This window comes from Pseudomonas sp. R28(2017) (genome assembly GCF_002112505.1).
GTDB lineage: Bacteria > Pseudomonadota > Gammaproteobacteria > Pseudomonadales > Pseudomonadaceae > Aquipseudomonas.
In genome coordinates this window covers 112,742-227,246 of sequence record NZ_NEHW01000003.1, presented here as the reverse complement: position 1 = coordinate 227,246, position 114,505 = coordinate 112,742, and the positions used below count along the sequence as shown (strand labels likewise).

General features: G+C 63.8%; 99 protein-coding genes, 2 tRNA genes, 2 pseudogenes and 1 riboswitch (2 of these 104 cut by a window edge). Of the genes and pseudogenes, 67 read left to right on the top strand and 36 right to left on the bottom strand.

Annotated features, from left to right (window positions below):
• Positions 1-868, bottom strand: the 5' portion of a protein-coding gene (locus CAF78_RS06490; protein ID WP_085676700.1) for a sodium:proton antiporter. The gene continues 368 nt to the left of window position 1, outside the view; only the first 868 of its 1,236 coding nucleotides appear in the window; its start codon is at positions 866-868; the stop codon falls past the left edge of the window.
• A gap of 193 nt (positions 869-1,061) precedes the next feature.
• Between CAF78_RS06490 and CAF78_RS06485 the strand changes: the two genes are divergently transcribed.
• Together CAF78_RS06485 and CAF78_RS06480 are read left to right on the top strand one after the other, a co-directional pair.
• A complete protein-coding gene (locus CAF78_RS06485) occupies positions 1,062-1,895 on the top strand; it encodes an EamA family transporter (protein ID WP_085676701.1) in 834 nt (277 codons plus the stop codon).
• A gap of 27 nt (positions 1,896-1,922) precedes the next feature.
• Positions 1,923-2,309 carry an MAPEG family protein gene (locus CAF78_RS06480; protein WP_085676864.1) on the top strand — a complete coding sequence of 129 codons (387 nt, stop codon included), beginning with the start codon at positions 1,923-1,925 and terminating at the stop codon, positions 2,307-2,309.
• Positions 2,310-2,424: 115 nt separating this feature from the next.
• On the opposite strand, the gene CAF78_RS06475 is transcribed toward CAF78_RS06480, so the two are convergent.
• Positions 2,425-3,576, bottom strand: coding sequence for a murein transglycosylase A (locus tag CAF78_RS06475; RefSeq protein WP_085676702.1), 1,152 nt, complete (start codon positions 3,574-3,576; stop codon positions 2,425-2,427).
• Positions 3,577-3,695: 119 nt separating this feature from the next.
• On the opposite strand from CAF78_RS06475, the gene CAF78_RS06470 reads away from it, so the two are divergent.
• On the top strand, positions 3,696-4,142 hold the full coding sequence (locus CAF78_RS06470) for a cytochrome c (RefSeq protein ID WP_085676703.1): 447 nt from the start codon (positions 3,696-3,698) through the stop codon (positions 4,140-4,142).
• Between the two features lie 30 nt (positions 4,143-4,172).
• On the opposite strand, the gene CAF78_RS06465 is transcribed toward CAF78_RS06470, so the two are convergent.
• The 4 genes from CAF78_RS06465 to CAF78_RS06450 all read right to left on the bottom strand — a co-directional run bounded on the left by CAF78_RS06465 (position 4,173) and on the right by CAF78_RS06450 (position 8,744).
• Positions 4,173-4,565, bottom strand: a complete 393-nt coding sequence (locus CAF78_RS06465) for a DUF1090 domain-containing protein (protein ID WP_085676704.1) — start codon at positions 4,563-4,565, stop codon at positions 4,173-4,175.
• Positions 4,566-4,696: 131 nt separating this feature from the next.
• Complete coding sequence (gene ligB, locus CAF78_RS06460) at positions 4,697-6,397, bottom strand: NAD-dependent DNA ligase LigB (protein WP_085676705.1); 1,701 nt, start codon at positions 6,395-6,397, stop codon at positions 4,697-4,699.
• A 144-nt stretch (positions 6,398-6,541) separates the two neighbouring features.
• Positions 6,542-7,732, bottom strand: coding sequence for a methionine adenosyltransferase (gene metK, locus CAF78_RS06455; protein WP_085676706.1), 1,191 nt, complete (start codon positions 7,730-7,732; stop codon positions 6,542-6,544).
• A 19-nt stretch (positions 7,733-7,751) separates the two neighbouring features.
• Positions 7,752-8,744, bottom strand: coding sequence for a metalloregulator ArsR/SmtB family transcription factor (locus tag CAF78_RS06450; RefSeq protein WP_085676707.1), 993 nt, complete (start codon positions 8,742-8,744; stop codon positions 7,752-7,754).
• A gap of 228 nt (positions 8,745-8,972) precedes the next feature.
• On the opposite strand from CAF78_RS06450, the gene tkt reads away from it, so the two are divergent.
• The 9 genes from tkt to CAF78_RS06405 all read left to right on the top strand — a co-directional run bounded on the left by tkt (position 8,973) and on the right by CAF78_RS06405 (position 18,337).
• Positions 8,973-10,970 carry a transketolase gene (gene tkt, locus CAF78_RS06445; RefSeq protein ID WP_085676708.1) on the top strand — a complete coding sequence of 666 codons (1,998 nt, stop codon included), beginning with the start codon at positions 8,973-8,975 and terminating at the stop codon, positions 10,968-10,970.
• Between the two features lie 153 nt (positions 10,971-11,123).
• The gene (epd, locus tag CAF78_RS06440; protein WP_085676709.1) at positions 11,124-12,185 is read left to right on the top strand and encodes an erythrose-4-phosphate dehydrogenase; all 1,062 of its coding nucleotides are present in this window, start codon (positions 11,124-11,126) and stop codon (positions 12,183-12,185) included.
• A 12-nt stretch (positions 12,186-12,197) separates the two neighbouring features.
• Positions 12,198-13,361 (top strand): phosphoglycerate kinase, encoded by a 1,164-nt coding sequence (locus CAF78_RS06435; RefSeq protein ID WP_085676710.1) that lies wholly within the window; start codon positions 12,198-12,200, stop codon positions 13,359-13,361.
• A gap of 32 nt (positions 13,362-13,393) precedes the next feature.
• A complete protein-coding gene (locus CAF78_RS06430; RefSeq protein ID WP_079230615.1) occupies positions 13,394-13,612 on the top strand; it encodes a hypothetical protein in 219 nt (72 codons plus the stop codon).
• Between the two features lie 64 nt (positions 13,613-13,676).
• Positions 13,677-14,006: an MliC family protein gene (locus CAF78_RS06425; RefSeq protein ID WP_060510770.1), complete on the top strand. Its 330-nt coding sequence runs from the start codon at positions 13,677-13,679 to the stop codon at positions 14,004-14,006.
• Between the two features lie 100 nt (positions 14,007-14,106).
• Positions 14,107-15,171, top strand: a complete 1,065-nt coding sequence (fba, locus tag CAF78_RS06420; RefSeq protein ID WP_008093958.1) for a class II fructose-bisphosphate aldolase — start codon at positions 14,107-14,109, stop codon at positions 15,169-15,171.
• 196 nt (positions 15,172-15,367) lie between these two features.
• A complete protein-coding gene (locus CAF78_RS06415) occupies positions 15,368-17,488 on the top strand; it encodes a bifunctional diguanylate cyclase/phosphodiesterase (RefSeq protein ID WP_085676711.1) in 2,121 nt (706 codons plus the stop codon).
• Positions 17,489-17,527: 39 nt separating this feature from the next.
• A complete protein-coding gene (locus CAF78_RS06410) occupies positions 17,528-18,028 on the top strand; it encodes a M48 family metallopeptidase (RefSeq protein ID WP_027920691.1) in 501 nt (166 codons plus the stop codon).
• Positions 18,029-18,040: 12 nt separating this feature from the next.
• The gene (locus CAF78_RS06405; protein WP_085676712.1) at positions 18,041-18,337 is read left to right on the top strand and encodes a helix-turn-helix domain-containing protein; all 297 of its coding nucleotides are present in this window, start codon (positions 18,041-18,043) and stop codon (positions 18,335-18,337) included.
• Here the strand turns inward: CAF78_RS06405 and CAF78_RS06400 are convergent.
• Complete coding sequence (locus tag CAF78_RS06400; RefSeq protein ID WP_085676713.1) at positions 18,312-18,785, bottom strand: GNAT family N-acetyltransferase; 474 nt, start codon at positions 18,783-18,785, stop codon at positions 18,312-18,314. The genes CAF78_RS06405 and CAF78_RS06400 overlap by 26 nt on opposite strands.
• Positions 18,786-18,949: 164 nt before the next feature.
• On the opposite strand from CAF78_RS06400, the gene CAF78_RS06395 reads away from it, so the two are divergent.
• Positions 18,950-19,687: an ABC transporter substrate-binding protein gene (locus tag CAF78_RS06395; protein ID WP_085676714.1), complete on the top strand. Its 738-nt coding sequence runs from the start codon at positions 18,950-18,952 to the stop codon at positions 19,685-19,687.
• A gap of 118 nt (positions 19,688-19,805) precedes the next feature.
• Here the strand turns inward: CAF78_RS06395 and yccS are convergent, their stop codons facing one another.
• The 7 genes from yccS to CAF78_RS06360 all read right to left on the bottom strand — a co-directional run bounded on the left by yccS (position 19,806) and on the right by CAF78_RS06360 (position 30,885).
• Entirely contained in the window at positions 19,806-21,989 is a 2,184-nt protein-coding gene (gene yccS, locus CAF78_RS06390) for a YccS family putative transporter (protein ID WP_085676715.1), read from the bottom strand.
• Positions 21,990-22,072: 83 nt separating this feature from the next.
• Positions 22,073-23,254 (bottom strand): NAD(P)/FAD-dependent oxidoreductase, encoded by a 1,182-nt coding sequence (locus tag CAF78_RS06385; protein WP_085676716.1) that lies wholly within the window; start codon positions 23,252-23,254, stop codon positions 22,073-22,075.
• A gap of 51 nt (positions 23,255-23,305) precedes the next feature.
• On the bottom strand, positions 23,306-24,640 hold the full coding sequence (gene dbpA, locus CAF78_RS06380; RefSeq protein ID WP_256573880.1) for an ATP-dependent RNA helicase DbpA: 1,335 nt from the start codon (positions 24,638-24,640) through the stop codon (positions 23,306-23,308).
• Between the two features lie 112 nt (positions 24,641-24,752).
• Positions 24,753-26,180 (bottom strand): multidrug transporter subunit MdtD, encoded by a 1,428-nt coding sequence (gene mdtD / locus CAF78_RS06375; RefSeq protein WP_085676718.1) that lies wholly within the window; start codon positions 26,178-26,180, stop codon positions 24,753-24,755.
• A 109-nt stretch (positions 26,181-26,289) separates the two neighbouring features.
• Positions 26,290-27,609 carry a TldD/PmbA family protein gene (locus CAF78_RS06370; protein WP_085676719.1) on the bottom strand — a complete coding sequence of 440 codons (1,320 nt, stop codon included), beginning with the start codon at positions 27,607-27,609 and terminating at the stop codon, positions 26,290-26,292.
• Positions 27,609-29,051, bottom strand: coding sequence for a TldD/PmbA family protein (locus tag CAF78_RS06365; RefSeq protein WP_085676720.1), 1,443 nt, complete (start codon positions 29,049-29,051; stop codon positions 27,609-27,611). Before CAF78_RS06365 ends, CAF78_RS06370 begins: the two co-directional genes overlap by 1 nt.
• A gap of 31 nt (positions 29,052-29,082) precedes the next feature.
• Positions 29,083-30,885: an acyl-CoA dehydrogenase gene (locus tag CAF78_RS06360; RefSeq protein WP_085676721.1), complete on the bottom strand. Its 1,803-nt coding sequence runs from the start codon at positions 30,883-30,885 to the stop codon at positions 29,083-29,085.
• Positions 30,886-31,123: 238 nt separating this feature from the next.
• Here CAF78_RS06360 and CAF78_RS06355 point away from each other — a divergent pair, with 238 nt between their 5' ends.
• Positions 31,124-31,687, top strand: coding sequence for a hypothetical protein (locus tag CAF78_RS06355; protein ID WP_085676722.1), 564 nt, complete (start codon positions 31,124-31,126; stop codon positions 31,685-31,687).
• A 91-nt stretch (positions 31,688-31,778) separates the two neighbouring features.
• On the opposite strand, the gene CAF78_RS06350 is transcribed toward CAF78_RS06355, so the two are convergent.
• The 4 genes from CAF78_RS06350 to CAF78_RS27745 all read right to left on the bottom strand — a co-directional run bounded on the left by CAF78_RS06350 (position 31,779) and on the right by CAF78_RS27745 (position 37,052).
• Positions 31,779-32,381 carry a hypothetical protein gene (locus CAF78_RS06350; protein ID WP_085676723.1) on the bottom strand — a complete coding sequence of 201 codons (603 nt, stop codon included), beginning with the start codon at positions 32,379-32,381 and terminating at the stop codon, positions 31,779-31,781.
• On the bottom strand, positions 32,382-32,555 hold the full coding sequence (locus CAF78_RS28540) for a hypothetical protein (protein ID WP_177408502.1): 174 nt from the start codon (positions 32,553-32,555) through the stop codon (positions 32,382-32,384).
• A 215-nt stretch (positions 32,556-32,770) separates the two neighbouring features.
• Entirely contained in the window at positions 32,771-36,724 is a 3,954-nt protein-coding gene (gene putA / locus CAF78_RS06345; protein WP_085676724.1) for a trifunctional transcriptional regulator/proline dehydrogenase/L-glutamate gamma-semialdehyde dehydrogenase, read from the bottom strand.
• Between the two features lie 13 nt (positions 36,725-36,737).
• Positions 36,738-37,052: a hypothetical protein gene (locus CAF78_RS27745; RefSeq protein ID WP_143515023.1), complete on the bottom strand. Its 315-nt coding sequence runs from the start codon at positions 37,050-37,052 to the stop codon at positions 36,738-36,740.
• Positions 37,053-37,081: 29 nt separating this feature from the next.
• Between CAF78_RS27745 and putP the strand changes: the two genes are divergently transcribed.
• The 8 genes from putP (at position 37,082) to CAF78_RS06305 (ending at position 47,137) form a co-directional block, all read left to right on the top strand.
• Positions 37,082-38,560, top strand: a complete 1,479-nt coding sequence (putP, locus tag CAF78_RS06340; RefSeq protein ID WP_085676725.1) for a sodium/proline symporter PutP — start codon at positions 37,082-37,084, stop codon at positions 38,558-38,560.
• Positions 38,561-38,666: 106 nt separating this feature from the next.
• Positions 38,667-39,503, top strand: a complete 837-nt coding sequence (locus CAF78_RS06335; RefSeq protein WP_085676726.1) for a 23S rRNA (adenine(2030)-N(6))-methyltransferase RlmJ — start codon at positions 38,667-38,669, stop codon at positions 39,501-39,503.
• Between the two features lie 218 nt (positions 39,504-39,721).
• Positions 39,722-41,479 carry a carbamoyltransferase gene (locus tag CAF78_RS06330; protein ID WP_085676727.1) on the top strand — a complete coding sequence of 586 codons (1,758 nt, stop codon included), beginning with the start codon at positions 39,722-39,724 and terminating at the stop codon, positions 41,477-41,479.
• On the top strand, positions 41,463-42,593 hold the full coding sequence (locus CAF78_RS06325; protein ID WP_085676728.1) for a glycosyltransferase: 1,131 nt from the start codon (positions 41,463-41,465) through the stop codon (positions 42,591-42,593). The genes CAF78_RS06330 and CAF78_RS06325 overlap by 17 nt, the downstream gene beginning before the upstream one ends.
• On the top strand, positions 42,593-43,489 hold the full coding sequence (locus CAF78_RS06320; RefSeq protein ID WP_085676729.1) for an antimicrobial resistance protein Mig-14: 897 nt from the start codon (positions 42,593-42,595) through the stop codon (positions 43,487-43,489). The genes CAF78_RS06325 and CAF78_RS06320 overlap by 1 nt, the downstream gene beginning before the upstream one ends.
• Complete coding sequence (locus CAF78_RS06315) at positions 43,486-44,889, top strand: PIG-L deacetylase family protein (protein ID WP_085676730.1); 1,404 nt, start codon at positions 43,486-43,488, stop codon at positions 44,887-44,889. Before CAF78_RS06320 ends, CAF78_RS06315 begins: the two co-directional genes overlap by 4 nt.
• Positions 44,890-44,926: 37 nt before the next feature.
• Entirely contained in the window at positions 44,927-45,883 is a 957-nt protein-coding gene (locus CAF78_RS06310; protein WP_085676731.1) for a glycosyltransferase, read from the top strand.
• Positions 45,884-46,051: 168 nt separating this feature from the next.
• Positions 46,052-47,137 (top strand): glycosyltransferase, encoded by a 1,086-nt coding sequence (locus CAF78_RS06305; protein ID WP_085676732.1) that lies wholly within the window; start codon positions 46,052-46,054, stop codon positions 47,135-47,137.
• 2 nt (positions 47,138-47,139) lie between these two features.
• Here CAF78_RS06305 and CAF78_RS06300 read toward each other — a convergent pair whose 3' ends face one another.
• Positions 47,140-47,745 carry a toluene tolerance protein gene (locus CAF78_RS06300; protein WP_085676733.1) on the bottom strand — a complete coding sequence of 202 codons (606 nt, stop codon included), beginning with the start codon at positions 47,743-47,745 and terminating at the stop codon, positions 47,140-47,142.
• 101 nt (positions 47,746-47,846) lie between these two features.
• Between CAF78_RS06300 and CAF78_RS06295 the strand changes: the two genes are divergently transcribed.
• The 3 genes from CAF78_RS06295 (at position 47,847) to hldE (ending at position 52,397) form a co-directional block, all read left to right on the top strand.
• Positions 47,847-49,022, top strand: a complete 1,176-nt coding sequence (locus tag CAF78_RS06295) for an O-antigen ligase (protein ID WP_085676734.1) — start codon at positions 47,847-47,849, stop codon at positions 49,020-49,022.
• Between the two features lie 15 nt (positions 49,023-49,037).
• Positions 49,038-50,846 (top strand): lipid A export permease/ATP-binding protein MsbA, encoded by a 1,809-nt coding sequence (gene msbA, locus CAF78_RS06290; RefSeq protein WP_085676865.1) that lies wholly within the window; start codon positions 49,038-49,040, stop codon positions 50,844-50,846.
• Positions 50,847-50,975: 129 nt separating this feature from the next.
• Positions 50,976-52,397 carry a bifunctional D-glycero-beta-D-manno-heptose-7-phosphate kinase/D-glycero-beta-D-manno-heptose 1-phosphate adenylyltransferase HldE gene (gene hldE / locus CAF78_RS06285; RefSeq protein WP_085676735.1) on the top strand — a complete coding sequence of 474 codons (1,422 nt, stop codon included), beginning with the start codon at positions 50,976-50,978 and terminating at the stop codon, positions 52,395-52,397.
• Positions 52,398-52,449: 52 nt separating this feature from the next.
• Here hldE and CAF78_RS06280 read toward each other — a convergent pair whose 3' ends face one another.
• The 4 genes from CAF78_RS06280 to CAF78_RS06265 are packed head-to-tail and all read right to left on the bottom strand — an operon-like array spanning position 52,450 to position 55,837.
• Positions 52,450-53,418 (bottom strand): metal ABC transporter ATPase, encoded by a 969-nt coding sequence (locus CAF78_RS06280; RefSeq protein ID WP_085676736.1) that lies wholly within the window; start codon positions 53,416-53,418, stop codon positions 52,450-52,452.
• 55 nt (positions 53,419-53,473) lie between these two features.
• Positions 53,474-54,286 carry an aldo/keto reductase gene (locus tag CAF78_RS06275; protein ID WP_085676737.1) on the bottom strand — a complete coding sequence of 271 codons (813 nt, stop codon included), beginning with the start codon at positions 54,284-54,286 and terminating at the stop codon, positions 53,474-53,476.
• Entirely contained in the window at positions 54,283-55,458 is a 1,176-nt protein-coding gene (locus CAF78_RS06270; protein ID WP_085676738.1) for an FAD-binding oxidoreductase, read from the bottom strand. The genes CAF78_RS06275 and CAF78_RS06270 overlap by 4 nt, the downstream gene beginning before the upstream one ends.
• 46 nt (positions 55,459-55,504) lie before the next feature.
• Positions 55,505-55,837 (bottom strand): multidrug efflux SMR transporter, encoded by a 333-nt coding sequence (locus CAF78_RS06265; RefSeq protein WP_079229942.1) that lies wholly within the window; start codon positions 55,835-55,837, stop codon positions 55,505-55,507.
• A gap of 87 nt (positions 55,838-55,924) precedes the next feature.
• Between CAF78_RS06265 and CAF78_RS06260 the strand changes: the two genes are divergently transcribed.
• Complete coding sequence (locus tag CAF78_RS06260) at positions 55,925-56,815, top strand: LysR family transcriptional regulator (RefSeq protein WP_085676739.1); 891 nt, start codon at positions 55,925-55,927, stop codon at positions 56,813-56,815.
• An 11-nt stretch (positions 56,816-56,826) separates the two neighbouring features.
• A complete protein-coding gene (gene waaA / locus CAF78_RS06255; protein ID WP_085676740.1) occupies positions 56,827-58,098 on the top strand; it encodes a lipid IV(A) 3-deoxy-D-manno-octulosonic acid transferase in 1,272 nt (423 codons plus the stop codon).
• Positions 58,099-58,212: 114 nt separating this feature from the next.
• On the opposite strand, the gene CAF78_RS06250 is transcribed toward waaA, so the two are convergent.
• Positions 58,213-59,646: a TolC family outer membrane protein gene (locus CAF78_RS06250; protein ID WP_085676741.1), complete on the bottom strand. Its 1,434-nt coding sequence runs from the start codon at positions 59,644-59,646 to the stop codon at positions 58,213-58,215.
• A 161-nt stretch (positions 59,647-59,807) separates the two neighbouring features.
• A riboswitch (TPP riboswitch) is annotated at positions 59,808-59,914 on the top strand.
• Positions 59,915-60,069: 155 nt separating this feature from the next.
• On the opposite strand from CAF78_RS06250, the gene thiC reads away from it, so the two are divergent.
• Entirely contained in the window at positions 60,070-61,950 is a 1,881-nt protein-coding gene (thiC, locus tag CAF78_RS06245) for a phosphomethylpyrimidine synthase ThiC (protein ID WP_085676742.1), read from the top strand.
• Positions 61,951-62,094: 144 nt separating this feature from the next.
• Entirely contained in the window at positions 62,095-63,378 is a 1,284-nt protein-coding gene (gene cytX, locus CAF78_RS06240; protein WP_085676743.1) for a putative hydroxymethylpyrimidine transporter CytX, read from the top strand.
• Here cytX and CAF78_RS06235 read toward each other — a convergent pair.
• Positions 63,347-64,093 carry an RsiV family protein gene (locus CAF78_RS06235; RefSeq protein ID WP_085676744.1) on the bottom strand — a complete coding sequence of 249 codons (747 nt, stop codon included), beginning with the start codon at positions 64,091-64,093 and terminating at the stop codon, positions 63,347-63,349. The genes cytX and CAF78_RS06235 overlap by 32 nt on opposite strands.
• 185 nt (positions 64,094-64,278) lie before the next feature.
• Between CAF78_RS06235 and CAF78_RS06230 the strand changes: the two genes are divergently transcribed.
• From CAF78_RS06230 to CAF78_RS06190, 9 genes are all read left to right on the top strand, one after another.
• Positions 64,279-64,896, top strand: a complete 618-nt coding sequence (locus tag CAF78_RS06230; RefSeq protein WP_085676745.1) for an NUDIX domain-containing protein — start codon at positions 64,279-64,281, stop codon at positions 64,894-64,896.
• Positions 64,887-65,339, top strand: a complete 453-nt coding sequence (locus CAF78_RS06225; protein WP_027920723.1) for a DUF1249 domain-containing protein — start codon at positions 64,887-64,889, stop codon at positions 65,337-65,339. The genes CAF78_RS06230 and CAF78_RS06225 overlap by 10 nt, the downstream gene beginning before the upstream one ends.
• 85 nt (positions 65,340-65,424) lie before the next feature.
• Positions 65,425-66,228 (top strand): 3',5'-cyclic-AMP phosphodiesterase, encoded by an 804-nt coding sequence (gene cpdA / locus CAF78_RS06220; protein ID WP_085676746.1) that lies wholly within the window; start codon positions 65,425-65,427, stop codon positions 66,226-66,228.
• A gap of 146 nt (positions 66,229-66,374) precedes the next feature.
• Positions 66,375-66,983 (top strand): YqiA/YcfP family alpha/beta fold hydrolase, encoded by a 609-nt coding sequence (locus CAF78_RS06215; protein WP_085676747.1) that lies wholly within the window; start codon positions 66,375-66,377, stop codon positions 66,981-66,983.
• A gap of 35 nt (positions 66,984-67,018) precedes the next feature.
• Entirely contained in the window at positions 67,019-68,923 is a 1,905-nt protein-coding gene (parE, locus tag CAF78_RS06210) for a DNA topoisomerase IV subunit B (RefSeq protein WP_085676748.1), read from the top strand.
• On the top strand, positions 68,920-69,906 hold the full coding sequence (locus CAF78_RS06205; protein WP_085676749.1) for an esterase-like activity of phytase family protein: 987 nt from the start codon (positions 68,920-68,922) through the stop codon (positions 69,904-69,906). The genes parE and CAF78_RS06205 overlap by 4 nt, the downstream gene beginning before the upstream one ends.
• Positions 69,903-70,421 carry a TIGR02281 family clan AA aspartic protease gene (locus tag CAF78_RS06200; RefSeq protein WP_085676750.1) on the top strand — a complete coding sequence of 173 codons (519 nt, stop codon included), beginning with the start codon at positions 69,903-69,905 and terminating at the stop codon, positions 70,419-70,421. The genes CAF78_RS06205 and CAF78_RS06200 overlap by 4 nt, the downstream gene beginning before the upstream one ends.
• 10 nt (positions 70,422-70,431) lie before the next feature.
• The gene (gene parC, locus CAF78_RS06195; RefSeq protein ID WP_085676751.1) at positions 70,432-72,690 is read left to right on the top strand and encodes a DNA topoisomerase IV subunit A; all 2,259 of its coding nucleotides are present in this window, start codon (positions 70,432-70,434) and stop codon (positions 72,688-72,690) included.
• Between the two features lie 175 nt (positions 72,691-72,865).
• Positions 72,866-73,576 carry a membrane integrity-associated transporter subunit PqiC gene (locus tag CAF78_RS06190; protein ID WP_085676752.1) on the top strand — a complete coding sequence of 237 codons (711 nt, stop codon included), beginning with the start codon at positions 72,866-72,868 and terminating at the stop codon, positions 73,574-73,576.
• A gap of 146 nt (positions 73,577-73,722) precedes the next feature.
• Here CAF78_RS06190 and CAF78_RS06185 read toward each other — a convergent pair whose 3' ends face one another.
• A complete protein-coding gene (locus CAF78_RS06185) occupies positions 73,723-75,180 on the bottom strand; it encodes an AhpA/YtjB family protein (RefSeq protein WP_085676753.1) in 1,458 nt (485 codons plus the stop codon).
• 135 nt (positions 75,181-75,315) lie between these two features.
• Between CAF78_RS06185 and serB the strand changes: the two genes are divergently transcribed.
• Complete coding sequence (gene serB, locus CAF78_RS06180; protein WP_085676754.1) at positions 75,316-76,530, top strand: phosphoserine phosphatase SerB; 1,215 nt, start codon at positions 75,316-75,318, stop codon at positions 76,528-76,530.
• A gap of 53 nt (positions 76,531-76,583) precedes the next feature.
• On the opposite strand, the gene asd is transcribed toward serB, so the two are convergent.
• The 3 genes from asd to CAF78_RS06165 are packed head-to-tail and all read right to left on the bottom strand — an operon-like array spanning position 76,584 to position 79,851.
• Positions 76,584-77,447 (bottom strand): archaetidylserine decarboxylase, encoded by an 864-nt coding sequence (asd, locus tag CAF78_RS06175; protein ID WP_085676755.1) that lies wholly within the window; start codon positions 77,445-77,447, stop codon positions 76,584-76,586.
• On the bottom strand, positions 77,444-78,271 hold the full coding sequence (locus CAF78_RS06170; protein ID WP_085676756.1) for a rhodanese-like domain-containing protein: 828 nt from the start codon (positions 78,269-78,271) through the stop codon (positions 77,444-77,446). Before CAF78_RS06170 ends, asd begins: the two co-directional genes overlap by 4 nt.
• Positions 78,272-78,315: 44 nt before the next feature.
• On the bottom strand, positions 78,316-79,851 hold the full coding sequence (locus CAF78_RS06165) for an HDOD domain-containing protein (protein WP_085676757.1): 1,536 nt from the start codon (positions 79,849-79,851) through the stop codon (positions 78,316-78,318).
• A gap of 130 nt (positions 79,852-79,981) precedes the next feature.
• Between CAF78_RS06165 and motA the strand changes: the two genes are divergently transcribed.
• Positions 79,982-80,833 carry a flagellar motor stator protein MotA gene (motA, locus tag CAF78_RS06160; RefSeq protein ID WP_079229923.1) on the top strand — a complete coding sequence of 284 codons (852 nt, stop codon included), beginning with the start codon at positions 79,982-79,984 and terminating at the stop codon, positions 80,831-80,833.
• A gap of 3 nt (positions 80,834-80,836) precedes the next feature.
• Complete coding sequence (gene motB, locus CAF78_RS06155) at positions 80,837-81,871, top strand: flagellar motor protein MotB (RefSeq protein ID WP_085676758.1); 1,035 nt, start codon at positions 80,837-80,839, stop codon at positions 81,869-81,871.
• A gap of 31 nt (positions 81,872-81,902) precedes the next feature.
• On the opposite strand, the gene CAF78_RS06150 is transcribed toward motB, so the two are convergent.
• Positions 81,903-82,382 carry a TIR domain-containing protein gene (locus CAF78_RS06150; RefSeq protein WP_085676759.1) on the bottom strand — a complete coding sequence of 160 codons (480 nt, stop codon included), beginning with the start codon at positions 82,380-82,382 and terminating at the stop codon, positions 81,903-81,905.
• 114 nt (positions 82,383-82,496) lie between these two features.
• Complete coding sequence (gene rsgA, locus CAF78_RS06145) at positions 82,497-83,528, bottom strand: small ribosomal subunit biogenesis GTPase RsgA (RefSeq protein WP_027920739.1); 1,032 nt, start codon at positions 83,526-83,528, stop codon at positions 82,497-82,499.
• A 141-nt stretch (positions 83,529-83,669) separates the two neighbouring features.
• Here rsgA and orn point away from each other — a divergent pair, with 141 nt between their 5' ends.
• Together orn and CAF78_RS06135 are read left to right on the top strand one after the other, a co-directional pair.
• On the top strand, positions 83,670-84,212 hold the full coding sequence (orn, locus tag CAF78_RS06140) for an oligoribonuclease (protein WP_054887871.1): 543 nt from the start codon (positions 83,670-83,672) through the stop codon (positions 84,210-84,212).
• Between the two features lie 91 nt (positions 84,213-84,303).
• Complete coding sequence (locus CAF78_RS06135) at positions 84,304-84,915, top strand: trimeric intracellular cation channel family protein (protein WP_003249516.1); 612 nt, start codon at positions 84,304-84,306, stop codon at positions 84,913-84,915.
• Positions 84,916-85,066: 151 nt separating this feature from the next.
• Here the strand turns inward: CAF78_RS06135 and queG are convergent, their stop codons facing one another.
• On the bottom strand, positions 85,067-86,131 hold the full coding sequence (gene queG, locus CAF78_RS06130) for a tRNA epoxyqueuosine(34) reductase QueG (protein ID WP_085676760.1): 1,065 nt from the start codon (positions 86,129-86,131) through the stop codon (positions 85,067-85,069).
• 64 nt (positions 86,132-86,195) lie between these two features.
• Here queG and CAF78_RS06125 point away from each other — a divergent pair, with 64 nt between their 5' ends.
• From CAF78_RS06125 to CAF78_RS06055, 16 genes and pseudogenes are all read left to right on the top strand, one after another.
• Positions 86,196-87,056, top strand: a complete 861-nt coding sequence (locus CAF78_RS06125) for an NAD(P)H-hydrate dehydratase (protein WP_085676761.1) — start codon at positions 86,196-86,198, stop codon at positions 87,054-87,056.
• Positions 87,044-87,517, top strand: a complete 474-nt coding sequence (gene tsaE, locus CAF78_RS06120) for a tRNA (adenosine(37)-N6)-threonylcarbamoyltransferase complex ATPase subunit type 1 TsaE (RefSeq protein WP_085676762.1) — start codon at positions 87,044-87,046, stop codon at positions 87,515-87,517. Before CAF78_RS06125 ends, tsaE begins: the two co-directional genes overlap by 13 nt.
• Positions 87,518-87,528: 11 nt before the next feature.
• Complete coding sequence (locus CAF78_RS06115; RefSeq protein ID WP_085676763.1) at positions 87,529-88,959, top strand: N-acetylmuramoyl-L-alanine amidase; 1,431 nt, start codon at positions 87,529-87,531, stop codon at positions 88,957-88,959.
• Positions 88,956-90,854 (top strand): DNA mismatch repair endonuclease MutL, encoded by a 1,899-nt coding sequence (gene mutL / locus CAF78_RS06110; RefSeq protein WP_085676764.1) that lies wholly within the window; start codon positions 88,956-88,958, stop codon positions 90,852-90,854. The genes CAF78_RS06115 and mutL overlap by 4 nt, the downstream gene beginning before the upstream one ends.
• A 1-nt stretch (position 90,855) precedes the next feature.
• Positions 90,856-91,827, top strand: a complete 972-nt coding sequence (miaA, locus tag CAF78_RS06105; RefSeq protein WP_085676765.1) for a tRNA (adenosine(37)-N6)-dimethylallyltransferase MiaA — start codon at positions 90,856-90,858, stop codon at positions 91,825-91,827.
• A gap of 94 nt (positions 91,828-91,921) precedes the next feature.
• Positions 91,922-92,182: an RNA chaperone Hfq gene (gene hfq / locus CAF78_RS06100; protein WP_027920748.1), complete on the top strand. Its 261-nt coding sequence runs from the start codon at positions 91,922-91,924 to the stop codon at positions 92,180-92,182.
• 12 nt (positions 92,183-92,194) lie between these two features.
• Positions 92,195-93,496, top strand: a complete 1,302-nt coding sequence (gene hflX, locus CAF78_RS06095) for a ribosome rescue GTPase HflX (protein WP_085676766.1) — start codon at positions 92,195-92,197, stop codon at positions 93,494-93,496.
• A gap of 96 nt (positions 93,497-93,592) precedes the next feature.
• Positions 93,593-94,771 carry an FtsH protease activity modulator HflK gene (gene hflK / locus CAF78_RS06090; RefSeq protein ID WP_085676767.1) on the top strand — a complete coding sequence of 393 codons (1,179 nt, stop codon included), beginning with the start codon at positions 93,593-93,595 and terminating at the stop codon, positions 94,769-94,771.
• Positions 94,771-95,640: a protease modulator HflC gene (hflC, locus tag CAF78_RS06085; protein WP_085676768.1), complete on the top strand. Its 870-nt coding sequence runs from the start codon at positions 94,771-94,773 to the stop codon at positions 95,638-95,640. The genes hflK and hflC overlap by 1 nt, the downstream gene beginning before the upstream one ends.
• A gap of 301 nt (positions 95,641-95,941) precedes the next feature.
• Positions 95,942-97,129 carry an ATP phosphoribosyltransferase regulatory subunit gene (locus CAF78_RS06080; protein ID WP_085676769.1) on the top strand — a complete coding sequence of 396 codons (1,188 nt, stop codon included), beginning with the start codon at positions 95,942-95,944 and terminating at the stop codon, positions 97,127-97,129.
• A gap of 56 nt (positions 97,130-97,185) precedes the next feature.
• A complete protein-coding gene (locus CAF78_RS06075; RefSeq protein ID WP_003249542.1) occupies positions 97,186-98,478 on the top strand; it encodes an adenylosuccinate synthase in 1,293 nt (430 codons plus the stop codon).
• A gap of 524 nt (positions 98,479-99,002) precedes the next feature.
• Positions 99,003-99,743, top strand: a pseudogene (locus tag CAF78_RS28980) (HAMP domain-containing protein); the annotation flags it as partial.
• Positions 99,717-100,601 (top strand): methyl-accepting chemotaxis protein, encoded by an 885-nt coding sequence (locus CAF78_RS28975; protein ID WP_371856898.1) that lies wholly within the window; start codon positions 99,717-99,719, stop codon positions 100,599-100,601. The pseudogene CAF78_RS28980 and the gene CAF78_RS28975, both read left to right, overlap by 27 nt.
• A gap of 183 nt (positions 100,602-100,784) precedes the next feature.
• Entirely contained in the window at positions 100,785-101,276 is a 492-nt protein-coding gene (locus tag CAF78_RS06065; protein ID WP_085676771.1) for a DUF2867 domain-containing protein, read from the top strand.
• 232 nt (positions 101,277-101,508) lie between these two features.
• A pseudogene (locus tag CAF78_RS06060) lies at positions 101,509-101,679 on the top strand (type VI secretion system tube protein Hcp); the annotation flags it as partial.
• Positions 101,680-101,787: 108 nt separating this feature from the next.
• Positions 101,788-102,444 carry a Bax inhibitor-1 family protein gene (locus tag CAF78_RS06055; protein ID WP_085676866.1) on the top strand — a complete coding sequence of 219 codons (657 nt, stop codon included), beginning with the start codon at positions 101,788-101,790 and terminating at the stop codon, positions 102,442-102,444.
• A gap of 34 nt (positions 102,445-102,478) precedes the next feature.
• On the opposite strand, the gene CAF78_RS06050 is transcribed toward CAF78_RS06055, so the two are convergent.
• From CAF78_RS06050 to CAF78_RS06035, 4 genes are all read right to left on the bottom strand, one after another.
• Complete coding sequence (locus tag CAF78_RS06050) at positions 102,479-104,044, bottom strand: iron ABC transporter permease (RefSeq protein ID WP_085676772.1); 1,566 nt, start codon at positions 104,042-104,044, stop codon at positions 102,479-102,481.
• The gene (locus CAF78_RS06045; protein ID WP_027920755.1) at positions 104,044-105,057 is read right to left on the bottom strand and encodes an extracellular solute-binding protein; all 1,014 of its coding nucleotides are present in this window, start codon (positions 105,055-105,057) and stop codon (positions 104,044-104,046) included. The genes CAF78_RS06050 and CAF78_RS06045 overlap by 1 nt, the downstream gene beginning before the upstream one ends.
• 272 nt (positions 105,058-105,329) lie before the next feature.
• Positions 105,330-105,416 (bottom strand) — tRNA-Leu (locus CAF78_RS06040).
• Between the two features lie 88 nt (positions 105,417-105,504).
• Positions 105,505-105,591 (bottom strand) — tRNA-Leu (locus CAF78_RS06035).
• 272 nt (positions 105,592-105,863) lie between these two features.
• Here CAF78_RS06035 and rnr point away from each other — a divergent pair.
• The 8 genes from rnr to CAF78_RS05995 all read left to right on the top strand — a co-directional run.
• Positions 105,864-108,440, top strand: a complete 2,577-nt coding sequence (gene rnr / locus CAF78_RS06030) for a ribonuclease R (protein ID WP_085676773.1) — start codon at positions 105,864-105,866, stop codon at positions 108,438-108,440.
• Positions 108,437-109,183, top strand: a complete 747-nt coding sequence (gene rlmB, locus CAF78_RS06025; RefSeq protein ID WP_085676774.1) for a 23S rRNA (guanosine(2251)-2'-O)-methyltransferase RlmB — start codon at positions 108,437-108,439, stop codon at positions 109,181-109,183. The genes rnr and rlmB overlap by 4 nt, the downstream gene beginning before the upstream one ends.
• Positions 109,184-109,467: 284 nt before the next feature.
• Positions 109,468-109,893, top strand: coding sequence for a 30S ribosomal protein S6 (gene rpsF / locus CAF78_RS06020; protein WP_013974420.1), 426 nt, complete (start codon positions 109,468-109,470; stop codon positions 109,891-109,893).
• Positions 109,894-109,921: 28 nt separating this feature from the next.
• The gene (rpsR, locus tag CAF78_RS06015) at positions 109,922-110,152 is read left to right on the top strand and encodes a 30S ribosomal protein S18 (protein WP_003249563.1); all 231 of its coding nucleotides are present in this window, start codon (positions 109,922-109,924) and stop codon (positions 110,150-110,152) included.
• Positions 110,153-110,185: 33 nt separating this feature from the next.
• On the top strand, positions 110,186-111,049 hold the full coding sequence (locus CAF78_RS06010) for a hypothetical protein (protein ID WP_060485666.1): 864 nt from the start codon (positions 110,186-110,188) through the stop codon (positions 111,047-111,049).
• A gap of 20 nt (positions 111,050-111,069) precedes the next feature.
• A complete protein-coding gene (gene rplI, locus CAF78_RS06005) occupies positions 111,070-111,516 on the top strand; it encodes a 50S ribosomal protein L9 (protein WP_008101037.1) in 447 nt (148 codons plus the stop codon).
• Between the two features lie 111 nt (positions 111,517-111,627).
• Positions 111,628-113,025: a replicative DNA helicase gene (gene dnaB / locus CAF78_RS06000; RefSeq protein WP_085676775.1), complete on the top strand. Its 1,398-nt coding sequence runs from the start codon at positions 111,628-111,630 to the stop codon at positions 113,023-113,025.
• Between the two features lie 197 nt (positions 113,026-113,222).
• Positions 113,223-114,505: the 5' portion of a YgiQ family radical SAM protein gene (locus tag CAF78_RS05995; protein WP_085676776.1), read on the top strand. The gene runs 1,021 nt beyond the window's last position; only the first 1,283 of its 2,304 coding nucleotides appear in the window; it begins with the start codon at positions 113,223-113,225; its stop codon lies beyond the right edge, outside the window.

Genomic DNA, 114,505 nt, shown 5'->3' with positions numbered 1-114,505 from the left:
TCAGTTCCCAGAAGCCATCCATGTAGCGGCGGGTCATGTCGTTCATCGCCAGGTTACGCCCCAGGTTGCCGATGATCAGGCCGGCGACCACCATGGCGATCGGCGCCGAAACATGCAGCTCGTAGCACATTGCCGAACCACCGATTACCAGCGCCAGGGTCAGCATGACTTCGACCTGGTACTGCTCGACGCTCTTGATCATGCGGTAGGTGGCATAGCCGATGATGCCACCGAACACCACGCCGCCGATGGCTTCGCGGGCGAACAGGATGGCGGTGTCGGAGACGCTGGGCGTTTCCCCCAGCTGGATGATGCCCAGCAACACGGTGAACACCACCACTGCGGTGCCGTCGTTGAACAACGATTCGCCGACGATGGTGGTTTTCAAGGGTTTGGAGGCGTTGGCGGTACGCAGCGCGCCCAGCACGGCGATCGGGTCGGTCGGGGAGATCAGTGCGCCGAACAGCAGGCAATAGATCAGCGGCACCTGCCAGCCGAACAGGGCGAACACCCAGTGCGACAGGTAGCCGATCACCACGGTGGCGATCAGTACGCCCAGGGTGGCCAGCAGGCCGATCGGCCAACGGTAGCTGCGCAGGTCGCTGAGGTTGACGTGCAGTGCGCCGGCGAACAGCAGGAACGCCAGCATCCAGTGCATCAGCAGGTCGTTGAAGTCGATCTGGTTCATCAGGCCTTCGACGCGTTCTTCCAGGCCAGGGAAGCCGATCAGGCTCAGGCCCTGCAGCATCAGGGAGAACAGCAGCGCCGTGACCATCACGCCGATGGCGGGCGGCAGGCCGATGAAGCGGTAATTGACATAGGTGAGGAGGGTGGTGAGGCAGATAAACGCGGCAACTAATTCAAGCATCCCGATTCCTGTGACAGTGGCTTCCAAGTCGTTACCCGAATGACTCGGGCAGTTCTTTGATGATCTGGCGAGGGGCTCGGGACACAGGATTTGACCAGAATTGTTGGAATCGTTCCGGGCGTACACATCACAGGCAACCCGCACCCCAACGCTATATATTCATCCCTCAAAAACGTCACAAGGACTCAAAGGCGTGCTGGCAACTTCCCTGGTATTGGTCGCCGCCCTGCTGCACGCGACCTGGAACACCCTGATCAAATTCAGCGGCGAGCGCCTGCTGGTGATTGCCAGCATGGACCTCGTCGCGCTGCTGTTCGCCGTGTGCGCAGTGGCCTTCACCGAATTCCCGCCCGCGCAGATCTGGCCTTGGTTGCTGGCTTCGGCGCTGGCCGAACAGTTGTACCGGTTCCTGCTGATCCAGGCCTACCGGGTCGGTGACCTGGGGCTGGTCTATCCTCTGATGCGCGGGCTGTCGCCGCTGGTGGTGCTGGGGCTGACCCTGGCGTTTGCCGGTGAGTCGCTCAGCCAGCAGCAGATCATCGGCATCCTGCTGATCCCGTGTGGCATGGCTTGCCTGTTGTGGCAGGGCGGTGGCGGTGACCGGTTGCCCTGGTCGATGTTGCCGGTGGTTGCGCTGATCGGCCTGTGCATAGGCTGCTACACCTGGTTCGACGGCCAGGCGGTGCGGTTGTGGGGTAAGCCCTGGGACTACCTGGTGTGGTTGACGCTGCTCAGTGCGTGGCCATTCCCGTTGCTGGCCAGCGTGGCGCGGCGGGCGCCGTTCGTGCTGTTCTGGCGCACACAATGGCGCTTGGGGCTGGCGGTGGGCTTCTGTGTGCTGCTCAGCTATGCACTGGTGCTGTGGGCCATGCACCTGGGCTCGGTGGCCGAAGCAGCGGCCCTGCGCGAGTTGAGTGTGATCCTGGTGGTGCTGCTGGGCATGCGCTACCTCAAAGAACCTTTTGGCGGGCCGAGACTCCTAGCTTGCGGGCTGGTCCTGGCGGGCATGCTGGTGATGAAGCTCTAACCCATTTTCGAACGAGGAGTCATGAGCATGACCGTTGCCCTGTGGTGCATCCTGATCGCGCTGCTGTTGAACCCGCTTTGTGCCTTGATCGCCAAGGTCAGCAGTGGCCGCTTCGGCCTGAAGGACAATCATGATCCGCGTGCCTTCCTCGATACGTTGTCGGGCCTGCCAAGGCGTGCCCATGCGGCGCAGCAGAACGGCTACGAGGCGTTCCCGGCGTTTGCCGCAGCGGTACTGGTGGCGGATATCGTCGGCAATGCCGAGCAGGTGACCCAGGATGTGCTGGGGGTGATGTATATCACCAGCCGCCTGCTATATATCATTTGCTACCTGGCGGACTGGGCAGCGCTGCGGTCGCTGGTGTGGTTTGCCGGGTTGGCGATCATCATTTCGTTCTTCGTGGTTTCGGTCTGAAACCGCACCGCCTGCTTCGCGGCGGTTCGACGCCTCGATAAACCCGCTCCCACAGGTCTTGAGATCTGTGCAGCGCCTGTGGGAGCGGGCTTGCCCGCGAAGAATCCACCGCCGATCAAAGCACTTTAGGCACCTCCGGCAGTGGCTTGCCCTTGGGCCAGAGCATCCAGATCTGCCCCTGCTGCTTCATGTTGCCCGCCAGCTCGCCGGCTTGCGGCCCGGTCCCCCAGAACAGGTCCGCACGCACTTCGCCAGCGATTGCCCCGCCGGTATCCTGAGCGCCCACCGGGCGTACCACCGGCGTGCCGTCGGGGCGCGTGGTCGACAGCCACAGCAAGCTGCCCAGCGGGATCACCTTGCGGTCGATGGCCACGCTGTAGCCCGCTGTCAGCGGTACGTTCAGCGAACCGCGCGGCCCCTCGTTGCTGTCCGGGCGGGCACTGAAGAACACGTAGCTGGGGTTGCTGGCCAGCAGCTCCGGCACGCGCTGCGGGTTGGCCATGGCCCAGGCGTGGATGCTGCCCATGGTCACGTCTTCTTTCTTCAACTGGCCTTGCTCCACCAGCCAGCGGCCGATTGGCCGGTAGGGGTGGCCGTTCTGGTCGGCATAGCCCAGCCGCAGCTGGCGGCCATCTTCCAGCTGGACCCGGCCTGAGCCCTGGATCTGCAGGAACTGCAGGTCCATCGGATCGGTAAGCCAGGCCAGTACGGGCGCCTTGACCCCATCGCGGCTGATCACCTCGGCGGTGTCATAGGGTTTGAGCACGCGCCCGTCCAGGCGGCCACGCAGGCGCTTGCCCTTGAGTTCGGGGTATACGCTGGCCAGGTCGACCACGATCATGTCGTCGGGTACGCCATACACCGCCACGTGCGCTGCTTCGGTGCGTTTCAGGCTGCCAGGGTAGACCGGTTCGTAGTAGCCGGTGATCAGGCCGTTGGCGTTGTTGTCGGCGGAGCGCAGGCCATACACCTGCAGGTTCTGCTCAAGGAAGGTGCGCACCTGGGTGGCGCTCGCCGTGTCGCTGCCGGCGGCCTCGCAGGTGGCGGCCCACACCGGGTCGCGTTTGAGCTTTTCGCAGCCGCTGCGCCAGGCATAGAAGCCGGCCAGCAAGTCTTCATCGCTGACCGCAGGCAGGTCTTTCCAGGTGGCCGGGGCATAGGTGGCGATGGCGTGGGGTTCGGGCTTGGCAGTTTCGCCGCCGTTGCAGCCGACCAGCAGGGCGAGTGCCGGGAGTGTCCAGGCCAGATGGCGCAGGGCAGATTTCATCAGTGGGTACCTGTGGCGGGCGAACATGAAGATTCGCCCTTGTGTTTTATGTGGCTATTGGTCTTTGCCTGACAGGCGGCGATACTGGCCGCCCCTTTGCGTAGGCTGAAGTGACCGTGATGTTCAAGCGATTGACCGTAGTACTGCTTGCTGCCCTTGCCCTGACGGCCTGTGACCGGGTCGACCCCAACTCGCCGCTGGGCAAGCGCAAGGCCATTTTCAAGGACATGCTCAAGACCAGCGAAGACATGGGCGGCATGTTGCGCGGCCGGTTGCCTTTCGACGGGGTGAAGTTCGCCGCAGGGGCATTGAAGCTCGATGGCCTGGCCCACGCACCGTGGCAGCATTTTCCCCAGGTGCGCGATGAGGGCGACAGTAGCGCGCGAGCGGACGTGTGGGAGCGTCAGGCGCGTTTCCATGACCTTGCCCGGCAACTGGAAGGCGTGACCGGGGAGTTGGTCGGCGTGACGCGGGCCCAGCCGTTGGACGCGGCGCAGTTGAAGGCACCGATGGACAAGGTCGAGGCGGCTTGCAAGGCGTGCCATACCGAATTCCGCAATCACTGATCGCCTGCCTTCACAGGCGATCAGGCAAGATCAGCGGTCCAGGTCGTCCACGGCTTCCTGCAGCTCTTTACGAGACTCGGCAAGCTTGTCCTTGCGCTTGATGATCTTCTCCGCGTCGCCTTTTTTCTCGGCTTTCTTCAGGTCTTTCTCGCGTTGCGCCACCTCGTGACGCGCATCGAGCACTTTCTGCTCGCGCTCTTTGCGCAGGCCGGCGTCGGTGCAATTGTCAACGCCGCGCAGTGCTTCCTCGAGCCCTGCCACCTGATCGCTGTTGCCATGGTCGCGGGCGATTTTCAGCTGGTTCTCGATGGCGCTGCGCTTGGCGGCGCAACCGGTCAGGCCTTCATCGGGCTGGGCAGCGTGGGCAACGCCAGCCGCGAGACCCAGCGTGGTCAGCAGTGCCAGGGTGGAAATCAATTTCATCAAAGCCTCCTTGAGGGGGCGGGGCAGCAAAAGATGGGGCAAATCCTGCCTTGCTTTTGACGATTTAGGAACCCTTGTTGGATATTTCTGGAACAATCTCGGCGTTTGCCTACAGCTGATTTTGTTAAATCTCATTGCCTCTGGCGGGTGGCTGCAGCCGGGAACCCTTGAATGCCGCTTGCGCTGAGCTGTTGTGCCAGGTCCTGCACGTGCTCCTGCGCGAAAAAAGCCTGTAGCTGGCTGGCGCGGGTTGCGCCGATACCGGGCAAGGCCTGCCATTGCGCAGCTGAGTGGCTGGCGAGGCTGGCCCAGTTGCCTTCGAGTGGCAGGTTGCGCGGTATCGGTACGCCAAGCCCGCTGACCCACTGGGCGAACGGCCGGGTTCGGCCTGCCTCGAAGCTTTGTTGCAGGCGCCTGGCGCGGGTAGCACTGATGCCCGGTAGCTGGGCCAATCGCTCGGCATCCAGCGCCAGCCAGTCTGCCAGCGACATTACCAGCCCCTCCTGCACCAGTCGTCGCCATGTACCGGGCCCGGTGCCTGGCATGGCCAGGCCTTGTTGGCCGCTGAGCCAGGTGAGGCGGGCGATGAACTGCTCCTCGCAGCCTTCGCTAGCTTGCCAGCAGGTCAGGGCGCTGTATTGATCTGGCGCAGGTGCTGCGACGGTATTGCGCTGGGTAGCGCGCAACACCACCTGCTCGAAGCGTGGAATGGTCAACCCTGCCAGGCTGATGGCCACCTGGTCCCCTGGGCGAATGTCGAGCGCCTGCCAGCGAGCCAGCGAGCCCAGGCTCACCTGGGTGACACGACGGTCGTCGAGTTGCACCGGCTGCAACTTCAGGATGGGCGTGATGCGGCCTGTGCGGCCAATGCGAAAGTGCACGTCACGTACCTCGGTCAACGCCTGGGTAAAGGGGTACTTCCAGGCCGCGATCCAGTAAGGCGCATTGCTCTGCCAGCGTTCGGCGGGTGGCCGGGCATTCTGGCGCAGGATCACCCCGTCCGTGGCGAAGGGCAGGGCCGTGCGGTACCAGTGCAGGCGCCAGCGTGCGGCCTCGTCGGTGCTGTGGATGGCTACGCTGAAACGTTGGCTGTCGGGGAAGCCTAGCGCAGCCAGCTGCGCTACACGCGCGCCTTGATCACTCGGCCCTTGCGGCCAGTCCCAGACGAACAGCGCAATGCCTGCGCCGTGTTCACGCGCCAACTGCTTGCGCGCCAACAGCCCCGCGACAGTGGAGCGGGCGTTGACGCTGCCGGCCTGTGCCTGCACATGGTCATCCAGGCGCATGTACAGCTCCCCTTGCAGGGTCAGGTCCAGCGGGCTGGGCAGGTGCCGGTTGATGTTTTCGAGGACTTCGATATGCCGGCTCCAGTCATGCCCCTGGGTGCCGTCACCGCGACTGAGCAGCTGGACCAGCCGGCCTTGGCGATAGACCAGGGTCACCGCGACGCCATCAACCTTCGGTTGCAGCCAGACACCGGTCTTGCCGGCCATCCATTGGCTCACGGCCTGTTCGTCCGGCAGCTTGTCGACGCCAGTGTGGCGGACCGGGTGGGCGATCGGCCCGCGTGCGCTGGCCAGTGAATCCAGCGGGTGCTCCAGTGCAAAGCACCCTTGCAGGTGCAGCAGGTGCAGCAGGCGCTGCCGGCTCTGGTCATAGACCTCGTCGGGCACCAGCGACTCGCCCAGGCGATGGTAGCGGTCATCCCACTGCTGGACGGTCGCGCGCAGGCTGGAGACTTCTGCGCGTGCCCGCTCGACCGACCAGGTCGGGCAACCGTTGGCTTGCGCGTTGAACGATAAATAGAGCAGGAACAGGAGCAGCAATGGCATGGCCAGCATCCTTGCTTGGCGGAGGGGAACCCTCAGCCTAGGCAACGGGAGCGAGCGGCGCGGCGCGCAGTTGTCAGCCGATATGTCATGAAAAAGCCCCTGCCGATCACTCGGCAGGGGCTTTCGTTTACCGCTGCAGGAGAATTACAGGCCGGCAGCGTCACGCAGCGACTGGGCGCGGTCGGTGCGTTCCCAGGTGAAGGTGGTGAAGGTGTCGTCGCCGACAGTCTTCTGCTGCGGTTCGCGGCCGAAGTGACCGTAGGCAGCGGTTTCCTGGTACATCGGGTGCAGCAGGTCGAGCATCTTGGTGATGGCGTACGGACGCAGGTCGAAGCACTCGCGCACCAGCTGGATGATCTTGTCGTCGGAGACCTTGCCGGTGCCGAAGGTGTTGATCGAGATGGAGGTCGGCTGGGCCACGCCGATGGCGTAGGACACCTGGATCTCGCAACGCTCGGCCAGGCCGGCGGCAACGATGTTCTTGGCCACGTAGCGGCCGGCGTAGGCGGCGGAGCGGTCGACCTTGGATGGGTCTTTGCCGGAGAACGCGCCACCACCGTGACGGGCCATGCCGCCGTACGAGTCGACGATGATCTTGCGACCGGTCAGGCCGCAGTCGCCCACCGGGCCACCGATGATGAAGTTGCCGGTCGGGTTGATGTGGTACTGAGTGCCTTTGTGCAGCAGTTCGGCCGGCAGGGTGTGCTTGACGATCAGCTCCATCACGGCTTCCTGCAGGTCTTTCTGGGACACTTCAGGGTTGTGCTGGGTCGACAGAACCACCGCGTCGATACCGACTACCTTGCCGTTTTCATAGCGGCAGGTGACCTGCGACTTGGCGTCCGGGCGCAGCCACGGCAGCAGGCCGGACTTGCGCGCTTCGGCCTGGCGCTCGACCAGACGGTGCGAGAAGCAGATCGGCGCTGGCATCAGTACGTCGGTTTCGTTGCTGGCGTAGCCGAACATCAGGCCCTGGTCACCTGCGCCCTGGTCTTCCGGCTTGGAGCGGTCGACGCCTTGGGCGATGTCCACCGACTGTTTGCCGATGATGTTCATCACGGCGCAGGTGGCGCCGTCGAAGCCGACGTCGGAGCTGTTGTAGCCGATGTCGATGATGACCTTGCGCACCAGCTCTTCCAGGTCGACCCAGGCGGAGGTGGTGACTTCGCCGGCGATGATGGCGACACCGGTCTTGACCAGGGTTTCGCACGCAACGCGGGCGTATTTGTCCTGGGTGATGATGGCATCAAGGACCGCGTCCGAAATCTGGTCGGCGATCTTGTCCGGATGCCCTTCGGACACGGACTCGGAGGTGAAAAGGGAGTATTCGCTCATCTCGACGGGTTCCTAAAATTTACCGATGGTGAGTGTCGCCAGCCGTCCGCTGAAAATGGCGGACCTGGATCTGGAAACCGTTACGCAAGCCCACATAGAGGCTGTCCCCGGGGGCCAGCCCGGCTGCTGCGGCCCAACGGGCCAGGTCGTCCTGCTCGAAGCCGAGCCAGAGGTCGCCGCAGGCGTCCCGCGCCCAACCCTGGTCATGGCTGCACAGTTCGGTGACCAGCAGGCTGCCGCCTGCCTTCACCCGTTTGGCCAGCTGGCGCAGGGCCAGGGCCGGGTCGCTGAAATGGTGCAGCACCATGTTCAGCACAACGCAGTCGGCTTCCACATCCGTTGCACCCAGTGCATCGGCCAACTGCAGGTTTACATTACTCAAGCGTTCGCGTTCGCAGACCTGGCGGGCCAGCTCGAGCATGGTCGGGCTGTTGTCCAGGGCCGTGACCTGGGCGAAGCGCCGTGCCAGGTCTGGCAGGAAGCCGCCATCGCCGGGGCCGACCTCCAGTGCGCTGGCGGCCGGCGCGAAGTTCAGTTTGTCGAGCAGCGCCAGCAGGCTCTCGCGGTATTGCGGCAAGCCGGCGATCAGGTCTTGCTGGGCGCGGAATTTTTCTTCCACGCGCAGGAAGAAGTCCTGGCTGGTGGCGGCGCGGCGTTGCTGCACCTGGGCGATGCGGGCCTGGACATCTTCCGGCAAGGTCAGGCCGTCGACCTCATCGAGCAGGGCCATGTGCAGGCGCCCGCCGAAGCGCTGGCTGTCGGGCAGGGCGCGGCGGTAGAAGATCGCATTGCCTTCGCGCCGGGTGGCCACCAGCTCGGCCTGGGCCAGAACCTTGAGATGGTGGCTCATGCCCGACTGGCCGACGTCGAATATCTGCGCCAGCTCCAGCACGCCGAACGAATCACTGGCCAAGGCGCGCAACACGTTCAGGCGCAGCTCGTCGCCACTGGCCTTGCACAGGGCGGCCAGTGTGTCGCTTTGCTGAGGGATCGGTTGCGCTCGGAGGTTCATGGGGCGGCAGTCTAGACAGGCAAGGCTGCCCTCGCAAGGCCAATATCAAAAAGTTTTGATATTGACTGATGGGCGGGTGGCCCTGGCGGTTTTTTCGCCGTAATGGCGGCCAATCACAGGAAAATCCCCCAACTGCGACCATCCGTCATTGCCCCCGGCCCCCGCAGTGGGCGAAAATGGCCGCCTTTTTTAGTAACACCACCTCTTTCAAGCCCCAGGAGATAAGCGATGCCCAGCCGTCGTGAACGTGCCAACGCCATTCGTGCCCTCAGCATGGATGCCGTGCAAAAGGCCAACAGCGGCCACCCAGGTGCCCCAATGGGCATGGCGGATATCGCCGAAGTGCTTTGGCGCGACTATATGAAGCACAACCCGAGCAACCCAAGCTTCGCCGACCGCGACCGCTTCGTGCTGTCCAACGGCCACGGCTCGATGCTCATCTATTCGCTGCTGCACCTGACTGGCTACGACGTCACCATCGATGACATCAAAGGCTTCCGCCAGCTGCACAGCCGCACCCCGGGCCACCCGGAGTACGGCTACACCCCTGGCGTCGAGACCACCACCGGCCCGCTCGGCCAAGGCATCGCCAACGCCGTGGGCTTTGCCCTGGCCGAGAAAGTGCTGGCCGCCCAGTTCAACCGTGAAGGCCACAACATCGTCGACCACAACACCTACGTGTTCCTCGGCGACGGCTGCATGATGGAAGGCATCTCCCACGAAGTCGCCTCGCTGGCTGGCACTCTGGGCCTGAACAAGCTGGTCGCCTTCTACGACGACAACGGCATCTCCATCGACGGCGAAGTGCACGGCTGGTTCACCGACAACACCCCGGCACGTTTCGAAGCCTACAACTGGCAGGTCATCCGCAACGTCAACGGCCACGATGCCGACGAAATCAAGATGGCCATCGACACCGCGCGCAAGAGCGACCGTCCGACCCTGATCTGCTGCAAGACCATCATCGGTTTCGGCTCGCCGAACAAGCAGGGCAAGGAAGACTGCCACGGCGCACCGCTGGGCAACGACGAAATCGCCCTGGCCCGCAAGGAACTGAACTGGAACCACGGTCCGTTCGAAATCCCTGCCGACATCTACGCCGAGTGGGATGCCAAGGCTGCCGGCGCCAAGGCCGAAGCCGACTGGAACCAGCGTTTCGATGCATACGCCAAGGCCTACCCGGAGCTGGCTGCCGAGTTCAAGCGCCGTGACAGCGGCGAGCTGCCGGCCGATTTCAGCGAGAAGGCCCAGGCCTACATCAACGAAGTGGCCGCCAAAGGCGAAACCATCGCCAGCCGCAAGGCCAGCCAGAACGCGCTGAACGCCTTCGGCCCGATGCTGCCCGAGTTCCTCGGCGGTTCGGCTGACCTGGCCGGCTCCAACCTGACCTTGTGGAAAGGTTGCAAGGGCGTCGAAGCCAACGATGCCAGCGGCAACTACGTGTTCTACGGCGTGCGTGAGTTCGGCATGACCGCGATCATGAACGGCGTCGCCCTGCACGGTGGCCTGGTACCTTACGGCGCGACCTTCCTGATGTTCATGGAATACGCCCGCAACGCCGTGCGCATGTCGGCGCTGATGAAGCAGCGTGTGATCCACGTCTACACCCACGACTCCATCGGCCTGGGCGAAGACGGCCCGACTCACCAGCCGATCGAGCAGCTGACCAGCCTGCGCAGCACGCCGAACCTGGACACCTGGCGCCCCGCCGACGCGGTCGAATCGGCCGTGTCCTGGAAAAACGCCCTGGAGCGCAAGGACGGCCCGTCGGCGCTGATCTTCTCGCGTCAGAACCTGCAGCACCAGGAGCGCGACGCCCAGCAGATCGCCGACATCAGCCGCGGTGGCTACGTACTCAAGGATTGCGCGGGCGAGCCTGAGCTGATCCTGATCGCCACCGGTTCCGAAGTGGGCCTGGCCGTTCAGGCGCAAGCCAAGCTGACCGAACAGGGCCGCAAGGTGCGCGTGGTCTCCATGCCTTGCACCAGCGTGTTCGATGCCCAGGACGCCGCCTACAAGCAGTCCGTACTGCCGGTCGAAGTCGCTGCGCGCATCGCCATCGAAGCCGCCCACGCTGACTTCTGGTACAAGTACGTCGGCCTGGAAGGTCGTATCATCGGCATGACCACCTACGGTGAATCGGCGCCGGCCGCTGCACTGTTCGAGGAATTCGGCTTCACCCTGGAAAACATCCTGGGCACCGCCGAAGAGCTGCTGGAAGACTGATGTAAAGATCTGCGGGCGATGTCGCCCCTGATTCGCGGGCAAGCCCGCTCCCACAGGGTCACATGCAACCTCTGTGGGAGCGGGCTTGCCCGCGAATAGGGCCACGCCACATGCCGCAGGCTGATGACAATAAAACTGTCTCGTGAGCCCCGAATGCCCCACCCGCGTCCCTACAAAGTTGCACTCAACGGTTACGGCCGCATCGGCCGCTGTGTCCTGCGCGCACTGTTCGAGCGGGGGGCAAAGGCCGGTTTCGAGATCGTTGCGCTGAACGACCTGGCCGATCAGGCCAGCATCGAATACCTGACTCGCTTCGACTCCACCCACGGGCGGTTCCCCGGCGAGGTGAAGGTCGACGGCGATTGTCTGCACATCAATGGCGACTGCGTGAAAGTCATGCGCAGTGCCACCCCTGAAGGCATCGACTGGGCCGCCCTGGGCATCGACCTGGTGCTGGAGTGCTCCGGCGTCTACCACACCCGCGCCGATGGCCAGCGTTTCCTCGATGCCGGCGCGCCGCGCGTGCTGTTCTCTCAGCCCATGGCCAGCGAGGCCGATGTCGATGCCACTGTGGTCTATGGCATCAACCAGAGTTGCCTCACCGGCAGCGAACGCCTGGTGTCCAACGCCTCCTGCACCACCAACTGCGGCGTACCGCTGCTGCGCGTGCTGGACCAGGCATTCGGCATCGAATATGTGCAGATCACCACCATCCACTCGGCGATGAACGACCAGCCGGTGATCGACGCCTATCACCACGAAGACCTGCGCCGCACGCGCTCGGCTTTCCAGTCGGTGATCCCGGTGTCCACTGGTCTGGCGCGCGGCATCGAGCGCCTGCTTCCGGAACTTGCCGGGCGAATCCAGGCCAAAGCGGTACGCGTGCCGACCGTCAACGTCTCGTGCCTGGACATCACCCTGCAGACCGCCCGCGACACCAGCGCGGCCGAGGTCAACCGGGTGCTGCGCGAGGCGGCGCAGAGCGGCCCGCTCAAAGGCCTGCTGGCCTATACCGAGCTGCCTCACGCCAGCTGTGATTTCAACCATGACCCGCATTCGGCCATCGTCGATGCCAGCCAGACCCGCGTTTCAGGCCCACGCCTGGTGAACCTGCTGGCGTGGTTCGACAACGAATGGGGGTTCGCCAACCGTATGCTCGACGTTGCCGAACATTATCTGCACGTCGTCCACCCAACCCGCAGCAAACAGCCCTGAAGGACTGCATTCATGACCGTGTTGAAGATGACCGACCTCGACCTGCAAGGTAAGCGCGTACTGATCCGCGAAGACCTCAACGTACCTGTGAAGGACGGTGTGGTAGCCAGCGATGCGCGTATCCTGGCAGCGCTGCCGACCATCAAGCTGGCCCTGGAAAAGGGTGCGGCGGTAATGGTCTGCTCGCACCTGGGTCGCCCGACCGAAGGTGAGTTCTCTGCCGAGAACAGCCTCAAGCCGGTTGCCGACTACCTGAGCAAGGCCCTGGGCCGCGAAGTGCCGCTGGTTGCCGACTACCTGGACGGTGTTCAGGTGAATGCCGGTGACCTGGTGCTGTTCGAGAACGTGCGCTTCAACAAAGGCGAGAAGAAGAACGCCGACGAGCTGGCGCAACAGTACGCCGCCCTGTGCGACGTGTTCGTCATGGACGCCTTCGGTACCGCTCACCGCGCCGAAGGTTCCACCCATGGCGTGGCCAAGTTCGCCAAGGTCGCTGCCGCAGGCCCGCTGCTGGCGGCCGAGCTGGACGCGCTGGGCAAGGCCCTGAAGGCCCCGGCCAAGCCGATGGCGGCCATCGTCGCCGGCTCCAAGGTGTCGACCAAGCTGGACGTGCTGAACAGCCTGAGCAGCGTCTGCGACCAGCTGATCGTCGGTGGTGGCATCGCCAACACCTTCCTGGCCGCTGCCGGCCACCCGGTTGGCAAGTCGCTGTACGAGCCAGACCTGGTCGAAACGGCCAAAGCCATCGCCGCCAAGGTCAGCGTGCCGCTGCCGGTCGATGTCGTGGTTGCCAAGGCCTTCGCCGAGGATGCCGAAGCGACCGTCAAGGCCATCGCCGACGTAGCCGCCGACGACATGATCCTGGATATCGGCCCACAGACCGCTTCCAATTTCGCCGAGCTGCTGAAGTCGTCGAAGACCATCCTGTGGAACGGCCCGGTCGGCGTGTTCGAGTTCGACCAGTTTGGCAACGGCACCAAGGTGCTGGCCAAGGCCATCGCTGACAGCGCTGCGTTCTCCATCGCCGGTGGTGGCGATACCCTGGCTGCCATCGACAAATATGGCGTCAGCAAGGATATCTCCTACATTTCTACCGGTGGCGGTGCCTTCCTCGAGTTCGTCGAAGGCAAGGTGCTGCCAGCCGTGGCGATCCTGGAAGAGCGGGCAAAAGCCTGACAATGATGGCGCCTGGCAAAGGGAGCGACCTGATGGTCAAGCAATTGCCCGTGATGATCCTGGCCGGTCTGCTGGGCGCCTGCTCCAGCGGCCCGTCGTCGGATGCCGACCCGGCGCAGCCGCCCAAGGGTGGCTGTTACCAGTCCGAGTGGCAGGCCGAGACCGTGCCGGTCATCAGCAAGCGCGTAGGCCCGGAAGGCCTGGAGAAGTATGACGAAGAACACCAGCGCCAGGCGCCAGGTTGCCCCTGATGCTGTGCGTTTCGTCGGGGCAGGCAACCAAGCGACCGCTGTGTGGTCATCTAGAGGATATGTAATGAAAGCGCTGCTGGCCTCGATGGCCCTGGCGACACTGGCAGGATGCTCGCTGATACAGCCTGCACCTTCCGCCCCGGCGGACAACTGGACCCGCTGGGTCTGCGACACCCAGGCTGAAGTGCTGTGGCGCTTCGCTGATGCACAACGGGACCAGGTTGACGTACGCCTCGGCGGGGGTGACCAGGTCTACCGGCTGAAGTCCGAGCCGGGCGCCTCTGGCGCGCTGTACAGCGATGGCGTGCTGGCCTTCCACACCAAGGGCGAAGAAGGCCTGGTGTACTGGGTGGCAACCAACGACCTGATTGGGCGGGGCTGCAAGGCACCGTGACTGGCCGGGCCGCACAGGCGGCCCACACTACTTGAACAGCAACCGCCCCTGCGGCAGGCTTGCACGAAACAAACGACGCTTGTCGGGAGAGAGATACACAATGGCACTCATTAGCATGCGCCAGATGCTGGACCACGCCGCCGAGTTCGGTTACGGCGTTCCGGCTTTCAACGTCAACAACCTCGAGCAGATGCGCGCCATCATGGAAGCGGCCGACAAGACCGACTCCCCGGTGATCGTCCAGGCTTCGGCCGGCGCCCGCAAATACGCCGGTGCACCATTCCTGCGCCACCTGATCCTGGCCGCCATCGAAGAATTCCCGCACATCCCGGTGTGCATGCACCAGGACCACGGTACCAGCCCTGACGTATGCCAGCGCTCCATCCAGCTGGGCTTCAGCTCGGTGATGATGGACGGCTCGCTGGGTGAAGACGGCAAGACCCCGACCGACTACGAGTACAACGTCCGCGTCACCCAGCAGACCGTGGCCATGGCCCACGCCTGCGGCGTTTCGGTGGAAGGCGAGCTGGGCTGCCTGGGTTCGCTGGAAACCGGCATGGCCGGTGAAGAAGATGGCATCGGCGCCGAAGGCGTGCTGGACCACAGCCAGATGCTGACCGACCCGGAAGAAGCCGCCGACTTCGTCAAGAAGACCCAGGTGGACGCCCTGGCCATCGCCATCGGCACCAGCCACGGTGCCTACAAGTTCACCAAGCCACCTACCGGTGACGTGCTGGCCATCGACCGCATCAAGGAAATCCACAAGCGCATCCCTAACACCCATCTGGTGATGCACGGTTCTTCCTCGGTACCGCAAGAGTGGCTGGCGATCATCAACCAGTACGGCGGCGACATCAAAGAAACCTACGGCGTGCCGGTCGAAGAAATCGTCGAAGGTATCAAGCACGGCGTGCGCAAGGTCAATATCGACACCGACCTGCGCCTGGCGTCCACCGGTGCCATGCGCCGCCTGATGGCACAGAACCCGAGCGAGTTCGACCCACGCAAGTTCTTCGGTGAAACCGTGAAAGCCATGCGCGACGTGTGCATCGCCCGTTACGAAGCGTTCGGTACCGCCGGCAATGCCTCGAAGATCAAGCCGATCTCCCTGGAAGGCATGTTCCAGCGTTACCTGAAAGGTGAGCTGGCCGCCAAGGTCAACTGATCTACAGGCGCACGAAGAAAAGCCCGCAGCGATGCGGGTTTTTTTATGCGTCAAATGCAGCAAGGTGACCGTTAGTCGGCTACCGTGAAACTTATCCACTGATAGCGATCTGATTGCATTGCTTGTCGCAACCGCAGGTCTAGAGTATTAATCGGATCCAATAGCAAGTCGAAGTCGATCAAACAAGAGAAGCAGCATGGATGGCGCTTACCCTCAACCACTGGATGGCAAATCGGTTCTCCTGGTGGTAGACGATTACCCGGAAAACCTCATCAGCATGCGGGCCTTGCTGGCGCGCAACGATTGGCAAGTGTTGACGGCAAGCTCGGGGATGGAAGCCCTGGGTACGTTGCTCGAACACGAGGTCGATCTGGTGCTGCTCGACGTGCAGATGCCCGAAATGGACGGCTTCGAGGTCGCCCGCCTGATGCGCGGCAGCCAGCGAACCCGGCTGACCCCGATCATTTTCCTCACCGCCAACGAGCAGTCCGATGCCGCCGTGCTCAAGGGCTATGCCAGTGGGGCGGTGGATTACCTCTTCAAACCGTTCGATCCGCAGATTCTCAAGCCCAAGGTGCAAGCGCAGCTGGACCAGCAGCGCAACCGGCGCATGCTGCAGCGGCTGACTCGCGAGCTGGAAGCCGCCAGGGCATTCAATGCCTCGATCCTGGAAAATGCCGCCGAAGGCATCCTGGTGGTCGACACCGCAGGTGTCATCAGCTTTGCCAACCCGGCGATCTCGCGCTTGATGGATACCCCGGTCGAACAGCTGCAAGGTGCCCATCTGCTCGATCTGCTGCAGTTGGCCAACGCAACCCTGTGGAGCGAATCCGAGTTTCACAACGCCTACCTCGCACGGCAGATCGTGCGGGTCCATGATGCCCACCTGCGTACCCCGGGTGGTCAGCTGGTGCCCGTGGCGCTGTCGTGCGCGCCGTTGCCGGCGGAGCAGCAGGCCATGGTGGTCACGGTGCTGGACATGTCGGTTGAGCGCAATCTGCACCAGCAGCTCGAATACCAGGCGGTGACCGACCCCTTGACCGGGCTGCTCAACCGCCGCGGTTTCTATCAGGCCGCCGAAGGCGCACTGCTGCGCGGCGAACGCTCGAACAAGGCCCAGGCCCTGATGTACATGGACCTCGATGGCTTCAAGCGGATCAATGACTCGTTGGGCCATGAGGCCGGTGACCGGGTGCTGCACTGGGTGGCCGAGCAGCTCAAGGACTGCCTTGGCAGCGAGGCCCTGCTGGCGCGCATGGGCGGCGACGAGTTCACCGCGCTGTTCGACGGCCTGCCCTATCCGGAACAGGCCGGGCGCTATGCCGAGAAGCTGCTCGAGCGGGTCTCGATCCAGCAGCAGGTGGAAGGGCTGGATGTGTGCCTGGGCGTCAGTATCGGTATCGCCACCTACCCCGACTGTGGCAGCAATGTCGAAGGCCTGCTGCGCGCTGCCGATACGGCGATGTATGCGGCCAAGCAGGCCGGTCGCCAGCAGTATCGCTTCTATGATCAGGAACTCAATGGCCGCGCCCGCTCGCGGCTGATGCTTGAAGACAGCGTGCGCAATGCCATCGAGGCCCAGGACTTCAGCCTCGTGTACCAACCCCAGGTGGCCTTTGCCGACGGCCAGCTACGGGGCTTCGAGGCCCTGCTGCGCTGGCAGCACCCCAGCGTTGGCGATGTACCGCCAGGGCTGTTCATACCCTTGCTGGAAGAAGCACGGCTGATCAACCGCCTGGCCAGCTGGATCTACCGCCAGGGGGCCGCGCAGCGTCAGGCCTGGTGCCAGTGTTTCGCCCCGGAACTGGTGTTGGGCATCAGCCTGAGCCGCGCACAGTTCTCCATGCCCAGCCTGGTCGATGAACTGCAGCGGGTGATCCAGGATTATCAGCTCGACCCGGCGCAACTGGAGGTCGAGGTCGCCGAGACCTCGCTGATGTACAACATCGACGCGGCGATCAAGCAGATACACCGCCTGCGCGAACTGGGCGTGCGCGTGGCGCTGGACGATTTCGGCGCGGGCGACTGTTCGCTGCGCATGTTGCGCGACCTGCCCATCGACACGTTGAAGCTGGACCGCCACCTGGTGGCTCGCCTGCCGGACTCGGCGGTGGATGCCGCATTGGTGCGCAGTGTCATCGGCCTGTGCGCGGACTACCGCATCACCGTGATCGCAGAGGGGGTTGAAACACAGGCCCAGGCGGCGTGGCTGAAAGCAAACGGTTGCGCTTACGTGCAGGGTTTTCTGGTCGCACACCCGATGACGGCGGCGGATGCCACTGGCTTCCCGGCGATTTTTCCCTGGCTGCGGCCATGATTGGCTAGAATCGGCATTCGTTACGCCGAATGCCGTGCCATGACCGTATTACGCTATTTGCAAGCCTACCCACCGCACCTGCAGGAGCAGGTGCGGCAGATGATCGACAGCGACCGCCTGGGCGAGTACCTGCAGCGCCGCTACCCCGGCCGCCATGACGTACAGAGCGACAAGGCGCTGTACGGCTATGCCCAGGACCTGCGCCAGCAATACCTGCGCAGCGCGCCAAACCTGGACAAGGTGCTGTTCGACAACCGCCTGGACCTGACCCATCGGGCCCTGGGGCTCAATACCGCAGTGTCGCGGGTGCAGGGCGGCAAGCTCAAGGCCAAGAAGGAAATCCGTATCGCCTCGCTGTTCAAGGAGGCGGCGCCGGAATTCCTGCGCATGATCGTGGTGCACGAACTGGCGCACTTGCGCGAGCGCGATCACAACAAGGCGTTCTACCAGCTCTGCCAGCACATGGAGCCGGCTTACCACCAACTGGAATTCGACCTGCGCGTCTACCTGACCTATCGGGAGTTGCCGGGCAACCTGTAAGGATCACGCAGCATGGATGTGAGCAAGACCAAGAGCAGTTTCTACCGCCGCCTGTACGTGGCCTGGCTGATCGACAGCCAGACCGCCACCAGCGTGCCGGCGTTGATGGAGGCCACCGGCATGCCGCGGCGTACGGCGCAGGATACCATCGCCGCACTCGCCGACCTGGACATCGTCTGCGCGTTCGAGCAGCAGGAAGGTGCGCGCAACCATGCCGGGCATTACCGCATCCATGACTGGGGGGCGATCGACAAGCAGTGGATCATCCGGCACCTGCGGCAGATCAGGGAAGTGCTGGGGTATCCATGACCTTGCGCATGCCGATGTGCGGAATATCGTCCTCCAGGTACTGCTCACCCACCACTTCGAAGCCGTGGCGGGCATAGAAGCCCTGCAAATGTGCCTGGGCCGACAGGTACACCGGTGTGCCGTGCCAGCAGTGCCCGGCCGCTTCCAGCCCTTTGAGCAGCAGCGGATGCCCGAGTTTCAGTTCGCGCACCTCTGGTGAGGTCACCACTCGCCCGATGACCACATCACCCCCCTGGGACTGCGGGTCGAGCAGGCGCAGGTAGGCCACCAGCTTGTCATCCTGCCAGCCCATCAGGTGCAGGGTGTCGCCCGTCAGGTCCTGGCCATCGACTTCCTGGTAGGCACAGCGTTGCTCGACCACGAACACGGCAGTACGCAGTTGCAGGATGGCGTAGAGCTCCTGCTTGTCGAGGTCGGCGTGATGCTTGCAGAGCCAGTGGATGGACATGGGGTACCTCCTGAAATGGATGGCTGATCATCGCAAATTTTCGCAGCTCGGCCAAAATAGAGGCTAAATGACATTATTGGCCGCTGCCCCAGGCAGCGGCTTTGTGTACTCTCATCTGCGATTCGCCTTTCAGCGTGTGCCCCCCACTGCAAAAGGACTTCTGCATGCGGCCACTGCTTTGCGCGTTGGGCTTGCTGGGCGTGCTCCTGGCAACCCCTGCATTCGGCCAGGACAGGCTGCGGCTGGTGGCCGACAACTGGCCGCCGTTCACCGACAGCGCCATGCCAGGTGGCGGCCTGGCCACCAGCCTGGTGACCACGGCGCTGTCCCGCGCCGGTTATGCCAGCGGCTACGAGGAAGTGCCTTGGGCGCGGGCGTTGATGGGCATTGGGGAAGGGCGCTACGACGTTTTGATCAGCGCCTGGTACAACGACGCACGCACACAGATCGGGCAGTTTTCCAAGGGCTACCTGAGCAATCGCATCCGCCTGCTCAAGCGCAAGGGCGACACGTTCCGCTACAAGGATCAGGGCGACCTGTATCCCTACAGCATTGCGGTCGTGCGCGACTATGCGTATTCACCCGCCTTCGATGGTGACACCCGCCTGCACAAGGTGGAGGTACGCAACTTCTCCACCGCGGTACGCATGCTGGCAGCCGGAAGAGTGAACCTAGCGGTGGAGGATGAATACGTGGCGCGCTACAACCTGCAGCGCGAGCCGCAGGCAGTGCGCGAGGGCGTGACGCTGATGGGGCCGCTGCTGGCGGAGAACACCCTGCATATTCTGGTGAGCCTGAAGCACCCCGATCATCAGCAGATCGTCGAGCGGTTCGAGCAAGCCATCGCGGCGATGAAGGCCGATGGCAGCTATGCACGGCTGATGCGTCAGCATGGCTTCTAATACCTTCTGACTGTACTGGCCTCTTCGCGGGCAAGCCCGCTCCCACAGGTTCAACACAGCTCTCGGTGGGTATCCTGTGGGAGCGGGCTTGCCCGCGATGAGGCCAGTACAGGAAAACTCAGGCTGACGGGGCCTCTTTGATCAGGTGTGCAGCCAAGGTCCGCAACGGCCCCAACTGCCGGCAGATCAACGCCAGCTGCGTCTGCACCAACCGCTGGTGTTCGTCCAGCTCGTCCGGCATCTGCTCCAGGGCATCGGCCAGCGCCTCTTCGGCATCACTGTGAATCGCCACCGGCAGCCGCGCCGCCAGGCCATTGGCTATCTCGTCCAGGCTATTGGCCAGGCGCTGCCCGGCGCCATCGATCAACTGCTCCTGCACCTCTGCCGGCAGGGCTGTATCACGGTGCGCGCCCAACCCCGACAGGTAACTGAGCAAGGTGTGCGACAGCACCAGAAAGCGGAAGCCGACATCGGCCTCCTTACGGAAATGCCCTGGCTCCATGAGCATGTTGGCCAATGTGGTCGACAGCGCCGCGTCGGCGTTGTGGGCGTTGCGCCGGGCCAGGCGGTAGGCGAGGTCGTCGCGCTTGCCGTGGGCATATTGCTGCATGATCTGACGCAGGTACACGCTGGCGCAGGCCAGGGTGTTGGCCAGCGCCTTGTTCAAGCGCCGGCCCTGCCAGTCGGGGAGGAACAGGAACACCGCAAGAATGGCGATCAGGCTGCCGACCAAGGTATCGAACAGGCGCGGCAGGAACAGGCCGTAGCCATCGCCGATCTGGTTGAAGCAGAACAGCACCATCAGCGTGATCGCTGCCGTGGCCAGGGTGTAGCGGGTGGTGCGGTTGACGAAGAACACCACGCCTGCGGCCACGGCGAACAGCGACTGGATGACCGGGTTGGGGAACAGGTCGAACAGCGCCCAGCCGACGGTCAGGCCGATCGCGGTGCCGAAGATCCGCTGCACCAGCTTGCGCCGGGTGGCGCCGTAGTTGGGCTGGCAGACGAACAGCGTGGTGAGGATGATCCAGTAGCCTTGGGTCGGGTGGATCAGGTGCACCATGCCGTAACCGATCGACAGCGCCAGCGGCAGGCGCAGGGCGTGGCGGAACAGCAGCGAGGTCGGTGTCAGCTGGGTGCGCAGGCGCGTCCACACGTCCTTCAGGGTGCGTGGCGAGCGGTCGAGCAGGCTGCTGTCGCTGGCATCGGCCAGGCTGTCGGGGTTGCTGGCGGCGCTGAGCAGGCGGTCGAGGGTCGCCAGGTTGGCGGCCAGGGCGCGCAGCGAACGCAGCAGGCCACGCCAGGCCGGGTTGCTCTGGATACGCAGGTGTTCCAGCGAGGCGTTGAGGTCTTCCAGGGCCTCGGCGAAGCCGGTGGCCAGCACGAAAGGCTGGCGCAGGCGGATCGAGCGGGCCAGCTCCTGGCAGGAGGCGCCCTGTTTGCGCAGCAGGCGCTGGCAGCGGAACATCACGTCGCTGTGGAAAAACGCCTCGTTGAGGGCGTTGTAAGGGTAGTGCGAGGCGCTGACCCGTTCGTGGATGTCCTGGGCCAGGAAGTACAGCTTGAGGTAGCGGCTGACCTTGGCGTTCGGCTGGCTGTTGCCGACCCGGTGCAGGATGATTTCCTTGGCCGCGTTGAGTGCCGCCACCACCTTGCCATTCTGCCGGGCCAGTTCCAGGCGCTGGGCCTCGACATCGAGGTTGCGGATCGGCTCGAACAGGCTGGCCTTGAGCTTGAGGTAGCTGCCGAGCTCGAAGAACAGCTTGGCCAGGCTCTGCTGCACCGGCTGGTTGGAAAACAGCGCCTGCCACAGCACCGAAAGCAGGCCGTACCAGGCCGCGCCAGCCACCAGCAGCATCGGCTCGTGCCAGAAGTCGGTGACCTGCCCGCCACGCTGGTCCACGCCGATCATGGTGTACACCGAGGTGATCAGCGTTGCCGAAGCAATCGCGCCATAGCGCTCGCCAAGGGCGCCGAGCATGGTCAGGCCGAACGCGGCCAGCGCCAGGGCGATGACGAAGACCCACGGGTAGGGGAACAGCAACTCGACCGCCAGCGCGGCAATGGCAAAGCAGGTGAGGGTAACGGCCAGGGCGCTGAGGCGGCCCTGCCAGCTGTCATCGGTCTCGGCCAGGGCGCTGGCGATGATGCCAAGGAACAGAGGGATCAGCAGGGCCATCTCGTTCTGGTACCAGCACAGGGCCAGGCTGCCGGTGAGGGCGATGGTGACCCGGATGCTGTAGCTGAACTTGTCTTGGCCCCACAGGCGACGCAGTGACTGACGGAACGAACTCGATGACATGATGGCCTGCTAGGCAGTGATCGAATGAATGCATTGCAGCACGGCCAGCAAGAAGCGTTCCGTGCTGCTGAATGGATTCTACTCTACACGAACTGCGCAGCGGCGTTGGCGGATGCCCAGGCCCACTGGAAATTGAAACCGCCCAGGTGGCCGGTGACGTCGAGTACCTCGCCGATGAAGTACAGGCCGGGGCTTTTCAGCGATTCCATGGTCTTGGACGATACTTCGCGGGTGTCAACGCCACCGAGAGTCACTTCGGCAGTGCGGTAGCCTTCGGTACCGGCTGGCACCACCTGCCAGTTCGCCAGTTTTTCGGCGATCTGCGCCAGTTCCGCCGGGGTGTACTGCTTCATCGGCCGCGACTCGAACCACTGCTCGGCCAGCAGGTTGGCCAGCTTGCGGGTGAACACCTCGCCCAGCACGGTCTTCAGTTCGGCATTGGCGCGCTCGGCCTGCATCTGCTGCAACCAGCTCAGCGCGTCGCGATCGGGCAGCAGGTTGATCTCCACGGTGTCGCCGGCTTCCCAGAACGACGAGATCTGCAAGATCGCCGGGCCACTGAGGCCGCGATGGGTGAACAGCAGGTTCTCGCGGAAGCTGGTGCCGTTGCAGCTGGCTGTGCAGTCCAGCGAGGTGCCCGACAACTCGGTGCACAGTGCCTTGAGTTGGGGCTCGGTGATGGTGAACGGCACCAGCCCGGCGCGGGTCGGCAGCAGGGTGTGGCCGAACTGGCGGGCGACCTGGTAACCGAAGCCGGTGGCGCCCAGGGTCGGGATCGACAGGCCGCCGGTGGCGATCACCAGCGACTGGCAGGCGAACTGGCCACCGCTGGTTTGCAGCAGGTAGCCGGTTTCGGTCTTCTCGATGTGTTCGATGCTGGTGTGCATGCGGATTTCGGCGCCAGCGTCATCGCATTCGGCCAGCAGCATGTCGAGGATGTCGCTGGCCTTGTTGTCGCAGAACAGCTGGCCGAGCTTCTTCTCGTGGTACGGCACGCCGTGCTTGCTCACCAGCTCGATGAAGTCCCACTGGGTGTAGCGGGCCAGGGCCGACTTGCAGAAGTGCGCATTCTGCGAGAGGAAGTTGGCCGGTTCGGTGTACATGTTGGTGAAGTTGCAGCGCCCTCCGCCGGACATGAGGATCTTCTTGCCGGGCTTGTTGGCGTGGTCGAGCAGCAGCACCCGGCGGCCACGGCGGGCGCTGAGCTGGGCGCACATCAGACCGGCGGCGCCGGCGCCGAGGATGATCACGTCGGTGGAGTGCACGGTGTTACCTCTTCGGAATTGCCGGGGCCGCCCAGCGGCCCCCAAGAATGATCAGACGATACGGACTTTCAGGGACCGGCCCTTGATCTTGCCGCTGTTCAAGCGCTGCATGGCCTGCTTGGCCAGCGGCCGCTCCACGGCAACGAAGGCCTGGAAATCGAAGATGGCGATCTTGCCGACCTGCTTGCCCGGGATCCCGGCATCGCCGGTCAGCGCACCCAGGATGTCGCCCGGGCGCAGCTTGTCCTTGCGCCCGGCGGCGATGCACAGCGTGCTCATCAGCGGCAGCAATGGCTCGCCCTTGTTCTTAAGGCTGTCCAGCTGGTCCCAGCGCAGCGGGCGCTTCTGCAGGTCCTCGATGGCCTGGGCGCGATGGCCTTCGGCTGGCGCCACCAGGCTGACCGCCACCCCTTTCTCACCGGCACGGCCGGTACGGCCCACGCGGTGCACATGGATCTCGGCATCGCGCGCCAGTTCGACGTTGATGACCATGTCCAGGCCGTCGATATCCAGGCCACGGGCCGCCACGTCGGTGGCCACCAGTACCGAGCTGCTGCGGTTGGCGAACATGGTCAGCACCTGGTCACGGTCACGCTGCTCCAGGTCGCCATGCAGGGCCTGGGCGACGATACCTTTGGCGGTCAGGTGGGCAACCACGTCCTCGCACTGCTGCTTGGTGAAGCAGAACGCCACGCACGATTGCGGGCGATAGTGGCCAAGCACGCGGGTGACCGCTTCCAGACGTTGCTGCGGATCGATCTCGATGAAGCGCTGCTCGATCTGGTTGTCGGCGTGCAGGCTTTCGACCTTGACCTGTTGCGGCTTGCGCATGAAGTCGGCGGCCAGCTGTTCGATGCCGGCCGGGTAGGTGGCCGAGAACAGCAGGGTCTGGCGACGCGACGGGGTCTTGCCGATGATGCTGGCGATGGCGTCGAAGAAGCCCATGTCGAGCATGCGGTCGGCTTCGTCCAGTACCAGCGTGTTCAGGCCGTCGAGCACCAGGGTGCCTTTGTCCAGGTGCTGCTGGATGCGCCCCGGGGTGCCGACGATGATGTGCGCGCCGTGTTCCAGCGAGGCGATCTGTGGGCCCAGCGACACGCCGCCGCAGAGGGTGAGGATCTTGATGTTGTCCTCGGCGCGGGCCAGGCGGCGCAGCTCCTTGGCCACCTGGTCGGCGAGCTCGCGGGTGGGGCACAGCACCAGCGCCTGGCAGCCGAAGTAGCGCGGGTTGATCGGGTTGAGCAGGCCGATGCCGAAGGCGGCGGTCTTGCCGCTGCCGGTCTTGGCCTGGGCGATCAGGTCCTGGCCGCGCAGGATGACCGGCAGGCTCTGGGCCTGGATCGGCGTCATCGAGGCGTAGCCGAGGGCGTCCAGGTTGGCCAGCATGGCGGTGGACAGCGGCAAGGTGGCAAAGTCGGTGGATTCGGTGGTCACGAGGCGGGCCTGCGTTGCGAAGCGAAAAATGCCGCACAGTCTACCAGCCTCGTGGCCATTCGCCCTACGACTCCATGTGTTGTTCCGGACGACGGGCACGCCTTCCGTCCGTCGGCGACAATTGCAGGAAGATCGCCGCCGCCAGCATGGCCATCACCCCGATGGTGACGAAGGTTAGCTGGAACGCCCCCAAGGTGGTCTCCACACCCTCGGCACTGCCTGCCGCAGTGAAACCGCCGAGCAAGGCACCGGCGCAGGCCACGCCAAGGCTCAGCGACAGTTGCGCGACCACCGACAGCAGGCTGTTGCCGCTGCTGGCGCTGGCATCGTCGAGGTCGATCAGGGTCACCGTGTTCATCGCCGTGAACTGCATCGAGTTGACCGCGCCAAGCAAGGCCAGCTGCACCAGCAGCACGGCGTATGGCGTCTGTTCGTCGACCAGGCCCAGGCTGGCCAGCAGGATGCCCAGCAGCAAGGTGTTGCCGGTCAGCACGATGCGGTAGCCCAGGCGCTCGATCAGTGACCGGGCGACCGACTTGGCGAGCATCGCCGAGGCGGCCAGCGGAATCATGCTCATGCCGGCCTCGGCCGGTGAATAGCCCAGCGCCACCTGCAGCAGCAGCGGCACCAGGAACGGCAGGGCGCCACTGCCCAGGCGCGAGAACAGGTTGCCGAGGATGCCGATGGCGAAGGTGCGCACGCGGAACAGGCTGGGCGAGAACAGTGGCTCCGGGTCGCGCCCGGCGCGCAGCCAGTAGGCGGCCAGGCAGGCCATGCCGGCGAACAGCAGCAACATCACCCGCAGGTGCGGCAGGTGCAGCTCGCCCAGGCCTTCCATGGCGATGGTGATCAGCACCATGGCCGCGCCGAACAGGATGAAACCGGGGCCGTCGAAGCGGGTGCGCTCGACCCCGCGCAGGTCGGGGATGAACTTCCACACCGCATAGCAGCCCAGCGCACCGACTGGCAGGTTGAGCAGGAAGATCCAGTGCCAGCTGAGGATTTCCACCAGCCAGCCGCCCAGGGTCGGGCCCAGCAGCGGGCCGAGCAGGCCGGGGATGGTGATGAAACTCATGATCCGCACCAGCTCGGTGCGTGGGTAGGCGCGCAACACCACCAGGCGCCCGACCGGCAGCATCAGCGCACCGCCCAGGCCCTGCACGATGCGGGCGAAGATCAGGAAGCCGAGGCTGTTGGCCGCGGCGCACAGCAGCGAGCCGAAGCTGAACAGCAGGATGGCGCTGAAGAAGATGCGCTTGGTGCCGAAGCGGTCGGCGATCCAGCCGGAGGCGGGAATCAGCAGGGCCACGGTAAGCATGTAGGCGATGATCACGCCCTGCATGCGCAGCGGGTCTTCGGCCAGCGAGCGGGCCATGGCCGGCAGGGCGGTGTTGAGGATGGTGCCGTCCAGGGACTGCATGAAGAAGGCGATGGCCACCACCCAGGGCAGCCAGCGGGCGGTGGTGGGGTCCAGCGGGGTGCGTTCGGGCATGGCTTCCTCTTCCGTCAGTGCCGGCCCTTTCGCGGGCATGCCCGCTCCCACAGGTACGGCATCACATCTGTGGGAGCGGGCGTGCCCGCGAAGAGGCCGGCAAGGCCAATCACAATGTCAGGGTCAGCCCTTTGACCAGCGCCCCCGGCAGATGACTCGACCCGGTACTGCGCTGTCCATAGGTACTGGTCGAGAGGATCATCTCGCGCTCGCGGGTCAATTCCTCCAGCTGGCTGCCAAGCAGGCTGTACAGGCTGTCATCGAAGCGCATGGTGCTCACCGGCCCCTGGATCTCGCCGTGCTCCACCCAGAACGTGGCAAAGCGGGTCAGCCCGGTCATGCGGGCCGCTGGCAGGTCAGAGTAGTTGAGGTACCACAGGTTGCTGATGTACAGCCCGGTATCGAGCCGCTCAAGGATCTGCTCGCTGGGCAGGCTGCCTGGCGCCAGGCTCAGCGCACACGGCGACTCGTAGCTGTCGGCGCCATTGGCCAGCAACGCGAACTCCGCTGCGCTGCGGGCGCTGACCAGCTGTTGCAGCGCTTTACCCTGCTGAATCAACGGTACATCCAGGCGCGGTGAGCCCTCGTCGGAGAATGCCGGGCTCAGCGAGCCGCTGACCTGTTCGCTGAAACTCACCATCGGGTGCAGTTGCGCATCGCCGTTGTACAGGCGCTGCAGGGCACTGTTGCCGGTGGCCAGGGCCTGTGCGGAGAAACCACCCCAGCAGAGCATGCCGGCGATTTCGTCCATGGCCGCAGGGGCCAGGTAAGCGCGGTAGCTGCCGGGTTTGAGGGTCACTGCCGGGCGGCCGAGGAAACCCAGCTGTTCCCGTGCCAGGCGCAAGCGGGCAGTGAAGTCGTCGGCGCTCCAGTGCTGGCCGGCATAGTTGGCCTTCACCGCCTCGGCGTTTTCGTGGAACAGGCTCCAGTCGAAGTTGAAGCTGTTGGCCTGGTGCCAGCCAATGGCTCCGAACGAGCTGGCGAAACCCCGGCAGATCGGGCCGGCGGCGTAGATGCCGACCAGATCCAGGTCGCCGGCCTCGCGTTCGAGCAGGGCCAGCACTTCGCTCAGTTCGGGCAACGGCTGCTCGTGCTGGCTGTGGCTGTGCCATGCGCTTTCGTCCAGGCGCAGGTACGGGTCGATGGCCAGCAGCGGCACGGTCTGGCGCAACTGTTCCAAGGCTGTGATCAGGCGTTGCTGGTCGAGTTGCGCATCGCCACTCAAGGTCACCTGCTGTTCCGCCTGGCGGCCATCGCGGATCAACCGCAGTTGCGCACTGGCCTGGCTCACTTCGCCGGCCTGGCGCACCTTGGCGTGGTTGAAACGGACGAATTGTGACTGTTCGGCGCTGTAGCCGAGGGTAAATTGCTCGTCGGCTTGCAACGTCTGGAGGACACCCGCGATCAAGGCTTCGAAAACGTGTTTCATCAGGCGTCTCCTCCGAATACGTCGATCTGGCGGAACACGCAGGCGGGCGCGGCATGCCCGACTCGCACCACCTGGTTGGGTTCGCCCTTGCCGCAGTTGGGCGTGCCCAGGACCTGGAAGGTGCTGCGGTCACCGACCGCCGCGAGGTTGCGCCAGAACTGCGCGGAGATGCCGCGGTAGTTGGGGTTCTTGACGACGCCCTTGAGCTCGCCGTTTTCGATCAACTGGCCCCATTCGCAGCCGAACTGGAACTTGTTGCGCGCATCGTCGATGGACCAGGAGCGGTTGGTGCGCATCAGGATGCCGTGCTCGATGCCCTGTATCAGCTGGTCGAGGGACTGGTCGCCCGGTTCGATATTGAGGTTGGCCATGCGGTCGATCGGCGCGCGGTTCCAGCCGCAGGCACGGCTGTTGGCCACGCCATCCAGGCCCGAACGGAACTGTGACAGGGCCCCGCCCAGCGGGCGCACCAGCAGGCCATCGCGGATCAGGAACTGCTTGCTGGCGGCCGTACCGTCGTCATCGAAGCTGTAGCTGGCCAGCTCTTCGCCGATGGTCGGGTCGAAGGTCACGTTGAGCAGGCTGGAGCCGTACTGCAGGTGGCCGAAGTCGCTGGCTTTGACGAAGCTGGTGCCCGCGTAGTTGCGTTCGTCACCGAGGATGCGGTCCAGTTCCAGCGGGTGGCCGATGGATTCGTGGATCTGCAGCATCATCTGGTCGGGCATCAGCAGCAGGTCGCGTGCGCCGCTTGGGGTGTTGGGTGCCAGCAGCAGCTGTAATGCGTCATCGGCGACCCGGCGGGCTGCGCCGACCAGGCCACAGCGTTCGACGATCTCGAAGCCGCCTTGCTGGCCGAAGTTGTCGCGGCCCAGGCTGCGGCTCTGGCTGTCCTGGCCGTCGCTGGCGGTGACGCTCAGGCCCGGGAACAGGAAGCGCTGGGCGTGGCGCAGTTCGGCGCCAGCCGAGTTCAGGTAGGTCTGCTCCACCAGGCTCAAGCCCAGGCTGGCCTGCCAGTCCACCAGGCGGCTGTCCTTGGGTACGCTGGCCGATTCGCCGGCGAGCAGGCCCAGGCAGTCGGCCAGGCTCGGTACCGGCTGGTCGAAGTTGGGCGAGATGTGGTCGTGACGCGCGCTGGTCACAGGCTGCCCGCGCAGGTCGAGCAGGCTGTGCCGGGCGATCTGCCGAGCCAATGCCTCGGCCTGTTCCAGGGCCCGTTGCAGGCCGGCCTGTGACAGGTCGGCGGTGGCCGCATAGGCCTCCACGCCATTGACCCGCACCGTCAGCATGGCGCCCTCGTCGTGGCTGAAGATAGGCGGTTCGGCCACATTGCGGCGAACCGAAAGCGCCTGGTGCGACTGCTTCACATGGCGCAGGGAAAACAACTCGGCCGTACTGCGCAGCGCGGCGAAGCGCTGGCGCAGCAGGGCGCTGGAATCGAACATCTGGAAGCCTCCGTTTTCACGGTGGCTCCCCCTAGAACCACCCGTCCTGCATGGCCAGGCACGTGTCGTCGCGTGCCTCGAGCAATGCCAGCTCATTATGGCAGGCAGGGATTTCCCAGGTCAGAAAATAACGTGCGGCCTGCAGCTTGCCGAGATAGAAGTCGCGGTCGGCGGGGGCGCCCTCGAGCAGGCCGCGTTCGGCGTGGATCGCCTGTTCCAGCCAGCGCCAGCCAATCACGCAGTGGCCGAAGGCCTTGAGGTACAGGGCCGAGTTGGCCAAGGCACCGGCGACTTTGCCCTCGGCCAGGTCGCCGAGCAGTGCCAGGGTCACCGACTGCAGGCGGTTGACCAACTGCTCCAGCGGCTGGCGCAGGGTGTCCAGGCCTGGGTGATGGCTGGCGCGTTCGGCCGTGGCGGCGATCAGGCGGATCAGTTGCTTGAGGCCTGCACCGTTGTTCTGCGCCAGCTTGCGGCCCAGCAGGTCGAGCGACTGGATGCCCTCGGTGCCTTCATGGATCGGGTTCAGGCGGTTGTCGCGGTAGTACTGCTCCACCGGGTACTCGCGGGTATAGCCGTGGCCACCGAGAATCTGGATGGCCATTTCGTTGGCCTTGAGGCAGAAGGTCGAGGGCCAGGACTTGACGATCGGAGTCAGCAAATCGAGCAGTTCCTGGGCCTGTTTACGGGCGCTTTCGTCGCTGGCGGTGTGCGTGTCGTCGAATAGCCGTGCGGCATACAAGCCCAGATCGAAGGCGCCTTCCACATAAGCCTTCTGCGCCAGCAGCATGCGCTTCACGTCGGTGTGTTCGATGATTGGCACAGCGGGGCTTTGCGGATCCTTGTTGTCTGGCAGCCGACCCTGGGGCCGCTGGCGAGCGTATTCCAGGGAGTAGAGGTAGCCCGCGTAACCGAGCATCACCGCGCCCATGCCGACGCCGATGCGTGCCTCGTTCATCATCTGGAACATGCACGCCAGGCCTTGGTGTGGCTGGCCGACGAGGTAGCCGACGCACTGGCCGTTGTCGCCAAAGTTGAGCGCGGTGGAGGTGGTGCCGCGCCAGCCCATCTTGTGGAACAGCCCGGCCAGCAGCACGTCGTTGCGCGGGCCGCGGCTGCCGTCCTCGTTGACCAGGTACTTCGGCACGATGAACAGCGAAATGCCTTTGACGCCGGGCGGTGCGTCCGGCAGCTTGGCCAGCACCATGTGCACGATGTTCTCCGACAGTTCGTGGTCGCCGCCGGAGATGAAAATCTTGTTGCCCCTGAGCCGGTAGGTGCCATCGCCCGCGGGTTCGGCGCGGGTGCGGATATCGGCCAGCGACGAACCTGCGTGGGGCTCGGTCAGCGCCATGGTGCCGAAGTAGCGGCCTTCGATCATCGGCTGCAGGTACAGGCGCTTCTGTTCGTCGGTGCCGAAGCTTTCGATGAGGTTGGCGGCGCCCATGGTCAGGAACGGGTAGGCCGTGGTGCCAGCGTTGGCCGCCTGGAAGTGGGCGAAGCAGGCCTGCGAGACCAGGCTGGGCAACTGCATGCCGCCGACTTCGAAATCGCGGTTGGCGTTGAGGAAGCCGGCTTCGAGGAAGGCATCGACGGCGGGCTTTACCTCCGGGATCAGTTCGGCGCGGCCGTCCACATAGCGCGGCTCGTTTTCGTCGGCTTTGCGGTTGTGCGGGGCGAAGTACTTTTCGGCGATGGTGCGGGCGGTGGTCAGGGCCGCGTCGAAGGTTTCGCGGCTGTGATCGGCGAAGCGCGGGCGCTGGGTCAGGGCTTCGGCGTCGAGGACTTCGTAGAGTTCGAAGGCGAGGTTGCGGGGGCTGAGCAGGGTCTCGGGCATGGGGGCGGTCCTGAGGCGGGATGCTGCGAGTCTAGGGGGTTGGGAGAGGTGGGGGGAGGTTAATAGGTTTGGGTGATATGGGTTTAGAAGGTGAAGATTGTGGGGGGCATGAGGTGCTCGGCTGGCACCGCTTAACCGTCGAGATGATTCCTACAATTTGCATGGTATCTGGACTACTGCGGCTCCAGTACTGACTGGTTTTGAATGCGCGTTTGGTGTTCACAAGGAAGCGCTTCTGATGGTTGACGTACTTGATAGCAGTGCAGGTAAAGCCCAGGATCTCGAAATGCCCTTTTTCGTAGTGTCGCCCATGAAACTTGGCGTGATGACATTCTTCACCGTGGGCTTTTACTGGTTGTATTGCTTTTATCAAAGTTGGAGGCTGCATAGGGGCAGGACGGGCGAAAATGTAAGCCCTTTCTGGCGATCTTTTTTCGGAATATTCTTCATTTATCCGTTGCTGAGGCGAGTAGATGAACACATTCGCCTCTCAGGTAAATCCTGTGCCTGGAGCATCCTCAGTCTGACGTTGGGTTACTACGGCATCTGTTTGCTGGGTCTCGTTGTCAGTGTCGTTCTTGTAGATCAGCTGTGGCCCTCTTATGTGGTGGGGTTCATCTTTCAGCTGGTTTGGGTGGCGTGGATGATGTCCGTGCAAAAAGGCATTAATCTTGCCGCCGGTGAAGTGGCGGGAGAGAGCAATGGTCATTTTACTGCGAGCAACTGGGTCTGGATTTTGATATGTACCGCGATCAGAGTGGCGCAGCTATTTGCCCTGATCGAGCTTTCATCCCTGATGTGAGGCGAAGTTTTACTGCGGCGATGGCAGTGGAGATTCAGGCTGTACGTCTTGGGCATGCAATCTCCAGTGCCATGGTCTTGAGGCAGCCTTTTCAGCGCTGAAAAGGAGTGCCGTCAGCATTCAACGGGCGGAAGTATCCTTTGATGCAACCAAGGTTGCGGACGCAAATCTGAATGTGGGTTTCTTGCCTGAACGAAGTGCCCGGATAGATTTCGGCTCCCTCCAGAAACGGCGAGCGAATCGACTCGTAGGGCTCTTGGCCTGTAATCTCTCGGGCTGAGTGGAGGTACTGGAAAACAGCGCAGTCGAGGAATCTTTTCAAGTTGTCAGGATCGCCTGAGAAGCCGGGCTTGTTCTTGGGCAGAACATCAGTGTTGGCAGCTAACAGGTGATAGGCTTCTCCAAGCTCTGTCAGAGCACCTTCCTCTGTCAGGTTGAGGCACAGCCCGAGGTCGATGATTGCACCAACGACGTAGGGTTCTTTTATTGATCCTTTCCCACGCTTGTACTTCCTGATGAGGTGGGCGTAGCTCAACGCACGCTCTGGGCTGTTTTCCCAAAGATAAGCGCCGTCACCGAGCCAGTCATAATCATTTTTGCTGGGTGATATCTGCTCACCCGCCAGTATGGCTTCATCGACTTCACGATCACAGCCATGAAACCCGAAAACGATTGAAGGGGACTGTTGATACATTTATCGGTAACGGGCTCTGAGCTTGCCTTTAGCAGTGAACACACCCGTCATGGCACGGAACGCTTTAGCCTCAGCTGGATTGTCGGCAAGTATCTGTGCCAACTGTCGAATGCGCTGAGCAGATTCTATGTACGGGTTATCAGCTTTGGGCTTGTTGGCGGCTTTTGTAGTCATTCCGACCTCCAAGGGGGCGTACGGGTGGCGATCATGGTAAACCTCAAGATGCGCTCGTCGAGTTTGTCAGTGTAACGGTCCCTGGAATCCTGGAAAATCTCAGATCTTTACCGCATCTTGTAGTCCATTTCCGAAAGTTGCGCTCAACTGCTCCAAAGCATGCGCCCATTAAAAAGGAGAGCCGAAGCTCTCCTTTTCATCAACAACCCTTGGCGTCAGCCAATGGTCATCAGGCTGGCGTTACCGCCCGCCGCCGCAGTGTTCACACTCACCGCCCGCTCGATCACCAGGCGCTCCAGTGCAATCTGGTGGTCGCCGCTGGACAGCCCGTGCACACCGACGATCGCGCCAGCGCGCTTGGCCACCTGCTGGCAAACGCTGCGCAGCTGGTCAGAGTCGCCGTGATGGATCACGGCGTCGAACGCCACTTCGTCCTTGTTCCAGTCCGCCACCAGCTTGACCTTGGCCTGCAGCTCCTTCGGCAGGCGAGCGCGCAAGGCCTTGCCCGGCTCTGCATCAGCCCACACCGCCGAGCTACCGACCGCCAGCACGGCAGCGAACTGAGCCAGCAGGTCGGCCTCGTTGTCGGCAAGGCACAGCACGTGCTCACGCGGCAGGATGGTGTAGGTGTTGCGCTCACCGGTCGGGCCGGGCAGCAGGCGGGCGATGCCGCTCTGCGACTGGCTCGCGAACTGGTCGCACAGCGCGGCCAGTTCGGTCTGCTGGTTGCTCTCGGCCCAGGCCTTGAGGGTGTGCAGCGGCTTGATCAGCTGGTCGTGCAGGGCACGGTCCGGCTGGCCTGCGCCATCCTGCTGCTGGAAGTGGCGGCCGATCGCGTCGGCCGGGCGGGTCGACAGCAGGCGGTACAGGTACAGCGGGCCACCGGCTTTCGGGCCGGTGCCGGACAGGCCTTCACCACCGAACGGCTGCACGCCCACCACAGCGCCAACGATGTTGCGGTTGACGTACATGTTGCCGGCGTTGGCGGTTTCCACCACCTTGGCGATGGTCTCGTCGATGCGGGTGTGCACGCCGAGGGTCAGGCCGTAGCCGGAAGCGTTGATCTGCTCGATCAGCTGATCGAGGTTGCGGCGGTTGTAACGCACCACGTGCAGCACCGGGCCGAAGATTTCACGCTTCAGTTCATCGAAGCTGTCCAGCTCGATCAGGGTTGGCATGACGAAGGTGCCACGCTTGATCTCGGCGGTATCGGCGATTGCCACTTGATAGACAGTGCGGCCTTTTTCGCGCATCCCCTGGATGTGCTTCTCGATACCGGCCTTGGCCTCGGCGTCGATCACCGGGCCGATGTCCACGGCCAGGCGGTCCGGGCAGCCCAGGCGGCTTTCGGCCATGGCGCCCTTGAGCATTTCGATCACGCGGTCGGCGGAGTCTTCCTGCAGGCACAGCACGCGCAGGGCCGAGCAACGCTGGCCGGCGCTGTCGAAGGCGGAGGAGACCACATCGATGACCACCTGCTCGGTCAGCGCCGAGGAGTCGACGATCATCGCATTCTGGCCGCCGGTTTCGGCGATCAGCGGGATCGGCCGGCCCTGGTTGTCCAGGCGCCCGGCGACGTTGCGCTGCAGCAGTCGGGCCACTTCGGTGGAGCCGGTGAACATCACGCCTTTGACGCGCTCGTCACCGACCAGGCCGGCACCGACGGTTTCACCGCGACCTGGCAGCAGTTGCAGCACGCCTTCCGGAATGCCGGCCTCCAGCAGCAGGCGCACGGCTTGGGCGGCGATCAGCGGGGTCTGTTCGGCTGGCTTGGCAAGCACCGGGTTGCCGGCAGCCAGGGCTGCGGCCACCTGGCCGGTGAAGATCGCCAGCGGGAAGTTCCACGGGCTGATGCACACCACCGGGCCCAGCGGGCGGTGAGCGTCGTTGCTGAAGTCGTGGCGTGCCTGCACTGCGTAATAGCGCAGGAAGTCCACGGCTTCGCGCACTTCGGCGATGGCGTTGGCGAAGGTCTTGCCGGCTTCGCGGATGAGCAGGCCCATCAGCGGCTGGATTTCGGCTTCCATCAGGTCGGCGGTGCGCTCCAGGATCGCGGCGCGCTCGGCTGGCGGGGTGGCCTGCCAGATCGGCGCGGCGTTCAGCGCGCACTGGATGGCATTGTCGACGTCAGCGACGGTGGCTTCCTGCACGTGGCCGACCACGTCGCGGTGGTCCGCCGGGTTCAATACCGGCACAGCTGCAGCTTCGCTGGCGGCGCAGGCCAGCAGCGGGGCGGCTTTCCAGTCGTTGTTGGCAGTGGCCAGCATGGCGCAGGACAGCGACGCCAGGCGGTGTTCGTTGGCCATGTCGATACCGGCCGAGTTGGCGCGGTCGCTGCCATACAGCTCGCGTGGCAGCGGGATGCGTGGGTGCGGCAGGCCGATGCTGCCTTCCTGGGTGCCCATGCGCTCGATGCTGGCGACCGGGTCGGCGACCAGTTCCTGAATGGAAATCGAGTGGTCGGCGATGCGGTTGACGAACGAGGTGTTGGCGCCGTTCTCCAGCAGGCGGCGGACCAGGTAGGCCAGCAGGGTTTCGTGGGTGCCGACCGGGGCGTACACGCGGCACGGACGGTTCAGCTTGCCGTCGGCGACCTTGCCTACAACCTGTTCGTACAGCGGTTCACCCATGCCGTGCAGGCACTGGAATTCGTACTGGCCCGGGTAGTAGTTCTGGCCGGCGATGTGGTAGATGGCCGACAGGGTGTGGGCGTTGTGGGTGGCGAACTGCGGGTAGATGGCTTCCGGCACGGCCAGCAGCTTGCGGGCACAGGCAACGTAGGACACGTCGGTGTACACCTTGCGGGTGTAGACCGGGTAGCCTTCCAGGCCTTCGACCTGGGCGCGCTTGATCTCGCTGTCCCAGTAGGCACCCTTCACCAGGCGGATCATCAGGCGGTGGCGGCTGCGCTTGGCCAGGTCGATGACGTAGTCGATCACGTACGGGCAGCGCTTCTGGTAGGCCTGGATAACGAAGCCGATACCGTTCCAGCCCGCCAGGGCCGGCTCGAAGCACAGGCGCTCGAGCAGGTCGAGGGACAGCTCCAGGCGGTCGGCCTCTTCGGCGTCGATGTTCAGGCCGATGTCATATTGCTTGGCCAGCAGGGTCAGCGACAGCAGGCGTGGGTACAGCTCTTCCATCACGCGCTCGTACTGGGCACGGCTGTAGCGTGGGTGCAGCGCCGACAGCTTGATCGAGATGCCCGGGCCTTCATAGATGCCGCGGCCATGGGAGGCTTTGCCGATCGAGTGAATGGCCTGCTCGTAGGACGCCAGATACTTCTGTGCGTCATGCTCGGTCAGTGCGGCTTCGCCAAGCATGTCGTAGGAGTAACGGAAGCCCTTGGCTTCGAAGCGGCTGGCATTGGCCAGGGCTTCGGCGATGGTTTCGCCGGTGACGAACTGCTCGCCCATCAGGCGCATGGCCATGTCGACGCCCTTGCGGATCATCGGTTCGCCACTCTTGCCGATGATGCGGGTCAGCGAGGAGGTGAGGCCGGCTTCATTATGGGTGGAGACCAGCTTGCCAGTCAGCAGCAGGCCCCAGGTGGCGGCGTTGACGAACAGCGACGGGCTGTTGCCCAGGTGCGGCTGCCAGTTGCCGTTGCTGATCTTGTCGCGGATCAGGGCGTCGCGGGTACCTTTGTCAGGGATGCGCAGCAAGGCTTCGGCCAGGCACATCAGGGCAACGCCTTCCTGGGACGACAGGGAAAACTCCTGCAGCAGGCCCTGGACAATGCCGGCACGGCCGCCAGCACTCTTCTGGTTACGCAGTTTTTCGGCGATGCCGGCGGCCAGCTTGTTGGTGGCTTCGGCCAGCGGGGCACTCAGGCGCGCCTGCTCCAGCAGCATCGGCACCACTTCCTGCTCGGGGCGGCGGTAGGCGGCGGTGATCGCCGAACGCAGGACCGACTGCGGCAGGATGCTCTCGGCGAATTCGAGGAAGCACTGGTGGGCGTGGTCTGGCTGGACCTCGCCAGCGTCATCGGCCAGGTTGTTGGCGTGACCGTTGAGTTCGGTCAGGGTGGCGCCACCCTCGAGCTTCTCCAGGTAATTGAAGATCGCTTGTTTGATCAACCAGTGCGGCGTGCGGTCGATGGACTGCGCAGCTGCTTTGAGTCGCTCACGGGTCGGGTCGTCAAGTTTGACCCCAAGGGTGGTCGTCGCCAATTTCTTATCCTCATTATTGCCACGGTTGTGGCTTAAGCTGCGCCAAGATTAGCGGTAGGCGATTTCGGGTGCAACCAGGTGCAACCCGTTTTTTTCGAGGAAAAGGTGCAACTCGTCTGGCGATATTTCCTACAGCAAAAAAAGAAACCATTACAGTGCCTTTTCTTATGAAAAACCCGGTTTTTGCTCCAAAAAGAAGCAAGAAACGGGATTTTTCTGAAAGGGCACGGCCGGGTGCAACTTGCAAATGAAAAATGGTTGCACCGACTTTGCGTTGTTGCATAGCATTCGCCGCCTGGGTGCAACCGTCTTCAAGCAGGTTGCGCATGAGATAAAAACAAACGCCAGGGCACACGCATGGGCAATCCACTAACGATCACCTTCGTGATCTACATCGCGGCAATGGTGCTGATCGGTTTCGCAGCCTATCGCTCCACCAACAACCTTTCCGACTACATCCTCGGCGGTCGCAGCCTGGGCAGCGTGGTCACCGCGCTCTCCGCCGGTGCTTCCGACATGAGTGGCTGGCTGCTGATGGGCCTGCCGGGCGCCATCTACTTCTCCGGCCTTTCCGAAGCCTGGATCGCCATCGGCCTGACCGTCGGTGCCTACTTGAACTGGCTGTTCGTTGCCGGCCGTCTGCGCGTGCAGACCGAGCACAACGGCGATGCACTGACCTTGCCGGACTACTTCTCCAGCCGCTTCGAAGACACCAGCGGCTTGCTGCGGATCATCTCGGCGATCGTCATCCTGGTGTTCTTCACCATCTATTGCGCCTCCGGCATCGTCGCCGGTGCCCGCCTGTTCGAAAGCACCTTCGGCATGCCGTACGAGACCGCCCTGTGGGCCGGTGCCGCAGCGACCATCGCCTACACCTTCGTCGGTGGCTTCCTGGCGGTGAGCTGGACCGATACCGTGCAGGCTTCGCTGATGATCTTCGCGTTGATCCTCACTCCGGTGATCGTGCTGATCTCCACCGGTGGTTTCGATACCACCTTCCTGGCCATCGAGGCGCAGAACCCGGCCAACTTCGACATGCTCAAGGGCGCAACCTTCGTCGGCATCATCTCGCTGATGGGCTGGGGCCTGGGTTACTTCGGCCAGCCGCACATCCTGGCGCGCTTCATGGCCGCCGACTCGGTGAAATCGATCGCCAACGCCCGTCGCATCTCCATGATCTGGATGATCCTGTGCCTGGCCGGTACCTGCGCCGTGGGCTTCTTTGGTATCGCCTACTTCTCGGCGCACCCCGATCTGGCGGGCCCGGTCACCGAGAACCATGAGCGTGTGTTCATCGAGCTGGCCAAGATCCTGTTCAACCCGTGGATCGCCGGTGTGCTGCTGTCGGCCATCCTGGCGGCGGTGATGAGTACCCTGAGCTGCCAGCTGCTGGTCTGCTCCAGCGCCCTGACCGAGGATTTCTACAAGGCCTTCCTGCGCAAGAACGCTTCGCAGGGCGAGCTGGTGTGGGTCGGTCGCCTGATGGTGCTGGCCGTGGCCCTGATCGCCATTGCCATGGCGGCCAACCCGGAAAACCGCGTGCTGGGTCTTGTCGCCTACGCCTGGGCTGGTTTCGGTGCGGCCTTTGGCCCGGTGGTGCTGATCTCGGTGCTGTGGAAAGGCATGACCCGTAACGGCGCCCTGGCCGGCATCGTGGTGGGTGCGCTGACCGTGATCCTGTGGAAGAACTTCGACACGCTCGGCCTGTACGAAATCATCCCTGGCTTCCTGTTCGCCAGCATTGCCATCATCGTGGTGAGCAAGCTGGGCAGCCCGTCGCAGGCGATGGTGCAGCGCTTCGAAACCGCTGACGCGGCGTATCACGCTGACAAGTAATCCCCGTTGAATCGGTGGCGCCTGCCTCGCGGGCGCCGCCGATCAGCAGTCAGGCCTGACTCCGCCTGCAAGGCAAGGTAAACTTGCCACCCCCGCAGGAGTTGCCATGAACTATCGTCACGCCTTCCACGCCGGCAACCACGCCGACGTCCTCAAACATATCGTGCTGACCCGCCTCATCGCCCTGATGTCGCGCAAGGAGCAGCCGTTCGCCTACATCGACACCCACGCCGGCCTCGGCCTGTACGACCTGCAAGGCGACCAGGCGACCCGCACCGGCGAATACCTGGAGGGTGTCGCTCGCCTGTGGAACCGCGATGACCTGCCGGCCATGGCTGCGGACTACCTGCGCATCATCAAGCGCCTGAATGCCGATGGTGAACTGCGCTACTACCCGGGTTCGCCCGAGCTGGCACGTCGCCTGATGCGTCAGCAGGACCGTGCGTTGCTCAACGAAAAGCATCCGGAAGACGGGCCGCTGCTCAAAGAGAACATGAAGAAGGACCCGCGCGTGGTCGTGCACCTGGGCGAAGGCTGGCACGTGCCACGGGCCTTGCTGCCCGTGCAGGAAAAGCGCGCGATCATGCTGATCGATCCGCCGTTCGAGCAGGCTGACGAGCTCAAACGCTGCACCACCTCGATGAAAGAGGCAATCGGCCGCATGCGCCAGACCGTCGCGGCCATCTGGTACCCGATCAAGGACCAGCGCTCGCTGACCCGCTTCTACCAGGACCTGACCAGCACTGGCGCGCCAAAGCTGCTGCGGGTCGAGCTGTATGTGCACCATCAGGACAGTCCGCAAGGCCTCAACGGCTCGGGCCTGGCCATCGCCAACCCGCCGTGGGGGCTGGAAGAAGAACTGCGCGAACTGCTGCCGTGGCTGGCCAAGGAGCTGGCGCAGACGGCCGGCAGCTTCCGCATGGACTGGCTGATCGCTGAGTAATCAGGCTTGCACGCGCGCCGCGGTCCCTGTGGGAGCGGCTTTAGCCGCGAAGCAGGCGACGCGCTGGATGGCACCGGCAAAGCCGGTGTTCGCGGCTAAAGCCGCTCCTACAGGTAATGCAGTGTCAGCCCTGATCTTTGCGTTATAATCTCGCCCTTTAGCCGCCACCCGCCCATGAGGCCGCTGGCGCATCTCTACCGAATGAAGAGGCTAATCCCTTGGCATTGACGATTCTTGGCCTGTCCGGCGCCCTTAGCCATGACCCTTCCGCGGCCCTGTACATCGACGGCAAACTGGTTGCCGCCGCCGAAGAAGAGCGCTTCGTGCGTGACAAGCATGCGAAGAACCGCATGCCCTACGAGTCGGCGAAGTTCTGCCTGGAGCAAGCCGGCATCAAGCCGTCCGACGTTGACGTGGTAGCCATCCCGTTCGCCCCGATCAGCCTGTTCGGCAAGGCCCGCTGGCACTATGCCAAGCGTTACTGGTACGCCCCGGACCGCGCCCTCGACGCGATCCTGATGGGTAACCGTCGCTACAAGCGCTACCGCAAGAAGATCGTCTGGTGCCTGGAGCAGCTGGGCTTCGACCCGAAGAAGATCAAGATCGAGCCGGTCGAGCACCACCTGGCCCACGCGTCCAGCGCCTACCACTGCTCGGGCTTCAAGGAAAAGACCGCGATCCTCGGCATCGACGGCAAGGGCGAGTACGCCACCACCTTCTTCGGCTACGGCGAAAACGGCAAGATCCACAAGATCAAGGAATTCTTCGATCCGGACTCGCTGGGTGGCCTGTACGGCGCGATCACAGAATTCCTCGGTTTCGAGATGCTCGACGGCGAGTTCAAGGTCATGGGCATGGCGCCGTACGGCGACGCCAGCAAGTATGACTTCTCGCGCCTGGCCAGCTTCGAGAATGGCGAACTGGTGATCAACACCGAGTACGCCAACGTCATCGGCCTGCGCCGCCATAAAGAGAAGGGCAAGGGCTTCTACTTCTCGCCGAAGCTGATCGAATGGCTGGGTCCCAAGCGCGAAGGCGACATCGCCGACGAGCCGTACATCCACTACGCGGCCAGCATGCAGGCGCTGTTCGAGAAGATCGCCCTGCAGATGATCGACCACTACCTGGGCGACACCCTGCGTGAAACCGGCAAGCTGGCCTTCGCCGGCGGCTGCGCGCTGAACGTCAAGCTCAACCAGAAGATCATCGCCCGCTCAGACGTCAAGGAACTGTTCGTCCAGCCGGCTTCCGGTGACGCCGGTACCGCCGTCGGTGCTGCAGCCTATGTTTCCCACGCCCGTGGCGTGCCGGTCGAGAAGATGGAGCACGTCTACCTCGGCCCTTCGTACACCAACGAAGATGTTATCGCCGCCTGCGCCCGTCACCCGAACGCGCCGAAGTGGCGCAAGCTCGACGACATGCCGCAGCGTATCGCCAAGATCATGGTCGAAGGCAACCCGGTGGCCTGGTTCCAGGGCCGCATGGAATTCGGCCCGCGTGCCCTGGGCGGGCGTTCGATCATCGGCTGCCCAAGCGTGCCGGGCGTGGCCAACCGCATCAACGAGCAGATCAAGTTCCGCGAACGCTGGAGACCTTTCTGCCCGTCGATGCTCGATACCGTCGCCCCGCAGATGATCAAGGTCGATCACCCGGCGCCGTTCATGACCTTCACCTTCGAAGTGGCTGAAGAGTGGAAGACCCGTGTGCCGGAGGTGGTCCACGAGGACGGTACTTCGCGTGCCCAGGTGCTCAAGCGCGAATACAACCCGCGCTACTACGACATGATGAAGGCGCTGGAAGACCTGACCGGCAACGGCGTGTCGCTGAACACCTCGTTGAACCGCCGTGGCGAGCCGATGATCTGCTCGCCGACCGATGCGCTGAACATGTTCTTCGGTTCGGACCTGCAGTACCTGATCATGGAAGACATCCTGGTCGTGAAGGACGGCGCAGCCGCCTATGACCAGCCGCTCTGAAGCGCGGATCCTGCAGTTCTGCCATGGCTATGACGGGCCGTTCCTCGATTGTGCCCGTCAGTACGCCAGCCTGTTCCAGGGCAGCGGCTACAAGGTCACTACCGTGTTCCTCACCGGCGCCGCCGACCCGCAGGTTGCGGCTGGCTGTGCGTCGGACGAGGTGCTGTTTCTCGAATTCAGCTCCAAGGCCGTGCGGGGCCTGAAGCTCGGCGCGATTCGGGCCCTGCGGCGCATCGCGGCGGAGCGCAACTTCAGCTTCTGCATCGCTCACCGTTTCAAGCCGATCTACGTCGCGCTGCTGGGCACCGGCTTGCCGGTGATCGGTGTGCACCATGCGTTCGGCGACTATGAGCGCAAGGGGCGGCGTCTGTTCGCCAACCTGTTCAGCAAGCGCCTGAGCTTGCTGGGTGTGTCGGATGCGGTGCGTGACGACATGCGCCGTTGCCTGCCGCAGTGGCCGGCCGAGCGAATCCAGACCCTGTACAACCGTATCGATATCGACGCCCTGCAAGCTGCCCTGGTATCTCGTGCCGAGGCCCGCGAAGCGTTGGGCCTGGACGCCCAGGCATGGGTGGTCGGCAATGTCGGCCGCCTGCACCCTGACAAGGACCAGGCAACCTTGCTGCGCGGCTTTGCCGAAGCGCTGCCAGGCCTGCCGGCCGGCGCACGCCTGGCAATCCTCGGCAAGGGCCGCCTGGAGGCCAAGCTCAAGGCGCAGGCTGCCGAGTTGGGCATTGCCGCGCAGGTGGACTTCCTCGGCCAGGTGCCGGATGCCCGTCGCTATTTCCAGGCCTTCGACGTGTTTGCCCTGAGCTCCGACCATGAGCCGTTCGGCATGGTCCTGCTCGAAGCCATGGTCGCCGGCGTGCCGGTGCTGGCCACGGCCTGCGGCGGTGCGCGTGAGGTGGTCGAAGGTGTTGGCGTGCTGTTCCCGTTGGCCGATGGCGGGCAACTGGCGCAGGGCCTCAAGCACATGGCTGCGCTGGATCAACAGCAGCGCGATGCCTGCGCCGCGCACATGCTGCGGCGCCTGCACGAGCGTTTCTCCGACCAGGCCGTGCGCGAGGCGTTCTGGCAGTTGCCACAGGTTCGTGCGCTGGTGGGGAAGGCTTGATGCTCAATCATATCCAAGCCTTTCGCGAACGCGGTTGGCAGGCCATCGATGCACCGACCTATGCCCAGGCGTGGGCGCGTTTCGGTGGCAGCGTCGCGACGCACCCGTTGGTGGTCGAGCAACTGGCCGATCTGGCCCAGATTCCGGTGCGTTACCTGGGCTGTTATCAGGCGGGCGAGCTGAAAGCCGCTATTGCGACCTGGGGGCGCCACCTGGCGTTGGCCAAGGACGTGCTCAAGCGTGCCGGCAAGAAAGCCCTGTTCGACCTTGGCAATGCCGAGATCATCCTGCCGGCGGCGGCTGATGCTGGCGCGCCGTTGCGCCACGCTGCACGCTACTTGTCCGAGCTGAACCAAGGCCGCTTCAGCGGTCTCAAGGTGCAGAAGGAGCAGCTGGCCATGGCCCGCGCCCATGAAGACCTGTCGAAGAAGTTCCGCTACAACCAGCGCCGCGAATTGCGCCTGCTGGAAGAGGCGGGCGGCGTGGTGCGCCCGATCAGCGACTTCAGCGCGCAGCAGATCGCCGCCATGTACTGCGACCTGTTCCAGCGCCGCTGGGGCTTCCCGGCCACCGGTGCCGAGCGCATGGCCGATGTGCTGGAGCGCCTGCGCGAGCTGCTGATCGGTTCGGTGCTGATGCTCGACGATAAGCCAATCGCCATCCAGCTGGTGTATCGCGTCGAAGCGCCCGAATGGATCAGCGTCGAATACATCAATGGCGGCGTCGACCCGGAGACCAAGGCCTTCAGCCCCGGTAGCGTGCTGAGCTTCCTCAATACCCAGGCAGCCTGGGAAGATGCCCGGGCGCGCAACAAGCCCCTGCGCTTCTCGTTCGGGCGTGCCGACCGTGAGTACAAGGACCGTTGGTGCAACCCTGTGCCGGTATTCCAGTCGTGAGCCGCAAACAGCAGCTGCTCAAACGCCATCGGCGCAACAAGCGCCTGGGCTTGCTGGCCAGCCTGGTGGTGCTGGTGGCGCTGGGTGTCTTCAGCTGGTGGTGGCTGCCGCTGTTGCTGCTGCCGCTGCTCTGGGCCGCTCACGAGGCGTGGTTCGCCGATCACCTGTTCTATGCGCCTGGCGAGGATTACGCCTATCGTTTTGGCGAACTGACCCACGAGGCGCCGGTCGTGCTGCGCGACGGGCTGCTCAAGGTGGGCGCGGCGTTGCAGGGCGATGAAACCTTGGTGCTTGAGGTCCGGGTGAAAAGTGGCTGGCTGGGGCGCTTCCTGGACCCGCGGGTCGAGCTGCACGGCGCCGAACTCGGCGACCGGCAAACCTTCGAGCGTGGCGTCGATGGGCTGCGCTTCCTCAACCTCACCGGGCTGGCGTCACCTCTGCAGGCGGGCACGCTGCGCCTGCGCGGGCGCCATTGTCGACTGCAGGGTGAGCCACGCCTGTGGGTAACGCCCAGCGTCGATCTTCAGCGCCGCCGCGTGATGGTGATAGCGCCGCATGCCGACGATGCCGAGCTGGCGGCTTATGGTTTGTACAGTCAGGCAGACGAGACTTGGGTGGTGACCCTGACTGCGGGTGAGATCGAGGCCGAGCACTATCAGCAGATGGGCCTGGGCAAGTCGGAGGCTGCCCGCCTGAAGGGCCGCCTGCGCGCCTGGGACAGCATCGCCGTACCGCGCTGGGCCGGCGTTCCCGAGTCACGCTGCTTGCAGTTGGGGTATTTCTGCCTGCAGCTGCCCATCATGCAGGCCGTCCCTGATCAGCCTGCTGCGTCCCGCGAAGCGGACATGGCCGATATCCGCCCGTTCCGCCAGTTCAACCCGTTTACGCTGCCGGCGGACCGCGATGGTGCGCCAACCTGGCAAAACCTGCTGGCCGACTTGCGGGCCCTGCTGGAAATGGCCAGGCCTGAAGTGCTGGTCATGCCGCACCCGCAGCTTGATCCGCACCCCGACCATATCTGCGCCCAGGCGGCCGTCATGGAGGCCCTGCAGGGCTTGCCCTGGCAGCCGCAGACACTGCTGTGCTACGCCAACCACCTGCATGACAACGACCGCTGGCCCATGGGCGACAGCGGCGATGGCGTGGCCTTGCCTCCGCAGTTGAGCGCCGAACAGGCCTGGGCGCCATGCACCCTGCTGCTGGATGTCGCTACCCAGCGTGACAAGGCCATGGCCCTGGGCATGATGCACGACCTGCAGCCCCCGGCACCGTTCAAGCGCCGCCTGCGCCGGTTGCTGCAGCGCTGGCTGGCGGGGCGCAGCGCGTCGCCTTACGGGGAGAACGAGTTCTTCCGCAAGGCCGTGCGCCGGCACGAATTGTTCTGGCGGCGTGAGCTGTAAACCCGACCGCGATGGCGCAGAGCGCCCAAGGAAAGTAATGAAAGTCCTATTTCTGGTACAGAAGGAACAACGTGCGATCCTCGATCGCCTGTACGACGGCGTCGCGGCCAACTGTGAATGCGACCTGCGCTGGCTGAGCAGCGAGGACCAGCGCAACCTGCGCCGCTATTTCAAACGTGAAGTGCAGGTCGAGCGCTATGACCGCATTGTCTTCTTCCTGCGCTTCAAGCAAGAGATGCGTCAGGCTGCCTTCATCCGCACGGTGCCGAACCTGGTCATTCTCGAGCACGACGCCTACCAGAACTACATTCCCTGCAAGTACACCGGCAAGTTCAGTGCGCATTACCGCAAGCTGCCGTGGGCGCGGGTGATCAGCTCGGGCTACAGGGTCAGCGAACGCCTGCGCCAGGAGGGTTTCGACGCGGTGTTCGTGCCCAAGGGCTACGATGAGCAACTGCTGGCCGACCAAGGCCGCGAGCGCGATATCAAACTGGCCTTCGTCGGCAGCACCAACAGCGTCGCCTACAGCGGGCGCAAGGCGCTGCTGGATGAACTGGGGCGGGTCGAGAACCTGGTGGTGACCCGCACCAAGTCGGGTGAGGACTACTGCAACACACTCAACCGTATCCAGTTCTTCGTCAGTGCCGATGTCGGCATGGGCGAGTATATGATCAAGAACTTCGAAGCCATGGCCTGTGGCTGCGTGCTGCTGGCATACGACCAGGGCGAAGCCGAGAACCGCGCACTGGGCCTGCAGGACATGGTCAACGTCGTGTTCTATGACAACATCCCGATGCTGCAGGCGAAGTTGCGCATCTTGCGGGAAAACCCTGCGCTTGCGCAGCAAATTGCCGAAAAGGGTCGAGAGCTGGCAGTGTCGCGTTTCAGTTTCGCTGCTGTGGGGCGCAGCATTGTTGAACATATGCGCCCGGCACTCAGGCCGCAGCCGCCGCTGTCTGCGTGGCAGCGCTTGCGGCTTAAGCTGGGCTTCTAACCTGAATATTCCAGCCTATGCTGAAGGGAGGGTGTCTACCCGGCTCTACGCCGGGACAAGACGGGCATTGACGCAGCGCTTGGATACCCTGGTCGGCATGGGATCTTTTTTTTCTGTCATTGACGTTGCAGTCCCATCTGGCTTGCACGGGAGAGCGGCGCTATCCCCATGAATATTGTCAACATGATGTGGGCGGGCGGTTCGCCGTACATGTCCATCCATAAAGTCCATCAACAAGTGCTGTCGCACGCGGGGGCCGACGCCCGTATCAGTAACTGGTTGCTACTCGGTGGTGAGCGGTGCCACGCTTGGGGTACGACCCGCGTATGGCACATGCCGCAACGTGCATTGAAGGGCAAGCACCTGTGGCGTCTATTGAGGCCTTGGCTGCGTCTGCGTCTGCAGCGGGCGCTGAAGGAAGCTGGGGCGGACGTGATCCTGCTCGATGGCGTTGGTGTGGCGCGGTTGGTTTTGCCAGTGATGCAGCGGATCCCTGAAGTTCGGGCCAAGGTCCTGTTCCATGGCATGACCCGCCTGAACGACAGCGATGTGAAGTTGCTCAACAGGCTGCCTGTAGAGCGGTTGAGTATCGCTGCAGTCTCGCACACCTTGGCGCGTTCGCTGGAACATGACATTGGCCGGCCAGTACAGACCCTTCGCATGGCGTTTGACCCGCAAGCGTTTGCCAGGCCGCTGCTCAGTCGTGAGCAGGCGCGCCAGGTATTGGCGCTGCCAGCCCGGGGGCTGCTGCTCGGCGCCGTGGGGCGGCTGGTCGAAAGCAAAGGTTTCGAGATGATCATCGAGGCCTTCGCCAGAGCTGCGGGGCATACGGGCATGCAGCTTGCGATTGTCGGTGACGGCCCCCTGCGCGCCAGCCTGCAGGCTCGGATAGATGGCCTGGGCCTGACCGATAGCGTGCGTCTGTGTGGCCATCACGATAACTTGCAGCAACTATACCGGGCGTTTGACTGGCTCCTGGTACCTTCGCGTGCCGAAGGCTTGGGTCTGGTAGTGCAAGAAGCCGTCATGGCGGATGTGCCGGTGGTTTGCAGCGATTTGCCGGTGTTTCGCGAGCAATTGCAGGAGTCGGGGTGTTACCTGGCAGTTGGCGACGTGGAAGCCTGGGCGCAGCAGATCGCGTGTTGCGATGTAGCTGGCGCGCTGGCGCTGGCCGCCCGGCAACGGCAGGCGCTGGCGCCGGAGGCCGCATGGCAGGCTTTCTGCGACGGGGCGCACAGCCTGCTGCGTGGTTGAGATCAGTGCGCCAGCAAGGCCGCTTCGAAATCGGCGAGGGGGAACCGGTCTGTCAGCTTCTCCCGCTCAATGTAACGTACCATGTGCTGCACATTGCGACGGATCATGCGGGCAGACAGTGGCGGGCGCAGGAAACGCATGTCTGCCACGTCGATCAGGCCGAGGCGCTGGCCAGTCGTGACGACTACATTGCCCAGATGCAGGGAGCGGAAATAGATACCGCTGCGGTGCAGGTGGCGGATCAGTTCGATCAGGCGGGGCAGGTAGTCATCCCAGCTGAAACCGGAGTCGCGAGACATTTGCAACAAGGTGCGTCCGGGCAGTGGGCGATATAGCACGGCTGTTCTACCCGGCACATCCAGTCTGTGCTGGCTGATCACCTCAAGGGTCGGGATACCTAACTGTGCAAGGCGCGCGGCATTGTCGACGAAACGTTGCGAGTAAGGACGCAGCAGCGCAGATGAAATCAGTCGCTTGCGACGAAATACCTTAAGGAAATTTCCATCGCCAAGCAGGTAGACTTTGGCGCCATGACTGTCAGCCTCCAGTACCTGGGCGCCTAGTATCAGCTGATCGAAGTCGACCTGGGAGAGCCGGGAGCATTGCATGAGTTGAGCCTTGTCGTCTGGCGAACAATTTGACCGGCAATAATGCCGAAAATAACGCTGCAGCACCAACGTATGGTGTCGTTGATTGACCGAGGGGACCTATGGTCTACGAGAAAAACTGGGTTAAGGCCTGGTTGGGGTTTGGTCTGGTGTGGTTCTTAGGGGCGATTGCCCTGGCGCCTAGCAACAAGTTTTATCAGCAAGGTTTGGTTCTGTTCCTGTGGGTGCCCATGCTGCTGCTCGCCTGGCCGGCTCGGCGGGTGCTGGTCGAAGCCTGGCGGCGGCAACCGGCGATGTGGGTCAGCATCGTGTTGCTCATGGTGTGGGGGCTGATCAGCCTGGCTTGGACCTCTGCCGAAGATGCGGGTCGTGAGGCCAAGCGTTTACTTTACATATTCGTGTTCTTGCTGGCGTTCCCTATGCTGGCACAAGCCGGCGCTGCCCGTGTCCGGCACCTGTTGCAGGCGGGTAGTGCAATGCTGGCCTTCGCTGCCTTTGTGTCGATCGTGCATTTCTATGGCCTGCAGGGCGAACCTTTGAACGCGCGGCTGACCGGTATCGGCGGAATCTCGCATCCGATTCTCGGTGCCTATGTGGTGGCTGCCGCAGCGCTGTTGCTGCTGTATCAGATGCCCCGCCAACGGCTTGCCCGGGCTGGTTGGTTGCTGGCATTGGCCTGCATGGGCGCCTTCGTCGTGCTCAGTCAGAGCCGAGGTGCAGTGTTGTCCTTGCTGTTTACTTTGTTGCTTGCCCCACTATGGTGTCGGGACCGGCATAGCCGCGTGATTGCGGTGATGGCAATTGTCAGCATCGGGCTGGCCATCTTTGCCATGTATGACCTGCTAACTGCGCGCGGTGTGTCTTATCGTCCACAGATCTTCGAGGTGGTATTGAGCATGATCGATGCGCATCCGTGGGGTGGGTTGGGCCTTGGATCCTCCTACCGCGTGAGCGTTGCGGGCCTTCAGTTCGATCATTCCCATAACATGTTCACCCACGTCGCCTTGGAATTGGGGCTACCCGGCATGCTGCTGTGGGCTGTAGTCTGGCTGTTCGCCCTAGGTGAGATCGTTCGCGCCCGGCATACCTCGATGGGCAAGATCCTGCTCGGTCTCTGGGTCTTTTCGACAATGGCGATGCAGTTCGATGCTGCCAGCCTGACGGCCACACCGCGCGCGGAGTGGTTCGTCAGTTGGCTGCCGGTTGCTCTGGTCATGTTGTTGCCATGGATGCGTGCCGAAAATGATGCCTGTGGTAAAATTTCCGGTTCAACCTGAACAGCGAGCTCGATGATGGCCGAAACACCGCTACCGGCGGAGCACAGCTCCAGCCTGAAGATCTACTTCCGGCTGCTGAGCTACGTGAAACCCTATGTCGGCATTTTCCTGCTGAGCATCGTCGGTTTCGTGATCTTTGCTTCGACCCAGCCCATGCTGGCCGGGATACTCAAGTATTTCGTCGACGGGCTGAGCAACCCGGAAGCGGTGTTGTTCCCCAATGTCCCGTACCTGCGCGACCTGCAGTTGCTGCAGGCGGTGCCGCTGCTGATCATCCTGATCGCGGCGTGGCAAGGCCTGGGTTCGTTCCTGGGCAATTACTTCCTGGCCAAGGTTTCCCTGTGCCTGGTGCATGACCTGCGCGTGGAACTGTTCAACAAGCTGCTGGTACTGCCCAACCGCTACTTCGACAACCACAACTCGGGCCACCTGATTTCGCGGATCACCTTCAACGTGACCATGGTCACCGGTGCCGCCACCGATGCGATCAAGGTCGTTATCCGTGAAGGCCTGACGGTGGTGTTCCTGTTCGGCTACCTGCTGTGGATGAACTGGCACCTGACCCTGGTGATGGTCGCCATCCTGCCGGTGATCGCGGTGATGGTCAGCATTGCCAGCAAGAAATTCCGCAAGCAGAGCAAGAAGATCCAGTCCGCCATGGGCGACGTGACGCATGTCGCCTCCGAGACCATCCAGGGCTACCGCGTGGTCCGCAGCTTCGGCGGTGAAGCTTACGAGCAGCAGCGCTTCGGCAAGGCCAGCCAGAGCAACACCGACAAGCAGCTGCACATGACCAAGACCGGCTCGCTGTATACGCCGCTGTTGCAGCTGGTGATCTACACCGCCATGGCGGCGTTGATGTTCCTGGTGCTGTTCCTGCGGGGCGAGTCCACCGCCGGTGACCTGGTGGCCTACATCACCGCAGCTGGCCTGCTGCCCAAGCCGATCCGTCAGCTGTCGGAAGTCAGTTCGACCATCCAGAAGGGCCTGGCCGGTGCCGAAAGCATTTTCGAGCAACTGGACGAGCAGCCGGAGGTCGACACCGGTACCGTCGAGAAGGACCGTGTGGCAGGCCGCCTCGAAGTGCGCAACCTGAGCTTCACCTACCCTGGCACCGAGCGCGAGGTGCTGAGCGACATCAGCTTCGTCGCCGAGCCCGGGCAGATGATTGCCCTGGTCGGGCGCTCGGGCAGCGGCAAGTCGACCCTGGCGGCGTTGATCCCGCGCTTCTACCACCACGACCAGGGGGAGATCCTGCTCGATGGCGTGGAGATCGAAAACTATCGCCTGCGCAACCTGCGCCGCCATGTGTCCCAGGTGACCCAGCACGTCACCCTGTTCAACGATACCGTGGCCAACAACATCGCCTATGGCGACCTGGCGGGCGCCCCGCGTGCCGATATCGAAGCGGCAGCTGCAGACGCCTACGCCAAGGAGTTTGTCGACCGCCTGCCCAAGGGCTTCGATACCGAAGTCGGTGAAAACGGCGTGCTGCTCTCCGGTGGCCAGCGCCAGCGCCTGGCGATTGCCCGGGCACTCCTGAAGAATGCGCCGCTGCTCATCCTCGACGAGGCCACTTCGGCGCTGGATACCGAGTCCGAGCGGCATATCCAGGCGGCTCTCGATCATGTCATGCAGGGCCGTACCACGCTGGTGATCGCCCACCGCCTGTCGACCATCGAGAAGGCCGACCTGATTCTGGTGATGGATCAGGGCCGTCTGGTCGAGCGCGGCACCCATGCCGAACTGCTTGCGGCCAATGGCCATTATGCCCGCCTGCATGCCATGGGCCTGGATGAGCCGGCCAAGGCCGACATCACCTGACCTGCCTTGATCGGGGCCATATCGGCCCCGATTGTCACGGGAATTTTGCAGGGTGTATCTGGCCGTAAAGCCGTCGCCTACCCTGTGCTAATATCCTGCCCCTGTTCATTATTTCCATATGGGTTGCCCATGAAGTTGTCCATGCCGCGTTTCGATCAAGCCCCGGTACTGGTGGTCGGCGATGTCATGCTCGACCGCTACTGGCATGGCGGTACTTCGCGTATCTCGCCTGAAGCGCCAGTGCCGGTGGTCAAGGTCGATCAGATCGAGGATCGCCCCGGCGGCGCGGCCAACGTTGCCTTGAACATCGCCGCCCTCGGCGCGCCAGCCTCGCTGATCGGTGTCACCGGCCAGGACGAGGCCGCCGACAGCCTCGCCAACAGCCTGCAGGCCGCTGGCGTGCGTTCGGTGTTCCAGCGCATCGCGCACCAGCCGACCATCGTCAAGCTGCGGGTCATGAGCCGTCACCAGCAACTGCTGCGCATCGATTTCGAAGAACCGTTCGCCACCGACCCGCTGTCGCTGGGGGCGGAAGTCGACAGCCTGCTCGAAGGGGTCAAGGTGCTGGTCCTGTCCGACTACGGCAAGGGCGCGCTGAAAAACCACCAGAGCCTGATCCAGGCCGCGCGTGCCAAGGGCATTCCGGTGCTGGCCGACCCCAAGGGCAAGGATTTTTCCATCTACCGTGGTGCCAGCCTGATCACCCCGAACCTCAGCGAGTTCGAAACCATCGTCGGCCGTTGCGCCGATGAGGCCGAACTGGTCGCCAAAGGCCTGCAATTGCTGCAGGACCTGGACCTTGGCGCGTTGCTGGTGACCCGTGGCGAGCACGGCATGACCCTGCTGCGCACCGGCCAGCCGGCGCTGCACCTGCCTGCACGGGCTCGCGAAGTGTTCGATGTGACCGGTGCCGGCGACACCGTGATCTCTACCTTGGCGGCTGCCATTGCCGCAGGCGAAGACCTGCCGCACGCCGTGGCCCTGGCCAACCTGGCTGCAGGTATCGTGGTCGGCAAGCTGGGTACTGCCGCAATCAGTGCGCCGGAGCTGCGCCGGGCGATCCAGCGTGAGGAAGGTTCCGAGCGTGGCGTGCTGGGCCTTGAGCAACTGCTGCTGGCCATCGACGATGCGCGGGCGCACAAGGAGAAGATCGTCTTCACCAACGGTTGCTTCGATATCCTCCATGCCGGGCATGTCACCTACCTGGAGCAGGCGCGGGCACAGGGTGATCGCCTGATCGTCGCGGTCAACGACGATGCCTCGGTCAGCCGCCTGAAGGGGCCAGGCCGTCCGATCAACAGTGCCGACCGGCGCATGGCTGTGCTGGCGGGCCTGGGCGCGGTGGATTGGGTGATCAGCTTCCCGGAGGGCACGCCGGAAAACCTGCTGAGCCAGGTCAAGCCGGACGTGCTGGTCAAGGGCGGGGACTACGGTATCGACCAGGTGGTCGGTGCCGATATCGTCAAGGGCTATGGCGGTACCGTGAAGGTGCTGGGGCTGGTCGAAAACAGCTCGACCACAGCCATTGTCGAGAAGATCCGCAAGCACTGATCGAGCCCTGGGCCGCTTCGGCGGCCCCTGCGGGAGCGCAAGCCCAGGAATATCACTTGTGCAGTGAAGTACGGGCTCGCTCCAGCAGCGCTCGTGCCTTGTCACCAAAGCGCTGCAGATGCGAAGCCGGTGCCACCTTGCGCTCCACCAGGCCCTGCTGCTTCACCCAGTCCTTCCAGCGAATCCGCTCATCGGCCACCACCCAGCCTTCCTGCCGGGCAAAGCTCTCGGCCAGGTACAGCCCGCGGGTGCTCGCCGGCACCAGCTCATCTTTCTTCAGTGTGTACAGCTCGGCCAGCGGCTGCCCATCCTGTACCGGCATCAGGTACAGGTCCGGCCGCTTGCGATTGAGCCGCGCCACCAGTTGGTCGCCTTCCAGGCGCTCATCGACATGGAAGAGGCTGAGCTTCTTGGCCTCCCTTGGCACCTGCAGGCGCATGTCGTAGATCAGCTGCAACGAAGCCGTCGGCAGGTGCACATAGGCCCGTGGCCGTTCCAGCAACATCAGGTTGCCGCAGTGCACCGGGCGGGCCGCCCCCGACTCTGGCGTCAGCACGAAGGGCAACGCTTCGCGGTAATGCAGGGCAGCGGCATACGGGGCTGGCAGCCAGGTGTCGTTGAAGCGCCCGCTCAGCCAGCCTTCCGGGGTTTCCAGCAGGCATTCTTCAGCCACTTCCTGAACGGCGGTGTGCAGCGGCAGGTTGAGCTCCTGGGCGGGGACGTAGCCGGAAATCAGCTTCAGTACCACGTCACCGCGGTCCTGGCGGCGTTGCCTCACCAGCACCCAGTAATCACGGTGCTGCCAATGCAGGGTCAGGCGCACGGAAACGCCCAGGTTGGCCAGTTCGACCACGAAGCGCTGCTTGTCGGCGAGCTGGATGGCGCGCCGCCGCTGCTGGGTCTGGGCGAAGTTCAGGGGCATGCCGATGCTCTGGTAGACCAGGCCTTCGGCAGTGGCTTCGACATGCAGCGGCAGTGTCTTGAAGTTGCTCGGGTTCTTGCGGATCAGCGTACGCGCCACGAGGCTCCTCCTTGCGTCGGGTCAGTCTCCAGGCCCATCTTGGCTGGGTGGCAACTCAATGCTGGCCCAGGATGCGGGCGACGGTGGCCACGTTGTGGGCCAGGTGCAACGGATTGATGGTGCCGACGATAGCACTGCTCACGCCCGGGTGGGCGAACAGCAGCTCGAAGCTGGCCTGCACCGGGTCGACCCCAGGGGCCAGGCAGATATGCCCGCTGGCCAACGCCTTCTTCACCAGAATGGCCTTGCCGTGCTCGGCAGCGTAGTCCAGTACCGGGCGTTCCGCCTGCTCATTGAGGTTATAGGTGACCATGGCGCAATCGCCCTGTTCCAGTGCCTTCAGGCCACCGGCGACGGTCTTGCCTGACAGCCCGTAGCCAAGGATCTTGCCTTCCTGCTTGAGCGCGGCGAGGGTCTGGTAGACCTCTTCCTGCTCGAGGATTTCCAGGTCGTTGCCATCGGAGTGCACCAGCACCAGTTCGATGCGGTCGGTTTCCAGGCGCTGCAGGCTACGCTCCACCGAGCGGCGGGTGTGGGCGGCGCTGAAGTCGAAGCTGGACTGGCCGTCTTCGAACTCTTCACCCACTTTACTGACAATTACCCACTCATCACGCTGGCCGCGCAGCAATGGGCCCAGGCGCTCTTCACTGCGGCCATAGGCCGGCGCGGTGTCGATCAGGTTGATACCCAGTTCGCGGGCCTGGGCCAGCAGCAGGCGCGCTTCGTCATCGCCGGGGATGGTGAAGCCATTGGGGTACTTGACGCCCTGGTCGCGGCCCAGCTTGACCGTGCCCAGGCCCAGCGGCGAGACCTTGAAACCGGTGCTGCCCAGCGGGCGGTGCAAGCCATGCAAGGTTGGCAGGGTCATGGCAGCAGTTGCTCCCAGGCCGGTACACCCAGGGCCGGGCGCGGCAAGCCGGCCAGGTCGGCCCGGGCTGCCGGGCGCACGCCATCGCGTTCGAGGCTGGCCAGTACGCGGTCACTGAAGTCCGGTGCCAGTGCCAGTTTGGTCGGCCAGCCCACCAGCAGGCGTTGCTGCTCGGCGAGGAAGGCGTTGTCGGGGCGGACCAGGCCAGACTGCGCGGGCTCGGCACGATCGACCCGCAGGGTGGCCCAGCGCACCTGGCTTTGGTCGACCCAGGGCAGCAGGCTGGCGATTTCCTTCTGCGCCGCGGCAATCTGCGCCGCAGGTTCGCGGGCTACGCCGTCGGCTTCGGCGATATCGCCGCCGAGGTACCAGACCCACTGGCCATCGGCAGCCGGGTGGGTGGTGACGGTTACGCGCGGTTTCGGCCCGCCACCCAGGCAGTGCGCATAAAGCGGCTTGAGGTTCGGGCCCTTGGCCAGGACCATGTGCAACGGCCGGGTCTGCATGGCCGGTTGCTCGAGGCCCAAAGCACGCAGCAGGTCTTCGGTGCCCGCGCCGGCGCTGAAGACGACGCGCTGGGCGCGGATTTCGCGGCCGTCGACGCGCAGGCCGACCAGTTCGTCGGCCTCGCGCAGCGGCTCGACCTGTTCGCCCGCGAGCAGGCTGTCACCGGCCAGTTCGGCCAGGTTGGCGAGCAGGCTGGGTACATCGATGACCAGTTCCGCCAGGCGGTAGACCTTGCCCTTGAAGCCGCGGTCTTGCAGGGCGGGTGGCAATTGCTCGCCCTTTACCTGATCGACCCGGCCACGCACGGCCTTGCTGGCGAAGAAGCTGGTCAGGTTGCCGGCCAGGGTGCCTGGCGACCACAGGTAATGGGCATCGGAAAGCAGGCGGGTACGGGTCAGGTCCAGTTCGCCGTTGCCTTCGATCGCTTCGCGCCAGCGTCGCGGCATGTCGGCGATGGCTTCCGAGGCGCCGGTCAGGGCGCCGTGCAAGGCGTACTTGGTGCCGCCGTGGATGATGCCCTGGGACTTGATGGTCTGCTCGCCACCGAGGCTGGCGCGCTCCACCAGCACCGTCGAGTAACCCAGGCGGCGCAGGCGGGCATTGAGCCAGAGGCCTGCGACCCCGGCGCCGACGATCAGCACGTCAGTGGAAATGGCGGATGGCATGGCGGTACCTCGAAGACTGGGACAGCTGGCAAGTATACAGGCTGCCTCAGTGCCCGGCAGTTTTGGAAAACAGCTGAATCACTACCACGCCGCCGACGATCATCGCCATGCCCAGCATGGCCGGTACATCCAGCTTCTGCCCATAGACCACCAGCGCCGCCACACTGATCAGCACGATGCCCAGCCCTGACCAGAGCGCATAGGCGATGCCTACCGGAATGCTGCGCACCACCAGGGTGAGCATCCAGAACGCGATCCCGTAGCCGACCACCATCAGCAACAACGGCAACGGCGTGCTCAGCCCTTTGACCGCCTTCATGGAGGCAGTGGCGATGACTTCGGCGCAGATGGCGATGGCGAGATAGGTGTAGGCGTTCATGACAGGATCCTCCGGTAACTGGCTCGGCATTTTAGCGGTTGCCCAGATGCGGTAAAGTCATTACCTATCCGAATGGGAGATAGGCCAATGGCCGAGCAATGGAACCTTGAACAACTGCGCACCTTCCTGCGCGTAGCCGAATTGCGCTCGTTTTCCGCAGTGGCCCGCGAGCAGCGCAAGGCGCAGTCGGCCATCAGCAATGCCATCGCCCTGCTGGAAACCGACCTGGGTGTCACGCTGTTCGAGCGCAGCAGCGGACGGCAACCGAAACTGACCGAAAACGGTGCGGCGTTGCTCGAGGATGCCCGTGAGCTGTTGCGCCAGTGCGAGCGCCTGGATGGCCGCGCGCTGGCGCTGATGCGCGGCCAGGAAGCGCTGCTGCGGGTCGCCCAGGATGAGGCCATGCCTTATCAGCCGGTGATCGACAGCCTCGACGAACTGGCCAGCCGCTATCCCTATCTGGAGGTACAGCTGGCCAGTGGCGCCCAGGGCGATGTGGCGCGCAAGCTGGCCGAGCGGCGTGCCGACCTGGGGCTGTTCTTCCACCACGAGCGCATCCCGGCGGCGCTGGAGCGGCGTGCGCTGGGCAGTGTGGAAATGGTCACGGTGTGTGCGGCCGGCCACCCGCTGGCCCGCGAAGGCCGGGTTACCCGTCAGCAACTGGCCCGGCACCGGCAATTGCTGATCACCCCGCAACAAAGTGGCTACCCCGGCGGCGAGGCAATCAGCCCGCACGTCTGGCGTGCCGACAGCTTCTACGCCATGGCCGAACTGCTGATGCGTGGCCTGGGCTGGGCCTGGCTGCCGCGGCATGTGGTGCAGTACCCGACCTACCAGGCGCACATGGTCGAGCTCGACAGCGAATGGCGCCCGCCAGCGCTGGTGGCGGAACTGGCCTGGCGCCGCGACGAGCCGCTGGGCCCGGCCGCGCAATGGTTGGCCGAGCGCTTTGCGGTGCACCTGCGCGCGATCGGGTAAACTCCGCCGCCATGAACAGAACACTCTATACCTTGCTGTTTCACCTGGGCCTGCCGCTGGTTGCGCTGCGCCTGTACCTGCGCGCGCGCAAGGCACCGGCCTATGGCCAGCGCATCGGTGAGCGCTTTGCCCTCCACCTGCCGGCCATGCGCCAGGGCGGGATCTGGGTGCATGCGGTGTCGGTCGGTGAAAGCATTGCCGCCGCCCCAATGGTGCGTGCGCTGCTCAAGGCCTACCCGGACCTGCCGATCACGCTCACCTGCATGACCCCGACCGGCTCCGAGCGCATTCGCGCGATGTTCGCCGATGAACCGCGCATCCAGCATTGCTACCTGCCTTACGACTTGCCCTGGGCGGCCGGGCGCTTTCTCGACCATGTGCGCCCGCGGCTGGGCATCATCATGGAAACCGAACTGTGGCCCAACCACATCCACCAGTGCGCCCGGCGCGGCATTCCGGTGGCCCTGGCCAACGCCCGGCTGTCCGAGCGCTCGGCCCGTGGTTATGGGCGCTTTGCCAGGCTGACCCGGCCGATGCTGGGTGAGATGAGCCTGATCGCCGTGCAGACAGAGACCGAGGCCCGGCGTTTCCGTGAGCTGGGTGCCCGTCCTGAGTGCGTGCAGGTTACCGGCTCGATCAAGTTCGACCTGAAGATCGATGAGCACTTGCAGCCCCGTGCCAGGGCACTGCGCGAACAGTGGGGTGCCGACCAGCGTCCGCTGTGGATCGCTGCCAGCACGCATGAGGGGGAAGACGCCTTGATCCTGCAGGCGCACCGGCAGTTGTTGCAGGTGCACGGTGATGCGCTGCTGATCCTGGTGCCGCGCCACCCTGAGCGGTTCGATGGCGTGCATGCCTTGTGCGCTGGGCAGTTCGCCACGGTACGTCGCTCTGCCGGCACGCCGGTGCAAGCGCAGACGCAGGTGCTGCTTGGCGACACCATGGGAGAGTTGCTGTTCCTCTATGCCTTGGCCGATATCGCCTTCGTCGGCGGTAGCCTGGTGGCCACGGGCGGCCATAACCCGTTGGAGCCTGCGGCATTGGCATTGCCGGTGCTCATGGGGCCACACGTGTTCAACTTCCTTGAAATCAGCGCGATGTTGCGCGAGGCGGGGGCGTTGCAGCAGGTCGATGATGCCGACGGGCTGAGCGAGGCGGTACGGCGCCTGATCGAATTGCCGCAGGATGCGCAGCGCATGGGCGAGGCGGGCAGGGCGGTGATGCGCGCCAATCAGGGCGCCTTGCAGCGCTTGCTGGATGGGCTGGGCAGGCTTCTCAGCTGATTCTTGTGTTGGCTTTTTCGCGGGCACGCCCGCTCCCACAGGTACTGCGCAGGGCTCAGGTTTTGCACAATCCCTGTGGGAGCGGGCGCGCCCGCGAAGAGGCCAACAATAATCTCAAGGCCTGCGTTCGAAGTTCTTGGCAGCAGCGGCCGCCAAATCCGGTGGCAGGAAGTCCTTGTCCGGGTTGTAGTCCGGTTTCAGGTACTGCTTGAGGTCCTGCAGATCCTGCGGGCTCAAGGTCCCGGCAGCCTGCTTCAGGCTCAGGTTGTCGAGAATGTAGTCATAGCGGCTGTTGTTGTAGTCACGCACCGAGGTGTACAGCTGGCGCTGGGCGTCGAGCACGTCGACGATGTTGCGGGTACCGACCTGGTAGCCGATCTCGGTGGCTTCCAGCGCACTCTGGTTGGAAATGATCGACTGCTTGCGTGCCTGCACCTGTTCCACATCGGTGTTCACTGCGCGGTGCAGGTTGCGGGTGTTCTCCACCACCTGGCGGCGCAGGCTCTCGCGTTGCTGTTCACTCTGGCTCAGGCGCTGATAGGCCTCGCGTACCTGCGAGCTGGTCAGGCCACCACTGTAGATCGGAATGTTCAGCTGCAGGCCGACGCTGGTCTGTTCCACATCGCCGCTGTAGCGCTGGCCGAACGGTGACGGGTTGGTGAAGCCCAGGCTGTCGTTGTCGCCTTTTTCGTACTTGGCCACGGCATCGAGGGTCGGCGCATGCCCGGCCTTGCGCTGACGCAGGGTTTCTTCGGCGGCGGCGACGGCGTGGTTGGTGGCCAGCAGGTTGAGGTTCTGGCGGCCAGCGGTTTCCACCCAGGCCTTGGCATCGTTGGGGGTCGGCAACTTCACCGGGAGTGTGTGGACCACACCCTGGATCGAGCTGTACTCGCGGTTGGTCAGGGTGACCAGGGCCTCGAAGGCATCCTGCACCTGGCGCTCGGCGATGATCCGGTTGGCCCGGGCGGTGTCGTAGCTGGCCTGGGACTGCAGCACGTCGGTCTTGTCGGAAAGGCCGACGTCGAAACGTTCGTTGGACTGGTCCAGCTGGCGCTTGAAGGCCGCTTCCTCGGCTTTGGTCGCCGCCAGGTTGTCCTGGGCACGCAGCACGGAGAAGTAGTCCTGCGCTGTTTGCAGGATCAGGTTCTGCTCGGTCGCCGACAGTTGCAGCGCCGCCTGCTCGTTGACCGCTTCGGCGGCCTGCAGCTGGAACCAGCGATCGGCGCGGAAGATCGGTTGCGCGAGGGTCGCGCTCCAGGTATTGCCGCTGCGGTTGGCGGTGGCCGACGGCTGGTCGATCTTGGTGCGGGTATTGAGCATCTCGGCACCGGCCGAAAGGTTCGGCAGCAAGCCGGCGCGAGCCTGCGGCACGATTTCTTTCTGGGCGCCATAATCGGCACGGGCGGCAGCAAGATCGGCGTTGTTGTCGACTGCTTCCTGGTAAACACTGACCAGATCGGTCTTTACCGTCGTGGGCACATCCGCTGCCCAGACCACGCCATTGGACGCACAAGACACGGCTATCGCCAGTGAAAGTTTGCGCAGCATAGAGGCAATCCTTGTACGAAATTTAATTACTGAACTGTTGAGTATCGAGCGACGGGCCAGTGTAGTGCCATGCGCATCCGTCAACAATCATAGGTTGCGCCTTTCATCTCCCCTGCGTTTTACCCGCTTGGCTTTGCCGACCACTCCAGTCTAGACTGCGCATGTTCTTGTCGGGGTGCCTTGAAGCAAAGGCTGAGATCGCAGAGGTGCGGATCCCGTTGAACCTGATCAGGTTAGCGCCTGCGTAGGGAACAAGATTGCTCGCCTTCCCGGGGAGCCTCTTGTGCCAGGTCCGGGAATGTCGCAGCTGCATGCAGCTTCAGGCACCCCCATATCCGGCACTGCACCCGTCAACGGGTGCGTCCACGCCATTCAGGTTCACCCCGACATTCCACTGCTAGGAAGCCGTCTGGAGAGCCTGTGATGACCAAACAAGAAAAAACGATCAACCTCAGCGAATCGGCGCAAGTCGATCAGCAGTCCGTGCAACCGTTCCCGCGTTCGCGCAAGGTCTATGTCGAAGGCTCGCGCCCGGACATCCGCGTGCCCATGCGCGAAATCAGCCTGGACGACACCCCGACCGACTTCGGTGGCGAAAGCAACGCGCCGGTGCTGGTCTATGACACCTCCGGCCCGTACACCGACCCCAACGTCATCATCGACGTGCGCAAGGGCCTGGCGGACGTGCGTTCGGCCTGGATCGACGCGCGCGGTGACACCGAGCGCCTGGGCGGCCTGAGCTCCGACTTCGGCCAGCAGCGCCTGAACGATGCCGAGCTGGCCAAGCTGCGCTTCGCCCACGTGCGCAACCCGCGCCGGGCCAAGGCGGGCGCCAACGTCTCGCAGATGCACTACGCCCGCCAGGGCATCATCACCGCCGAGATGGAATACGTGGCCATCCGCGAGAACATGAAGCTGCAGGAAGCCCGCGCCGCCGGCCTGCTCAACGAGCAGCACGCCGGCCACAGCTTCGGTGCCAACATCCCGAAAGAAATCACCCCGGAATTCGTCCGCCAGGAAATCGCCCGTGGCCGCGCGATCATCCCGGCCAACATCAACCACCCGGAAGTGGAGCCGATGATCATCGGTCGCAACTTCCTGGTGAAAATCAACGGCAACATCGGCAACAGCGCCTTGGGCTCCTCGATCGAGGAAGAAGTGGCCAAGCTGACCTGGGGCATCCGCTGGGGCTCGGACACCGTCATGGACCTGTCCACCGGCAAGCACATCCACGAAACCCGTGAATGGATCATCCGCAACTCGCCGGTGCCGATCGGTACCGTGCCGATCTACCAGGCCCTGGAAAAGGTCAATGGTGTGGCCGAGGACCTGACCTGGGAGCTGTTCCGCGACACCCTGATCGAACAGGCCGAGCAGGGTGTTGACTATTTCACCATCCACGCGGGTGTGCTGCTGCGCTATGTGCCGCTGACCGCCAAGCGGGTTACCGGCATCGTCAGCCGCGGTGGCTCGATCATGGCCAAGTGGTGCCTGGCGCATCACAAGGAAAACTTCCTGTACACGCACTTCGACGAGATCTGCGAAATCATGAAGGCCTACGACGTCAGCTTCTCGCTCGGTGACGGCCTGCGCCCGGGTTCGATCGCCGACGCCAACGACGCGGCCCAGTTCGGTGAGCTGGAAACCCTCGGCGAGCTGACCAAGATTGCCTGGAAACACGATGTGCAGTGCATGATCGAAGGCCCCGGCCACGTGCCGATGCAGTTGATCAAGGAGAACATGGACAAGCAGCTGGAGTGCTGCGACGAGGCGCCGTTCTACACCCTCGGCCCGCTGACCACCGACATCGCCCCGGGCTACGACCACATCACCTCGGGTATCGGCGCAGCCATGATCGGCTGGTTCGGTTGTGCCATGCTCTGCTACGTCACGCCCAAGGAACACCTGGGCCTGCCGAACAAGGATGACGTCAAGACCGGCATCATCACCTACAAGATCGCCGCCCATGCTGCGGACCTTGCGAAAGGTCATCCGGGCGCGCAGATTCGTGACAATGCCCTGTCCAAGGCGCGTTTCGAATTCCGCTGGGAAGACCAGTTCAACCTGGGCCTGGACCCGGACACTGCGCGTGCCTTCCATGACGAGACCCTGCCGAAGGAATCGGCCAAGGTCGCGCACTTCTGCTCGATGTGCGGGCCGAAGTTCTGCTCGATGAAGATCACCCAGGAAGTGCGTGAATACGCAGCCAAGATCGAGGCCGTGGACGTGACGGTCGAACAAGGCATGCGCGAGCAGGCCGAGCGGTTCCGCCAGGAAGGCAGCCAGCTGTACCACAAAGTCTAAGACGCATCACCCGACCCTGTGGGAGCGGGCTTGCCCGCGAAGCAAGCACTGCGGTGTTTGGCACCGGCTTCGCCGGTGTTCGCGGGCAAGCCCGCTCCCACAGGATGGCGCATGCAACTCCATATTCCTCCTGCGAACATAACAATGACATCACCCAGCCAATTCTCCCCCGACCACCCGGTCCCCACCCACCAGCGCATCTTCGGCGCCCGTGACCTGTTCTCGCTGTGGTTCTCCCTCGGCATCGGCCTGATGGTCCTGCAGGTCGGCGCCATGCTGGCCCCTGGCCTTGGCCTGGCCGGCGCAATACTGGCCATCGTCCTTGGCACCGGTGTCGGTGTGCTGCTGCTGGGGGCTGCCGGTGTCATTGGCAGTGACACCGGGCTGTCGGCCATGGGCACCCTGAAGCTGAGCCTGGGCCGCCATGGCGCACGCCTGCCGGCGCTGCTCAACCTGCTGCAGCTGGTGGGCTGGGGCGCCTTCGAGATCATCGTCATGCGCGATGCCGCCAGCCTGCTGGGTGCCCGGGCATTCGGTGAAGACAGCGCCTGGAACAGCCCGATGCTCTGGACCCTGTGCTTCGGTGCCCTGGCCACCCTGCTCGCCGTCAGCGGCCCGTTGGCGTTCGTGCGCAAGGTGCTGCGTGCCTGGGGGATCTGGCTGCTGTTGGGGGCGTGCCTGTGGCTGACCTGGAACCTGTTTGCCAAGGCTGACCTGGCTGCTCTGTGGAACCGTGCCGGGGACGGTTCGATGTCGCTGGCCGTAGGCTTCGACATCGCCATCGCCATGCCGCTTTCGTGGTTGCCGCTGATCGCCGACTACTCGCGCTTTGCCCGTAACGGCAAGCATGTATTCGGTGGCACCGTTGTGGGCTACTTCATCGGCAATACCTGGCTGATGAGCCTGGGCGTGGCCTACACCCTGGCGTTCGCCGCCAGTGGCGAAGTCAATGCGCTGCTGCTTGCCCTGGCAGGCGCCGGCATGGGCATTCCGCTGCTGTTGATTCTGCTGGACGAGTCGGAAAAGGCCTTCGCTGACATCCACTCGGCGGCCGTTTCCACCGGCGTGTTGCTGCCGCTGAAGGTCGAACACCTGGCCTTGGCCATTGGTGTGCTGTGCACGCTGATCGCCTTGCTGGCGCCACTGACCCAGTACGAGAACTTCCTGCTGCTGATCGGTTCGGTGTTCGCGCCGCTGTTCGGTGTGGTGCTGATGGACCACTACGTGATTCGCCGCCGCCGCCTGCCGGCGCAGGTCGATGGCTTGCACTGGCAGGCGCTGGTGGCCTGGGTGGTGGGTGTGGCGGCCTATCACGTGATCGCCGCCAAGGCGCCGGAGCTGGGGGCTACCCTGCCAGCCTTGCTGCTGGCAGGCGGGCTGCACGGGCTACTGAGCTTCAGCCGCGGCCGGGAAACAGCTCAGGCTTGAGCACGCCGTTCAGGCGCGGGTAGGGGATCTTAAGTTCCACGTGGCCCATGGAGTAGGGCGCGATGGCATAGACTTCGTACTTCACCACCACTGCGCCGTACGTCAGGGCGATGTGCGGCGACTTCTTGAACGGCCAGGTCTTGACGAACTCGGCGTCCTTGTCCATGCCCACGCTGATCAGCCAGGCACGGTGCGACTCTTCCACGGTCTTCCAGAAGGTCTCCTCCTGGCCTGGTACCAGCATGTCCTGCAGGGTCAGCACCTTGTCCAGCTTGCGCGAGTAGTTGATGAAGCCGCGCCCCGGCATGCCGTGGGCGCCGCCGCTGTCGAGGTAGCTGGACAGCTCGATGATCACCAGCCCGTCATGCTGCTCGCGTACCTTGGCTTGCAGGTAGCTGCTGTTGCGTTTGTCGGCACTGGCCAGGTATTGCTGCTCGTAAGCCTGCAAGGTGGCTGGTGCGGTGCCATGCTGATTGTCTTCGGTCAGTTGCAGCAGGCGCTTTTCGACGATGGCATCGAGCTTGGGCTGGGCCGGGAAGTGGATGGTGTCGATGTTCACCAGCGGGCAGTCGCTTGCGCTGCAGCCAGGTTTGACGTGCTCCCAGGCATCACGCTTGACCTCGAGCGGGGTCCGGTAATTGGGGCCGAACACGCTCTGGCAGGCGCCCAGAGCGAGTGCCAGCACGGCCACGGAAGTCAGTTTGACAAGTGTCATGGTGATCCTTGCAGAACAGGGAAAAGTCGGCCTTTGACCGTCTGCGCGGCCTTCAGTTCGCCACTAAGCTAACAGAGTGAAGGCGTGCTGTCCCGAGTGCGCGAACGGTTGCCGGAAAGGGGTGAAACGGGCAACCGTGCAGAGTAGGATGGCGCGATGCGGTAAATGAGGTCATGAGGATTTCCATGTCAGACACGTTGAATTCGGTGCCCAAGGCGATCGAGATCGTCAAGCGGGCCAACTGCTTCAAGGGCTTCTACAAGCTCGACAAGGTGCATCTGCGCCATGAATTGTTCGCCGGCGGCATGAGCCGTGAGATCAGTCGCGAGCTGTTCGTGCGTCACGATGCGGTCTGTGTGCTGCCTTACGACCCGCTGCGTGATGAAGTGGTGTTGATCGAGCAGTTCCGTGTCGGCGCGGTGGACAAGATCGCCAACCCTTGGCTGATCGAGATGGTTGCCGGGCTGATCGACAGGGAAGAGGAACTGGAAGAAGTCGCGCATCGCGAAGCCGAGGAAGAAGCCGGGCTGACAATTGGTGCCTTGTGGCCGATTACCCGCTACTTCCCTTCGCCGGGTGGCAGTGATGAATACGTGCACCTGTACCTCGGTCGCTGCACCAGTGAAGGCGCTGGCGGCCTGCATGGCCTGGAAGAAGAGGGTGAAGACATCCGCGTGCGCGTCTGGTCGTTCGACGATGCGCTGCAGGCGGTACGCGATGGGCGTATCTGCAACGCGGCGACCATCATCAGCCTGCAGTGGCTGGCGCTGAACAAAGATGAAGTTCGAGGTATGTGGAAGTGAACCTCTTGCGTGAGCGTTATCGGGTCGATCTGGCCGGGCTGCAGGCAGCCTGCGAGGCCAACTATGCCCGGCTCATGCGCCTGCTGCCCGATATGCGTACCACCCAGAGTTCGCGGCGCATCGGCATGACCCAGGGCGACCAGATGCTTGGCGTGCTGGTGCTCGATGTGCTGCTGGCCTGCCCCTATACCACCACCTTGCGGGTGCGCCAGGAGCACAGCCTGCCCTGGCTGCCGGTGCCGCACCTCGAGGTGCAGGTGTATCACGATGCGCGCATGGCCGAAGTGGTCAGCGCCGAGCATACCCGCCGCCTGCGCAGCATCTACCCGTACCCCAACGAGGCCATGCACCAGCCCGACGAGAAGGCGCAGCTCAATCTGTTCCTCGGCGAATGGCTCAGCCATTGCCTGGCCTGCGGCCACGAACTGGCAAGTGTGCGCTGAAATGTGAGCTGGGTCGGTTTCGAGTGTTTGCTCGCAACCGTTCCAGCGCCATAATTCGTGCAGAATCCGTTCGAGGAGACGGCCGTTGCCGCACCCAGCCCCTTTCCCTGCGCCCGTGCATGTGGTGCAACTGACCGATGCCCACCTGTTCGCCAACCCGGCGGGCACGTTGCTGGGCCTCAATACCCGCGACAGCCTGCGCCACGTGGTGGCCCAGGTGCGCCGTGAACAACCGCGTGTCGACTTGCTGTTGTGCACCGGTGACCTGTCCCAGGATGCCAGTGTCGCGTCCTATGAAGCTTTCCGTGAGCTGACCCGGGAAATCGCGGTGCCGACCCGCTGGCTGCCGGGTAACCATGATGAAGCCAAGGTCATGGCCGAAGTCGCGCCAGAGCTGGTGCAGTCGGTGACCGATATCGGCAGCTGGCGGGTGGTCATGCTCAATTCGGCGGTGCTGGGCGCTACCCATGGGCTGCTTGAGCAGGACCAGTTGTCGATCCTCGATGAAGCCTTGGCGTCGGCCGCCGAGCGCCATTGCCTGGTGTGCTGCCACCATCAGCCGGTGGATATCGGTTGCGCCTGGATCGCCCCGATCGGTTTGCGCAATGCCGATGAGTTGCTGCAGCGCCTGCGCGGTTATCCACAGGTGAAGGCGTTGCTCTGGGGGCATATCCACCAGGAGTGGGATGAACTGCGCGATGGCTTGCGACTGCTGGCCACGCCGTCGACCTGCATCCAGTTCGCTGCAGGCAGCGAGGACTTCAAGGTCAGCGAAGAGCAGCCAGGGTATCGCTGGCTGCGGTTGCATGCCGACGGGCAGCTGGAAACTGGGGTGGCGCGGGCCGCTGATTTTGAAGTGAAGCTCGACTTCAACAGCGCGGGGTATTGAAGATCCTGGGGCCGCACGGCGGCCCCCGCTCTTTGATGAAATTGTTGCGAAATTGGCCATCTGGCGCCAAAACCCGGTGAACGCGCTACACTGCGCGTCCCTGTGCCCGCCAGATCGGGCGCGAAGCCACAGATTCCGGGGGCAGCATGTCGGGTTCCATCCTCTATATCCATGGCTTCAACAGCTCGCCGCTTTCTGCCAAGGCGCGCCAGCTCGAGGCTGTCATGCAGCAGCTGGGCCTGTCGCAGCAACTGCGCGTCCCGGCCTTGCACCACCACCCGCGCCAGGCCATGGCCCAGCTCGAAGCCGCCATCGCCGAGCTCGGGGCGCCCCTGCTGGTCGGCAGTTCGCTCGGCGGCTACTATGCCACCCATCTGGCCGAGCGCCATGGGCTCAAGGCCCTGCTGGTCAACCCGGCAGTCACCCCGCACAAGCGCTTCGACGGTTATCTGGGCACCCAGCGCAACCACTACACTGGCGAAAGTTGGGAGCTGACCCTGGACCATGTGCAGGCCCTGGCCGAACTGGAAGTGCCGGCGCCGAGCGACCCTGGCCGCTATCAAGTGTGGCTGCAGACCGCCGATGAAACCCTGGACTACCGCCACGCCGAGCATTACTACCGGGCTTGCGCCTTGCGCATCCAGGCCGGTGGCGACCACAGCTACCAGGGCTTTGCCGAGCAACTGCCAGGCCTGCTGGCCTTTGCCGGCATTGCCCGGCAGCAGTATGCGGCGCTCGATTTTTCTGTATTTTGATCTTTTTGCATTCACCAGACTGACGACGAGAATCCATGGCCAATCCCAGCGCTAGCGCCTATAACGCAGACGCCATCGAAGTCCTCTCCGGCCTTGACCCGGTGCGTAAACGCCCGGGCATGTACACCGACACCAGCCGGCCTAACCACCTGGCCCAGGAAGTCATCGACAACAGTGTCGACGAAGCCCTGGCCGGTCACGCCCGTTCGGTGCAGGTCATCCTCCACGCCGACCATTCGCTGGAAGTCAGCGACGATGGCCGTGGCATGCCGGTGGATATCCACCCTGAAGAGGGCGTGTCGGGCGTCGAACTGATCCTTACCAAGCTGCACGCGGGTGGCAAGTTCTCCAACAAGAACTACCAGTTCTCCGGTGGCCTGCACGGTGTGGGTATTTCGGTGGTCAACGCCCTGTCGACCCAGGTGCGCGTGCGCGTCAAGCGCGACGGCAACGAGTACCAGATGACCTTTGCCGATGGCTTCAAGGCCAGCGAGCTGGAAGTGGTCGGCACGGTCGGCAAACGCAACACCGGTACCAGCGTGTACTTCAGCCCGGACCCGAAGTATTTCGATTCGGCGAAGTTTTCCATCAGCCGCCTCAAGCACGTGCTCAAGGCCAAGGCCGTGTTGTGCCCGGGCCTGCTGGTCAGCTTCGAGGACAAGGCCAGCGGCGAAAAGGTCGAGTGGCACTACGAAGACGGCCTGCGTTCCTACCTGGTCGACTCGGTCAGCGAGTTCCAGCGCCTGCCCGACGAGCCGTTCTGCGGCAGCCTGGCGGGTAACAAGGAAGCCGTCGACTGGGCCCTGCTGTGGCTGCCCGAAGGCGGTGACAGCGTCCAGGAAAGCTACGTCAACCTGATCCCCACCGCCCAGGGCGGTACCCACGTCAACGGCCTGCGCCAAGGCCTGCTCGATGCCATGCGTGAGTTCTGCGAGTTCCGCAACCTGCTGCCGCGTGGGGTCAAGCTGGCGCCGGAAGACGTCTGGGAGCGCATCACCTTCGTCCTCTCGATGAAGATGCAGGAGCCACAGTTCTCTGGCCAGACCAAGGAACGCCTGTCGTCCCGCGAGGCCGCGGCGTTCGTCTCCGGCGTGGTCAAGGACGCCTTCAGCCTGTGGCTCAACGCCCACCCCGAGCTGGGCATGCAGCTGGCCGAGCTGGCCATCAGCAACGCCGGCCGGCGCCTCAAGGCCAGCAAGAAGGTCGAGCGCAAACGCATCACTCAAGGCCCGGCGTTGCCCGGCAAGCTGGCCGATTGCGCCGGCCAGGACCCGATGCGCGCCGAGCTGTTCCTGGTCGAGGGTGACTCCGCCGGCGGTTCGGCCAAGCAAGCCCGCGACAAGGAGTTCCAGGCCATCCTGCCGCTGCGCGGCAAGATCCTCAACACCTGGGAAGTGGACGGCGGCGAAGTGCTGGCCAGCCAGGAAGTGCACAACATCGCCGTGGCCATTGGTGTCGACCCGGGTGCGGCCGACCTGTCGCAGCTGCGCTACGGCAAGATCTGCATCCTCGCCGACGCCGACTCCGACGGCCTGCACATCGCCACCTTGCTCTGCGCCCTGTTCGTCCAGCACTTCCGCCCGCTGGTCGAGGCCGGCCACGTCTACGTCGCCATGCCGCCGCTGTACCGCATCGACCTGGGCAAGGAAATCTATTACGCCCTCGACGAAGCCGAGCGTGATGGCATTCTCGACCGCCTGGTGGCCGAGAAGAAGCGCGGCAAGCCACAGGTCACCCGATTCAAGGGCCTGGGTGAGATGAACCCGCCGCAGCTGCGTGAAACCACCATGGACCCGAACACCCGGCGTCTGGTCCAGCTGACCCTGGACGACGTGCAAGGCACCACCGAGATCATGGACATGCTGCTGGCCAAGAAGCGTGCTGGCGACCGCAAGAACTGGCTGGAAACCAAAGGCAACCTGGCTGAGGTCCTGGTTTGATACGTCTGCTGGTCGCGGCCTGTGCGGCGTTGGTTGCCCTGCCAAGCCTGGCGGGCAACTGGCCGGAACTGAAGCTGGCCTCCGAGCACCCGATCGATGGCATGCGCGGTGGTAACCTGTCCGGCCTGGCCGAGTGCCGGGGCGGGCTGTGGGGCGTTTCCGATCGTGATGACGACCGCATCTACCGCTTCGACCAGCAGAATGCCGTCTGGCGCGCACAGCCTTTGACCTTCACGCCACCGCCGGTGCCCGAGAGCGGCCTGCCGTGGGGGTTGAAGTCGCGCAACTGGGCGGCCTCCTACGTGCGCGGCGGTGAACTGGATTACGAAGGCATCACCTGTGACCAGGCGGGTAACCTTTACCTGGCCAGTGAGGCCCATGCGGCGGTGCTGCAACTGCCAGCCGAAGGTGAACCGGAATGGCTGAAGATCGACCCGGCGATGGTACGCCAGGCCCGGGCCAGCGGCATGCTGCTCAACTTCAATGCCCTGTTCGAGGGCCTGGCCATCAACCCGGCCGGTGACCGCCTGTGGCTGGCGGCCGAGCGCGAGCGGCGCGGCCTGGTGGCCATCGAGCGGCAGCAGTCGGTGTGGACCTGCGGGCGCAGTTGCGTATTGCTGAGCGAAGCAGGGGTCGAGATGCAGCCGCCACAGATGCCCAACCCGCGGGCGCTGTCACGCGACTTCGCTGACCTCGCCTGGTTCGAGGGCAAGCTGTTCACCCTCGAACGCAACGCCTACCGCGTGTGCCGGCGTGAAGCCGCCAGTGGCAAGGTCGAGCAGTGCTGGTCGTTCGCCGCCGAGGCGCTGCTGCCGGAACGCCGCTACGACCAACCGTTCGGCCTGGCCGAAGCGCTGGTGATCGATGCCAAGGGCGCCTGGATCGGCCTGGACAACAACAATGGTGATCGCGCCGATGGCGAAAGCCGGCCGATCGTCTGGCGCTTCGACGCGCCGCAGGGCGGCTGGAGCGCCACGCCATGAGCCAGCCACCGGGCAAGCGCGCCGGCAAGGTACTGATGATCGTCGCCTGGGCGGCGGGGCTGTTCCTTGCCACGCGTTTCTTCGGGCAATGGGAAGACCACGAGCGCAACCCGAACACCCAGGTGCAGTCGTCGCACGGTGACGGCTTCATCGAAGTGCGCCTGCTGGGCAACGGCCAAGGCCACTTCGTGGTGGACGGAGCGATCAACGGCCAGGTGGTGCATTTCATGCTCGACACCGGTGCCACCGACGTGGCGATCCCCGAGGCGCTGGCCAACGACCTGAGCCTGCAGCGCGGCAGCCCGGTGGTGCTGAGCACTGCCAACGGCCGTACCGAAGGCTACCGCACCCGGCTGGGCACCCTGCAACTGGGCGATATCCGCCTGCAGAACGTGCGCGCGCTGGTGGTGCCGGGCCTGGACGGGCAGACCGTGCTGCTGGGCATGAGCGCCCTGAAACAACTTGAATTTACCCAGCGCGGCGGCACCATGCTGCTGCGCCAGAACCTGAAATGACGAGGCCCGCATGAGCGACTCACTGGAACTCAGCCTGGACGGCGTCGAACGCCGCTCGCTGGCTGACTTCACCGAACAGGCCTACCTCAACTACTCCATGTACGTGATCATGGACCGCGCCTTGCCGCACATCGGCGACGGCCTGAAGCCGGTGCAGCGACGCATCGTCTACGCCATGAGCGAGTTGGGGCTCGATGCCGACGCCAAGCACAAGAAGTCCGCCCGTACCGTCGGCGACGTGCTCGGCAAGTTCCACCCCCACGGCGATTCGGCCTGCTATGAAGCCATGGTGCTGATGGCTCAGCCGTTCAGCTACCGCTATACCCTGGTCGACGGCCAGGGCAACTGGGGTGCGCCGGACGATCCGAAGTCGTTCGCCGCCATGCGTTACACCGAGGCGCGCCTGTCGCGCTATTCAGAGGTGCTGCTCAGTGAAGTGGGCCAGGGCACCGTCGACTGGGTACCGAACTTCGACGGCACCTTGCAGGAGCCTGCGGTACTGCCGGCGCGCCTGCCGAACATCCTGCTCAACGGCACCACCGGTATCGCCGTGGGCATGGCCACCGACGTGCCGCCGCACAACCTGCGTGAAGTGGCCAGTGCCTGCGTGCGCCTGCTCGACGAGCCCAAGGCCACCATCGAGCAACTGTGCGAGCACATCCAGGGCCCGGACTACCCGACCGAAGCCGAAATCGTCACCCCGCGTGCGGAAATCCAGAAGATCTACGAAAGCGGTCGTGGCTCGATCCGCATGCGCGCCGTGTACCGCGTCGAGGACGGCGACATCGTCGTCACCGCGTTGCCGCACCAGGTCTCCGGGGCCAAGGTGCTGGAGCAGATCGCCGCGCAGATGCAGGCCAAGAAGCTGCCGATGGTCGCCGACCTGCGCGACGAGTCGGACCACGAGAACCCGTGCCGCATCGTCATCATTCCACGCTCCAACCGCGTCGATGCCGACGAACTGATGCAGCACCTGTTCGCCACCACCGACCTGGAAAGCAGCTACCGGGTCAACGTCAACATCATCGGCCTCGACGGCCGCCCGCAGCTGAAGAACCTGCGCGCGCTGCTGCTGGAGTGGCTGGAGTTCCGCACCAACACCGTGCGCCGCCGCCTGCAGCACCGCCTGGACAAGGTCGAGAAGCGCCTGCACCTGTTGGAAGGCTTGCTCACCGCGTTCCTCAACCTGGATGAAGTGATCCACATCATCCGTACCGAAGAGCACCCCAAGCAGGCCCTGATCGAACGCTTCCAGCTGACCGAGATCCAGGCCGATTACATCCTCGAGACGCGCCTGCGCCAGCTGGCGCGCCTGGAAGAGATGAAGATTCGCGGCGAGCAGGACGAACTGTTCAAGGAGCAGGCCAAGCTGCAAGCCCTGCTGGGCAGCGATGCCAAGCTGCGCAAGCTGGTGCGCAGCGAGCTGATCAAGGATGCGGAAACCTATGGCGACGACCGCCGCTCGCCAATCGTCGAGCGCGCCGAAGCCAAGGCCCTGTCGGAAAACGAGCTGATGCCGACCGAGCCGGTCACCGTGGTGCTCTCGGAAAAGGGCTGGGTGCGCTGCGCCAAGGGCCACGACATCGACGCTACCGGCCTGTCCTACAAGGCGGGCGACGGCTTCAAGGCCGCTGCGGCAGGCCGTTCCAACCAGTTTGCCGTGCTCATCGACTCCACCGGGCGCAGTTATTCGGTGGCTGCGCACACCCTGCCATCGGCGCGGGGCCAGGGCGAACCGCTGACCGGCCGCCTGACGCCACCGCCTGGGGCCACGTTCGAATGCGTGCTGCTGCCAGACGATGAAGCCCTGTACGTGGTGGCTTCGGACGCCGGTTACGGCTTCGTGGTCAAGGGCGAAGACCTGCAGGCCAAGAACAAGGCCGGCAAAGGCCTGCTCAGCTTGCCCAACGGCGCCAAAGTCATGACCCCGCGCCCGGTGGCCAACCGTGAGCAGGACTGGCTGGCGGCAGTGACCACCGAAGGTCGCTTGCTGGTATTCAAGGTTTCCGACCTGCCACAGCTAGGCAAAGGCAAGGGCAACAAGATCATCGGTGTGCCCGGTGATCGGGTAGCCAGTCGTGAAGAATTTGTCACCGATCTGGCGGTGATCGCCGAGGGTGCAACCCTTGTATTGCAAGCCGGCAAGCGTACCCTGTCTCTTAAGCCTGACGACCTTGAGCACTACAAGGGCGAACGTGGCCGGCGCGGCAGCAAGCTGCCACGCGGCTTCCAGCGGGTCGACAGCTTGCAGGTGGAAGGGCCGGCATAATCCGACGAAATGTCTGGAACGGCAATTTCAGCGCCGTTCCAGGCAGAAATGCTGGAGTCCGACCGATATTTCGCGGATGATAGTGCGCTTGTGGTGCCGGCGTGGCCGCGTGCCCGATTGAATCTCTATGAGTATCACTGCGGTTTGCCTGGTGGCGACCGCCTGGATGGGTTGAATGAAATTCCTGCGCCTTCCATTTGCGCTGTTGATGACGGGTTTGCTGGGGCTGGGCGGGTGCAGCATGCACCAGCCGGTTGCCCTGTACCAACTCGACAGCGGTGATCCTGGCCAGCCTTCGCAGAGTGCGGGCATGGCCGTGGTGCTCGGCCCGGTGTCGGTAGCCGATTATCTGCAGCGCGAAACCTTCTTGCAGCGCCAGGCCGATGGCAGCCTGAGTTCGGCGACCGACGGTCGTTGGGCCGGTAGCCTGTCGGCGGACATCGATCAGTTGCTGGTGCGCCAGCTGGCTTGGCGCCTGGACAGCCAGCGCGTGGTGCTGGCTCCGGCCAGCACCGGCTTCACCCCGGACGTGCAGGTGCTGCTGTCGATCACTCGCCTGGACTCGGGCAAGAACCAGCCCGCGATCCTCGACGCGCAATGGCGCCTGCTCGACCGTCGTGGCCATGTGCGTGACAACCGTATCGTTCACCTCGAGCAGCCGCACGAGGGCAGCGAGTCGTCCCAGGTTCAGGCCCAGGGGCAGTTGCTGCAGAAGCTGGCCGAGCAGTTGAGCACGGCGGTCAAACCGCTGGCCAACCAACCTGCGGTTGCTGAAGAAGCACCGAAGAAGCAGGCAGCACCGGTACAGGTCAAGAAAGAGCCGGAGAAGTCGAAGATCCCGATGGCTTCGCCGATTCGCACCGATATGGAAGTCTATCGGTTCTGATCGAACCGCCAGGCACAAAAAAGCCCGCATCTTAGCGGGCTTTTTTTGTGGCTACGATTCGCCGCGGGTCCACGGGCTCGAGCCTTGTGCTGCATCTGTGGGAGCCGACCTTGCCGGCGATGGGCCGCAAAGCGGCCCCCTGGATATCAGGCCCGGCGCTCGTGCATCCGCGCCAGCTGGCGTTCCAGCATCGATGGGTAAGGCTCCATCAACCGTTCCACACAGCAAGCCCCTTCAGGGCTGGCAATCGGGCGAATACGGGCGCGCTTGCGGATCAGCTCGTCATCACTGATCTGCCGCTCGACAAGCAGCAGGTTGCGGCTGTGCTGCGACAGCGCCAGGGCGTCCTGGGCCTTCTCGGCCATCAGCAGGTCGACCTGTTCCAGCCCTTGCAAGTCATCGCCCAGCGCCAGGCCCAGCTGCAGTTGCAGGGTGATGCCGCTGTCGGCCACTTCGATCTGCAGGGCATGGCCCAGCGCCCGCAGCAGCTCGCCGCAGCAGATGGCGTTGGTCAGGTAATCCTCGCCACAGTCGCGGCTGTGGAACAGCACCAGGGTGCTGCCATCGTTGAGCGTGTGGACGTCGCCTTCATACAGCGATGCCGCCTGCTCCAGGCAGCCCCGGTAGCGTTCCAGCAGCTCGGTCAGGCGCGTGCGTGGCAGGCGACGCAACTGCTCCTGGGAGCCCAGTTGAACGGCCAGCACGGCGGTGTTCTGTGGTTCGTCGGATTCGACCACGGCAGGTTTGGCCGCCGGTTGCTCCTCGTCGTCCAGCAGCCCGGCGAACGCCTCGTCGTCGTCCTCGTCCGCCTGGACCACCGCCCTGGCGCGCTGTGCGGGCTTGGCTGGGGTTTCGTCGTGCAACTCGTCGAACTCGTCTTCCTCCTCCTCCGGTTCCGGCTCGGGCGGAGGTGGCGGTGCCAGGCGGGCGTGCAACTGGCGGGCGATGTCGCCGATTTCGTCCTGGCGGTCGATGGCCGGGGTGTAAGGGTGCGGGTCACGCAGCCACACCCGCAGCTGCAGCAGCGGCAGGGTGATGTGGCGGCCTTGGCGCAGGCTCAGGCTCAGCGCCAGCGCCAGCAGGATGGCGGCGAGGATGCCCATGCTCTGCAGGCTGATCAGCATCGGCTGCTGGAACTGGCTCATGTCCAGGCTGATGCGCAGCTGACCGGCGGTCACGTCCTGGAACGTGATCTTGGTCTGGTACAGGCCTTCGGCTTCGCCCAGCAGGCTGTTGCGCGGGCGCTGGCCGGCCTCGGCGAGGATGCGGTTGTCCACGCTGTAGATGGCCGCATGGGCCACCAGCGGGTTCTTCACCAGGTTGCCCAGCAGCACATTGAGGCTGAGGATGTCGTTGGACACCAGCAACTCGGTTGCCGAGGTGGCGGTCTGGGTGGTCAGGCTCTGGCCGAGGGCGTCAGCCTGCTCGTGCATGGCCTGCTTGAACTGCAGGCCCATCACGCAGGCGTATATCACCAGCGCCAGCGCCACCAGGAAAATGTTGGTGGTGGCGATGCGCAGTGCCAGGGGCACGCGACGTTGGCGCAGGGCTCGGAAGATCATGATGAAGAAGTTGTCGGTTTTGACGGGCGTGGGCCGGTTCACAGAGCTCGGCTCTTAATGGCATAAAAGTGTTGGGCAGTATAGCGAGCAGTGTTTTGTCGGCAAAGTGGAGTTGGCGCCCGATGGTCATGGAAAATCGGTAGAATGCGCATTTTTCATCGAAGTCGGAGCCAGGTTGTGCGCGAAATCGTTCTGATCAACATCACCGGTGAGGACCGCCCCGGTCTCACCGCCGCCATTACCGGCGTCCTGCTCCAGGGCGGTGTGAACATCCTCGACATCGGCCTGGCGGTCATGCACGGCACCCTGTCGTTCGGCATCTTGGTCGATATCCCGGACAATGAAGTGGCGACCAGCCTGCTGCAGAGCGTGCAGTCCAAGGCCCACGAGCTGAACCTGCAAGCGCGTTACACGCCGATTTCCGAAGCTGACTACCAGCATTGGGCCGATGCCCAGGGCGAAGCACGGCATATCGTCACCCTGCTCAGCCGCAAGATCACCCCCGAGCAATTGCAACGCGTCAGCGCCGTCATCAGCCAGTACGGCCTGACCATCGAACGTATCGAGCGTCTGTCGGCGCGGGTTGCCCTGGGCGCTTCGAGCGAGACGGGCAAGGCGGCACTGGAAATTTCCGTGCGCGGCGTGCCGAGCGATGCCCAGGCATTGCGTGCCGACTTCTTCGCGCTGTCCGAAGCGCTGAACATCGACATCGCGTTCCAGAAAGACGACCTGTTCCGCCGTAACCGCCGCTTGGCGGTATTCGACATGGACTCGACGCTGATCGAAGCGGAAGTCATCGATGAACTGGCCAAGGCGGCCGGCGTGGGTGAGCAGGTTGCCGCGATCACTGAGCGGGCGATGCGTGGCGAGCTGGACTTCCGCGCCAGTTTCAAGGAGCGCATGGCGCTGCTCAAGGGCCTGGATGTCGGCGTACTCGACGAGATCGGTGCTTCCCTGCGCCTGACCGAGGGTGCCGAGAACCTGTTCGCCGAGCTCAAGCGCCTGGGCTACAAGACGGCGATCCTGTCCGGCGGCTTCTCGTACTTCGCCAAACAGGTGCAGGCGCGCCTGGGCATCGACTACGTGTTCGCCAACGAACTGGAAGTGGTCGATGGCAAGGTGACCGGCGTGGCCGTGGAGCCTATCGTCGATGCCCAGCGCAAGGCTGACCTGCTGCAGCAGCTGGCCAGTGAAGAAGGCCTGCAGCTGGAACAGACCATCGCCGTGGGCGATGGCGCCAACGACCTGCCGATGCTGTCGCTGGCCGGCCTGGGTGTGGCCTTCCGCGCCAAGCCGCTGGTGCGCCAGTCGGCCAAGCAGGCGATTTCCACCCTCGGGCTGGATGGCGTGCTGTACCTGCTGGGCCTGCGCGACCGCGACGCCCGCGGCTGATCGCCGGATAAAAAAAGGCCCTGCTGATGCAGGGCCTTTTTTTTTGTCCAGGGTCAAGCCTGGGCTGGGCTGGCCAGCAATTCACCCATGCGCACAGCCGAAGCTGCACCCAGGTTTTCGGCCCATTTCACCTGCTCCGGCCCGAACAGCACGATGGCGGTCGAACCCAGCTTGAAGCGGCCCAGTTCGGCGCCTTTCTCCAGATGGATCGGCGCACGGCTGCCTTCGTCGTAGCGGAAGGTCTTCAGCTCACGCTTCGGCGGCGTGACCAGGCCGGCCCAAACGGTCTCGATCGACGCGACGATCATGGCGCCGACCAGCACCACGGCCATCGGCCCGCGCTCGGTATCGAACAGGCACACCACGCGCTCATTGCGGGCGAACAGCTCCGGGACGTTTTCGGCGGTGGTCTGGTTGACCGAGAACAGGCGGCCCGGCACATAGACCATCTCGCGCAGGGTGCCGGCCAGCGGCATGTGCACGCGGTGGTAATCTTTCGGCGACAGGTAGATGGTGGCGAATTCGCCCCCCATGAACGGTGCGGCCAGCGCCGGGTCGCCGCCGAGCAACTCAAGCGCGCTGAAGCTGTGGCCCTTGGCCTGGAAGATACGACCGTGCTCGATCGGGCCCAGCTGGCTGACGGCACCGTCGGCCGGGCAAAGGATGGCGCCGGGAGTTTCGTCCAGCGGGCGAGCGCCTGGCTTCAGGGCGCGGGTGAAGAAGGCGTTGAAGTGCTCGTAGGCGGTGAGGTCTTCGACCAGCGCTTCGCTCATGTTCACCTGGTAACGCTTGGCGAACCAGGCGGTGAAGGCGTTCTTGAACCAGCGTGCACGGCATTCGGCGATGCAGCCAGCCAGGCGCGACAACAAGTGGTGCGGCAGCAGGTACTGGCTGAGGATGAACAGACGGGATTTCATTGCGTTGATTGTCCTTGAACTTCGACAGGCGTGTCCGGGTGGTTGCCCCATTCGCTCCACGAGCCGGCATAAGCCTTGATGCGTGGGTAGCCGAGGGATTTGGCCACCAGGTAGGTGAAACCGGAGCGGCGGTGGGTCTGGCAGTGGGTGATCACTTCCTTGTCCGGGGTGATGCCCAGTTGCTCGAGCACCTGCGCGATGTCCGTGCGGATGCGCAGGTGATCGTTGAGGTCCATGCCGGCCGTCCACTCGAAATTGATGGCGCCGGGAATGTGCCCGGCCTTGGCGGCCAGGACCTTCTCGCCGTTGAATTCCTGCGGGCCGCGGGCGTCCCAGATCACCAGGTCGTCGGCGCCCAGGCGGCTTTGCAGGTACTCGCGGGTGGCGGTCGGTTCGCCGTGCAGTTGCAGGTGCACAGGCGTGCTGCCGGGTACCGGCACATCGGTGGAGAGCTTGTCTGCCGGCCAGGCCTGGATGCCGCCATTGAGGTAGTGGTAGCGCGCATGGCCGATGACATCGAGCAGCCAGATGAAGCGGCCGGCCCAGCCGCCACCTTCATCGTCGTACACCACGTAGACGGCGTCGTCGCGGTGACCGAGTTCGCTGAACAGTTTTTCCAGGTCGGCCAGGGCCGGCAGCAGGCCTGGCGCCGGAGGCTGGCCAAGCTGGGTGCGCTTGCCCTCGACGAAGCGGGCGCCGGGGATGTGCCCGCTGACATAGCGGTTGGCGCTGCTCAGGTCGACCAGGATCAACTGGGGCGAATCCAGGCGCGGCAGCAGGTCTGCGGCTTCGATCACCAAAGGCAGGCCGGAAAAGTCAGTCATCCACGTTCTCCAGAGTGGAAAGAGGGGCGATTGTAGCGCATGGCTCAGGCGCCGCGGTTGGCAAACACCGCCAGCGCGCGTTCGATACATTGCGAAGTCTTGCCGAAGGCCTGCACGCTGACATCGGCCAGGGGCTTGCCGCCCTGGTCGGCCACCGCCAGCATCAGCACCTGGTCGCCGACGCCCAGCGAGCGCAGCAACAGGTGTTCGCTGTGGAACAGCGCACGCAGCGGTGCCGGCAGCAGCGCCGAGAACTGGGTGTGGTTCTCGGGCGTCAGGCGCAGTTGGCCAACCTTGCTCATCAGTTTTTGCAGCAGTTTGTTCTGCTCGATGTCCAGGGCGATGCCTCCGGCTTCCTTGGGCAGGCCAGCGATCTGCTGTACGCGCAGGCAGTCGGCGGCCTTGTCCAGGCTCAGCAGCATGATGCGCTGCATCCCGCAGGCTTGCAGCGCTTCGCGCGCATGGGTGGCCAGGTGCACGGCATTGGTGAAGGGGCTGGGTTGTGCCAGCAGCTCCTGGCACAGCTTGCGCCAGCGGCCGAGCGCCTCGCTGGGCGGTGGTGGCGGGGTGAGCATGTCCGGGTGCGGGCGACGCTGGTCCCAGGGCCAGATCAGCGCCTCGGCGGGGTGGAACAGGGCATGGCGGGCGTGGCGCCGGGCGCTGGCCGCTGCTTGTTGGTGAACCTGCTGTTGCACGTCTTCCAGCGAGGTCTGCAGGTACAGCGCGGTCAGCAGTTGCCAGCGCAGCAGATGCGGGTTGTCCCAGCCCACCTGCGCCGCCAGCGCCAGGTTGTTGGCCAGCAGCACAGTATTGGCCGGTTCGTTGAACCAGCGGCGCAAGCCGGGTGCTTCGTCCAGGCGATGCTGCTGGCTGAGCAGGTCTTCTTCGCGGGCGATGCTCAGCACCAGGGCCAGTTGGTCGCGCTCTTCGAGCAGCAGGCGATAGCCCTGGGTCACCCACTTGGGCAAGCGCCAGTGTTCGGCCATGGCCTGGCACAGGGCGAAAATGCGCACGCCGAACAGTTCATTCTCCACGTCGGCTGCGGTTTCGCCCTTGTGGATGACCCGCAGCTCCCAGGCGTCCAGCAGCTTGGGATGGGCCAGGGCCAACGGCCACAGGGGGGCGAGGAACAGCAGGCTGCCCCAGTGGATCTCCTGCCACAGGCGCGCCAGGCGGCTGGCGAACAAGCCGCTGGCCTGTTGTGCAGCATGCTGGCTGATCAACAGGAACTGACGCAGCACTGGCGGGATGTCGTCTTCCGGCAGGGCCGGCAGGCGCATCAGCAGCTCCTTGCTGCGTGCCAGGCCCAGGCGGTTGAGGGCCACTTCCAGGCTCTCCGCGGGCTCGGCCTGGCTGGCGTTGGCGGGGTGGTTGGCCTCGCGCATCACCGACAGCACCAGGGCGGGGCTGTCCTGCATCAGTTCGGCGATGTCGCGCAACGAGCGGCGACTGTCGTTGATCGCGCTCATGACCCGGTCGTAACTCTGCTTCGGGACCGGTACACGAACACCGTCGAGCAGCTTGACCCAGGCTTCTAGCGTACGCGGATTCTGAGTGGGCACCTTGGATTCCATTGGCATTTTGACATCAGTCCGAACTGGCTTTTCGCTTTGAGTGGCTATAGTCTGGCGCAGTTCTGCCGATAAGTAGAAGAAGAGTTTTAAAGCTCCCGTCCCTCACCCTGACCACGACAGCAAGTGCTTTGAACCTATGGCTAAAATTATCGGCATCATCGTCGTATTCGCGAGCGTGCTCGGCGGATATGTACTCTCCCACGGCAAGATCGCGGCGCTGATCCAGCCGTTCGAAGTGCTGATCATCGGCGGTGCAGCCTTTGGCGCCTTCATGCAGGCCAACCCCGGTTACATGACCATGCATGTAATCAAGAAGTCGATGAAGATGTTCGGCTCGCGCTTCTCCCATGCTTTCTACCTGGAAGTGCTGGGCCTGGTGTACGAAATCCTCAACAAGAGCCGCCGCGAAGGCATGATGGCGATCGAGAGCGATATCGAAGACGCCGCAGCCAGTCCGATCTTCGCCAAGTACCCGGCAGTGTTGGGCGACGAGCGCATGACCGCGTTCATCTGTGACTACCTGCGCATCATGTCGACCGGCAACATGGCGCCCCATGAGCTGGAAGGCCTGTTCGACATGGAGCTGCTGAGCATGAAGGAAGAGCTCGAGCACCCGTCGCACGCGGTCACCGGTATCGCCGACGGCATGCCCGGCTTCGGTATCGTGGCGGCGGTACTGGGTATCGTGGTGACCATGGCGTCGCTCGGCGATGGCGACCAGAAGGCCATCGGCATGCACGTCGGTGCGGCACTGGTCGGTACCTTCTTCGGTATTCTCGCGGCCTATGGCTTCTTCGGCCCATTGGCCAAGTGCCTTGAGCACGATGCCAAGGAAGAGCTCAACCTCTATGAATCGATCAAGGCCTCGCTGGTGGCTTCGGCGTCCGGCATGCCGCCTTCGCTGGCCGTCGAGTTCGGGCGCAAGGTGCTGTATCCGAAGCATCGCCCAAGCTTCGCCGAGCTGGAACAAGCGGTTCGCGGTCGCTGAGTCATGGAGAACAATCAGCCGATAATCATCAAGCGCGTCAAGCGCTTCGGTGGCGGGCACCATGGCGGCGCCTGGAAGATCGCCTTCGCCGACTTCGCCACGGCGATGATGGCGTTCTTCCTGGTGCTGTGGCTGTTATCCACGGCCACGCCTGAACAGAAGATCGCCATTGCCGGCTACTTCAAGGACCCGATCGGTTTTTCCGAGAGTGGCACGCCTTACATCATCGACCTGGGTGGCTCGCCGCAGCTGGCGCCGGAAAAGACCATCAACCCGGAGCAGAAGTCCGAGCCTACGCCTGACACCAGCATCCAGCTGGACAAGGACCAGGTCGAGACCATGGCCGAACAGGTCGAGCGCGAGCGCCTCGAACTGCTGCTGCAAGAGCTGCAGAACAAGGTCGAGGAAAATCCGCAACTGCAGAAGTTCAAGGACCAGATCCTGTTCGAGATCACTCAGGACGGCCTGCGCATCCAGATCATGGATGCCGAGAACCGGCCGATGTTCGACATCGGCAGCGCGCGCCTGCAGCCATATTTCGAAGACATCCTGCTGGCCATGGCCGACACCATCAAGGCTGTGCCGAACAAGATCAGCATCAGTGGCCACACCGATGCCAAGCCGTACTCCGGCACTGGCGACTTCGGCAACTGGGAGCTGTCGGCCAACCGCGCCAATGCCGCCCGGCGTGCCTTGGTTGCCGGCGGCTACCCGGATGAACAGGTGGCGCGGGTGGTCGGGTATGCCTCGTCGTCGCTGTTCGACCGCAAGAACCCGTTCAACCCGGTCAACCGCCGCATCGATATCATCGTCCTGACCAAGAAGGCGCAGCGCAATATCGAGGGTGAGCAGGGCGCGCCCGAGGCGCCAGCCCAGCCGGCTCCGCCACCAGGTGCAGCGCCTGGGGCGGCGGCCCCGGCAGCACCGGCGGCAGGTGATGCTGCTGCCGAGGCGCCGATGCAGCCGCGCGAACTGCGCCAGAAACTGAACATCTTCGAAGATGGGACCTTGAAGATGGATGAGCAGAAGGATCAGTAACCGCTGGGGCTGCCAGGCAGCCCCAAAAGTTTCAAAACCCCCGCCTGATCTTGGCCTTGAGATCGGCATGAAAGAAATCGGCATTGTCCCGGTCGACACGTGAGCCGCGCTCTGCCGGCAGAATCATTGCGCGCTGAAAGGTGCATTCATCGTGGTAGGCCCGCACGAACAGGTCGATATGCGCCCGTTCGCGCATCACTGGCCACCTGCCAAGGTGCTCGGGCAACTCGCCGCCGCCTCTGTGGTAGAAGCTCACCCGTCGATTGGCTGTTACCGCAGCTTCCAGTAGCCGGGCTGTCCACCAGTCATCGCAAGCCGCTGCGGGTAGCAGGCCGATCCAGTGGGTGGCATCGTTTATCTGTTGGCAGGCGCTGCCATGGGCGTCTTCGCGGGGCTGCCCGCTGGCGTCAAATTCCACCAGCTGCGCGGTGATGCCTTCAAGTAGCAGGCGTTCGTTGAGGATGAAGGCGTCAAGCCGCTCTTCGTGGCGGTAACTGATGAAAACCGGCATGGCGGTTGCCCTCCCTGATAGGAAGTCATGACCTTCAGGGAAAGCGAGGGGCAGGGCAATAGATGGCAGGAAAACCGGAGGCGTCCTACGCGCTCCGGTAACATTTCCTACAAATCAGTAGCTGTCTTCCGGCAGGCTGGCGATGATCGAGCGGTAGCTGTTCATCCGCTGCGGCTTGATGCGGCCATCTTCAAGGGCCTTGAGCAGCGCGCACCCCGGCTCGCGATCATGCTTGCAGTCGCGGAAGCGGCAGGTGCCGAACAAGTCGCGGAACTCGATGAAGCCATCTTCCACGTCGTCGCGGCTGACGTGGCCGAGGCCGAATTCGCGGATGCCCGGCGAGTCGATCAGGTCGCCGCCGTTGGGGAAGTGATACAGGCGCGCCGTGGTGGTGGTGTGCTGGCCCTGGCCGGACCATTCGGACAGGTCGCCGACGCGGGTGCCGGCATCCGGCAGCAGGCTGTTGACCAGCGACGACTTGCCCACGCCCGACTGGCCGACGAACACGCTGATGTGACCGTCGAGCATCTGCTGCAGGCGCTGCATGCCATCGCCGTGGTGCGCGGAGACTTCCAGCAGCGGGTAGCCCAGTTCGCGGTAGACCTCGAGCAGTGCGTGCAGGCCCGGGCCGTTCTCGGCGTCGATCAGGTCGGCCTTGTTCAGCAGCAACAGCGGGCGAATACCGGCGTGCTCGGCGGCCACCAGGTAGCGGTCGATCAGGTTCGGGTGCGGCTCCGGTGCCGGGGCGAAGACGATCACGATCAGGTCGACGTTGGCCGCGACCGGCTTGAGCTGGCCGTGGTTGTTCGGCCGGCACAGCTCGGTGCTGCGCGGCATCTGCGCGACGATCACGCCGATGCCCTGGTTGCCGGCGCGCCAGACCACGCGGTCGCCAGTGACCAGCGCCGGCAGGTTGGCCCGCAGGTGGCAGCGGAATACCTGGCCGGCGACTTCGCCGTCCTGGGCCTCCACCTCGACCTGCACACCGAAGTGGGCGATCACCAGGCCCAGTTGTTCCGGCCCCAGGTCACCGCCCTCCAGCTCCTGCAGCACGTGCTGCTCGCGTTTGGCGGCGCGAGCGGCGCGTTCGTTCTGGATTTTTTCGATACGCCAGTTCTGGCGACGATTGAGCTGGCGTTTGGCCATGGACCTTCCAAGGTGGGGCAAGTTGAAAACGGCAGGCAGTTTAGCACGCCAGCTCGCTGACCATTCTGGTTACCTTTGCGCCGCGCATGCGCAGGCCGGCGTCGCTAGGCTAATATGACGGCCTATACGAGGAGCCCCTTCATGCAGAACCCACAGAACCTGATCTGGATCGATCTGGAAATGACCGGCCTGGACCCGGACCACGACGTCATCATCGAGATGGCCACCATCGTCACCGACAGCGAACTGAACACCCTGGCCGAAGGCCCGGTGATCGCGATCCACCACAGTGACGAAGTGCTGGCGCGCATGGACGAGTGGAACACCCGCACCCATGGCGCCTCGGGCCTGACCCAGCGCGTGCGCGACAGCAAGATCAGCATGGCCGAAGCCGAGGCGCAGACCATCGCCTTCCTCGAGCAATGGGTGCCGAAAGGCAAGTCGCCGATCTGCGGCAACAGCATCTGCCAGGACCGCCGTTTCCTCTACCGCCACATGCGCGGCCTGGAAAACTACTTCCACTATCGCAACCTCGATGTCTCCACCTTGAAGGAGCTGGCGGCGCGCTGGGCGCCGGACGTGCGTGACAGCTTCAAGAAGGGCAGCACCCACCTGGCGCTGGACGATATCCGCGAGTCGATCGCCGAACTGCGTCACTACCGCGAGCATTTCATCAAGGTATGAGCCGAAAGGGCGCCGATATTGTGCTCGCGCCCTCTTTTGGTGCCTCCGGCAACTGGTTAGACTGCGCGCCTTTCCCGCACGGACCCGCGCCATGTTGTTGATGCTCTACCTGATCGCCATCACCGCCGAAGCCATGACCGGTGCCCTGTCCGCCGGCCGCCGAGGCATGGACTGGTTTGGCGTGGTGCTGATTGCCTGCGTGACCGCCCTGGGGGGCGGTTCGGTGCGTGACGTGCTGCTGGGCCATTACCCGCTGACCTGGGTGAAGCACCCGGAATACCTGGTATTGACCAGCTTCGCTGCGCTGCTGACGATTTTCATTGCGCCGATGATGCGCCGTTTGCGCTCGCTGTTCCTGGTGCTGGATGCCTTGGGCCTGGTGGCCTTTACCCTGATTGGCTGCATGACCGCGCTGGAAATGGGGCAGGGCATGCTGGTGGCGTCAATCAGCGGGGTGATTACCGGAGTGTTTGGCGGGATCCTGCGGGATATCTTCTGCAACGACATCCCGCTGGTGTTCCGTCGCGAACTCTATGCCAGCGTGTCGTTCGCGGCGGCCTGGTTCTATCTGGGCTGCGTGTACTTCAAGGTCCCGGCGGAGCAGGCGATGTTGCTGACCTTGTTCGGTGGTTTTCTGGTGCGCTTGCTGGCAATCCGTTTCCATTGGGAAATGCCCAAGTTCCACTACAACGACCAGCAGTAATTGCAAGGTTCACGGGCTACGCGGTCTCTGTGGGAGCGGGCTTGCCCGCGAAGCAGGCGACTCGGTGGGTGGCACCGGCTTCGCCGGTGTTCGCGGGCAAGCCCGCTCCCACAAGGATCGCGCAGGCTTTGTAAGCAGAGTATGGCGGGGGCTAGTGGATGCCGTGCCGGTCCAGCGCCCACTCCACATGCTCGCGCACCAGCTCCGACTCATCTTCGCGCCTTGCCTTCAGCGCCTCGATTACAGGAATCGTCGAGGGCGCATTACCCAGCCCCACCGCCAGGTTGCGCAAGAACCGCTCATATCCCGCCCGGCGCAATGGCCCGCCCTCGGTCCTGCGCAAGAAAGTGCGCTCGTCCCACAGGAACATTTCAGCCAGCTCGGCATTTTCCAGCCCATGCCGTGGCTGGAAGTCCTGTTCCTTGCTGAAATTGGCAAAGCGGTTCCATGGGCAGGCGATCTGGCAGTCATCGCAGCCAAACACGCGGTTGCCCATCATGGAACGCAATTCGACCGGAATAGGCCCACGCAACTCGATTGTCAGGTAGGAAATGCAGCGCCGTGCATCCAGTACGTACGGCCCGACGAAAGCCTGGGTCGGGCAGATGTCCAGGCACGCCTGGCAGCGCCCGCAGTGTTCACTGGTATGCGCCTCGTCCACCGGCAGCGGCAGGTCGACGAACAGTTCGGCAAGGAAGAAGTAGCTGCCGGCCTTGCGGTTGAGCAGCAGGGTGTTCTTGCCGATCCAGCCCAGCCCGGCTTGTTCGGCAAGGGCCTTCTCCAGCACCGGGGCGCTGTCGACGAAGGCGCGGTAGCCGAACGGGCCGATCGCTTCCTGGATGCGGTCCGCCAGGAACTGCACGCGCTTGCGCACCAGCTTGTGGTAGTCGCGGCCCAGGGCGTAGCGCGAGACGTAGGCCTTTTCCGGCTGGGCCAGGCGTTGCGCCATCTGCGTGTCGCCGGGCAGGTAGTCCATGCGCAGTGACACCACGCGTACCGTGCCGGGAATCAGCTGGTCGGGGTGGGCGCGTTTGCTGCCATGCGCGCCCAGGTACTCCATTTCGCCCTGGTAGCCGGCGTCGAGCCAGCGTTGCAGGTGCTGTTCGTGTTCGCCAAGGTCGACACCGGCGATGCCGACGTGAGCAAAACCGAGTTCTTGGCCCCAGATCTTGATGGATTGGGCCAGTTGGGCGAGGTCAGGGGTGCAGGCGGACATGGATGGGCAGGCAATACGGGCTCAGGTGCGTATAATTCTGCCAGACATTGGAGCCTTTGACCCCATGCCGCAGACCAAACACCTAAGCAATGCCCCGCAACTGCTCAGCAGCGTGACCGTCGCACGCCTGCCGGCACGTCCTGCGCACGCCCATAAAGGCGACTTTGGCCATGTGCTGGTCGTCGGTGGTGACCTGGGCACCGGTGGCGCCGTGCTGCTCAGCGCCGAGGCCGCGCTGCGCTGCGGTGCCGGGCTGGTCAGCGTGGCGACGCGCCCGGAGCACGTCGTGGCCGGGCTGGCGCGCATGCCGGAGGCCATGTGCCTGGGGGTCGAGTCGGCCAATCAGTTGATCGGTGTGCTGGAGCGTGCCTCGGTGCTGGTGGTGGGCCCCGGTCTGGGGCAGGCCGCCTGGGGCCGCAGCCTGCTGTCTGCGGTGGCCAACGCCGAGCGGCCGCAGGTGTGGGATGCCGATGCCTTGAACCTGCTGGCCCGCACGCCACTGGCGTTGCCCAGCGGCAGCATCCTCACCCCGCACCCGGGGGAAGCGGCGCGGCTGCTGGGCATATCCACCGAGGCCGTGCAGGCTGATCGCCCGGGCGCGGCGCGCAAGCTGGCCCGCCGCTATGCCAGTGTCTGCGTGCTCAAGGGCGCCGGCACCTTGGTGGCCGACCCTGCCGGCCAACTGGTGCTGTGCGAGCGTGGGCATCCAGCGATGGCTGGCGCCGGGCTGGGCGACGTGCTCACCGGCGTGCTGGCAGCGTTGCTGGCCCAGGGGCTGGACGCCTGGAGCGCGGCGGGCCTGGGGGTATGGTTGCACGCCTGTGCGGGGGAACGCCTGGGCGTCAAAGGTAGAGGCCTGGCGGCCAGTGATCTGGCGCCGGTCATTCGTGAGTTGTTGGAGGAGCATTCTGCGTGTCTGGCTTAACCCTGTTTCTGGCCGATGAAGCGGCCACGGTCGAATTCGGCGCAACACTGGCCGAGGTGACCGGCGGTCGTGGCGTGATTTTCCTGGAAGGCGACCTGGGGGCGGGCAAGACCACGCTCTCGCGTGGCTTGATCCGTGGGCTGGGCCATACTGGTGCAGTGAAAAGTCCGACTTTCACCGTGGTAGAACCCTACGAAATTGGTGAAATACGCGCCTTCCATTTCGACCTGTATCGCCTGGTCGACCCTGAAGAGCTGGAGTTCATGGGCATTCGTGACTATTTCGAGGGCGACCCGCTGTGCCTGTTCGAATGGCCACAAAAGGGTGCGGGCGTTTTGCCAAAGCCCGACCTGACCATTACCATAAGCCCCCAAGCGGGCGGCCGCTCGCTTGACCTTACGCCGCAGGGGGCTCGCGGCGAGGCCTGGTGCACTGCACTGGCCGAACACTATAAACAGTAAGTGGGGTAGGTATGCGCATACGCGCACTGGTCGCTGTCGTTGGATTGCTGCTGACAGCGGTGACCGTTGACGCTCTGGCCGTCACTCAAGTCAAGAGCGTGCGCCTGTGGCGTGCGCCGGACAACACGCGGTTGGTCTTCGACCTGTCTGGCCCCGTGCAGCATAGCGTCTTCACCCTCAGCGCACCCGATCGCCTGGTGATCGACATCAACGGCGCGACCTTGGCCGCGCCGCTGAACGTGTCGACCTCGAACACGCCGATCAGCAGCGTGCGCTCGGCCCAACGTACCCCCACCGACCTGCGTGTGGTCGTCGACCTGAAGAAGTCGGTCACGCCCAAGAGCTTTACCCTGGCGCCCAATGCCCAGTATGGCAACCGCCTGGTGGTCGACCTGTACGACCAGGAAGCCGATGCCATCGCCGCCACGGCGCCGACCCCGCCGCCAACACCCGTGCAAACCCCGGCGACCACGCCAGCCGTGCCGGTGACCCCGGCTCAGCCTGCAATCAAGCTGCCACCGGTGCCAAGCGGCAAGCGCGACATCGTGGTCGCCATCGATGCCGGCCACGGCGGTGAAGACCCGGGGGCTTCGGGCTCGCGCGGCCAGCACGAGAAAGACATCGTGCTGCAGATCGCCAAGGAGCTGCAGCGCCAGATCAACACCGAGAAGGGCTATCGCGCCGAGCTGACCCGTACCGGTGACTACTTCATCCCGCTGCGCAAGCGCACCGAGATCGCCCGCAAGAAGGGGGCCGACCTGTTCATCTCGATCCACGCCGACGCCGCCCCGTCGCGCGCGGCGTTCGGCGCCTCGGTGTTTGCCCTGTCCGACCGTGGCGCCACCTCCGAGACCGCACGCTGGCTGGCCGACACGGAAAACCGTTCCGACCTGATCGGTGGCGCTGGCAACGTCAGCCTCGACGACAAGGACCGCATGCTCGCGGGCGTGCTGCTCGACCTGTCGATGACCGCCACGCTGAGTTCCAGCCTGAACGTCGGGCAGAAGGTGCTGGGCAACATGGGCCGCGTGACGTCGCTGCACAAGCAGCGGGTGGAGCAGGCGGGCTTCATGGTGTTGAAATCGCCGGACATCCCGTCGATCCTCGTTGAAACCGGGTTCATCTCGAACAACAATGAAGCGGCCAAGCTGGCCACCGCTAGCCATCAGCAAGCGCTGGCGCGTTCGATTCACACCGGTGTGCGCCAGTACTTCCAGCAGAACCCGCCGCCTGGCACCTACGTTGCCTGGCTGCGTGACAGTGGCAAGATTGCCCAGGGCCCGCGTGAGCACACCGTGCGCCCAGGCGAAACCCTGGCGATGCTCGCCGTGCGCTACCAGGTCAGCGTGACCAGCCTGCGCAGCACCAACAGCCTCAAGACCGATGAGCTGAAGGTCGGCCAGCACCTCGATATCCCCGCTACCACACTGGCTTCGCAATGAGTGGTGGTTCGCGCATCCAGCTGCTCAGCCCGCGGCTGGCCAACCAGATTGCCGCAGGTGAGGTGGTTGAGCGCCCGGCTTCGGTGGCCAAGGAACTGTTGGAAAACAGCCTGGACTCCGGTGCCCGGCGCATCGACGTGGAAGTCGAGCAGGGCGGTGTGAAGCTGCTGCGGGTGCGTGACGATGGCAGTGGCATTTCCGCCGACGACCTGCCGCTGGCCCTGGCCCGTCACGCCACCAGCAAGATTCGCGAGCTGGAAGACCTTGAAGGGGTACTGAGCCTCGGCTTCCGTGGCGAGGCCCTGGCCTCGATCAGCTCGGTGGCGCGCCTGACCCTGACTTCGCGCACGGCCAGTGCTGGCGAGGCCTGGCAGGTAGAGACCGAAGGCCGTGACATGACGCCGCGCGTGCAGCCGGCCGCGCATCCGGTCGGCACTTCGGTGGAAGTGCGCGACCTGTTCTTCAATACCCCGGCCCGACGCAAGTTCCTCAAGGCCGAAAAGACCGAATTCGATCACCTGCAGGAAGTCATCCGCCGCCTGGCCCTGGCCCGCTTCGATGTCGGCTTCCACCTGCGCCACAACGGCAAGAGCATCCTCAGCCTGCATGAGGCGCATGATGAAACCGCCCGTGCACGGCGGGTCGGCGCCATCTGTGGCCCGGGCTTCATGGAGCAGGCGCTGCCGATCGACGTAGAACGCAATGGTCTGAGGCTGTGGGGCTGGGTCGGCCTGCCGACGTTTTCGCGCAGCCAGGCCGATTTGCAGTACTTCTTCGTCAACGGCCGTGCGGTGCGCGACAAACTGGTCGCCCATGCCGTGCGCCAGGCCTATCGCGACGTGCTGTTCAACGGCCGGCACCCGACCTTCGTGCTGTTCCTCGAGCTCGAGCCGAATGGCGTCGATGTCAACGTGCACCCGACCAAGCACGAAGTGCGTTTCCGCGAAGGCCGCTCGGTGCATGACTTCCTCTATGGCACGCTGCACCGTGCCCTGGCGGACGTGCGCCCGGAAGATCAGCTGGCTGCGCCAGCGGCCGTGCCTGAAGTGCTTCGCCCGACTGGCCAGCAGGCGGGTGAGTTCGGCCCGCAGGGCGAAATGCGCCTGGCCTCGCCGGTGCTCGAGCAGCCGCAGGCGCCGCAGCATTCCATCTCCAATGGCGGCAGTGGTGCCGGTTACCAGTACCAGTACACACCGCGCCCGTCGCAGCCGTTGCCGGCCGCCGAGTCCCAGGCGGTCTACCGCGAGTTCTACAAGCCGCTGAACGATGGCACGCCAGCCCCTTCGACACTGCCGGAAAGCCAGGGCGACATCCCGCCGCTGGGTTATGCCCTGGCGCAGCTCAAGGGCATCTACATCATCGCCGAGAATGCCGTTGGCCTGGTGCTGGTGGACATGCACGCGGCCCACGAGCGCATCATGTACGAGCGGCTCAAGGTGGCCATGGCCAGCGAAGGCCTCAGCGGCCAGCCGCTGCTGGTGCCAGAAACCCTGGCGCTGAGCCAGCGCGAGGCCGACTGCGCCGAGGAGCACGGCCAGTGGTTCCAGCGCCTGGGCTTCGAGCTGCAGCGCCTGGGCCCTGAAACGCTGGCGATCCGCCAGATCCCGGCGCTGCTCAAGCAGGCCGAGGCCAATCGCCTGGTCCAGGACGTGCTCGCCGACCTGATGGAGTACGGCACCAGCGACCGTATCCAGGCGCACCTCAACGAACTGCTCGGTACCATGGCCTGCCACGGCGCCGTGCGCGCCAACCGGCGCCTGGCCATCCCCGAGATGAACGCCCTGCTGCGCGACATGGAAAACACCGAGCGCAGCGGCCAGTGCAACCATGGTCGCCCGACCTGGACCCAGATGGGCCTGGACGATCTGGACAAACTTTTCCTGCGCGGTCGATGACATGAGCGGCAAGCCCCCTGCGATATTCCTCATGGGCCCGACGGCGGCCGGCAAGACCGACCTCGCCATCGAGCTGACCAAGGTCCTGCCTTGCGAGCTGATCAGTGTCGACTCGGCGCTGGTCTACCGTGGCCTGGACATTGGTTCGGCCAAGCCTTCCAAAGAGATTCTGGCGGCCTACCCGCACCGGCTGATCGACATCCGCGACCCGGCCGAGAGCTATTCGGCCGCGCAGTTTCGCGCCGATGCGCTGGAGGCGATGGCTGATATCACCGCGCGCGGCAAGATTCCGCTGCTGGTCGGTGGCACCATGCTTTATTACAAGGCGCTGATTGAAGGCCTGGCAGACATGCCGGCGGCCGATGCCGCCGTGCGCGCAGAGCTGGAAGCCCAAGCCGAGGCGCTGGGCCTGGCTGAGTTGCACCGGCAATTGGCGCAGGTCGACCCGGAGTCGGCGGCGCGCATCCACCCCAACGACCCGCAGCGGCTGATCCGGGCGCTGGAGGTGTACCGGGTGAGCGGCCAGAGCATGACAGCCCATCGTCAGCGTCAATTCGCGGAAAGTAGCGGCGCAGACGCAGGCGCCGGCGGGCATTTGCCCTATACTGTCGCGAGTTTGGCGATTGCGCCTGCGGATCGTCACATTTTGCATAAGCGAATTGCGCTACGATTTTCGCAGATGCTGGAACAGGGCTTCGTCGATGAGGTCCGATCGCTGCGAGCCAGAAGTGACTTGCACGCCGGGCTGCCGTCTATACGGGCAGTGGGGTATCGGCAGGTCTGGGACTACCTCGACGGCAAGCTGACTGAGAATGAGATGCGAGAACGCGGTATCATTGCCACTCGACAGCTGGCCAAGCGGCAGTTCACCTGGTTGCGTGGCTGGCCTGATGTGCATTGGCTCGACAGCCTGGCCTGCGACAATCTGTCCCGCACCTTGAAATACCTTGGGGCCGTCTCCATATTGAGCTGAGTCCCTGCTGATAGCCGTCTATTCTTGCGAAGGGGCGGCCTGACTTATCAATTTTTCTGATTTTCTATTATTTATCCTTACAGGAGTGCGGCATATGTCAAAAGGGCATTCGCTACAAGACCCTTACTTGAATCAACTGAGAAAAGAAAAGGTCCCGGTATCGATCTATCTGGTCAACGGGATCAAGCTGCAGGGCTCGATCGAATCCTTCGACCAGTTCGTGGTACTGCTGAAGAACACCGTCAGCCAGATGGTCTACAAGCACGCCATCTCGACCGTGGTTCCTGCCCGTCCGGTTCGCCTGCCAAGCCCGTCCGATTCCGAACACGGCGACAGCGAGCCAGGCAACGCCTGATAGGAGCCTGCATTGTTCTTTGAGCGCCACGGTGGTGGTGAGCGGGCGCTGCTCGTTCACTTGGAAGGTCAGAACCCTGAGGCGCGCGAAGACCCGCAGGAGTTTCAGGAACTGGCACTGTCGGCCGGAGCCGACATCGTCTCGTTGGCCACGGTAGCCAGGCATCAGCCTACGGCCAAATACCTGATTGGCAGCGGCAAGGTCGAGGAATTGCGCGACCTGGTCAAAGCCGAACAGGTAGACCTGGTGATTTTCAATCACACCCTCACGCCCAGTCAGGAACGCAACCTCGAGCGCGTCTTCGAGTGCCGCGTGCTTGACCGTACCGGGCTGATCCTCGACATCTTCGCCCAGCGGGCGCGTACCCATGAAGGCAAGCTGCAGGTCGAACTGGCCCAGCTCGACCACATGAGCACGCGGCTGGTGCGCGGCTGGACCCACCTTGAGCGGCAGAAAGGCGGTATCGGCCTGCGTGGCCCGGGTGAGACCCAGCTGGAAACCGACCGCCGCCTGCTGCGGGTACGTATCCGCCAGATCAAGGGGCGTCTGGAAAAGGTGCGCAGCCAGCGCGAGCAGGCCCGTCGTGGCCGCAAGCGCGCGGATATCCCTTCGGTTTCGCTGGTCGGCTATACCAACGCCGGCAAGTCCACGCTGTTCAATGCCCTGACCGAATCCGAGGTGTACGCGGCCGACCAGCTGTTCGCCACGCTCGACCCGACCTTGCGCCGGCTCGAGCTGGCCGACCTGGGCCCGATCGTGCTGGCCGACACCGTGGGCTTCATTCGCCACCTGCCGCACAAGCTGGTCGAGGCATTTCGGGCTACGCTCGAAGAGTCGAGCAACTCGGACCTGCTGCTGCATGTGATCGACGCCCATGAGCCAGAGCGCATGGAGCAGATCGAGCAAGTGCTGGCCGTGTTGGGCGAGATCGGTGCCGAAGGCTTGCCGATCCTCGAGGTCTATAACAAACTCGACCTGCTTGAAGATGTCGAGCCGCAGATTCAGCGTGATGCCGATGGCAAGCCGCAGCGGGTCTGGGTATCGGCACGAGATGGACGTGGCCTGGAGCTGGTCGGCCAGGCGATTGCCGAGTTGCTGGGGGATGATCTGTTTGTCGGTACCCTGTGTCTGGAGCAGCGTTTTGCCCGCTTGCGCGCGCAATTCTTTGCCCTGGGTGCCGTGCAGAGTGAAGCGCATGACGAAGAAGGGCGCAGCCTGCTGAGTGTTCGCCTGCCCAGGGTCGAGTTGAATCGCCTGGTCAGTCGTGAAGGCATGGAGCCGCAAGTGTTTGTCGAGCAACACACTTTGCAATAAATGCCCGGCGAGGTCGCCGGGCAGCAGTGGCAGGCATTCTGTAGCATTGGACGGCGCGCCGTGGGCGCGTCTTTGCTTTATCAGATGGAGAGCGCTATGGCTTGGAACGAGCCGGGTGGCAACTCGAACAATCAGGATCCCTGGGGCGGCCGTCGCGGTGGCGGCGGTGGTGGCGACAAGAAGGGCCCGCCGGATCTGGACGAGGCCTTCCGCAAGCTGCAGGACAGCCTGAACGGCATGTTCGGCAGTGGCAAGAAACGTGGCGGCGGTGACCGCAATGTCGGCAAGGGTGGCGGCTACGGCCTGCTGGGCATTGGCCTGGCGGTGCTTGCTGCCATCTGGCTGTACAGCGCCGTGTACGTGGTCGACGAGCAGGAGCAGGCCGTGGTGCTGCGCTTCGGCAAGTACTATGAGACGGTCGGTCCCGGCCTGAACATCTACTTCCCGCCAATCGATCGCAAGTACATGGAAAACGTCACGCGCGAGCGTGCCTACACCAAGCAGGGGCAGATGCTCACCGAAGACGAGAACATCGTCGAGGTGCCGCTGACCGTCCAGTACAAGATCAGCAACCTGCAGGACTTCGTGCTCAACGTCGACCAGCCTGAGGTCAGCCTGCAGCATGCGACCGACAGCGCCCTGCGCCACGTGGTGGGTTCCACCTCGATGGACCAGGTGTTGACCGAGGGTCGTGAGCAGATGGCCGTGGATATCCGCGAGCGCCTGCAGCGCTTCCTCGACAACTACCGCACCGGTATCACCGTCACCCAGGTCAACGTACAGAGCGCGGCAGCCCCGCGTGAAGTGCAGGAAGCCTTCGACGACGTGATCCGCGCCCGCGAAGACGAGCAGCGTGCCCGCAACCAGGCCGAGTCCTACGCCAATGGCGTGGTGCCGGAAGCCCGTGGTCAGGCCCAGCGCATCATCGAGGACGCCAACGGTTACCGCGACGAAGTCATCGCCCGCGCCAAGGGTGAGGCCGACCGCTTCACCAAACTGGTCGGCGAGTACCGCAAGGCCCCTGACGTGACCCGTCAGCGCTTGTACCTGGAGACCATGCAAGAGGTCTACAGCAATACCAGCAAGGTTCTGGTCACGGCCAAGGACGGGCAGAACAACCTGCTCTACCTGCCGCTGGACAAGATGGTCGAAGGCAGCCGCAACGCTTCCGCGCCAAGCACCAGTGTCAGCCCGTCGGTCAACGATGCGGCCGCACGTGCCGCGCAGGACCTGCAACAGCAACAGCAGCCACTGCGCACTAGGGAGAGCCGCTGATGAGCAACCGATCGCTGATCGCCCTGATCGCCGCCGTGGTGCTGGCCATTGTGGCCTGGAACAGCTTCTACATCGTGTCCCAGACCGAGCGTGCGGTACTGCTGCGCTTCGGTAAGGTGGTCCAGGCGGATGTCCAGCCGGGCCTGCACGTGAAGATTCCGTACGTGAACCAGGTACGCAAGTTCGACGCACGCCTGATGACCCTCGACGCCCCGACCCAGCGGTTCCTGACCCTGGAGAAGAAGGCGGTGATGGTCGACGCCTACGCCAAGTGGCGCGTCAAGGATGCCGAGCGCTTCTACACCGCCACTTCCGGCATGAAGCAGATCGCCGACGAGCGTCTGTCGCGTCGTCTGGAAAGCGGCCTGCGTGACCAGTTCGGTAAACGTACCCTGCACGAGGTGGTTTCCGGTGAACGTGACGCGCTGATGGCTGACATCACCGCATCGCTGAACCGCATGGCCAGCAAGGAGCTGGGTATCGAGGTCATCGACGTGCGCGTCAAGGCCATCGACCTGCCGAAGGAAGTCAACCGCAGCGTGTTCGACCGCATGAGCACCGAACGTGAGCGGGAAGCCCGCGAGCACCGCGCCAAAGGTAACGAGTTGGCCGAAGGTATTCGCGCCGATGCCGACCGCCAGCGCCGTGTACTGCTGGCCGAAGCCTATCGCGAAGCGGAAGAGACCCGCGGTGATGGCGACGCCCAGTCGGCCGCCATCTATGCCAAGGCCTACTCCCAGGACGCTGATTTCTATGCGTTCTACCGTAGCCTGCAGGCATACCGCGAGAGCTTCTCGAGCAAGAGCGACGTGCTGGTCCTGGATCCGAAGAACGAGTTCTTCCGCTTCCTGGACAAGAGCAAGCCGTGATGCTCAGGCCCTGATTTTCATGCAGCGGCGCCCCGCCTGGCAGCTAAAACACCAGGCGGGGTGCATCCTGAATGAAAAGGGGTGTATGATGAGGCAGCCGGGAAATTTCCCGGCTTTTTTGCGTCTGCAAGGTTGATTGGCAAAGCGCCAGTTGACGGTTTGGTCAGCTCGCAAGGCAATTCGAGGGTATCGGGTACGGTGGCTGCGCTGGGATCAGTGCTGCCCGCTGCTGTGCGCGGTACCGGCTTTACTGACGGCTCGCCTGCTGGCAAGCCGCCCGGACCAGAGGGGAAATGGCGTAATGGCAACGGTAGACCGCTGGCTGCTGCCAGATGGCATCGAGGAAGTACTGCCACCTGAGGCTGCGCGTATCGAGATCGCGCGCCGTCAGGTGTTGGACCTGTTCCAGAGTTGGGGCTATGAGCTGGTCGTCACCCCGCATATCGAGTACCTGGAGTCGCTGCTCACCGGCGCCGGCCAGGACCTGGATCAGCGCACCTTCAAGGTGGTCGACCCGCAGTCGGGCCGCCTGATGGGCTTCCGCGCCGACTTCACCCCGCAGGTGGCGCGCATCGACGCCCACACCCTGCGCCGTGAGGGCCCGAGCCGCCTGTGCTACGCCGGCAGCGTGCTGCATGCCCAGCCGCGTGCCCTGTCCACCTCGCGCAGCCCGATTCAGCTGGGTGCCGAGCTGTACGGCGACGCCAGCCCGACCAGCGATGTCGAAGTCATCAGCCTGATGCTCGCCACGCTGCAGCTGACCGACGTTGCCGATGTGCACATGGACCTCGGCCATGTTGGTATCTACCGCGGTCTGGCCCGTGCCGCCGGCCTGTCGGGCGCGGTCGAACAGCAGTTGTTCGATGCCCTGCAGCGCAAATCGGTCGATGAAGTACAGGCGCTGACTGCCGACCTGCCGAAGGACCTGGGCAACATGCTGCGCGCCCTGGTCGAGCTGTGCGGTGGCCGTGAAGTGCTGGCCGAGGCCCGCGTGCGCCTGGGCCGTGCCCCGGCCAGCGTGCTGGCGGCGCTCGACGACCTGCTGGCGATCGCTGATCGCCTGGCGTCGCGCTACCCGGAGCTGCCGCTGTACTTCGACCTTGGCGAGCTGCGTGGCTACCACTATCACACCGGCGTGGTGTTCGCCGTGTTCGTCCCGGGCGAGGGTCAATCGATCGCCCAGGGCGGCCGCTATGACGACATCGGCGCCGACTTTGGCCGGGCTCGCCCGGCCACCGGTTTCTCCACGGATTTGAAGACCCTGGTCACACTGGGGCGAGCGGAGGTCGTATTGCCAACTGGCGGCATCTGGATGCCGGACAGCGGCGACGCGGCCCTCTGGCAGCAGGTCTGCCAGTTGCGCAACGAGGGCCAGCGTGTGGTCCAGGCTTTGCCTGGCCAGCCGTTGAGTGCTGCTCTCGAGGCGGATTGTGATCGTCAATTGATTCAGCAAGACGGGCGCTGGCAGGTTCTGCCGCTGGCCCAGTGAGTTTCTGCGTCGGCAGTAGGCCGGCAACCAAGTTTGCGTGAATGAGGACCAATGTAATGGGTAAGAATGTCGTCGTCCTGGGCACCCAGTGGGGTGATGAGGGCAAAGGCAAGATCGTCGATCTGCTGACCGAACATGCTGCCGCCGTAGTGCGCTACCAAGGTGGCCACAACGCGGGCCACACCCTGGTGATCAACGGTGAAAAAACCGTTCTGCACCTGATTCCCTCGGGCATCCTGCGTGAAGGCGTACAGTGCCTGATCGGCAACGGCGTGGTCGTTGCACCGGACGCCCTGATGCGTGAAATCACCAAGCTGGAAGAGAAGGGCGTACCGGTGCGCGAGCGCCTGCGCATCTCCCCGGCTGCGCCGCTGATCCTGTCGTACCACGTGGCTCTGGACCAGGCCCGTGAAAAAGCCCGTGGCGAAGCCAAGATCGGCACCACCGGCCGCGGCATCGGCCCAGCCTACGAAGACAAGGTTGCACGTCGCGGCCTGCGCGTTGGCGACCTGTTCCACCGCGAGCGTTTCGCCGCCAAGCTGGGTGAGCTGCTGGACTACCACAACTTCCAGCTGGTGAACTACTACAAAGAGCCGGCCATCGACTTCCAGCAGACCCTGGACGAGTGCATGGCCTACGCCGAGCAGCTCAAGCCGATGATGCTCGACGTTACCGCCGAGCTGCACAACCTGCGCCGCGCCGGCAAGGACATCATGTTCGAAGGCGCCCAGGGCTCGTTGCTGGACATCGACCACGGTACCTACCCGTACGTCACCAGCTCCAACACCACCGCTGGCGGCATCTCCACCGGTTCCGGCGTTGGCCCGATGTACCTGGACTACATCCTGGGCATCACCAAGGCCTACACCACTCGCGTCGGTTCCGGTCCGTTCCCGACCGAACTGTTCGACGAGACCGGCGCCACCCTGGCCAAGCGTGGTCACGAGTTCGGTTCGACCACCGGCCGCGCCCGTCGCTGCGGCTGGTTCGATGCCGTCATCCTGCGTCGTGCCATCGACGTCAACAGCATCTCGGGCATCTGCCTGACCAAGCTGGACGTGCTGGACGGCCTGGAAACCATCAACATCTGCGTTGGCTACAAGAACGAGAACGGTGCCGTCATCGACGCGCCTTCCGATGCCGACAGCTACATCGGCCTGGAGCCGGTGTACGAAGAGATGCCAGGCTGGAGCGAGTCGACCCTGGGCGTGAAAACCCTGGAAGAGCTGCCGCAAGCTGCGCGTGACTACATCAAGCGCATCGAAGAGCTGGTAGGCGCGCCGATCGACATCATTTCGACCGGCCCGGACCGCAACGAGACCATCGTCCTGCGTCATCCGTTCGCCTGATCTGCCCTCCAGGCTGATCTGACGCCGCGGCCCTGAAAAGGATCGCGGCGTTTTCATTTGTGGCCCAGGCCTGGCGGCATTGCTAGACCTTGGCGTGTATCCCTGCTGTATGCGGCACAACCCTTGCTATAAGAAGCTTCTGTAGATGCCATCAAAATAGTGGCGCCAGAAAACACGAGGGTTACACCGTGTCTGCCATCCTTTCACTGTTACGAAGCCGCCTCTTGCGGCCTGTGTTTGTTGCCCTTGGTATCGCCCTTTTGGTGCAGGTGCTGGTCGCCGTTGCGCTGACCCGCAGCACCGTAACGGCCTTGGAAGCCGATCTTGGCGAGCGCTTGGGCAATGACAGCCGCCAGCTCGCCGGCGAGCTGGAGCAGGCCGGGCAGGACGTGCGCGGGGGCCTCGATAGCCTTTCCAGCAGCACCCGCCAGCGCCTGAGCGCAGGCCTTTCCACGCGGCTGCAGGACGAGCAGCAGCAGCTGCGCGGCACCCTGGAGAAAAACCTCAAGGACTCGGCCAACGACATGGCCGAATTGCTGGCCTCGGTCGCCCCGCGGGCGATCTGGGACAACGATGTGCCGATGCTCTCCGACTTCGCCCGCCGCGCCCAGCGCAACCCCAACGTGTTGTTCGTGATCTACGACGACGCCCAGGGCCAGCACCTCACCCGTTACCTGAACCGGCAGAACCCGATCAACCAGGCGCTGATCGAGAAGGGGCAGGGCGAGCGGGCGCTGGACAAGGTGCTCGAAGCCGCGCGGCGCGATCCGTCGGTGTATTTTGTCGAAGCCTCGATCAGCCCCAATGGTGCCGAGATCGGTAAAGTCCTGATGGGGGTTTCCACGGCTGGCGTTGACCAGGCGCTAAAGGCGCTCGACCAGCGTTTCAGTGCCCTGATCGCCAGTGGTGAGCAACTGGTGGGCGATAGCCTGGGGGCGGCGGCCGCCGACAGTGGCAAGGCCCTGCGTGAACGCCTGGAAGCTGCCCAGGCCAGCGCCACCGCAATGCAGGCCAACACCGCGCAGACTGTGCGCGACGCGGCTGCCGAGCTGCGCTGGCGCATTGGCCTGGGCCTGGTGGTGGTCGGCCTGGGTGTGCTGCTGGTGGTGGCCGTGGTATTGGGCCGCCGCGTGCTCAGCAAGCTGCGCCTGCTGATCGCTGCGCTCAATGATCTTGCCGCCGGGGAAGGTGACCTGACCAAGCGCGTGACCCTCGACAGTCGCGACGAGATCGGCGACATGGCCTCGGCGGTCAACCGCTTCGTCGACAAGCTGCAGCCCATCGTCCGCGAGGCCGGTGAGGTGGCCCAGCGCACCGGTGTCGAGATCGGCACCATGGCCCAGCGCAACGCCGGCGCCGATGCCGCGGCGGCGTTGCAGCGTGACGAAGTGGCCGCCAGCCTGCGCGATCTGTCGAGCATGGCAGACGAGGCCCAGGCTGAAAGCCAGGCCATGCAGGCGGCATTGCAGCAGGTCGTGGACATTCGCCAGGCGACCGATGAGAACAGTCGTTCTTCTACGCAACTGGCGAGCCTGATCGAGAACCTTGCCGGCCAGGTGGAGACTGGCTCGCAGGTGATCGAGCGCCTGGCCAAGCAGAGCGAACAGATTGAAGTGGTACTGACAGTGATTCACGGGATAGCCGAGCAGACCAACCTATTGGCCCTCAACGCAGCAATCGAAGCCGCACGCGCTGGCGAGACCGGTCGCGGCTTTGCCGTAGTGGCGGATGAGGTGCGGGCACTGGCGAGCAAAACCCAAAGCTCTACCGGCGACATCCAGGCGCACATTGCCGCGCTGCAGAAGGGTGCCAAGGAAGCAGTGGCGACCATCAGCCAGGCCGGGCTCAAGGCCAGCGAGGGGCTGTTGGTGCTGCGTGACAACGAGCGTCGCCAGCAGTCGGTGCAGGCGGCCGTGGAGCAGGTGCACGCAGCCATCGGCCTGGCGACCCGCGCTGCTGAGCAACAGGCCCATGGCGCGCAAGCGGTGAGGGGGCGGGTGGAAAACATCCATGCCCAGGCCGAGCGGTCGGCTGAGGTGGTGATGCAGACCACGGCCAGCAGCAAGGTGCTGGATGAGCTGGCAGCCCAGTTGCGCGCCAGCCTGGGGCAATTCAGGGCCTGAGTACAGCCATTGCTCGATGCCTGAAGTCTGGCGCGATCTGTATGGGAGCAACTGTCTTGCTCAATCTTTAAAAGTTGGCGCGAACCCTGTGGGAGCGGGCTTGCCCGCGAACACGGGCGAAGCCCGTGCCATCCTCCGTGGTGTTGCTAAGCTGTCGGCGACACATGACAAAGGGAATTGTGCATGGCTGTCCAACTAATCGCCGCCCAGGCCGACCTGGACTTTCTCCACACTGACAGCGTGCCACTCACGGCGCCACTGGCCGCCGTGCAAGCATACTGCGCCATTACCTCGGACGTCCCCGGCTGGTTGGCCAGGGCCTTCCGCATCCGTGACTTCATCTCACGCCGTTTCAATGTCACCGATATTCACGGCTTCACTCGCCGCGATCCAGGTCAGGTGCCAGCCGTCGGCGAGCGCCTCGACTTCTTCACAGTCGAGGCCATAAGCGACCAGCAACTGGTGCTGACCTCGCGCGATACGCACCTGGCTGTCATGGTCTGCATGGACGTGTCGGCAGGGGAGTGCGGCCTCCCGCAGTTGAGCGTGACGACTTCGGTGAAGTGCTTCAACACCTTTGGGCGGTTGTACATGGTGCCGGTTGGAAGGGTTCATGGCGTGATCGTGCGGCGGATGCTGGCCAACCTGCAGGGGCATCGATTCGAGCGTCGATAAGCAAAACATTCTTACTTAATAAATCAGAATTTTTACCCGATGTTGTAGGCAGTTTCCCAAAGTCTGCTTTAGTGGGTACGGGCTATTGCGTGGCTTGGCACAGGGAACTAGTGTCAACCGGGCCTTGAGGCGACAGCGCTAATCCGCCGTCTGCTTTTCAGGCATAACCGCAAGACGACAATGTGAGAGCGCTGTCGTTATTCAGCCCAAATATTGCCAAGGAGAGGTAAGCATGGCTTTCGATGCTTATATTCAAATCAACGAAATCGCTGGCGAAGCACTGGACGAGCAGTTCACCAACTGGATCGAGATCGCTGGCTACAAGTTCGGTGTCAACCAGAGCACCTCTGCCACCGCCAGCTCTGCGGGTGGCGCATCATCAGGCCGCACCACAATCAACAACGCCGCATAAGGCACCGCCATCGCGAAATATTAGTCGCTAATTCGGGCGGCGTTGAGCCTTCAATTGCACATGGCACTTATAGAAAAAGATCCAGAGGGCATAATGGATATGCTGGAGAACGATACCTTCAATCGACTCGGGGCCAATCATAAAATATCGGCGAGCACCTACAATTTGATCCTCGGCGCAGTACTGCTGTGGGGCTTCTTCGTCAACTGGTATTTGGTAATCAAGGTGCCGCCCGATATTGTTCGGTCAGTCCCCATGATGCTGTTTGTGGTTGGCTATTTGATCACCGCGCTAGGGGGTGTCGCGATCATCTTCAAGTCTGAAAGGCCGTTGTACAGTTTCCTCGGCTATAACCTGATCGTGATTCCGGTCGGATTGCTGCTTGTCATCGTCCTCCCGAGGTACTCACATGAAAACATTGTGAATGCCTTGCAGGCGACCGTCTTGCTAACCGTTACGATGATGCTGCTGGGGTCTGCGTTCCCCCGCTTCTTCAAGCGCATCGAGGCGTCATTGTGTATAGCCTTGTTCATTGTGATCTTCGTTGAATTGGCGCAGGTCTGGTTATTCAGTATCCACCTCGCGGTAATGGATTGGATCACCGCAGTGATATTCTGTGGCTATATCGGGGTTGATTGGGGGCGTGCGAATCAGATTGAGCGGACCGTTGATAACGCGATAGACAGCGCCGCATCACTGTACCTGGACATTATCAATCTGTTTTTGCGGGTTTTACGGATCGTATCTGGGAAGTGAGCTGCCCAGGCCGCATTGCAGCCTGGGCAAGCTTTCAAGCCTTATTCAAGTACATCCGCGTAGTCAGCAAATACACCGGCAACCCCGAAACCACAATCAACAACGCCGCATAAGGCGCCGCCGCCGCAAACTCGACGTTGGCCGTATGCGCCCAGACTTCGGTGGCCAGGGTGGTCATGCCAGTCGGGCTGAGCAGCAGGGTAGCTGTAAGCTCCTTCATGGCATCGAGGAACACCAGCGCAAAGGCCGCCGCCATGGCCGGGAAGATGATCGGCAGGGTCACCCGGCAGAACGCTGCGAAGCTGCTGGCACCCAGGGTACGGGCCGCTTCTTCGAGGGTCGGCGAAGCCTTGTTCAGCGCAGTGCGTACCGGCGCCTGGGCCAAGGGCAGGAACAGCAGCGCATAAGCCAGCAGCAACAGCGCGGTGGTCTGGTACAGCGCCGGCACATAGTGCAGCGAGAAAACCACCAGCGACAGCGCGATCACCAGGCCGGGCAGGGCGTGCAGCAGGTAAGGCAGGCGTTCGGCCCACAGTGCCAGGCGGCCTCTGTAGCGCACCACCAGGAAACTGACCGGCAATGCCAGCAATACGCAGAAGCCCGCACCGCCCAGCGACACCGACAGCGAAGTGAATAGTGCTTTGCTGATTGCTGCGACCGGGAAGGCTGCCGACGACCCCACGCTCAGCCAGTAACCCAGCATGGCCAGCGGAATGCCGCTGCCGAGAATCGCCAGGCCCAGGCAGAACAGTTGCGCGAGCGGCATCCAGCCACGCAGCCGCACCGGCTGCCCGCGGCGCGCCACGCCCTGGCCGATGCGCACGTGGCGGGCCTTGCCGCGCACGCGCAGTTCCAGCCACAGCATCAGCAGGCACAGTGCCAGGAGCACGGCCGAGAGCATCGCGGCATTGGCGTTGCTGAATTCCAGTTCGAACTGCTGGTAGATCGCCGTGGTGAAGGTCTGCAGGCCAAGGATCGACAGCGCGCCGAACTCGACCAGCATGTGCAGGGCGATCAGCAGCGCACCGCCGAGCATCGACGGCCACAGCAGCGGCAGGGTGATCTTGCGGAACACGCCCCAGCGGCTGTAGCCCAGGGTGCGCGCCGACTCTTCAAGCGAAGTGTCGAGGTTGCGCAAGGTCGCTGCCACCGGCAGGAACACCAGCGGGTATTTGGACAGCGCCATGACCAGGATCGCCCCGCCCAGGCCTTCGAAGTCCGAGCTCAGCGACACCCAGGTGAAGCTGCTGACGAACGACGGCACGGCGAACGGCAGGCACAGCACCACGCCCCACAGCCGGCGGCCGGGCAGGTTGCTGCGTTCGAGCAGCCAGGCCAAGGCCAGGCCCACCACCATGCACGCCAGCGTCACCCCGGCCATCAGCATCAAGGTGTTGCGCATCAACCCCCAGACGAACGGGCGCCAGAGCAGGTGCAGGGCTTCGCGCCAGCCGGCTTCCCAGGCTTTCATGGCAACGTACAGCAGCGGCAGCACGCTCATCGCCACCAGGAACAGCACAGGCAGCACCACCCAGATCGAGGGGCGCTTGCGGCGCGGCACGAAACGTACCGGCACCGGCTCGGACAGGGCGGCAGTCATCAGAGCAGGCCGACCTCGCGTTCAAGCTCGATCGCTTCCTCGGCATTGCCCAGGTCGGCTGGCGAGATCTTCGGCGGGCGCAGGTCCTCGAACGGCTTCAGGCCACGGTCGGAGACCATGCCCTTGTGCAGCGGGTATTCGGCGGTGGTCTGGGTGATCACGCGCTGGCCTTCTTCGCTGGCCATCCAGTTGAGCAGGGCTTGGGATTCTTTCGGGTGCTTGCTGGCCTTGACCACGGCGGCGCCGGAGATGGTGACCAGGTTGCCGGCATCGCCATCGGCCAGGTAATAGAGTTTGGTGTCCAGCTTGCCGCGCTCACGCTGCAGTGCATACCAGTAGTAGTTGTTCACCAGTACCGCAGCGACTTCACCTTTTTCCACGGCCTTGAGGGCGACCATGTTGTTGGTGTAGGTCTTGCCGAAGGCCTTCAGGCCGGTCAGCCATTCTTCGGTGGCCTCACGCCCGTGCATCTTCAGGATGGCCACAGCCTGCTCCTGGAAGGCGCCGCTGGTCGGTACATAGCCGACGCGCCCTTCCCACTCCGGGTTGGCGAAATCCATGACCGTGGTCGGCAGGTCTTTCTCGTCGACTTTCTTCGGGTTGAACACCACGATGCGGGTGCGGGCGGTGATGCCCATCCAGGTGCCGTTGGCGCCTACGTACTCCTTGGGCACCATGTTCGCGGTGGCGTCATCGATCTTCGCCAGCAGGCCCAGTTCGCCCAGATTGTTCAGCGGCGGGGACTCTTCGGTATAGATGATGTCGGCCGGCGAGCGGTCGCCTTCCTCGATGATCTGGCTGGCCAGCTGGTTGCTGCTGCCCTTGCGGATATTGATGTGGATGCCGGTCTTGGCCTCGTAGGCCTTGGCGATGGCTTCGCCGATTTCCTTGTGCTGGCCGTTGTACATGGTCAGCGTGACCGGTTCGTCTGCCAGGGCGGCCGGAGCGCCGATCACCAGGCTCAGGACTGCGGCAGCCAGGGTGCGCATCAGCGGTTGCGGGCGGATCGTCATGCGGGTACTTCCTCGCTTACGGCTACATATTCGGAAACAATGGTAAACGAAATCGTTTCTCAAGTGGCCGGGTGACGAGAAATTCATCGGCAGACGAAGGTGTAACGTGTGAAGGTTTGTCTGCAGTGCTGGCCTCTTCGCGGGCAAGCCCGCTCCCACAGGGATCGCGCCAGAAATTGAGCACGACACTTGCTCCCACGGGAGCCGTTGGGGGAGGGGATGAAAAATCGCAGGCAAGAAAAAACCCACTAGCAAGCTAGTGGGTTTTTGTATGGTGCCCAGGAGAAGACTCGAACTTCCACGACCTTGCGGTCACTGATACCTGAAACCAGCGCGTCTACCAATTCCGCCACCTGGGCAAAGCTTTACATCATCTGGAGAAGGCGACTATCGTTCGCTTTCACACAGTAGTAACAGATCCTTGGTCATCTGTTACTTGAAAATACTTGGTGCCCAGGAGAAGACTCGAACTTCCACGACCTTGCGGTCACTGATACCTGAAACCAGCGCGTCTACCAATTCCGCCACCTGGGCACACATTCGAGATTAAAAGATGCTTTACAGCGCCGTTCATCTCTACTACAACTTCGGGCTTGTCCGTCGTTGTGGTGCGCACTATACGGACGGTCCGGGGGGCTGTAAACCCCCCAAGCGAAAAAAATCTCAAAAAATTCAACTTGTTGATTCCGAAGGCCTATTGCCCCTCTCTATACACTGCTGCGGGGGCTGTCCAAGGCTGACATTTCCGGTTTCAATACACACATGCCAGAATTCCTATCTATATACCCCAAGGTGAACCCCTTCTGATGGCCGATTGGCAATCCCTCGATCCCGAGGCCGCTCGCGAAGCGGAAAAATACGACAACCCCATTCCCAGCCGTGAGCTGATCCTGCAGCGCCTTGCCGACCGTGGCGAACCGGCCGCGCGCGAGGAGCTGGCGGCAGAGTTCGGTCTTCATGAAGAAGACCAGATTGAAGCCCTGCGCCGCCGCCTGCGTGCCATGGAGCGTGACGGCCAGCTTATCTATACCCGGCGCGGCACCTATGCCCCGGTGGACAAGCTGGACCTGATCTGCGGCCGTGTCTCCGGTCACCGTGACGGCTTCGGCTTCCTTATTCCCGATGACGGCAGCGAAGACCTGTTCCTCAGCCCGTCGCAGATGCGCCTGGTATTCGACGGCGACCGCGGCCTGGCCCGCGTCTCGGGCGTCGACCGCCGTGGCCGCCGCGAGGGCGTGCTGGTCGAGGTCATCTCCCGCGCCCATGAGAGCGTGGTCGGCCGCTACTTCGAAGAAGGCGGCATCGGCTACGTGACCCCGGACAACCCGAAGATCCAGCAGGAAGTGCTGGTGACCGCCGGGCGTAACGGTGGTGCCAAGATCGGCCAGTTCGTCGAGATCAAGATCACCCACTGGCCCACGCCGCGCTTCCAGCCGCAGGGTGATGTGGTCGAGGTAATCGGCAACTACATGGCCCCGGGCATGGAAATCGACGTTGCCCTGCGCAGCTACGACATCCCGCATGTCTGGCCCAACGATGTGGTCAAGGAAGCGCGCAAGTTCCGCTCCGAAGTCGAGGAGAAGGACAAAGAGAAGCGTATCGACCTGCGCCACCTGCCGTTCGTCACCATCGACGGCGAGGATGCCCGCGACTTCGACGACGCCGTCTACTGCGAACCGCTGGGCAAGCTGCGCATGTTCTCTGGCGGCTGGCGCCTGTATGTAGCCATCGCCGACGTCTCCAGCTACGTGCGCCTGGGCTCGGCCCTGGACAACGAAGCCCAGCAGCGCGGCAACTCGGTGTACTTCCCCGAGCGCGTGGTGCCGATGCTCCCCGAGGAGCTGTCCAACGGCCTGTGCTCGCTGAACCCGCATGTCGATCGCCTGGCCATGGTCTGCGAAATGACCATCAACAAAACCGGCCAGATGGTCGACTACCAGTTCTACGAAGGCGTGATCCACTCCCACGCCCGCCTGACCTACAACAAGGTCAGCAGCATGCTCGAGCACGCCCGCACCCGTGAGGGCAAGGCGCTGCGCGAGGAGTACAAGGAAGTCGTGCCGGACCTGAAGAACCTGTACAACCTGTACAAGGTGCTGGTGGATGCCCGTCACACCCGCGGTGCCATCGACTTCGAGACCCAGGAAACCCGCATCATCTTCGGTGACGAGCGCAAGATCGCGGAAATCCGCCCGACCGTGCGCAACGATGCCCACAAGCTGATCGAAGAGTGCATGCTGGCGGCCAACGTCGCCACCGCCGCGTTCCTGCAGAAGCACGAAGTGCCAGCCCTTTACCGCGTGCACGACGGCCCGCCGCCGGAGCGCCTGGAAAAACTGCGCGCCTTCCTTGGCGAGCTGGGCCTGACCCTGCACAAGGGCAAGGACCCGTCGCCGAAGGACTACCAGGCCCTGCTGGCGAGCATCGCCGGGCGCCCGGACTTCCACCTGATCCAGACCGTGATGCTGCGCTCGCTGAGCCAGGCGGTGTACAGCACCGACAACAACGGCCACTTCGGCCTGAATTACGAGGCGTACACCCACTTCACCTCGCCGATCCGCCGTTACCCGGACCTGCTGGTGCACCGCGCCATCCGCAGCGTCATCCGTTCCAAGGTCGATACCCCGCACGTCAAGCGTGCCGGCGCCATGAGCATCCCCAAGGCGCGTATCTACCCGTACGACGTGAATGCTCTGGACCAGCTTGGCGAGCAGTGCTCGATGACCGAGCGCCGTGCCGACGAAGCCACCCGTGACGTGGTCAACTGGCTCAAGTGCGAGTTCATGAAAGACCGCGTGGGCGAGACCTTCCCGGGTGTCATCACCGCGGTTACCGGCTTTGGCCTGTTCGTCGAACTGACCGACATCTACGTGGAAGGCCTGGTGCACGTCAGTGCGCTGCCGGGCGACTACTACCACTTCGACCCGGTGCACCACCGCCTGTCGGGCGAGCGTACCGGGCGCAGCTTCCGCCTGGGCGACACCATCGAGGTCAAGGTCATGCGCGTCGATCTCGACGAGCGCAAGATCGACTTCGAAGTCTCCGAGCAGCAGCTCAGTGCGCCAATCGGCCGCAAGGGGCGTGGTGCCGCCGCGCCGGCGGCCGATAAGGCCGAGCCTGCGGTCGAAGCCAAGGCCACGCCAAAGCCACGCAGCCGCAAGAGCGAAACGGCTGAAGCGTACTTCCCGAAAGACGCCGTTCAGCGTAACGCCGAAGTGCGCAAGAGCCGTGAAATGAAAAAGGCGCTGATGAGCGAGGCGCGCACTGGCGGCCACGCCAGCAGCAAGTCGGACAAAGGCGGCAAGTCGTCCGGCAAGCCGACCAAGCACCGTAAAGGCCCGCCGAAGTCCGGTGCGCCACGCAAGAGCAAGAGCAAGTCATGAGTCAGCTGGAAAAGATCTACGGCGTGCACGCCGTGCAGGCATTGCTGCAGCACCATCCGAAGCGGGTCAAGCAGATCTGGCTGTCGGAAGGGCGCAGTGAGCCGCGCATCCAGGCACTGCTGGAACTGGCCACAGAAAATCGCGTGCCGGTTGGCCAGGCCGAGCGCCGTGAGCTGGATGCCTGGGTCGAGGGCGTGCACCAGGGCGTGGTTGCCGAGGTCAGCCCGAGCCAGGTGTGGGGCGAGCTGATGCTCGAGGAATTGCTCGAGCGCAGCGAAACACCGCCGCTGATCCTGGTGCTGGACGGCGTGACCGACCCGCACAACCTCGGCGCCTGCTTGCGTACTGCCGATGCGGCAGGTGCCACGGCAGTGATCGTGCCCAAGGACAAGTCGGCGACCCTGACGCCGGTGGTGCGCAAGGTGGCTTGCGGCGCGGCGGAAGTGATCCCGCTGGTCGCCGTGACCAACCTGGCGCGCACGCTGGAGAAGCTGCAGCAGCGGGGCCTGTGGGTGGTCGGCACCGCGGGCGAGGCCGAGCAGGAGATCTACCAGCAGGACCTGACCGGCCCGCTGGTGATGATCATGGGTGCGGAAGGCAAGGGCATGCGCCGGCTGACCCGCGAGCATTGCGACTTCCTGGTGAAGTTGCCGATGAGCGGTAGCGTCAGCAGCCTGAACGTGTCGGTGGCGACGGGCGTCTGCCTGTTCGAGGCCGTGCGCCAGCGTCAGGCCAAGCGCTGACCTTCAGCCTGTACCGGCCTCTTCGCGGGCAAGCCCGCTCCCGCAGGTGCAGAACCCTGTGGGAGCGGGCTTGCCCGCGAAGAGGCAGGTAACCTGTGAATATGTTTCCGGCTGTTCAAATAATCACCAATCACCTTGCTTGTGCGCCGCGCCTTCTCTACAATTGCGCCCCTTGCCGAGCTGGCAGGCGCACATGTGCCTCCCCTCCGTGCAAGACATACAGTGTCATTCACTCCTTGTCTGACCAGATTCGCTGGCAGACTACTAACCCGTAAGGAGCATTCATGCGTCATTACGAAATCATCTTCCTGGTTCACCCGGACCAGAGCGAGCAAGTCGGCGGCATGGTTGAGCGTTACACCAAGCTGATCGAAGAAGATGGCGGCAAGATCCACCGCCTGGAAGACTGGGGCCGTCGTCAACTGGCCTACGCAATCAACAATGTTCACAAGGCTCACTACGTGATGCTGAACGTTGAGTGCACTGGCAAGGCCCTGGCCGAGCTGGAAGACAACTTCCGCTACAACGATGCCGTTATCCGTAACCTCGTCATCCGTCGCGACGAAGCCGTAACCGGCCAGTCCGAGATGCTGAAGGCTGAAGAAAACCGCAGCGAGCGCCGTGAGCGTCGTGAGCGTCCTGAGCATGCTGAATCCGCCGACGGCGACGACAGCAATGACAGCGACTCCAGCGATAACGCTGACGAGTAATCCACGGACCTTTAGAGGAGCCTATTAAATGGCACGTTTCTTCCGTCGTCGTAAATTCTGCCGCTTCACTGCTGAAGACGTGAAAGAGATCGACTTCAAAGATCTCAACACCCTGAAAGCTTACGTATCCGAAACCGGCAAGATCGTTCCAAGCCGTATCACCGGTACCAAAGCTCGTTATCAGCGTCAGCTGGCTACCGCTATCAAGCGCGCCCGCTTCCTGGCCCTGCTGCCCTACACCGACAGCCACGGCCGCTGAGACCGGGTCGTCGACAAGCAGTAAGGGATTAGCATGCGAGCGTTAGCAAGTTTCATCATGCGCGGTCGTGTGCAGGCCACCCTGGTGGTGGTCATCAGCGCGGTACTGCCGCTGCTGTTCTGGTTGAGTGCCGCTGCCGGCAGCCTTGTGCTGCTGCGGCGTGGGTTCAAGGATGCTTCAACGGTCATCGCCGGCGGCCTGCTGGCCGGGCTGGCCGTGTGGTTCATGGGCGATCCGATCACCTTCCTGGTGATTGCCGGTGCCCTGGGCCTGGCCGCGCTGTTGCGCGCCGAGCATCCCTGGAGCCGTGTGCTGGTCGCCAGTGCCGTGTTCGCCGTGGTTTTCAGCCTCGTGCTCGACATGGCGTTGGCGCAGACCTTCGATGTGCTGGCCAAGGCGTTTGCCGAAGCCATGCCGAAAATCGAAGGGGAGCCGGTGCTCTCCGGTGAGCTGATCCGCCCTGTGCTGGTCGCTTCCACAGCAGTGACGGTGCAATTGTTCAGCGTGTTGGCCCTGGTGCTGGCGCGTTATTGGCAGGCAGCGTTGTACAACCCTGGAGGCTTCGGTCGCGAGTTTCGCGAACTGAAGTTGCCGAAACAGACCATGGCGGTCTTGGTGGCAGTGATGGTGGTGGCTCCGTTTATCGGGTCGCAGTTCATCATCCTGGCATCGGCGTCGAGCCTGGTTCTGGTGCTGGCTGGCATCGCCTTGATGCACGGGCTGGTGGCACAGGGGCGACTGGCCGGGTTCTGGCTGGTGGGCATGTACGTGACGTTGCCGCTGATCATGCAGCTGATCTACCCGTTGCTGATGGTCCTGGCCATTGTCGACAGCCTGATTGATTTTCGCGGTCGCAAGTCCCCTCCGGGGAAAGACTCCGCGAACGGTGAAGGTTAAAAGTTAAGAGGTTTTACCAAATGGAACTGATCCTGCTGGAAAAAGTCGCTAACCTGGGCAACCTGGGCGACAAAGTTAAAGTTAAGGCTGGTTACGGCCGTAACTTCCTGCTGCCATTCGGCAAGGCCACCGTTGCCAACGCCGCCAACCTGGCTGCGTTCGAAGAGCGTCGCGCCGAGCTGGAAAAAGCAGCTGCTGACCGTAAAGCTTCGGCTGAAAGCCGTGCTGCCCAACTGGCCGAGCTGGAAGTGACCATCACTGCCACCGCTGGCGACGAAGGCAAGCTGTTCGGTTCGATCGGCACCCACGACATCGCTGACGCCCTGACCGCCTCCGGCGTTGAAGTGGCCAAGGCTGAAGTTCGTCTGCCGAACGGCACCATCCGTCAGGTTGGCGAATACGACGTAGCCGTGCACCTGCACAGCGACGTTGAAGCCACCGTACGTGTGGTCGTCGTAGCTGCCTAAGCTGCGCTGACTGGTGGTCCCTCACGGGATAGCCGGTTAACATCGGGCACGGTCCTGTTCATTCAGGCCGTGCCCTTTGTCTTTTTCATCCTCCAGAATTCTTTCGTGGCCATGAACGAGATCACCAACTCCGAACAGCTCGACCTGCAAACCGCTGCCCTGAAGGTGCCGCCGCATTCCATCGAGGCCGAACAGGCCGTGCTCGGTGGCCTGATGCTGGACAACAACGCCTGGGAGCGGGTGCTGGACCAGGTGTCGGATGGCGATTTCTACCGGCATGACCACCGCCTGATCTTCCGTGCCGTGCACAAGTTGGCCGACGCCAACCAGCCATTCGACGTGGTGACCCTGCACGAGCAGCTGGACAAGGAAGGCCTGTCGTCTCAGGTCGGCGGCCTGGCGTACCTGGCCGAACTGGCCAAGAACACCCCGTCGGTGGCCAACATCAAGGCCTACGCCGCGATCATTCGCGAGCGGGCCACGCTGCGCCAGCTGATCAGCATCAGTACCGACATCGCCGACAACGCCTTCAACCCGCAAGGGCGCAATGCCGAGGAAATTCTCGACGACGCCGAACGGCAGATCTTCCAAATCGCCGAAGCGCGGCCGAAAACCGGCGGCCCGGTGGGTGTCAACGAACTGTTGACCATGGCCATCGACCGCATCGACACGCTGTTCAACTCCGACAGCGACATCACCGGCGTGTCCACCGGCTTCACCGACCTGGACGAGAAGACCAGCGGCCTGCAGGCGGCCGACCTGATCATCGTCGCCGGCCGTCCGTCGATGGGCAAGACCACCTTCGCCATGAACCTGGTGGAAAACGCCGTGCTGCGGACCGACAAGGCCGTGCTGGTGTTCTCCCTCGAAATGCCAGGTGAATCGCTGATCATGCGTATGCTCTCGTCGCTGGGCCGCATCGACCAGACCAAGGTGCGTTCCGGTCAGCTCGATGACGATGACTGGCCGCGCCTGACCTCGGCGGTGAACCTGCTCAACGATCGCAAGCTGTTCATCGACGATACCGCCGGTATCAGTCCTTCGGAAATGCGCGCTCGTACCCGCCGCCTGGCCCGTGAGCACGGCGACATCGCCATGATCATGGTCGACTACCTGCAGTTGATGCAGATCCCGGGTTCGGCCGGTGACAACCGGACCAACGAGATTTCCGAGATCTCCCGTTCCCTCAAGGCCCTGGCCAAAGAATTCAACTGCCCGGTGATCGCCCTGTCGCAGCTGAACCGCTCCCTGGAACAGCGCCCGAACAAGCGCCCGGTGAACTCCGACTTGCGTGAATCCGGTGCAATCGAGCAGGACGCCGACGTGATCATGTTCGTGTACCGCGACGAGGTGTACCACCCCGAGACCGAGCACAAGGGCGTGGCGGAAATCATCATCGGCAAGCAGCGTAACGGCCCCATCGGCTTCGTGCGCCTGGCGTTCATCGGCAAATACACCCGCTTCGAGAACCTCGCGCCGGGCATGTACAACTTCGACGACGACGAGTAAAGGCTGGCTGAGGCCCCTGTGGGAGCGGGCTTGCCCGCGAATGCCATGGAGCATGTTCCAGAACAGTCGTGGGAAAGCCCGCGCCCACACGCGGGCCCATGCTCGAAATGAATCCGACAACCACCGTCGGATTTGGTCAAAATTTGTGCTATATTCCGCGCCCGCGATTTCCCTGCACACCAGAACCGGTCACTGACATGCAAGCAGCCAAACCACTCTACGACTATCCCAAGTACTGGGCCGAATGCTTCGGGCCAGCACCTTTCCTGCCGATGAGCAGGGAGGAGATGGATCTGCTCGGCTGGGATTCCTGCGACATCATCATCGTGACCGGTGATGCCTACGTCGACCACCCATCGTTCGGCATGGCCATCATCGGCCGCCTGCTGGAGGCCCAGGGCTTCCGCGTGGGCATCATCGCCCAGCCGAACTGGCAGTCGAAAGACGACTTCATGAAGCTCGGCGAGCCGAACCTGTTCTTCGGCGTGGCCGCCGGCAACATGGACTCGATGATCAACCGCTACACCGCGGACAAGAAGATCCGTTCCGACGATGCCTACACCCCAGGTGGGCTGGCCGGCAGCCGTCCGGACCGCGCCAGCCTGGTGTACAGCCAGCGCTGCAAGGAAGCCTACAAGCACGTGCCGATCGTGCTCGGCGGCATCGAGGCTTCGCTGCGCCGCATCGCCCACTACGACTACTGGCAGGACAAGGTCCGTCATTCGATCCTGATCGACGCCAGCGCCGACATCCTGTTGTTCGGCAACGCCGAACGCGCGGTGGTCGAGGTCGCCCAGCGCCTGTCCAACGGCGAGAAGATCGAAACCATCACCGATGTGCGCGGTACCGCGTTCGTGCGCCGTGACACGCCGCAAGGCTGGTTCGAGATCGACTCCACGCGCATTGACCGCCCGGGCCGCGTCGACAAGATCATCAACCCCTACGTGAACACCCAGGACACCCAGGCCTGTGCCATCGAGCAGGCCAAGGGCGACCAGGAAGACCCGAACGAAGCCAAGGTGGTGCAGATTCTCGACAGCCCGAGCGTGACCCGGGAAAAGTCGGTGATCCGCCTGCCTTCGTTCGAGAAGGTACGTAACGACCCGGTACTCTATGCCCACGCCAACCGCGTGCTGCACCTGGAGACCAACCCGGGCAACGCCCGCGCTTTGGTGCAGAAACACGGTGAAGTGGACGTGTGGTTCAACCCGCCACCCATTCCGATGAGCACCGAGGAGATGGACTACGTGTTCGGCATGCCCTACGCCCGTGTGCCGCACCCGGCCTATGGCAAGGAGCGCATCCCGGCCTACGAGATGATCCGTTTCTCGGTGAACATCATGCGTGGCTGCTTCGGCGGCTGCACCTTCTGCTCGATCACCGAGCACGAAGGCCGCATCATCCAGAACCGCTCCCACGAGTCGATCCTCAACGAGATCGAGGAGATGCGTGACAAGGTGCCGGGCTTCACCGGCGTGGT

Excerpts from the sequence above, each read along its gene's own strand:
- CAF78_RS06480 (WP_085676864.1), top strand. The coding sequence starts at position 1,923 with ATGACCGTTGCCCTGTGGTGCATCCTGATCGCGCTGCTGTTGAACCCG.
- CAF78_RS06475 (WP_085676702.1), bottom strand. The coding sequence starts at position 3,576 with ATGAAATCTGCCCTGCGCCATCTGGCCTGGACACTCCCGGCACTCGCC.
- CAF78_RS06470 (WP_085676703.1), top strand. The coding sequence starts at position 3,696 with ATGTTCAAGCGATTGACCGTAGTACTGCTTGCTGCCCTTGCCCTGACG.
- CAF78_RS06465 (WP_085676704.1), bottom strand. The coding sequence starts at position 4,565 with ATGAAATTGATTTCCACCCTGGCACTGCTGACCACGCTGGGTCTCGCG.
- ligB (WP_085676705.1), bottom strand. The coding sequence starts at position 6,397 with ATGCCATTGCTGCTCCTGTTCCTGCTCTATTTATCGTTCAACGCGCAA.
- metK (WP_085676706.1), bottom strand. The coding sequence starts at position 7,732 with ATGAGCGAATACTCCCTTTTCACCTCCGAGTCCGTGTCCGAAGGGCAT.
- CAF78_RS06450 (WP_085676707.1), bottom strand. The coding sequence starts at position 8,744 with ATGAACCTCCGAGCGCAACCGATCCCTCAGCAAAGCGACACACTGGCC.
- tkt (WP_085676708.1), top strand. The coding sequence starts at position 8,973 with ATGCCCAGCCGTCGTGAACGTGCCAACGCCATTCGTGCCCTCAGCATG.
- epd (WP_085676709.1), top strand. The coding sequence starts at position 11,124 with ATGCCCCACCCGCGTCCCTACAAAGTTGCACTCAACGGTTACGGCCGC.
- CAF78_RS06435 (WP_085676710.1), top strand. The coding sequence starts at position 12,198 with ATGACCGTGTTGAAGATGACCGACCTCGACCTGCAAGGTAAGCGCGTA.
- CAF78_RS06430 (WP_079230615.1), top strand. The coding sequence starts at position 13,394 with ATGGTCAAGCAATTGCCCGTGATGATCCTGGCCGGTCTGCTGGGCGCC.
- CAF78_RS06425 (WP_060510770.1), top strand. The coding sequence starts at position 13,677 with ATGAAAGCGCTGCTGGCCTCGATGGCCCTGGCGACACTGGCAGGATGC.
- fba (WP_008093958.1), top strand. The coding sequence starts at position 14,107 with ATGGCACTCATTAGCATGCGCCAGATGCTGGACCACGCCGCCGAGTTC.
- CAF78_RS06415 (WP_085676711.1), top strand. The coding sequence starts at position 15,368 with ATGGATGGCGCTTACCCTCAACCACTGGATGGCAAATCGGTTCTCCTG.
- CAF78_RS06410 (WP_027920691.1), top strand. The coding sequence starts at position 17,528 with ATGACCGTATTACGCTATTTGCAAGCCTACCCACCGCACCTGCAGGAG.
- CAF78_RS06405 (WP_085676712.1), top strand. The coding sequence starts at position 18,041 with ATGGATGTGAGCAAGACCAAGAGCAGTTTCTACCGCCGCCTGTACGTG.
- CAF78_RS06400 (WP_085676713.1), bottom strand. The coding sequence starts at position 18,785 with ATGTCCATCCACTGGCTCTGCAAGCATCACGCCGACCTCGACAAGCAG.
- CAF78_RS06395 (WP_085676714.1), top strand. The coding sequence starts at position 18,950 with ATGCGGCCACTGCTTTGCGCGTTGGGCTTGCTGGGCGTGCTCCTGGCA.
- yccS (WP_085676715.1), bottom strand. The coding sequence starts at position 21,989 with ATGTCATCGAGTTCGTTCCGTCAGTCACTGCGTCGCCTGTGGGGCCAA.
- dbpA (WP_256573880.1), bottom strand. The coding sequence starts at position 24,640 with ATGCTGGCCAACCTGGACGCCCTCGGCTACGCCTCGATGACGCCGATC.
- mdtD (WP_085676718.1), bottom strand. The coding sequence starts at position 26,180 with ATGCCCGAACGCACCCCGCTGGACCCCACCACCGCCCGCTGGCTGCCC.
- CAF78_RS06370 (WP_085676719.1), bottom strand. The coding sequence starts at position 27,609 with ATGAAACACGTTTTCGAAGCCTTGATCGCGGGTGTCCTCCAGACGTTG.
- CAF78_RS06365 (WP_085676720.1), bottom strand. The coding sequence starts at position 29,051 with ATGTTCGATTCCAGCGCCCTGCTGCGCCAGCGCTTCGCCGCGCTGCGC.
- CAF78_RS06360 (WP_085676721.1), bottom strand. The coding sequence starts at position 30,885 with ATGCCCGAGACCCTGCTCAGCCCCCGCAACCTCGCCTTCGAACTCTAC.
- CAF78_RS06355 (WP_085676722.1), top strand. The coding sequence starts at position 31,124 with ATGGTTGACGTACTTGATAGCAGTGCAGGTAAAGCCCAGGATCTCGAA.
- CAF78_RS06350 (WP_085676723.1), bottom strand. The coding sequence starts at position 32,381 with ATGTATCAACAGTCCCCTTCAATCGTTTTCGGGTTTCATGGCTGTGAT.
- CAF78_RS28540 (WP_177408502.1), bottom strand. The coding sequence starts at position 32,555 with ATGACTACAAAAGCCGCCAACAAGCCCAAAGCTGATAACCCGTACATA.
- CAF78_RS27745 (WP_143515023.1), bottom strand. The coding sequence starts at position 37,052 with ATGCGCAACCTGCTTGAAGACGGTTGCACCCAGGCGGCGAATGCTATG.
- putP (WP_085676725.1), top strand. The coding sequence starts at position 37,082 with ATGGGCAATCCACTAACGATCACCTTCGTGATCTACATCGCGGCAATG.
- CAF78_RS06335 (WP_085676726.1), top strand. The coding sequence starts at position 38,667 with ATGAACTATCGTCACGCCTTCCACGCCGGCAACCACGCCGACGTCCTC.
- CAF78_RS06325 (WP_085676728.1), top strand. The coding sequence starts at position 41,463 with ATGACCAGCCGCTCTGAAGCGCGGATCCTGCAGTTCTGCCATGGCTAT.
- CAF78_RS06320 (WP_085676729.1), top strand. The coding sequence starts at position 42,593 with ATGCTCAATCATATCCAAGCCTTTCGCGAACGCGGTTGGCAGGCCATC.
- CAF78_RS06310 (WP_085676731.1), top strand. The coding sequence starts at position 44,927 with ATGAAAGTCCTATTTCTGGTACAGAAGGAACAACGTGCGATCCTCGAT.
- CAF78_RS06305 (WP_085676732.1), top strand. The coding sequence starts at position 46,052 with ATGAATATTGTCAACATGATGTGGGCGGGCGGTTCGCCGTACATGTCC.
- CAF78_RS06300 (WP_085676733.1), bottom strand. The coding sequence starts at position 47,745 with ATGCAATGCTCCCGGCTCTCCCAGGTCGACTTCGATCAGCTGATACTA.
- CAF78_RS06295 (WP_085676734.1), top strand. The coding sequence starts at position 47,847 with ATGGTCTACGAGAAAAACTGGGTTAAGGCCTGGTTGGGGTTTGGTCTG.
- msbA (WP_085676865.1), top strand. The coding sequence starts at position 49,038 with ATGGCCGAAACACCGCTACCGGCGGAGCACAGCTCCAGCCTGAAGATC.
- hldE (WP_085676735.1), top strand. The coding sequence starts at position 50,976 with ATGAAGTTGTCCATGCCGCGTTTCGATCAAGCCCCGGTACTGGTGGTC.
- CAF78_RS06275 (WP_085676737.1), bottom strand. The coding sequence starts at position 54,286 with ATGACCCTGCCAACCTTGCATGGCTTGCACCGCCCGCTGGGCAGCACC.
- CAF78_RS06270 (WP_085676738.1), bottom strand. The coding sequence starts at position 55,458 with ATGCCATCCGCCATTTCCACTGACGTGCTGATCGTCGGCGCCGGGGTC.
- CAF78_RS06265 (WP_079229942.1), bottom strand. The coding sequence starts at position 55,837 with ATGAACGCCTACACCTATCTCGCCATCGCCATCTGCGCCGAAGTCATC.
- CAF78_RS06260 (WP_085676739.1), top strand. The coding sequence starts at position 55,925 with ATGGCCGAGCAATGGAACCTTGAACAACTGCGCACCTTCCTGCGCGTA.
- waaA (WP_085676740.1), top strand. The coding sequence starts at position 56,827 with ATGAACAGAACACTCTATACCTTGCTGTTTCACCTGGGCCTGCCGCTG.
- CAF78_RS06250 (WP_085676741.1), bottom strand. The coding sequence starts at position 59,646 with ATGCTGCGCAAACTTTCACTGGCGATAGCCGTGTCTTGTGCGTCCAAT.
- thiC (WP_085676742.1), top strand. The coding sequence starts at position 60,070 with ATGACCAAACAAGAAAAAACGATCAACCTCAGCGAATCGGCGCAAGTC.
- cytX (WP_085676743.1), top strand. The coding sequence starts at position 62,095 with ATGACATCACCCAGCCAATTCTCCCCCGACCACCCGGTCCCCACCCAC.
- CAF78_RS06235 (WP_085676744.1), bottom strand. The coding sequence starts at position 64,093 with ATGACACTTGTCAAACTGACTTCCGTGGCCGTGCTGGCACTCGCTCTG.
- CAF78_RS06230 (WP_085676745.1), top strand. The coding sequence starts at position 64,279 with ATGTCAGACACGTTGAATTCGGTGCCCAAGGCGATCGAGATCGTCAAG.
- CAF78_RS06215 (WP_085676747.1), top strand. The coding sequence starts at position 66,375 with ATGTCGGGTTCCATCCTCTATATCCATGGCTTCAACAGCTCGCCGCTT.
- parE (WP_085676748.1), top strand. The coding sequence starts at position 67,019 with ATGGCCAATCCCAGCGCTAGCGCCTATAACGCAGACGCCATCGAAGTC.
- CAF78_RS06200 (WP_085676750.1), top strand. The coding sequence starts at position 69,903 with ATGAGCCAGCCACCGGGCAAGCGCGCCGGCAAGGTACTGATGATCGTC.
- parC (WP_085676751.1), top strand. The coding sequence starts at position 70,432 with ATGAGCGACTCACTGGAACTCAGCCTGGACGGCGTCGAACGCCGCTCG.
- CAF78_RS06190 (WP_085676752.1), top strand. The coding sequence starts at position 72,866 with ATGAAATTCCTGCGCCTTCCATTTGCGCTGTTGATGACGGGTTTGCTG.
- asd (WP_085676755.1), bottom strand. The coding sequence starts at position 77,447 with ATGAAATCCCGTCTGTTCATCCTCAGCCAGTACCTGCTGCCGCACCAC.
- CAF78_RS06170 (WP_085676756.1), bottom strand. The coding sequence starts at position 78,271 with ATGACTGACTTTTCCGGCCTGCCTTTGGTGATCGAAGCCGCAGACCTG.
- CAF78_RS06165 (WP_085676757.1), bottom strand. The coding sequence starts at position 79,851 with ATGCCAATGGAATCCAAGGTGCCCACTCAGAATCCGCGTACGCTAGAA.
- motA (WP_079229923.1), top strand. The coding sequence starts at position 79,982 with ATGGCTAAAATTATCGGCATCATCGTCGTATTCGCGAGCGTGCTCGGC.
- motB (WP_085676758.1), top strand. The coding sequence starts at position 80,837 with ATGGAGAACAATCAGCCGATAATCATCAAGCGCGTCAAGCGCTTCGGT.
- CAF78_RS06150 (WP_085676759.1), bottom strand. The coding sequence starts at position 82,382 with ATGCCGGTTTTCATCAGTTACCGCCACGAAGAGCGGCTTGACGCCTTC.
- rsgA (WP_027920739.1), bottom strand. The coding sequence starts at position 83,528 with ATGGCCAAACGCCAGCTCAATCGTCGCCAGAACTGGCGTATCGAAAAA.
- orn (WP_054887871.1), top strand. The coding sequence starts at position 83,670 with ATGCAGAACCCACAGAACCTGATCTGGATCGATCTGGAAATGACCGGC.
- CAF78_RS06135 (WP_003249516.1), top strand. The coding sequence starts at position 84,304 with ATGTTGTTGATGCTCTACCTGATCGCCATCACCGCCGAAGCCATGACC.
- queG (WP_085676760.1), bottom strand. The coding sequence starts at position 86,131 with ATGTCCGCCTGCACCCCTGACCTCGCCCAACTGGCCCAATCCATCAAG.
- CAF78_RS06125 (WP_085676761.1), top strand. The coding sequence starts at position 86,196 with ATGCCGCAGACCAAACACCTAAGCAATGCCCCGCAACTGCTCAGCAGC.
- CAF78_RS06115 (WP_085676763.1), top strand. The coding sequence starts at position 87,529 with ATGCGCATACGCGCACTGGTCGCTGTCGTTGGATTGCTGCTGACAGCG.
- mutL (WP_085676764.1), top strand. The coding sequence starts at position 88,956 with ATGAGTGGTGGTTCGCGCATCCAGCTGCTCAGCCCGCGGCTGGCCAAC.
- miaA (WP_085676765.1), top strand. The coding sequence starts at position 90,856 with ATGAGCGGCAAGCCCCCTGCGATATTCCTCATGGGCCCGACGGCGGCC.
- hfq (WP_027920748.1), top strand. The coding sequence starts at position 91,922 with ATGTCAAAAGGGCATTCGCTACAAGACCCTTACTTGAATCAACTGAGA.
- hflK (WP_085676767.1), top strand. The coding sequence starts at position 93,593 with ATGGCTTGGAACGAGCCGGGTGGCAACTCGAACAATCAGGATCCCTGG.
- hflC (WP_085676768.1), top strand. The coding sequence starts at position 94,771 with ATGAGCAACCGATCGCTGATCGCCCTGATCGCCGCCGTGGTGCTGGCC.
- CAF78_RS06080 (WP_085676769.1), top strand. The coding sequence starts at position 95,942 with ATGGCAACGGTAGACCGCTGGCTGCTGCCAGATGGCATCGAGGAAGTA.
- CAF78_RS06075 (WP_003249542.1), top strand. The coding sequence starts at position 97,186 with ATGGGTAAGAATGTCGTCGTCCTGGGCACCCAGTGGGGTGATGAGGGC.
- CAF78_RS28975 (WP_371856898.1), top strand. The coding sequence starts at position 99,717 with ATGGCCTCGGCGGTCAACCGCTTCGTCGACAAGCTGCAGCCCATCGTC.
- CAF78_RS06065 (WP_085676771.1), top strand. The coding sequence starts at position 100,785 with ATGGCTGTCCAACTAATCGCCGCCCAGGCCGACCTGGACTTTCTCCAC.
- CAF78_RS06055 (WP_085676866.1), top strand. The coding sequence starts at position 101,788 with ATGCTGGAGAACGATACCTTCAATCGACTCGGGGCCAATCATAAAATA.
- CAF78_RS06050 (WP_085676772.1), bottom strand. The coding sequence starts at position 104,044 with ATGACTGCCGCCCTGTCCGAGCCGGTGCCGGTACGTTTCGTGCCGCGC.
- CAF78_RS06045 (WP_027920755.1), bottom strand. The coding sequence starts at position 105,057 with ATGACGATCCGCCCGCAACCGCTGATGCGCACCCTGGCTGCCGCAGTC.
- rnr (WP_085676773.1), top strand. The coding sequence starts at position 105,864 with ATGGCCGATTGGCAATCCCTCGATCCCGAGGCCGCTCGCGAAGCGGAA.
- rlmB (WP_085676774.1), top strand. The coding sequence starts at position 108,437 with ATGAGTCAGCTGGAAAAGATCTACGGCGTGCACGCCGTGCAGGCATTG.
- rpsF (WP_013974420.1), top strand. The coding sequence starts at position 109,468 with ATGCGTCATTACGAAATCATCTTCCTGGTTCACCCGGACCAGAGCGAG.
- rpsR (WP_003249563.1), top strand. The coding sequence starts at position 109,922 with ATGGCACGTTTCTTCCGTCGTCGTAAATTCTGCCGCTTCACTGCTGAA.
- CAF78_RS06010 (WP_060485666.1), top strand. The coding sequence starts at position 110,186 with ATGCGAGCGTTAGCAAGTTTCATCATGCGCGGTCGTGTGCAGGCCACC.
- rplI (WP_008101037.1), top strand. The coding sequence starts at position 111,070 with ATGGAACTGATCCTGCTGGAAAAAGTCGCTAACCTGGGCAACCTGGGC.
- dnaB (WP_085676775.1), top strand. The coding sequence starts at position 111,628 with ATGAACGAGATCACCAACTCCGAACAGCTCGACCTGCAAACCGCTGCC.